Source organism: Methylobacterium sp. WL8 (assembly GCF_008040045.1).
GTDB lineage: Bacteria > Pseudomonadota > Alphaproteobacteria > Rhizobiales > Beijerinckiaceae > Methylobacterium > Methylobacterium cerastii.
Window position 1 is genome coordinate 56,577 of sequence record NZ_VRVF01000003.1, and the last position, 103,466, is coordinate 160,042.

A 103,466-nucleotide genomic window follows, 5' to 3' on the forward strand; every position below is an offset into this window, starting at 1 on the left:
AGAACCAGGCGGCGCTCGACTTCGCGAAGGCGGACGCGGCCCGCTACAAGGATCTCGCGAGCCGCGGCGCCGGCACCGTCCAGCAATCGCAATCCTCGACCTCGACCCTCGAGCAGCGGCAGGCGTCTCTCACGAGTGCGAATGCCAGCGTCACGCAGGCGCAGAAGCAGATCGGCTCGCTTCAAGCGCAGCGGGCGTCGGCCGAGGCGAGCCTCGCCAACGCCGAGGCGCAGGCGGCGCAGGCCGTGCTCAACCTCGGCTACACGACGGTGACGGCGGCACAGCCGGGCCGTGTCGTCCAGCTCACCGGCGCGGTCGGGCAATACGCCCAAGCCGGCCAGTCGCTGGCGATGTTCGTGCCCGACGAGAAGTGGGTCGTCGCCAACTACAAGGAGACGCAGATCACCGACATGCGCCCCGGCCAGTCAGTGCGGATCGAGATCGACGCGTATCCGGACCGCAGGATCAGCGGCAAGGTCGCCTCGGTGCAGCCGGGCTCCGGCACCGCCTTCAGCCTCCTGCCGGCGCAGAACGCCACCGGCAACTACGTGAAGGTGGTGCAGCGCGTGCCGGTGAAGATCGTCGTCGACGAGTGGCCACAAGACGTGTCGATCGGCCCGGGCATGTCGATCGTGCCGACGGTGCGGGTGCGATGAGCGCCGACGCCGCCGCGGCGAACGGCGGTTCGCGCAAGGCGGGCGGTAAATCCGGTGGCGCCGCGAAGGCGAAGTCCGGCGGATTGCCGCGCACCGCGGGCGGCCACAGCCCCTGGTCGGTGGCGCTGGTCGTGGCGCTGGCCACCTTCATGGAGGTGCTCGACACCACCATCGCCAACGTCGCGCTCCGCTACATCTCCGGCGGCCTCGCGGTCGGGCCGGACGAGGCGGCGTGGGTGGTCACGAGCTACCTGGTCGCCAACGCGATCGCGCTCACCGCATCGAGCTTCCTGGCCAAGCGCTACGGCCGCAAGGCGTTCTTCATCGCCAGCGTCGCGCTGTTCACCGTCGCCTCCCTAGCCTGCGGCTTCGCCTGGGACCTGAACTCGCTCCTGCTCTTCCGCGTCATCCAGGGGCTCGGCGGCGGCGGGATGGCGCCGCTGGCGCAATCGATCCTGGCCGACTCGTTTCCCCCGGCGAAGCGCGGACAGGCGTTCGCGCTCTACGGGCTCGCCATCGTCGTCGCGCCGGTGGTGGGGCCGACGCTCGGCGGCTGGCTGTCCGACAACGTCTCCTGGCACTGGTGCTTCCTGATCAACGGACCCGTCGGCGTGATCGCGCTGGCGCTGATGTGGTGGCTGCTGGAGGATTCCGAATCCGCGGTGAAGGAGCGCAAGGCCCTTCGCAAGAAGGGCGTGCGCTTCGATCTCGTCGGCTTCCTCCTGGTTGCGACCTTCCTCGGTTCGCTGGAGGTCTGCCTCGACGAGGGCCAGCGCAAGGATTGGTTCGGCTCGCCGCTGATCCAGGTCTTCGCCGTCCTCGCCGTGATCTCGTTCGTCGCGATGATCCCGTGGCTCCTGACGGCGAAGAACCCGGCCGTGGACCTGCGGCTCTTGGGCAAGCGCCAGTTCGGCTCGTGCTTCCTCGTCATGCTCGCCACCGGCGCGATCCTGATCGCGACGACGCAGTTCATCCCGCAGATCACGCAGGATTATTACGGCTACACCGCCACGATCTCGGGCCTCGTGCTGGCGCCCGGCGGCCTCGTCACCGTGGCGATGATGCTGGTGATCGGGCAGGTCTCCGGCTACTTCCAACCGAAATGGCTGATCGCCACCGGCGCGGCCATCGTCGCGCTGGCGATGTACGACCTGACGCGGATCTACGGCGACTCGACGTTCTGGTTCTTCGCCTGGTCGCGGATCTACATCGGCATCGGCCTGCCGATGATCTTCATCTCGATCACCGCGGCGTCCTACGAAGGCATCGACAAGTCGCAGACCGACCAGGCTTCGGCCTTGATCAACGTCGCCCGCAACGTCGGCGGGTCGATGGGCGTGTCGCTGGCGCAGAACATCCTCGCCTACCGCAGCCAGTTTCATCAGAGCCGGCTGTCGGAGAGCGTCACGACCACGAGCCCGGCCTACCAGGAGACCATGCGGCAGGTGACGCAGTACTTCACGGTCCACGGCACCCCCGGCGTCGACGCGCAGGGACAGGCCACCGCCTGGATCGGGCAGCAACTCGCGACGCAGACCGCCTTCTTCGCCTACATCGACGTGTTCTGGGCGCTCTGCCTCGTCTCGGCCTCGGCCGTCCCGCTGGCGATGATCCTGAAGCGGGTCGAGCGCGGCGGCGAGGCGCCCGCCGGACACTGAGCCGCGTCGGCCACGATCGCCCGGTTCGACACCCTCCGGGACATGCCCTACCGGTTGCACCAACGAGCAGAAGCCTCGACCGGAAGTGTCGAGCTGGAGGAGCCCGAGCGTGCCGCGTTCATCGAAACTGACGTCCGCAGCCCTGGCGCTCCTGGCGCTCGCCCTGCCTGCGCGGGCGGCCGAACCTTCGGGCGAGTGGCCGATGTTCGGGTACGATCACACCAACCGGAATTTCTCCGCGCTGTCATCGATCGACCGGTCGAACGTCGCACGGCTCCGCCCGGCCTGGATGTTCCAGACCGGCATCACCGGCTACTTCCAGGCTCAGCCGGTGATGGTCGACGGCACGCTCTACCTCTCGACCACGCAGAACAACGTCGCCGCGCTCGATGCCAAGTCCGGCCGGGTGCTGTGGACCTACACGCACAAGGCGCGCACCGAGAAGATCTTCGGGCCGCCCTCGAACCGCGGCGTCGCGGTTTCCGGTGGCCTCGTGTTCCAGGCGACGATGGACGGGCGGGTGATCGCGCTCGACGCCAAGACCGGCAAGGTCGTGTGGGACCACGAGGCGGTGCGGCCGGAGGAGGGCGAGTCCGAGACCGCCTCGGGCCTCGCGCAGCAGCTCGGCGGCAAGCCGGTGCAGGGTTCGAGCCGGCTCGGCTTCAAGATGCCGCCGCTGGTGGCCGACGGGCTCGTCATCGTCGGCGTCAGCGGCGCCGGCTACGGGCTCCACGTCGAGGACGAGAAGGGCGGCCTCGACGGCGGCTCCGTGGTGGGCATCGAGGGCGGCTACGGCCGCCGCGGGTGGCTCGCCGCCTACGATGCCAAGACCGGCGCGGAGCGCTGGCGCTGGTACGTCACCAAGGCCGACGGCTGGGAGGGCGACTTCGTCGAGACCACCGCCGACGGCGTCCCGCTCCATCGCGACGTCGCCGCCGAGAAGGCCGCGGCGCCGGCCAACCGCGAGGCCTGGCGGGTCGGCGGCGGCTCGCTCTGGATGACCCCGGCCTTCGACCCGGAACTCGGCCTGATCTACCTCGGCACCGGCAACCCGGCGCCGCAGAACTTCGGCCTCTCGCGGCCGGGCGACAACCTCTACACGATGAGCCTCGTGGCGCTCGACGTGAAGACAGGAAGCCTGCGCTGGTACTACCAGCAGGTGCCGCACGACGAGTGGGGCTACGACGTGGCGAGCCCGCCCTTCCTGCTCGACCTGCCGGGCAAGGACGGCGCCGTGAAGGCGGTCGCCTCCGCGAGCAAGACCGGCTGGATCTACGTCCACGACCGCGCCACCGGCCGGCTAATCGAGCGCTCCGCGCCCCTCATCGCGCAGAAGAACCTGTTCGCGCCCCCGACCGCGGAGGGCACCGTCGTGGCGCCGGGGCCGCTCGGCGCCGTCTCATGGCCGCCCACCGCCTACGATGCGGGAAGCGGCCTCGCCTACGCCCAGGTCCGGCACGGGGCGACGACCTACACCGTCAAGACCGTGCCCGGCGGCCCCGGCCGGCCGGAGATCCGCTACACCGAGACCGGCGAGGCGAAGGGCGAACCGAGCTTCAGCACGCTCACGGCCGTCGACCTCGCCAAGGGCGGCGGCATCGCGTGGTCGGTGAAGTCTGCGAGCCGGCTCGCGGGCGGCACGCTGGCGACGGCCGGCGGGCTCGTCTTCTCCGGCGAGGAGGACGGGCATCTCGATGCGCACGATGTCGGTACCGGCGCGATCCTGTGGCGCTTCCAGTGCGGGGCCGGCATCAGCGGCCCGGCGATCACCTACAGCCTCGATGGGAAGCAGTACGTCGCCGTCGCCGCCGGCGGCTCGTCCTACACCAAGGCCTCCGGCTTCGGCACCGGCGATGCGCTGGTGGTGTTCGCGCTGCCCGATTAGGAGCTCAGCCCTTCGGCCGCGCCTGCAGGATCGCCGCGCGGACGAACGGACGCTTGAGCGCGATGCCGACGTCCTCGCGCTCCATGAAGACCCGCGCGCCCTGGTGGTTGCGCACCGCCTTCATCAGGTTCAGCCGGTAGCCCTGCCGGAACACGAAGATCGGCGGCAGCGGGTCGGCGAGGTAGGCGGCGACGGCTGCGTCGACCTCGTCCTCGGCGATGTGACGTGAGCTGCAGAGGTCGCCGACGGTCTGGAAATCGATCATGCCCGCAACATAGGACGTCGGGCGCCCCCTGTCGCCGCCTGCATCGCGCGAGCGTTTTGTCCCGATCGGGCCTGTGTCAGGCTCAAGCGACGCCGCGGCTTCCGATTCGCAGCGGGAGCTCGACCCGATGCCGGCCCACGACACCGCGAACGGCGCGCCGGCCCCATCGCCGACGCAGCAGCCCTCCGACCGCGGACCGCCGGTGATCCGCACGATCGCGATGCCGTCGGATACGAACCCGGCCGGGGACATCTTCGGCGGCTGGCTGATGGCGCAGATGGACCTCGCCGCCGGCAACGTCGCCGCCCGCCGGTCGCGCGGGCGCTGCGCCACGATCTCGGTCGAGGCGATGACCTTCCACCATCCGGTCTTCGTCGGCGACGAGGTCAGCCTCTACGCCTGGATCCTCGGGGTCGGCCGCACGTCGATCCGCATCCAGGTCGAGGTCTGGCGCCGCGAGCGCGAGAGCGAGGCAACGATGCGGGTGACGCAGGCGCTGTTCACCTTCGTCGCGATCGATTCCGAGCGGAAGCCGAGGCCGGTGCCGCCGGAGCCGGGCGTGGCCTGAGGCCCGGTCAGGCGGCCGGGCGGTAGGCGGTGCGCAGGCGCAGGCCGAACACCGCCATCATGAACATGCAGCAGGTGGCGTTGTTGCCGTTGTACAGCACGGTCTCGAAGGACGCCGAGACGAGGCCGAGGAACCACAGGCGGACGAACAGCAGCGTCGTCGGGTCGAGGTCGCGCCCGCCCGCCGTCGCCTGCAGGTCGCGCAGCGGCATCAGCATGAAGGCGACGAGCGTGAAGGCGAGGCCGGGGAACCCCATCGTCAGCGCGGTGTCGAGGTAGGCGTTGTGCGCGTGGTTGGCGGTGTTGACCCAGGTCAGCTGCTCCGACCCGGCGTACATCGTCCGCTCCGTCATCCAGAACGCGCCGTAGCCCCAGCCTCGGAACGGCCGGATGAAGATGTTGTCGATCGCGAATTCCCAGATCTCGTTGCGCCCGGTGAAGGTCGCGTCGGTCATCAACGCACCGAGCTTCTCCTGGATCGCCGGCACCACGACGGAGCCGATCGACACGACGGAGAAGGCGACGACGGGGCCGAGCAGCAGCGACGTCCGGGCGAGGTTTCCGCGAAACACCTGGCATAGGGCGGTGACGGCGAGGATCACCGGCGTCACCAGCAGGGCGGTCTTCGAGCCGGACGCCACCAGGAACCCGACCGCGAGCAGGACGATGGCCCAGCCGAGGAACCGGCTCGCGGTCGCCCGCACGTAGAGGCCGCAGATGATCAGGATCACCATCGCCGCCCCCGCCTCGTTCTTGTGCGGGAAGATGCCCCGCCACAGCCCGGGATGGCTCGGATCGGAGTTCAGGTCGAAGGACGAGTGAATCGCGAGGTCGGGCACGAGCGCCACGGCGAGGTAGGACGCGACGAGGATGACGAGGGCGCTGCCGGCGAGCGTCATCGCGAACTGGCGCGGGGAGCGCGCGACGATCAGCACGCCGGCCGACAGCATCAGGGCGATCGCCATGAGCACGGCGCGTCGGATCGACAGCGACGGCTCGATCGACAGCAGCACGGTGGTCCCGAGCCAGCCTGCGCAGAGCAGCAGCGGCCAGGTCGCCAGCGGTCGCAGCCGCGCCGGCCCGAGCCGCCAGAGGGCCGCCGCCATCGCCGCCCCCAGGCCGAGGAAGATCACCTGCGTGAGCCCGCTGCCGTCCTCGGAGGCCGCGAGCGTCGAGCGGTTGGCGAGATCGTGGAACCAGAGGTGGTTCCACAGCACGACCAGCACCGTCCCATTCAGGAGCACGCGCATCCAGTCCGGAAGGTCGCCCGCGGCTGGAACCGCGGAAGACTCGACCCGTCCGATCCGCGTTGCGATCCCTGGAGCAGAAGACAAGCGAGCATTCCGTCCGAGCGTTTCGTCGGTTGACCAAGCCAGCGTAGCCCGGAACCGGCCCGGCGGTCACCGAGAACCAGCCCGAACCACCGCGCGACTTCGCGATAACCTTGACGCGCGGTCGCCGCTCAGCGCCGCCCGATCGTCATGGACTGCCGGCTCGCCGCCTGGGTCTTGAGGAAGGCGGCCATCTCCGCGAGCTCCGGGGCCTTCGAGCGGAAGGTCACCGAGAGCGCGAGCAGCGTGTCGGCGTGGTCGAGGCCCGGATAGACGCGCTCCTGCACCGGCACGCGGGCGTCGCGCAGCTTCGCGGCGAGGCTCTGCGTGTTGCGTGGGCGCACGAGGGTGTCGTCGGCGCCGGTGGCGAGGAAGGCCGGCGGCGCGCTCGGCCCGACGAAGGCCACCGGCTGGGTCGCGCGCGGATCGGGCGCCTGGCCGAACACCTTGCGGGTGGTGTCCTGGTCGAAGGGCAGGAAATCGTAGGGGCCGGACAGGCCCGCGACCGCGCGGATCACCTTCGGGTCGACGCCGGCCGCCTTGAGGTAGCGCGTGTCGAGGCCGAGCATCAGGGCGTTGTAGGCGCCGGCCGAATGCCCGGCCAGCACGATCCGGCGCGGGTCGCCGCCATAGGCCGCGATGTTGTCGCGCACCCAGGCGATGGCCGCGGCGCCGTCCTCGAGGAAGCCGGGGAAGGGCGCCTCCGGGTAGAGCCGGTAGTCCGGCAGCACGGTGACGAAGCCCTGGGCGGCCAGCGCTTGGCCTACGAAGGCGTAATCCGCCTTCGAGCCGCTCTGCCAGGATCCGCCGTAGAAGAACACCAGCACCGGCGCGTTCTCGGGGGCGTTGACCGGGACGTAGACGTCGAGCCTCCGGCGCGGGCCCTCGCCGAAGGGCTCGTCGCGCAGCACCTGCCGTCCGCCGGCATCGCGCGGGCCGATCGCGTCGAACAGGGCGAGGGGGGAGCAGGCGGCGATGCCGATCGCCGCGAGCGCGAGGCATGCCAGGCTGGCGAGAGCCGTGAAGATTCGTGTCATTCGATGTCCGATTGGGCCGCGAACGCCAGATGGCGCGCGGCTCGGGGCGGATTCATGACCGGATCGCGCCGAACTTCGTTCGTGCGTCAGGTGCGCAGCACGATGCAGGCGCCGCCGACGCTGCGGATGCGGCCGCACAGGCCGTCGGCCGCCTGCCGGCTCTCGGCCGGGATGCGGATGCGGTAGAACGCGCGGGTGCCGCGGTTGCGCAGGCGCGTACCGATGATCATCGGGCGGACCTCGCCGATCACCTTGGCGTAGGTGGCGCGCGCGCGGGAGAAGGTCGCCAGCGCCAGGGACTTCGAGAAGTTGCCGGCGAGCTGGATGCCCCACGGGGCGGCCGGCCCCTCGTTGGCACCGATGGCGAAGCGATCGCCGCGCGACGGGATGCGCAGGCTCGCCGTGACCTGGAGGCAGGTCTGCGGCTCGGGCGCAGGATCGGCCTTCGCGGCCTCCCGCGCCTTGGTCTCCGCGGGCTTGGTTTCCGCAAGTTTGGCCGCGCCGCCCGTGGTCTCGCCGCCTTCCGGCGGCCCCATCTCGATCCGCGCGGCGCCCCCGCGCCAATCCTCGGGGGGAGCGCCGGTGATCGCGAGCACGTAGGCGCGGGTCTCGGTGGGCAGGCCGCCGCTGCCGGCGAGCCAGTTCGTCACCCGCCCCGGGCCGCCGTTGTAGGCGGCCGCCGCCAGGCCGAGGTTGCCGAATTGCCGCTTCAGGTCGGCGAGCAGGTGGGCGGCGTGCGGGATCGCCTGCTCGGGGTCGAACGGGTCGACGAGCCCGCGCTCGCGGGCCGTGCCGGGCATGAACTGGGCGACGCCTTGCGCGCCGACCGGGCTGACCACGCCGACGCGGAACGCGCTCTCGCGCCAGATCAGCCGCGTCAGGAACGGCACCGGCAGGTCTCGCGCCCGCGCCGCCCCCTCGATCAGCCGGCACAACGCCTGCTCGACGGTCTCGGTCGCCCCGTCGGAGGGGAGGGCGTGCGCGGGCGTGGCCAGGAGGAGGACGGCGAGTGCGGAAAGCGCCAGCGCCTTCCTTGTCCCATCTGTAGGTGAGGCGAGCGGGCTCACAAGCCTCGCACACCCAGTCGTCACACCCTCTCCGTCATCCCGTGTCTGCGCAGCAGAGCCCGGGATCCAGAGCCGCCGACAGCGCAGAACCGAGCACGACCTGCGGTTCTGGATCCTGGGCTCGCCTTCGGCGCCCCGGGATGACGGGGAGGGGACGATCGGGGACGATCGCACTCGGCTCCGATGAGACGGGGGAATGCGCGATTCTGCAGAGGGAGGCGGGACGGGGCGCGAACGCGTATCTTTCGGTGACGACGTGGACGCTCGAGCGGAAACCGTCATGCCTCGCGATCGAGCCCTTTGGCGGCGGTCGGCGTGCGACCGCCCCGTGTCACCCGCTCCGATCTAGCATCCCGCGACCGGCGATCAATCCACGCGGTCACACCCAGGCGGGGCGATCCGTGCCGAGGCGCCGCGCCGGGAGCGGCCAGGCCATCGGCGCGCCGTCGATCGCCAGGGGCGGCCGCAAGCGATGCGCCGGCCCCCACGCCGTCGCCTCGACGGCGGCGGAGAAATCGCCGTCGGATTCCGGTGCGAGTTCCCCTGCCGACGCCGTCGGCTCGGTGTCGAGGAGCAGCTGCGCCGTGCGGGCCAGGGACAACCGCGCGCCGCCCGCGACCCCGTCCTGCAGGCGCCGCGCGACGAGGCGGATCGCGGCCGCCGCGAGGAGGTAGCCGGTGGCGTGGTCGAGGGCCTGGACCGGGAGCGGCACCGGCCGGTCGGCCCCGCGCCAGGCCTGGCCGGCCTCGGCGATGCCGCAGCTCATCTGCACGAGGCTGTCGAAGCCGCGTCGGCCGGCCCAGGGGCCGGTCCAGCCGTAGGCGTCGAGGCGCACGTCGATCAGGCCGGGCGCCAGGGCGCGGCGCGCGACCGCGCCGTAGCCGAGGCGGTCGAGGGCTTCGGGCCGGTAGCCGTGCAGGAGGAGGTCGGCGCCGGCGAGCATCGCCTCGAACACCGCGCGGTCGGCGCCCCGGCGCAGGTCGAGCCGGGCGCATCGCTTGCCGAGCGTCACGTCCGGCTCGATGGCCGGCTCGTTCCAGTCCGGCGGGTCGACGCGCAGCACCTCGGCGCCGTAGCCGGCGAGGAATCGCGTGGCGACGGGGCCGGCGAGCACCCGCGTCAGGTCGAGCACCCGCAGGCCGGCGAGCGGCCGATCGGGCCTCGGCCTCCAGGCGGTGGAGGCGGGCGCCGCGGGATCGAAGCCGACGAGGGGTTCTTCGGCCACCGCCGCCCCCTGCGGATGCGCCGCCCAGGCTGCGATCGAGCGCATCTCCGCCGCGCAGCCGCCCTCCGCGACGATCGCCGCCTCCAGCGCCGCCTTGTCCCAGCCGGCGACGGCGAGCGCCATGCCGTCGCGGTCGGATTGCGCGCCGAGCACGCGCTCGGCCGCCGCGCGGTGGTGCGGAGCGTTGGTGTGGAGCCGGATCCAGCCATCGCGGGTGCAATAGTCGCCCGCCACCGGGTCCCACGGGGCCGGCAGCGCCCACCCGATCGGGCGGAGCGAGGTGCGGAACCACAGGGAGGCGAGGCGCCGATCGACGGTGACGCCGGGCGCGGTGCCGACGAGGTCGGCGATGGCCAGCCCCGCCGCGGCGATGGAGCCGGCCGCCAGATCGGTCACCGGAAAGGCCGAGGGCAGGGCGCCGGTCCCCGCGAAGGCGAGGGCCACCCGGTCCGAGGGGCCGCCCAACGCATCCTGGATCGTCGCCGCGAAACGCTCCGCCGACATGCCGCCCCCTCGTTCAACCCGAGTTCGGTTCGCACGCGTGGTTCGCCGTCGGGCCGCCGCCGCGCTATACAGACGGGACATGTCCCGGAACGAACGCGATTGATGCCCGAGCCGCTGCTCTCCGTCGAGGATCTCTCGGTGGCCTTCCGCTCGCGCGAGGGCGAGAGCCGGGCCGTCGACGGCGTGTCCTTCACGATCCTGCCGGGCGAGACCGTGGCGCTCGTCGGTGAATCCGGCTCGGGCAAGTCGGTGACCGCGCTCTCGATCCTGCGGCTGCTGGACGGGGCCGCCCACCATCCGGGCGGGCGGATCGTATTCAAGGGCCGCGACCTGCTGGCGCTGCCCGAGCGCGAAATGCGCAAGGTGCGCGGCGCCGACATCACCATGGTGTTCCAGGAGCCGATGACCTCCCTGAACCCGCTCCACAGCATCGAGCGGCAGATCGGCGAGGTGCTGGGGCTCCACCGCGGCCTCTCGGGCAAGGCCGCGCGCGCGCGCATCCTCGAATTGCTGGAACTCGTGGGCCTGCGCGACGCGGCGCGGCGCATGGGCGCCTACCCGCACGAGCTTTCCGGCGGCCAGCGCCAGCGGGTGATGATCGCGATGGCGCTCGCCTGCGAGCCGGACCTGCTCGTCGCCGACGAGCCGACCACCGCCCTCGACGTGACCGTGCAGGCGCAGATCCTCTCGCTGCTGGCCGACCTGCAGAAGCGGCTCGGCATGGCGATGCTGTTCATCACCCACGACCTCGGCATCGTCGAGCGCATCGCCGCGCGGGTCTGCGTGATGCTCAAAGGCCGGATCGTCGAGGCCGGGCCGGTCGCCGAAGTGTTCTCGAACCCGCAGCACGACTACACCCGCCGCCTCATCGCCTCCGAGCCGGAGGGGCGCGGCAACCCGGTGGCGGCGGACGCCGAGGCCCTGGTCGAGGCCGGCCCGCTGAAGGTCTGGTTTCCCCTGAAGGAAGGCTGGCTCCGGCGCAAAGCCGGCTACGTCAAGGCCGTCGACGGCGTCTCACTGCGGGTCCGCGCCGGCGAGACCGTGGGCGTGGTCGGCGAATCCGGCTCGGGCAAGACGACGCTCGGCCTCGCGCTGCTGCGGCTCACCGCGTGCGAGGGGCCGATCGTCTTCCTCGGCCAGGACATCGAGCGCTACGGCGTCGCGGCGATGCGGCCGCTGCGCAAGGACATGCAGGTGGTCTTCCAGGACCCCTACGGCTCGCTCTCGCCGCGGATGTCCGTGGCCGACATCGTCGCCGAGGGTTTGGTGGTGCAGGACGTGCCGAAGCGCGAGCACCGTGCCATCGTCGCGCGGGCGCTCACCGATGTCGGGCTCGATCCGGCGGCGATGGACCGCTACCCGCACGAGTTCTCCGGCGGCCAGCGCCAGCGCATCGCCATCGCCCGCGCGATGGTGTTGGAGCCGCGCTTCGTCGTGCTCGACGAGCCGACCTCGGCGCTGGACCGCTCGGTGCAGGCGCAGATCGTGACGCTGCTGCGCGACCTGCAGCGGGCGCGCGGCCTCGCCTACCTGTTCATCAGCCACGACCTGAAGGTGGTGCGCGCGCTCGCGAACTACGTCCTGGTCATGCAGAACGGCGTGGTGGTGGAGGAGGGCCCAGCCGAGGAGATCTTCTCCCGGCCCAGGACCGACTACACCCGCACCCTGTTCTCGGCGGCCTTCGCGCTGAAGAGCGACAGCGTCGCCGACGTCGAGCCGGTCTAGGGCGATGGCGCGGGCGCTGCTCATCGTGCTCGATTCCGTCGGAATCGGCGGTGCGCCGGATGCCGAGCGCTACGGCGATGCGGGCTCCGACACGGTCGGCCACATCGCCGAGGCCTGCGCCGCGGGGCGCGCCGACCGCGCCGGCCTGCGGAGCGGCCCGTTGCGCCTGCCGCATCTGGCCGGCCTCGGGCTCGGGCTCGCCTGCGAGGGCGCGTCGGGACGGATGCCGCCGGGGCTCGCGCCGCCAGCGGAAATCCTCGGCGCCTGGGGCCATGCGGTGGAGACCGCCGCCGGCAAGGACACGCCCTCGGGCCATTGGGAGATCGCCGGCCTCGCGATGCGCGAGCCGTGGGGGTACTTCCCCGACACGCGGCCGGCCTTCCCAGCGGCCTTGATCCGGGACCTGATCCGCCTCGGCGACCTGCCCGGCATCCTCGGCGACAGCCACGCCTCCGGCATCGCGATCATCGACGCGCTCGGCGCCGAGCACCTCCGGACCGGCAAGCCGATCTGCTACACCTCCGCAGACAGCGTCTTCCAGATCGCGGCCCATGAGGAGGCCTTCGGCCTCGAGCGCCTCTACGCGCTGTGCCGGACCGCGCGCCAGTTGTGCGACGCCTACCGCGTCGGCCGCGTGATCGCGCGACCGTTCACCGGCACGGGAGAAGCCGGCTTCCGCCGCACGAGCAACCGCCGAGACTTCTCCGTCGCCCCGCCCGGCGACACCCTGCTCGACCGGCTCGCGACTGCGGGCCGCGACGTGGTCAGCGTCGGCAAGATCGGCGACATCTTCGCGCATCGCGCCACCGGCCGCGAGGTCAAGCCCGGCGGTAACGGCGCCTGTCTCGACGCCGCGATCGACGCGCTCGGACGCCTTCGCGACGGCGGGTTCGTCTTCGCCAACCTCGTCGACTTCGACAGCGAGCACGGCCACCGTCGCGATGTGCCGGGCTACGCCGCCGAGCTCGAAGCGTTCGACGCCCGCATCCCCGATATCCGCGCGGCGCTGCGCCCGGGCGACCTCTGCCTCGTCACCGCCGACCACGGCAACGACCCGACCTGGCACGGCACCGAGCACACCCGTGAGCAGGTGCCGGTCCTGGCCTTCGGATCGGACATCGCGCCGCGGGCGCTGGGACGCCGGGCGTCGTTCGCCGACATCGGCGCCGCGGTCGCCCTCCATCTCGGCCTACCGCCGGTTGCCGGAACGCCTCTCCTGTGAGGACCTTCTCGATGCGCGACGACGACGAGCAGGTGAAGCGCCCGGTCCACCACGAGGTCGGCCAGCCGCTCGACACCCTGTCGGTGGACGAGATCGATCACCGGATCGCGCTGCTGAACGCCGAGATCCGGCGGCTCGAAGCCGCGCGGACGGCGAAGCAGGACGCGCTCGGCGCGGCGGACGCGTTCTTCAAGCGCTGACGCGCAAGCCGGCCGCGTCAGTAGCGGGTCGTCAGCGCGTTCAGCCAATCCGGCGCGGCGTCGACCAGCACCGCCTCGATCCGCTTGTCGGCGCCGAGCACGATGACGAGGCCGGTGACGACGAGGATCGCGCCCAACGCCGCCTTCATCCCCTTGCCGACCCGCATCAGCCGGTCGCGCCAGCCGACCAGCACGGATCGCGACAGGGCGCCGAGGACCAGGAGCGGCAGGGCCGCGCCGAGGCCGAACACCAGCATCGTCAGCCCGACCGTCCAGAGGTCGCGGCCCTGCGCGGCGAGGATCGAGGCGGCACCGAGCGTCGGGCCGACGCAGGGGCTCCAGACCGCGCCGAGCAGCAGCCCGACGCCGAACTGGCCCCAAAGGCCGGTGGTGGAGAAGCCGCCGAAGCGGGTCTCGGTCCAGTTCGCCACCGGGCCGGCGGCCACCGCGAGGCGCGTCTGCGCCATCGGGACCAGCAATACGAGTCCGACGAGGATCAACAGGATCGCGGCGACGCGGCGGAACACGTCGCCGTCGAGCCCGAGGCCGAAGCCGATCGTCGCGACGAACAGGCCGATCGCCACGAACGACAGCGCCAGCCCACCCGCCAGCGCCGCCGGGCCGAAGCGGTGCTCGGAGGCCGCCGCGCCGAGCACCAGCGGCAGCAGGGGCAGGACGCAGGGCGAGAGCGTCGAGAGCAGGCCGGCGAGGAGCGCGAGGCCGAGGCTGACGATCATCGAACCCCCGAGCCGATCAAAGCGTCTTCTCGACTAGCCCCTCGATCCATTCGGGCTGGGTCTCGCCGACCGAGCGCCCGGTCTCGACGCTGCCCTTGTAGGCGATCAGCGTGCTTTGGGTGCGGACGTCGAGCTTGCGAAGCAGGTCCTTCTGGCTGTCGAAGTCGATGTCGAAGATCTGCAGATCCTTGAAGCGCGGGTCGGTGCTGAGCTTGGCCAGGATCGGCTTCTGCGTCTTGCAGATCGGGCACCAGGGCGCGCTCACCTCGACGAGGATCGGCTTGCCGGCCTTTTGCGCGGCGTCGAACGCCTCCTGGGAGTAGGGCTTCATCTCGCCGGCCTGCGCCGTGGCGACGGTCAGAGCTTCGAGGGCCAAGGGCGCGAGGGCGAGGAGCGCCAGGAGCGTACGGCGGATCATGGCTGGTGTTTCCCGATGGCGAAGGCCTGGCCGTGGGCGGCCAAGCAGATCCGTGATGATCAGTTGCTGGCGGCGGGCACCGGGAAGGTGTGGTCGAACGTGCCGCCCTGGCTATCCGTGGCCGCCACCTTGACCGGCGCGGCGCCTTCGGGCCGCATCTCGAAGCCGATCACCGGGTTCGACGAGATCGAGATGTCGCCCTCCATCGTGAAGACGTTCCGCGCGCCCTGGCTGACGCTGATCCGGTCGAGGTAGCGCGCCGGCGTATACTCGCGCGAGACCTGGTTCATCTGCATGCCGGAGAAGTTCGGGTGGCGGATCATCAGCGTCGCCTGCACCACCTTGTCGGCGGCGGGGTCGGCGAACTTCATACGCATGTCGCCCATGCCCTTCAGCGCGTCCGCTTCGGTCATGCCCATGGGAGCCGAGCAGCCGCCGGACGCCTTGACGAAGATCTCCGACGCCACGAGGCGCCCGTCCCGGGTCTCGGCCACCGCGTGGACGTTGGAGTAGGTGTTCACCCGCACGCGCATCTTGAGCTGCGCCGGGTCGCCCGCGGGCCCGAAGTCGACGTGGGCGGCGAGCGGCGCCGGGTTGTCGTCGATGATCAGGTACAGGCCCTTCACCTGGTCCTTGTCGGCGACGGTGAGCGTCACCGGAACCAGGGCGGCGTCTTCGGCGCGCACCGGCATGTCGATCGCCACCAGCTTGCCCGCCTCGACTTTGCGGTCGCCGAACACCTGCTGCTGCAGCTCCTTCCAGCGGGCCGCGCGCTCGGCCTCGCCGTCGCCGGCGGCCGCGAGCGCCGCGCCAGACGACGCGAAGGCGGGCAGGAGGATCGCGGCGGCGAAGAGGGAGTCTCGGATCGGGCGGCGCATGGCGTTCTCCTCGGGGTCTTGTTCGTTGCAGCGGTGCTCTTGGTGACACCGTCCTATCCAATACGTCATAGGGCCGCGCGCGCGCTGCGTCTGTGATCGCGGTCACAATCGTGGGGTGCGGCTGGTCAAGTTATAGTGCGCAGCGGGTCGGCGCGGCGCGGATCGCCCGGTCGCGAGCGAGGCCGAGGCAGCGCTAGGGATGTCACGGCGCGGCTTCCCGCAGCGCCCGCTCGTCCGCGGCGAGCTGCAGCAGCTCCGCCGCGCCGACCGCCTCCATCGGCGCGCGGATGCGGATGGCCCGCGTCGCCTCGCCGGCCCGCATCACCAGCACGACGGTCTCGATGTCGGGGCAGCCGGGGTCTGCGCAGGCGATCTCGTTGACGGTGATCGCGTCGCCTTCGCCGAGGCTCAGCGCCACCGTGCAGGCGGCTTTCACGCGCTTGGCGAGCTGCACCTGCTCGGCGGAGCGGGCGCGCCACGCCTTCAGGCTGACGAAGGCCATGCTCTCGAATCCCCGGATCTTTTCCTGCGGTCGCGTGGCGGCGCGGGCGCCTTCCTTTTTGCGGCGCAGGCGATGAAACACTGTTGCATCACCCGTGTCCACCAAGCCTCAGCCGGCGACGGATCGTCTACCGGTAGACCGAACGCTGTCGGGCCGCGCCCATTTTCTGGTAAGCTCGCGCCTGCGCCGAAACAAACGCGACGTTCGCTCGTAAACGTCGCGCGCCCGTGTCCGGGGCTGCAGGTGAGGAGTACCCGGTGCGACCCTGGCGCGACGGACCCGCTGATCGACGCGGCTACCACCACGGCAACCTGAAAGAGGCGCTGATCGAGGCGGCGCGCAGGTTCATCGCCGAGCGCGGCATCGGCGGCTTCACCCTGGTCGACGCGGCGCGCCTCGTCGGCGTCACCCCGGCCGCGCTCTACCGGCATTTCCGTGGGCGCGAGGCGCTGCTCGAGGAACTCGCCGGCCGCGGCTTCGCCGAGCTCGCCGAACGGCTGGCGCGCGCGCTCACCGCCCGCGGCACCCCTTTGGAGCGATTCACGCGGATGGGCGAAGCCTACCTCGCCTTCGCCGAAGAGGAGCCCGGCTACTACGCGGCGATCTTCGAGACCCGCGGCGTCAACGTGCCGAACGAAGCCGGCCCGCGTCCGAGCCCGTTCGACCTGCTGGTGGAAGCGCTGCAATCGACCTTTCCGGACGGGTTCGGCGGGGTCGCCCCGCGCTTCATCGCGCTGGAGGTCTGGGCGCTGTCGCACGGGCTCGCGACCCTCGCCGCCGCCGGCCACCTGCCGAAGGGGCCGGGCATTCCCGACACCTACGAATTGCTGCGCGCCGGCGTCCTCGCCCTCGTCCACGGTGCCGCCGCCGGAAAGCCATCGGCCGGCGCCGGGCCCGCCCCTTGAAAGCGATCTGACGCACCCGCATGTTAACGCTGTTCACATGAACAGCGGAGCCTTACCGTGAGCACATCCTCTTCCTCTCCCTGGACGGGCGGCAAGGTCAGCCGTTGCGGTCCGTTCCCGCGCCGCTCGATCGAGATCGGCGCCATCGTCGTCAGCTTCATCTACTGGTGGCCCGTCGGCCTCGCCCTCGTGGCGTGGAAGGTCGCCGGCTATCCGGCGCTCGGGGAGCTGCGCGACTACGCCAAGCGCGGCGCCGCGGGCTGGGAGGGCGGCACCGCCAGGGCTTCGCGCTTCGCCCGTTCGTTCGACGCATCCAACCGCCGCGGCGCCACCGGCAACTGGGCCTTCGAGGAGTACCGCAAGGCCGAGCTCGACCGGCTCGACGCCCAGCGCCGCGCCCTGCAGGAGGAGAGCCGCGCCTTCGCCGAGTTCGTCGAGGAGCTGAAGCGGGCCAAGGACCGCGACCAGTTCGACGCCTTCATGGCCAAGCGCCGGGCCGACGGCGAGGGCAAGACCTTCAACGCCTGAGGCGTCGCCGGGTTGGTGGATCGAGGGCCTTCCGCGCGAGCGGGAGGCCCTTTTTCTTCGTCCTCGCGTTGCGCCGGCGCGCGCCGTTCGGCAAAGCGGAGGCGGGTGCGACGGGAGGACACGATGAGCCAGGCAACGGTCACGGTGGTCGAACACCCCCTCGTCCAGCACAAGCTCACGCTGCTGCGCGACAAGAACCGCTCGACGCAGGGCTTCCGCAACCTGCTCAACGAGATCGGGATGCTGCTCGCCTACGAGGTGACGCGCGACCTGCCGCTGGAACCGGTTACGATCGAGACGCCGATCCAGGTGATGGAGGGGCGGCAGATCCAGGGCAAGAAGCTGGTGCTCGCCCCGATCCTGCGGGCCGGCGTCGGCTTCCTCGACGGCATGCTGTCGCTGCTGCCCTCGGCCCGCGTCGCCCATGTCGGGCTTTATCGCGACCCGGAGACGCTGGAGGCGATCGAGTACTACTTCAAGGCGCCCTCGGACCTCGCCGACCGCACGGTGCTGGTGCTCGACCCGATGCTGGCGACCGCGAACTCCGCCATCGCCGCACTGACGCGCCTGAAGGCGCGCGGCGCGCAGGACCTGCGCTTCGTCTGCCTGCTCGCCGCCCCCGAGGGCGTCGCCCGGCTCCAGGCCGCCCATCCCGACGTGCCGATCTGGACGGCAGCGATCGACAGCCACCTCAACGACCACAGCTACATCGTGCCGGGCTTGGGCGACGCCGGCGACCGGATGTACGGCACGCGCTGAAGCCGGCGGGCTTGCCAACGGGGCGCATGGCGGCAACTAGGGGCGAGCCCCTTGGAGGAGACCGCCCGATGACGACGCTGCCCGAGACCATGCGCCAGGTCTGCTTCAACGGCTTCGGCGGCCCCGAGGTGATCGGCACCGAGACGGTGCCGCTGCCGAAGGCCGGTCCGGGTCAGGTGCTGATCGAGGTGGTGTCGGCCGGCGTCAACCGTCCCGACGTGATGCAGCGCGGCGGCAAGTATCCGCCGCCGAAGGGCGCCACCGCCGTGCCGGGCCTGGAAGTCGCCGGCCGCATCGCCGCCCTCGGCGAGGGCGTGTCCGGGCTGTCGCTCGGCGACGAGGTCTGCGCCTTGGTGATCAGCGGCGGCTACGCCGAGTTCGCCGTCGCCGAGGCCGGCCATTGCCTGCCGAAGCCCAAGGCGCTGTCGCTCGTCGATGCCGGCGGCATCCCGGAGACGTTCTTCACGGTCTATTCCAACGTCGTGCAGCGCGGCCGGCTCACATCCGGCGAGACCTTCCTGGTCCACGGCGGATCGAGCGGCATCGGCTCGACCGCGATCCAGATCGCCAAGCACATGGGCGCACGCGTGTTCGCCACCGCCGGCTCGGCCGAGAAGTGCGCCTTCTGCGAAAAGCTCGGTGCGGACGCAGCGATCAACTACCGCGAGGCGGACTTCGCCGAGGAGATCCAGCGCCTCACCGACGGCAAGGGCGTCGACGTGATCCTCGACATGATCGGCGCGAGCTACCTCGCCAAGAACCTCGCCTCGCTCGCGATCGAGGGGCGCCTCGTGCTCATCGCGCTGATGGGCGGCAACAAGGCCGAGACCCTCAACATCACGCCGATCATGATCAAGCGGCTGACCTTCACCGGCGCGACGCTTCGGCCGCGGCCGAGCGCCGAGAAGGCGGGCATCGCCGACGGTCTGCGCCGCGACGTGTGGCCGGAGCTCGATGCCGGCCGCATCCGCCCGGTGATCCACGCGACCTTCCCGTTCGAGGAGGCGCAGAAGGCCCACGAGCTGATGGAATCGAGCGCCCACCTCGGCAAGATCCTGCTCGTCACCGGCCGCTGAGGGCGGTCGGCGGCGGCCATCACAGGAACCCCCGGCAAAGGCCCCGCGTTTGCCGGGTCGAGAACGCGTGCCGGCCTTCGGCGCGCGGCGGCGCCCTTACGGCGTTTCGGTGAGGTGTGAGAATGGTCGAGCAGGTTCCCAATCAGAACGCACGCCAGGGCGAGCGCGGCAAGTCGATGCTCTGGGTGCTGGTCGGCAGCCTCGTGCTGCTCGCCGTGGCCACGATCGGCCTGCTGACCTGGAACGGCGCCAACGCGCCGAAGGACTACGCCAGCCAGAGCCAGGACGCGTCGCGCAAGGAGGTCACCGGGTCGGTGACGGGCTCGAACAACGCGCCGTCCTCGAGCAACACGAGCGGCGTGCCGGCCGGCAACCCGACCTACCCGCAGCCGGCCCAGCCGAGCGCGAACGGCAACCAGCCGAAGTAGGCGCTGTGCGCAGCCCGGCCCGCGCTCAGCGGGTCGGGACCGGCGTTTCGCCGCGATAATCGTAGAAGCCGCGCTTGACCTTGCGGCCGAGCCAGCCGGCCTCGACGTACTTCACCAGGAGCGGGCAGGGCCGGTACTTCGAATCCGCCAGCCCCTCGTAGAGCACCTGCATCACGGAGAGGCAGGTATCGAGGCCGATGAAGTCGGCGAGCTGCAGCGGGCCCATCGGGTGGTTCGCGCCGAGGCGCATGGCGGTGTCGATCGACTCCACCGACCCCACGCCCTCGTAGAGCGTGTAGATCGCCTCGTTGATCATCGGCAGCAGGATGCGGTTGACGATGAAGGCCGGGAAGTCCTCCGACATCGTCGAGGTCTTGCCGAGCTTGGCGATGAAGGCCTTGGCCGACTCGTAGGTCGGGTCCTCCGTCGCGATGCCGCGGATCAGCTCGACGAGCTGCATCACCGGCACCGGGTTCATGAAGTGGATGCCGATGAAGCGCTCCGGCCGGTCGGTCGAGGCGGCGAGCCGCGTGATCGAGATCGACGAGGTGTTGGTCGCGATCAGCGCATCCGGGCGCAGCGACGGGCACAGGGTCGAGAAGATCTGGCGCTTGGTCGCCTCGTGCTCGGTGGCGGCCTCGATGACGAGGTCGCAGGGGCCGAGGTCGTCGTAGCTGCGCGCGGCGACGATGCGCTCGCGCACCTCGCGGCGGTGGCTCTCGTCGATCGTGCCCTTCGAGACCTGGCGGGCGAGGGTGCCGTCGATGTTGGCGAGCCCCGCGTTGAGCCGATCGGGATCGCGGTCGTTCAGCAGAACGTCGAGGCCGGCCGCAGCGCAGACGTGGGCGATGCCGCTTCCCATCTGCCCGGCACCGATGATGCCGACCCGCTTGATATCGATGCCCATCTGTCGATCCATGCCCCCGACGCCCACAACCGGAGCGGCTGCCGAGCTTTCCTGCGCTGCACGGTCCCCGATCCACCGCGAAAGCAGCACGGACTGCGCAGCAGATCTTTTAGCGCCTTCACCGGCCCCGGTGGAACCCGTCGCGCTACTTAAGACGCGACAGGTTCGACGGGACGCCCCGATCCGTCATCGCACGGATCGGGACAGAGAACTGAAGCCTCGCCTCAGTTGCCTTTGGCCTTGCCGATCTCGGCCTGCAACTCCGGCACGATCTGGAACAGGTCGCCGACGAGGCCGTAATCCGCCACCTGGAAGATCGGGGCGTCCTCGTCCTTGTTGATCGCGACGATGACCTTCGAGTCCTTCATGCCGGCCAGGTGCTGAATCGCGCCGGAGATGCCGACCGCGACGTAGAGGTCGGGCGCCACCACCTTGCCGGTCTGGCCGACCTGCCAGTCGTTCGGGGCGTAGCCGGCGTCGACGGCCGCGCGCGAGGCGCCGACGGCGGCGCCGAGCGTGTCGGCCAGCGGCTCGATCAGCTCCTTGAACTTGTCGGCCGAGCCGAGCGAGCGCCCGCCGGAGACGATGCTCTTGGCGGCGGCCAGCTCCGGCCGGTCGGACTTGGCGATCTCCTCGCCCTTGAAGGTCGAGCCGCCGGCGGCGGGCGCCGCCGCCGTGACCGCCTCGACCGGAGCCGCGGCGCCGCCCACACCGGTCGCCTTGAAGGCGGCGGTGCGGACGGTGATCACCTTCTTGCCGGCGCCGGCCTGGACCGTCTGGATCGCGTTGCCGGCGTAGATCGGGCGCTCGAACGTGTCGGGCGAGATCACCTTCATGATGTCGGAGATTTGCGCCACGTCGAGGAGGGCGGCCACGCGCGGCAGGATGTTCTTGCCGGTGGTGGTCGCCGAGCACACGATCGCGTCGTAGGGCTCGGCGATGGCGACGATCAGGGCGGCGACCGGCTCGGCCATGTCGTGGTCGTAGGCCGCGTCGTCGGCGAGCAGCACCTTGTCGACGCCGTCGAGCTTGGCGGCCGCGTCGGCGGCGCCCTTGCTGCCGGCGCCGACGACGAGGGCGTGGATGGGGGCGCCGAGTTCCTTGGCGGCGGTGAGCGCCTTCAGGGTGCCGTCCTTGATCTCGGACTGGCCGTGCTCGACGAGGAGGAGGGTGGTCATCGGTTCAAACCTCTGATCTCGGATGGGGCGCGCGCTCGACCGGGAGCGGGAGCGCGCGCAGTCGGGACTAGATGACGTTGGCCTCGGTCTTCAGCTTCTGCACGAGCTCGGCGGCCGAGCCGACCTTGACGCCGGCGGAGCGGCCCGGCGGCTCGGTGGTCTTGAGCACCTTGAGCTTCGGGGTGACGTCGATGCCCAGTGCGTCGGGCGACATCTCCTCCAGCGGCTTCTTCTTCGCCTTCATGATGTTGGGCAGCGAGGCGTAGCGCGGCTCGTTGAGGCGCAGGTCCGTCGTCACGATCGCCGGCAGCTTGAGCGACACCGTCTGCAGGCCGCCGTCGACCTCGCGAGTCACGTCGAGGCTGCCTTCGCCCGCCTCGATCTTGAAGGCGAAGGTGCCCTGCGGCCAGCCGAGCAAAGCCGCGAGCATCTGGCCGGTCTGGTTGGAATCGTCGTCGATCGCCTGCTTGCCGAGGATCACCAGCTCGGGGCTCTCCTTCTCGACGATCACCTTCAGGATCTTGGCCACCGCGAGGGGCTCGCAGACCGTATCGGTCTTCACCAGGATCGCACGGTCGGCACCCATGGCGAGCGCGGTGCGCAGCGTCTCCTGGGCCTGCTGCGGCCCGATCGACACGGCCACGATCTCGGTGACCTTGCCCTTCTCCTTCAGGCGAATCGCTTCCTCGACCGCGATCTCGTCGAAGGGGTTCATCGACATCTTCACGTTGGCGAGTTCGACCCCCGAGCCGTCGGCCTTGACGCGAATCTTGACGTTGTAATCGACGACCCGCTTGACGGGCACCAGAACCTTCATGGCGGTCTACTTCCTCCGCGTTCGGATTGTTTTGATCGGTGGAAACCGGAGCGCCGCGATCGGCCGCTCGCACAGGGCGCGGACCGTAACGGCCACATTTCCGCCTTGTCAACGCGGCGCGCGCCCGCGCTTTCGAAAAGCCGCGGCCGGCCGACGAAGGGCGTTCGCTTCTACGGTACGGAGATGGGCGCGTGCGGCCCGGCTCTTTGCAGCCGGTGCTTGCTACCGGTTCTTGCCCGGCACCCAGAGCACGTCGTCGACGCCGTCCGAGTTGGCGGCGCGGCTCGCCACGAACAGGAAGTCCGAAAGGCGGTTGAGGTACTTGAGCGCTTCCGCGGAGACGATCTCACCCTCGGTCGCCGCGAGCGCGACAGCAAGCCGCTCGGCGCGGCGGCTGACGGTGCGGGCGAGGTGGAGGGCGGCGGCCGCCGGGGAGCCGCCGGGCAGCACGAAGGACTTGAGCGGGGCGATGTTAGCGTTCAGCGCGTCGATGTCGGCTTCGAGCCGGGCGACCTGCGAGGCCACGATCCGCAGCGGCTCGTAGGCCGGGGGCGTGTCGCTCGGCGGCGTCGCGAGGTCGGCGCCGAGGTCGAACAGGTCGTTCTGGATCGCGCCGAGCATCGCGTCGAGGCGCGGCTCGGCGTGCTGGCGGGCGAGCCCGACGCAGGCGTTGGTCTCGTCGACGGTGCCGTAGGTCTCGACCCGCAGGTCCGCCTTCGAGCGGCGCTGCCCGTCGGCGAGCGCCGTGGTGCCCTTGTCACCGGTCCGTGTGTAGATGCGATTGAGGATGACCACGGGTCCGCCGACGCTTTCAGATCAGAAGGTGTAGCCGAGCTTGCCGCCGAAGTTCGTCAGGCCGCGATTCTCGCCGCACAGGCCGGCGTTCGACATGTGCTCGACGGTCGCCATCACGCTCCAATGCTCGGTGATGCGGAAGCCCAGCGCCGCCGCCTCGCGGAACAGCGGCGAGCAGCCGAGCGAGTTGAAGCCGTAGGGGGCGAGCGCCTTCGGGCCGGTATAGCCGTTATGCGCGGCGCCGCCGAAGAAGCCGTCGATGAAGACGCGGCGGTCGAAGGTCTCGGGGAACAGGTCCACCGACCAGGTGGCGCCGAGGTAGGCATAGCTGGTCCGGCCGCCGGTGTTGTAGCTGCCGCCCACGGTCGCGCGCGGCACGAACGCCTGCCAGAACGGGTCGGCGCTCACCAGCGGCTTCGTGAATAGGATTTCGCCGTTGACGTTCTGCTTCTCGAAGCCGGGAAGCTTGCCCTCGGCGCTTCCGGGATCCTGCACCGAGCCACCGATCCGAACCTCGGAGACGATGCTGAGGGGCTGCACCGGCGGCGCGTAGGCCGCGGGCCGCGGCGCGTACCCGAGATCGGCCGCCGCGACGGGCGAGGCGATCGCGAGGGCCAGCGCGCCGGCGACGAGACGGTGGAAGGTGGGCTTCATGCGGGAACGGATCCGGATTGAACCCGGAATCCCTAGCATGCTTGGCTGCGCCCGGATCGCCGTTTCATCCGCGCCGGGGTGGAATGCCGACCGGTGCGGCCCGCCGGTCACAGTCGCGCGCCCTCAGGCGGAGCGCCACCAAGCCACGCCCATGATCACCAGGATCGCCACGAACTGCAGCAGCACGCGCAGCCGCATCAGGCGTTGCGACAGGTTCGCGTCGCCGCCACGCATCATGTTGGCGAGGCCGAGGAGGAGGATGACGGCCACCGCGAGGCAGGCGACGAGGACGAGGGTGTTGCCGGACATGGTGGGGGGATCTCGCAGAGCGTTCGGCGCCGCTTATAGAGGCTTCGCGGCGGCGGCGGCAGGGGCGAAGCGCCGCTGGCGCCAGGACGGGCTCCCCCGCTAGCACAGAGACGCCTCCAGAGCCGTCATTCCGGGCTCGCCTGCGGCGCCCCGGAATGACGGGCCGCGCAGGACGGTCGGCGGCGTGCCATCAGTTCCGGCGCAGCAGCCGCTCGAAGTAGTCGAGTTCTTCCTGCGGACGCGTCGGGTCGCCGAGCTTGCGCCGCAACTCCTCCATGATCCGGCGCGCCCGCTGGACCGCGGATTCGTCGGCCGTCGGCACGCGCACGCGGCCATCGCTCATGTCGCGCCCGCGGGTCGGGCGGCCGAGCGGGTCGTCGTCCTTGGCGCCGGCCTGGCCCTGCTGGCCCGGCTGCTGGCCGTCGGGCTTGTCGCCCTGGCCTTCGCCCTCGGCTTCGGCCGATTCCTGCATCTGTTGCTGCATGCCGTCGGCGCCGCGCTTGAGCCCGTCCAGCGCACGGCCCTGCGCGTCGACGGCGTCGCCCTCTTGCCCGTCCTTCAGCGCGTTCTCGGCCTCGCGCATGGCATCCTCGGCATCGGACAGGCCTTCCTCGCCCTTCATGCCGTTCTCCTTCATGCGGTTCTGCAGGTCCTGCAGGCGCTCGCGCAGGGCCTGCTGGCGTTCGCCGACGCCGCCCTGCTGGCCCTTCTGCTGGCCCTTGCCCTGCTGCTGTCCCTGTTGACCCGGCTCCCCTTGGCCCTGTTGGCCTTGCCCCTGTTGACTTTGCCCCTGTTGACTTTGGCCCTGCTGGCCGGGGCTCTGCTGCCCCCGCTGGCCGGGCTTCTGCCCCTGCTGGCTGCGGTTCGGCGGCCGCTGGCCCTGCTCGGGGCCGGGCTTCTCCTGGCCTTCCTTGAAGGTCTCGTCGCGCAGGCCCTGCTGCTCGCGGGCCATCTGGTCGAGCTCCTTCATCTGCTTCTGCATCTCGCGGGCGGTCGGATCGGACTTGCCGCCCTGCTCGGCGCTCTGCAGGTTCTCGAGGATGTTGCGCAGCTGCTCCATCAGGCGCTGCGCCTCGGCGGTGTCGCCGCGCTTCATCGCCTCGGCCATGTCCTTGAGCATCTTGTCGAGGTCGTCCGGCGTCACCGACTTCGATGGCTGGCCCTGCTTGTCGCGCGAACCCTGCTCGCGCGGCTGCTTGCTCTGCTTCTCGGCAAGCTCCTTCATGAATTTGTCGAGCGCCTGCTTCAGGTCCTGCGTCAGGCGCTTGATCTCGTCGTCGGGGGCCCTCTTGTCGATCGCTTCCTTGAGCCGGTCCTGCGCCTGCCGAAGCTTCTTCTCGGTGTCCGAGAGGTCGCCGTCTTCGATCTTGAGAGCCATCTCCCAAAGCAGGTCCGCCACCTCGGTGAGGGCGGCGTCGTTCCCGGCCGCGCGCAGGCGGCGCGCCGCGGTCTTCAGGCCGAGGAACACGCCCGGCTGCGGCGTGAACAAATCCGGTGCGACAAGCAGGGCGTCGAGCGCCATCTGCACCCGGACGCGACCTTCGTCCGGCGTCACGACGAGGCGGCGGCGCTCTTCTGCCAGCGCCCGCGCCAGGGGATCGCGGAACGGGCGAGCCGGCAGCACCATCTCGGTCGTCGGCGTGCGGCCTTCCTGGCCGGCCTCGTCCTTGACGAGGTACGTGAAGCGCACCCGCGCGCCGGACCAGGGGTTGTCGGTGAGGTCGACGAGCGTCTTGGTGTCGGTCTCGCCGTTGGCGTCGCCGGGCAGGGCCAGGGCGATCCGCGGCGGCGGCACCAGCGAGCGCGTACCCTCGATCGGCTCGACGACCCCCTCGGCGGAGGCGATGCCGTAATCGTCCTTGGCGCGATAGCTGAGGTTGAAGGTGCCGCGCCCGTTCACCTCGGGCCCGCCGACGGCGTGGACCTCCGGCGGCAGGTCGGGGATCGCCTCGACCACCAGGCGCTGAATCTGGCCCGGCGCCGCGATGGTCAGCGCGGCGCTCGGGCCGACGATTTGGAACCGGTCCTCGCGCAGGTCCGGCCGCGGCTCCTTGCCGGGCACGGCCTTGAGGCCGGCATCCGGCGTCAGCACCGTCTGCGCCGGACTTTCGCCCGCGATGCGCACGATCAGCTGCGAGTTCACCGGCACGCGCAGGCGCTGCTCGCCCCCGGACATGGCGACCGCCAGCGGCGGAAGCCGGGTGTAGAGCGGCGGGTCGATCCAGGCGTCGATGCGGTAGCTCGGCCCGGCGGATGCGGCTTCGCGCCAGTCGAACGCGCTGCCGAGGCGCTCGCGCCATTCCGGGCCGGCGACGAACAAGCTCGCCACCGCCGCGACCACGAGGCCGGCGCGCAGGGCGAACGGGTCGTGGCGCGGCATGCCCGGGCGCGGCAGGCCGACGCGCAGCCGCGCGACCGCGGCGGCGGCGCGGGCCTGGTGCAACGCCCACAGGGCGCGCGTGTCGGGGTCGGCGGTGCCGACGGCCAGCGTATCCTCTATCGTCGAGGCCGGCGCATGGGTCAGCGCCCCGTCGCGCGCGGCCGCCTCGCGGTCGATGCGGGCGAGCGCGGCGCGCCGGTCGGCCCGGCGCAGGCGCACGAGCGGCGACAGGACGGCGACGAGCGCGGCAGCGAAGGCGACGAGGCCAACGATGCGCCAGGTGGCGGGGAGATCGAGCCAGAGACCGAGCCAGGACACGGCGAGGAACGCCAGCACGACGCCCAAGCCCCGCCACAGCAGCGGCCAGGCCCGCTCCCAGAAGCCGGCGGCGCTGGCCTGCGCCACGAGCCGGTCGAGCTGCGCGGCGGTGTCGGATCGCTTCGGATCGGTTCTGCTCACGCCCGCAATCGCCTCGCCGCTCTCGAACCTGCATCTTTCTGCAGGCAGGCTAGCATGGTGGGCATCGTGCGCGTGCGGGTCAAATCCGCTCAGGGCGGAGCAAGGGCCGTTAGTCGTGCGACTGGATGAAGTTGCGCACAAGCGGGTAGGTCTGCCCTTCCCACTTGCGGCCCGAGAACACGCCATAGTGGCCGACGCCGGCCTGGAGGTGGTGGCTGCGCATGTGCGGGGGCAGGCCGGTGCAGAGGTCGTGCGCCGCCATGGTCTGTCCGACGGCGCAGATGTCGTCGCGCTCGCCCTCGACCGTCATCAGCGCGGTCTTGCGGATCGAGCGCATGTCGATCGGGTTGCCACGGTAGGTCAGCTCGTTCTTGGCCAGGGTGTAGTCCTGGAACACCGTCTTCACCGTCTCGATGTAGAATTCCGCCGCCAGGTCGAGCACGGCGAAGTACTCGTCGTAGAACCCGGCGATCGCGTCGGCCTTCTCGACCTCGCCGTTGGCCATGTGCCAGAACAGGTCCGCATGGCCCTGCATGTGTCGCTTGGTGTTCATCGACACGAAGGCCGAGACCTGCACGAAGCCGGGGTAGACGCGCCGGCCGGCGCCCTTGTGGCGCCGGGGCACGGTGGAGATCAGGTTCTTCTCGAACCACTCGATCGGCTTCGAGGTGGCGAGCGCGTTCACCGAGGTCGGGCTGATGCGGCAATCCACCGGGCCGGCCATCAGCGTCATGCTGCGGGGCGCGGCCGAATCCTTGGTCTCGGCCATGACTGCGGCGGCGGCGAGCGCCTGCACGGTCGGCTGGCACACGGCGAGCACGTGGGCGGGGCCGCCCATCGCCCCGAGGAACTGCACGAGGTGGCCGACATAGTCGTCGAAGCCGAAGGCGCCATCCGAGAGCGGCACGTCGCGGGCGTTGTGCCAATCGGTGATGTAGACGTCGTGGTCGGGCAGCAGGGTCTTCACCGTGCTCCGCAGCAGCGTCGCGAAGTGGCCCGAGAGCGGGGCCACCACCAGCACCTTCGGCTGCTCGGTGTCGATGTCCTTGCGGAAGCGCAGCAGGGTGCCGAACGGCGTCGAGAGCATCGGCTCCTCGACCACCGGGACCTCGCGGTTGCCGACCGCGATCGTGTCGATGCCGAAGGAGGGGCGCGCGAAGGTCAGGCCGGCGCGCATCATCATGCGGGCGCCGGCCGACATCCAGTTCATCGACTCGCCGAAGCCGGCCCAGGGCGAGACCGCATCGTGCAGCACCCGTCCCCAGGCCCGCGTCTGCTGGGCCATGTCGCATTGCATGTCGAACGCGTCGTACAGCATGGGGCGTGCACTCGTGCGCGACCGGCCCGACGAGCGGGCGGTCACGGCTTCCGGTTGGGGCTGATACGCCGCGTCGTGCTGCATCATCATGGAGGCAGGATCAGTCGTGCGCGCGAGCACCGCAACTGGCTAAACGACGAAGCCGCCGCCCTGTGGCTTCGGGGTATCATGTCTCGCGGCCGCCCGCTTGTCAGTCCGGGTAAGGCCATGCTCAATCGCGACGATGATCGATGGAGGCAGGCCCGCCGCGGGGCAGACCAAACGCTACGCCCAGAAGCGCGAGGCCATCCTCGACGCCGCGGCACGGCACTTCAACGCCCGCGGCATCCGCGGCACGGCGCTGAACGACGTCGGCGGCAGCGTCGGCCTCATGCCGAACAGCATCACCTACTATTATCGCCGCAAGGAGGACTTGGCGGCCGCCTGCTACGTCAGCACCATCAAGTGGCATGAGGCCCTGCTGGCCGAGACGGCGGCCTCCGCCGACCCGCCTCGGCGGCTCTCCGCCTTCCTCGCCGCGTATTTCCGCGATCTGGCGGCGATCGAGATCGGGGCGCGGCCGCCGCAGGTCCGGCTCACCGACATGCGCGCGCTGCCCGAGCCGCAGAGCGCGATGGTCTATGCCGCCTACAACGCCTTCTTCCGGCAGGCGCGCACGGCGTTCTTCCCCGAAGCCGCCTTCCCGGGTCTCGACCGGGACGCGCTGAACGCGCGGACGCATCTCGTGATCTCGGTGGTCCACACAGTCCGCGCCTGGATCGACCGCTACGAGGCGGCGGACTACCCCCGCGTCGGCGAGCGCGTCGCCGACCTGCTGCTGCGCGGGCTCGCGGGGCCGGAGAGCCGCTGGAGCGGCGATGCGCCCGATCCCGTCACGGCGCCCGCCGACCCGACCGAGCCGTTCCTGCGGGCGGCGACCGCGCTCATCAACGCGGAAGGCTATCGCGGCGCGTCTGTCGAGAAGATCTCGGCGCGGCTCAGCGTGACGAAGGGCTCGTTCTACCACCACAACGACAACAAGGACGACCTGATCGCCCAGTGCTTCGCGCGCACCTTCGAAATCCTGCGGCGGGAGCAGGAGGCGGCGGAGGCCGCCGGCGGCAGCGGCTGGATGCGGATCACCGCCTGCGCCCGCGCCCTGATGCGCCATCAGGTCTCCGAGCGCGGTCCGCTCCTGCGCTGCACTGCGGTCGGCGCCCTGCCGGACAGCCTGCGGGCCGAGATCCCGCTGACCATGCGGCGGCTGTGGGAGCGCCTCGCCTTCCCGATCGGGGACGGCATCGCCGACGGCTCGATCCGCGCGATCGACCCGTCGATCGCGGCCCAGGTCGTGAGCAGCATGATCGACGCGGCCTCAGACCTCGACCGCTGGTGCGAGGTCGAGGGGGCGCACGCGGCGGACGTCTTCGCACGCCCGCTGTTCGTCGGCGTCTACGCTCCGGCCGGTTAGAGCATTTTCATGCGAGGTGGATGCCGGCTCGCGTGAAGAAAATGCGACCACACATCAGGTTAGAGCTTTTTCCGTGATCCAGGGATCACGGAAAAAGCTCTAGGCCGCGATCAGGCCGCCGTCGTCGGCGACGCGGCGCAGGTGGTAGGGCGTGTCGCCGAGCTGGTACTCGATCATCGCCAAGCGCTTGAAGTGGTGCGCGCCGATGTACTCCATGGTCATGCCGATGCCACCGTGGAGCTGCACAGCCTCCTGGCCGAGGAAACGGCAGGCCTTGTTGACCTGAACCTTCACCGCGGAGAGCGCGGCTGCGCGCTCGGCGGCGTCGGCGGAATCCACCATCATCGCCCCGTAGATCGCCATCGAGCGCGCCTGTTCCAGGGCGATCAGCATGTCGACCGCCCGGTGCTGCAGCGCCTGGAAGCTGCCGACTGTCACGCCGAACTGCTTGCGCTGCTTGAGGTAGTCGACGGTGAGCGCGTGCAGCGCCGACATCGAGCCGAGCGCCTCTGCCGCCAGCGCCGCGATGCCGTGCTCGGCCACGCGCACGAGGAGCGGCAGGCCGTCCTCCGAATCGCCGAGGACGGCGTCCGCGCCGACCGCGACGTTGGCGAAGGCGACCTCCGCGGCCCGCCCGCCATCCTGGGTCGGATACGCTTCGATGGTCACGCCCGGCGCGTCCGCCGGCACCACGAACAGGCCGATGCCGTGCCGGTCGCGGCGCTCGCCCGAGAGGCGGGCGCTGACCACGATCAGGCCGGCGGAATCGGCGTTCAGCACCACGCTCTTCTGGCCGTCGAGCACGTAGTGCGAGCCCTCGCGGCGGGCTTTCGTCGCGACATCGTGAAGGTCGTAGCGGGACTGCCGCTCCGTGTGGGCAAGCGTGAGACGCGTGGTGCCCTCGATCAGGCCGGGCAGCCAGCGCGCCTTCTGGTCCGAATCGGCGCCGAGGCGAATCGCCGTCGCGCCGAGGACGCCGCTGGCGAAGACCGGCTCGACGGCGAGGTTCCGGCCGATGGCCTCCATCACGATCATCGTCTCGACCGCGCCGCCGCCGAACCCACCATCCTCTTCCGAGAACGGCAGGCCGCAGACGCCGAGCTCTGCGAGCTTGCCCCAGTTCGCCTCGGAGAACCCCATCGGCTCGCGGGTCCGGGCCTGGCGCGCCTCCAGCGAGGGATAGCCGTCGGCGCAGAAGCGCTCGACGCTGTCGCGCAACAGGTTCTGCTCTTCGCTGAAGTCGAAATCCATGAAACGAACCGCTTTCTACGAGACGCTCGACGCGACCGATGCGGCCGCGGGTCCCTTCTCCCAGGGGGAGAAGGACAGGATGAGGGGCGTGACCTTTCCGGATAGGTGACGCCCCTCACCCCAACCCTCTCCCACCGGGAGAGGGGGTGGTCCGGAGCCACGCCCGCCGGACGGAGCAGAAATCAAAGCCCCAAGATGCCCTTGGCGATGACGTTGTGCTGGATCTCGTTCGAGCCGCCGTAGATCGAGACCTTGCGGTTGTTGAAGTAGCTCGGCGCGGCCGCATCCACCCAGTCGAAGCCGCCGGGCGGATTGTTGCCGCCGCCGCCGCGGGCGGGCGCCGCGAGCGAGAACGGGCCGGCCAGCTCCACCAGCAGTTCGGTGGCGGCCTGTTGGAGCTGCGAGCCGCGGATCTTGAGGAGCGAGGAGGCCGGGTCGGGTTGCACCGAGTCGGCGCGGCCCTGCTTGGCCGCGACCCGCATCTGGGTGATCTCCAACGCCTTCAGCTCGATCTCGACCTCGGCGACGCGTCCGCGGAAGTCGCCGTCGTCCCACATCGAGCCGGCGCCGGACGGCATCTCCCGCGCCAAGCGCTTGATGCGCTGGATCCGCTCCTTGGTCAGGCCGATCCGGGCGATGCCGGTGCGCTCGTTGGCGAGCAGGAACTTGGCGTAGTCCCAGCCCTTGTTCTCCTCGCCGACCAGGTTCTCGACCGGCACGCGCACGGAATCGAAGAACACCTCGTTGACCTCGTGGCGCCCCTCCAGGGTGATGATTGGGCGCACGGTGATGCCGGGCGTCGTCATGTCCATCACCAGGAAGGAGATGCCGCGCTGCTTCTTCGCCTCCATGTCGGTGCGCACGAGGCAGAAGATCCAGTCGGCGTGCTGGCCGAGCGTCGTCCAGGTCTTCTGGCCGTCGACGACGTAGTGGTCGCCGTCGCGCACGGCCTTCGTCTTGAGCGAGGCGAGGTCGGAGCCGGCGCCGGGCTCGGAGAAGCCCTGGCACCACCAATCGTCGAGGTTCGCGGCGCGCGCCAGAAAGCGCTCCTTCTGCGCCTGGTTGCCGAAGGTCGCGAGCACCGGGCCGAACATGTAGCAGTTGAACTGCTGCGGCAGCGGCACCGCCGCCTGCAGCAGCTCCTCGGTGTAGATGTAGCGCTGGATCGGCGTCCAATCCTGGCCGCCCCATTCCTTCGGCCAATGCGGCACGGCCCAGCCGCGGGCGTTGAGGATGCGCTGGGCCGTGACGACGTCGTCCTTGCCGAGGCCCCGGCCTTCCGAGACCTTGCGGCGGATCTCGGCCGGGATCTTCTCGCGGCAGAAGCTGCGGACCTCGTCGCGAAACGCGATCTCCTCGGCGGTGAAGCGCAGGTCCATGGCTCAGTTCCCGATCTCGAACAGGCCGGCGCAGCCCATGCCGCCGGCCACGCACATGGTGACGACGGCGTAGCGCGCCCCGCGGCGGCGGCCCTCGAGCAGGGCATGGCCGACGAGGCGGGCGCCGCTCATGCCGAAGGGGTGCCCGACGCTGATGGCGCCGCCGTTGACGTTGACCCGCTCCGGGTCGATCCCGAGCGTGTCGCGGCAGTACAGCGACTGGCTCGCGAAGGCCTCGTTCAGCTCCCACAGGTCGATGTCGGCGACCTTGAGCCCGTGCCGCTCCAGCAGGCGCGGCACCGCGAAGACCGGGCCGATGCCCATCTCGTCCGGGCCGCAGCCGGCCGACGCGAAGCCGCGGAAGGTGCCCAGTGGGGCAAGCCCGCGCCTCACGGCCTCCGCCCCCGACATCACCACGCAGGCCGAGGCCCCGTCCGAGAGCTGGCTGGCGTTGCCGGCGGTGATGAACGCGGTCTCGCCGCGCACGGGCTTGAGCCTGGCCAGACCTTCGAGCGTCGTGTCGGGGCGGTTGCCCTCGTCCTTGGCGAGCCGCGTCTCGACGGTGCGGGTCTCGCCGGTGGCCTTGTCGGTCACCGACATCATCGCGGAGATCGGCACGATCTCGGCATCGAACAGGCCGCGCTCCTGCGCCGCCGCGGTGCGACGCTGGCTTTCCAGCGCGAACGCGTCCTGGGCCTCGCGCGAAATGCCGTAACGCTCGGCGACGATGTCGGCGGTCTCGATCATCGGCATGTAGATCGCCGGCAGGTGGGCGAAGAGCCAGTCGTTGCGGGTCAGCTCCTTCTGCACCTTCGGCTGCACCAGGCTGATCGATTCGAGGCCGCCGGCCACCGCCACCGGCACGCCGTCGAGGATCACGCGCCGTGCGGCGCTGGCGATCGCCTCGAGGCCCGAGGCGCAGAACCGCGACACCGTCACGCCGGCCGACCCGACCGGAATGCCGGCGACGAGGCTCGCGTGCCGCGCGACGTTGCCGCCGGTCGCGTTCTCAGGATAGCCGCAGCCGAGCACGACCTCCTCGACCTCGGCCGGCTCGACGCCGGCGCGCTCAACCGCGGCGCGGATCGCGTGCGCCCCGAGGTCGGCGCCGTCTGTCAGGTTCAGCGCGCCGCGGAACGCCTTGCCGATCGGCGTGCGGGCGGTGGAGACGATGACGGCGTCGATCATGCGGGTCGGGCTCCGGTGTTGTCGCGCGCCGTCATGGCCTGTTCTTCGGCGACGAGCACGCTGGCGAGCAGCTTGCCCGCCGGGCTACGGGGGAGGGCGTCCCGGAATTCGAGCGCCCGCGGGATCTCGTGGCGGCCGATGCGGCTGGCGAGGAAGGCGTTGAGCTCGTCGAGGGTGAAGCGCTCGGCGCCGGGCTTCAGGGTGACGAAGGCCTTGGCCGCCTGGCCGCGATAGTTGCAAGGGATGCCGATGACGATGGTCTCGGCGACCGCCGGATGCTCGTAGATCGCGCTCTCGATCTGCACCGGGTAGACGTTGTAGCCGCCCGAAATGATCATGTTCTTGCGCCGGTCGACGAGGTCGAACAGGCCGTTCTCGTCCACTCGCCCGATGTCGCCGGTGAGGAACCAGCCGTCGCGGAACGCTTCGGCCGTGGCGTCCGGCTGCTCGAAGTAGCCGGCGAAGACGTTGGGCCCGCGGATCGCGATCTCGCCGGTCTCCCCGGTCGGCACCTCCACCGAAGGGTCGTCGAGGGAGACGACCCGCATGGCGATGCCCTTCAACGGGATGCCGATCACGCCGGGCCGGCGCTCGGCCGCGCGCGGCAGGCGGGTGCCGGCAGGCGAGGTCTCGGTCATGCCCCAGCCGACCCCGAGGTTGACGCCCATCAGCCGGCTCAGGCGGCCCATCACGTCGAAGGGCAGGGGCGCGCCGCCGCTCATGCACGAGCGGAGCGACGAGAAGTCCACCGCCTCGATGCCGGGGCGATTCAGCAGCGCGAACCACATCGTCGGCACCCCCGGCAGCGCCGTGGCGCGGCGGACTTCGATGTCGGCGACGATCTCCTCCGGGTCGAAGCGCTGGCGCAGCAGGATCTGCGTGCCGCCGCGGATGCCGCGCAGGAGCACCGTCGTCAGCGCGTAGATGTGGAACAGCGGCAGAACGCAGACGGCGCGGGCCGAGGCCTCGCCCTCGTCGCCGTCGTCTGTCCAGAGCCGGTACATCGAGACGGCGGCCGTCAGGTTGCCGTGGGTCAGCATCGCCGCCTTCGGCAGGCCGGTGGTGCCGCCGGTGAATTGCAGCAGCATCACGTCGGAGGGCTTGCGCTGCGGCCAGGCGGCCGGGCGCGGCGCGCTGCGCAACGCGGCCAGCGGTACGACGCCGGAGCGGTCCGGGATCGGCAGGGGCTCCAGCACGGTGGAGGCGCCCCATTCCGCGTCGTCGCCGACGAGGACGGTGTCCACGGCGCCCTCGTCGAGCAGCGTCAGCGCCACCGGCAGGAAGCCGGGCAGGTTGGTGGTCACGAGGACGCGGGCGCGGGTGGTGCCGAGCTTGTGCGCAAGTTCCCGCGGCGCATCGAGGCCGGACAGGTGCGCCACCCGCAGCCCGGCGCGGGCTGCGGCGAAGAACGCCACAGGGTGGAACGGGGTGTTCGGCAGGTGCAGGCCGATCGTGGCGTCGGGCGCCAACCCGAGCCGGATCAGGCCGGCGGCGATCGCCTCGACGTGGTCGGCGAATTCGGGAAAGCCGATCGCGCGTCCGCGAAAATCGAAAGCCGGCCCCTTCGCCCCGGCGACGCCGGCCGCGAGCAGGTCCGGAATCGTTCCGACCTCGATCGCGCCGTCCCAGTCGCAGGCTTCGGGGAAGTGCCGCGCCCGAGCCTCCGCCCGAGCCTCCGCTGGCGATTCGGCCTCTCGGATCGCCGGATGCGACACGCCAACCTCCCAGACGCGACCTCGGGCGGGCCGCTGTTCCATGATTGCGAAATTCGATTTATGCCGATGGCGGTCGCTGTCAACCGAACATACCGGTTTTTCGAAACCGGAAGGCCGGGCGCGACGCCGGGCGGCGCTGCAGACGCGCCGAATTCAGGATCTGGAGGAACCGATGGAGCCGACGACGGAACAGGACCTGCCGCTGTCGGGCATCCGCGTCCTCGACCTGTCGCGCGTGCTGGCCGGCCCGTGGTGTGGACAGGTGCTCGCCGACCTCGGCGCCGACGTGATCAAGGTCGAGCATCCCGAGCGCGGCGACGACACCCGCGACTGGGGCGTCGCCACCAGCCCGGGCAACACCACCTATTTCGACAGCGTGAACCGCAACAAGCGCTCGCTCGGCCTCGACCTCGCGACCGAAGAGGGCGCGGACCTGGCGCGCAGGATCGCCGCCGGCTGCGACGTGCTGATCCAGAACTTCAAGCGCGGCGGCGCCGACAAGCTCGGCCTCGGCTACGCGCGCCTCTCGGCCGAGAACCCGGGCTTGGTCTACTGCTCGGTGGCCGGCTACGTCGGCGACGGGCCGGAGGCGGACCGGCCGGGCTACGACCTCGTGGTGCAGGGCGAGTCCGGGCTGATGGCGTTGAACGGCCGGCCCGAGGAGCCGCCGCTGAAGTTCGGCGTGGCGGCGGTGGACCTGTTCACCGGCCAGTACGCGGCGCAGGCGGTGCTCGCCGCGCTGCTGCAACGCCACCGCACCGGGCGCGGCCGCCACGTCGAGATGGCGCTCTACGATTCCGGCCTCAGCCTCACCTCCTATGTCGGCCTCGCGGCCCTCGCCCTCGGCCGCGATCCCGAGCGGGTCGGCAACGCCCACCCGGCGATCGTGCCCTACGGCGTGTTCGAGGCGGCGGACGGTCCCCTCGTGATCACGGTCGGCAACAACGGCCAGTATCGCCGCTTCTGCACGGTGATCGGCCGCGAAGACCTCGCCGCCGACCCGGACTTCGCGACCAACCTCGGCCGCTCGCGCCATCGCGCACGGCTCGCCCCCGAGATCGACCGCGAGCTCACCCGCATCCCGCGGGCGGCGCTGATCGAGGCGCTTCGCGCCGCGGGCATCCCCTGCGGCGAGGTCGCGGGCCTGCACGAGGCTTTCCGCTCCGAGCGCACGGCGCAGGCCGGCATGCTGCACGCGGGCCGCTCGCCCGTCCTCGCGCCGCCCTATCGCCTCGACGGCGACCGGCCGCCGGTGCGCCGGCCGCCGCCGAGCCTCGGCGAGCACACCGACGCGCTGCTCACGGAACTCGGCCTCGATTCGGAGCATATCGCGGACCTGCGGGCACGCGGCGTCGTCGCTGGCTGAGCCTCGCCGACAGGGCCGGACCCCGATCTCGAAAACGGCCGACGCCCGGAGCGAACCGGGCGCGGCGACGATGAGGAAGCCAGCATGACCGACACCCCGACCACCCTCCGCCGCGACGGCCGCATCGCCGTGATCACTCTGGCCTCGCCGCCGGTGAACGCGCTTGGCTCGGCCGTCCGCGAGAGCCTGCGCGACCGGATCGCGGAAGCGGGCGCGGACGAGGCGGTCGGCGCGATCGTGCTCACCGGTTCGGGCAAGCTGTTCTCGGGCGGCGCCGACATCACGGAGTTCGGCAAGCCGCCTCGCGGCATGGGCCTGGGTGAGCTGCTCGACATCATCGAGACCTCGTTCAAGCCGGTGGTCGCCGCGATCCACGGGCAGGCGCTCGGCGGCGGCCTCGAGCTTGCGCTCGCCTGCCACCACCGGGTCGCGACGCCCTCGGCCAAGCTCGGCCTGCCGGAGGTCAAGCTCGGCCTCGTGCCGGGCGCCGGCGGCACGCAGCGCCTGCCGCGGGTGGTCGGCCCGCAGAAGGCTCTGGAAATCATCACCTCGGGCCAGCCCGTCGGCGCCAAGGCCGCGCAGGCGATGGGGCTCGTCGATGCGTTGACCGGCGCGGACACGCTGGTGGCCGACGCGGTCGCCTTCGCCGAGCGCGTCCTGGCCGAGGGGCAGGCCTCGCCGCGCATCCGCGACCGCGACGACCGGATCGCCGAGGGTCGCGACAACCCCGGCCTTTTCGAGGCCTTCCGCAAGGCGAATGCGAAGAAGTTCCGCGGCTTCGAGGCGCCGGAGGGTTGCATCCGCTGCGTCGAGGCGGCCTGCAATAGACCGTTCGCGGAAGGCATGGCCTTCGAGCGCGAGACCTTCGAGCGGCTGATGCACGGCGCCCAGTCGATCGCCCAGCGCCACGTCTTCTTCGCCGAGCGCGAGGCCGCCAAGATCCCGGGCCTGGGCAAGGACACGCCGACCCGCGCGGTCGCCCGCGTCGGCATCATCGGCGCCGGCACGATGGGTGGCGGCATCAGCATGAACTTCCTCAACGCCGGCATCCCGGTGACGATCGTCGAGGCCAAGCCCGAGGCGCTGGAGCGCGGGCTGAAGACGATCCGCAGGAACTACGACGGCTCGGCCAAGAAGGGCCGCATCACCGCCGCCGACGTCGAGACCCGGATGGGGCTGCTCACCGACAGCCTCGACTTCGCCGACCTCGCCGCGTGCGACCTGATCATCGAGGCGGCGTTCGAGGACATGGACCTCAAGCGCACGATCTTCGAGAAGCTCGACGCCATCGCTAAGCCGGGCGCGATCCTCGCCTCCAACACCTCCTACCTCGACATCGACGTGATCGCCGGCATGACGAAGCGCCCGCAGGACGTGATCGGCATGCACTTCTTCTCGCCGGCCAACGTCATGCGGCTCCTCGAAGTGGTTCGCGGCGCGAAGACCGCACCAGACGTGATCGCCACCGCGATGGCCCTGGGGCGGCGGATCGGCAAGGTCGCGGTGCTGGTCGGCGTCTGCCACGGCTTCGTCGGCAACCGCATGCTGGAGCAGCGCCAACGCGAGGCCAACAAGCTGATCCTCGAAGGCGCCCTGCCGCAGGACGTGGACCGCGTGGTCGAGGGCGTCGGTCTGCCGATGGGGCCGTTCGCGATGAGCGACCTCGCCGGCCTCGACATCGGCTGGTCGGCCGAGACCTCGAAGGGCGAGAGCGTGCGCGACATCCTGTGCGAGCAGGACCGCCGCGGACAGAAGACCGGGCGCGGCTTCTACGATTACGACGAGAACCGGCAGTCCACGCCCTCGTCCGAAGTCGATGCGGTGATCCGTCAGGTGTCCGAGCGCAAGGGCATCGCCCGCCGCACCGTGACGGACCAGGAGATCCTGGAGCGCTGCCTCTATCCGATGGTCAACGAGGGCGCCAAGATCCTCGAAGAGGGCAAGGCGCTGCGGGCCTCCGACATCGATACGGTGTGGATCAACGGCTACGGCTGGCCGGTCTACACCGGCGGCCCGATGCACTGGGCCGACGCCATCGGCCTCGACACGATCCTGGCTCGGATGAAGGCTTTCGAAGCCGAGCACGGGCCGGAATTCACACCCTCGGCCCTGTTGGAAAAGCTCGTCGCGGAAGGCGGGAGCTTCGCCGGGTACGACAAGGCGGCGCGGAACGCAGGCTGAAAGCGCCACCCTCCAACCTTCGCGCGGCTGCGACTTCTCGGGTTGCCGAAGGTGCCGCTGGTCCCCTCTCCCGTTCGGGAGAGGGACAGGGTGAGGGGCGTGCCCTGTCCGGATCGACCTGACCCCACACCCCAACCCTCTCCCGAACGGGAGAGGGGGCCGCACCGGGCTTCGAGCGATCGTCTCTCTTACCCGATCGCCCCGCTGGCGATCGTCACGCCGCCATCCACCACGATCGCCTGACCGGTCGTGAACCGCCCCGCGGCGGAGGCGAGGAAGATCGCGGCGCCCGCGATCTCGTCCGGCTCGCCGATGCGGCGCAACGGGGCGCCCGAGGTCGCGGCTTCCAGAACCTTCGGGTCCTCCCAGAGGGCGCGGGCGAAGTCGGTGCGTACCAAGCCGGGGCAGATGCAATTCACGCGGACGTTGTGCGGGCCGTACTCGACCGCGTAGTTGCGGGCGAGCTGCATGTCGGCGGCCTTCGAGACGTTGTAGGCGCCGATCACCGGCGAGCCCTTGAGGCCGCCGATCGAGGAGACGATGACGATCGCGCCGTCCCGCCGGGCGATCATCGACGGCGCCACGAGCTGGATCAGCCAGTGGTTCGAGACGACGTTGTTCGACAGGATCTTCTGGAATTGCTCGTCCTTGATCTCGGCGAGCGGGCCGTAATACGGGTTGCTGGCGGCATTGCAGACCAGCACGTCCACTTCCCCGAATTTTTCGCGGGTTTCGAAGATCAGGCGGACGAGGTCGTCCTTCACCGAGATGCTGGCCGGCACCGCCATCGCGCGGCCCGCGCCGTGCGCCGCCTCGATCTCGGCCACGACCGCGTCGCAGGCCTCGCGCTTGCGCGACGACACCACCACCCGCGCCCCCTGCTCGGCCATGCGCAGGGCGATGGCGCGGCCGATTCCCCGGGACGAGCCGGTGATGACGGCGACCTTGCCGGTGAGATCGAACAGCGACATCGGATCATCCTCTCGCGCGTCTGAGCTTGGCCATGCCGCCGATCCAGCGGTCGTGGTCGTCGGCCTTGCGGCGCACGTACGCGGCGACTTGGCCGTGCGGCAGGATCAGGAATCGGCCCTCCGCGAGCCCCGTGAACGCCGCCTCGGCTACGGCGTCAGGGCTGAGCAGGCCGTCGCGCAGAGCCGGCTCGCGCGGGGAGGCGCCGCGCACCATCGCCGTGTCGACGCCCTGCGGACACAGCGCGGCGACGCGGATGCCGTGATCGCGATGGGTGATCGCCAGGTGCTCGCAGAAGCCGAGCGCAGCGTGCTTGGTGGTGGAATAGGTGGCGCTGCCGATCTGGCTGAGGAGCCCCGCCGCGGAAACCGTGGCGAGGAAGCTCCCGGAGCGCCGGGCGATCCAATCCGGCAGCAGCGCCCGCGCCGCGTGGACGTGGCCCATGACGTTGACGGCCCAGGCGCTGGCCCAGTCGGCTTCCGCTGCGGAGGCCGCGTTCTCGGGATCGGGATCGCGGAGCAGGATGCCGGCATTCGAGGCGTAGACATCCACCCGGCCGTGGTTGCGGATCGTGTGCGCGACGAGGTCGGCGACGCTCTCGGCCTCGCCCACGTCGCAGGTCGCGGGCGTGCCGCCGACCTCGGCCGCGGTCTCGGCAGCGCCGGCCGCATCGATGTCGGCGGCGACGACCGTCGCGCCGTCCGCCGCGAACCGCGCGCAGAGGGCGCGGCCGATGCCGCCCGCAGCGCCGGTAACGACGACGATCCGAGCCATCGCGGTCAGGCCCCGGCCTTCACGGCGAAGGACCAGGCCGCGTCGGCGAGCTTGGGGACGCGGGCCGCCATGTCGGCGGCGTGGTCGCTCGCGGCGGTGCCGGCCTTCATCCGCCCGGCGATGCCCTGCAGGATGCCGACCAGGCGGAACAGGTTGTAGGCGAAGTACCAGTTCAGGTCGGGCAGGCCGTCGCGCCCGGTCTCGCGGCAGTAGAGCGCCACCGCCTCCGCCTGCGCCGGGATGCCGAGGCTCCCGAGGTCGAGGCCGCCGAGCGCGCTGCGCCCGTCCGCCGGCAGCACCCAGTGCATCAGCAGGTAGCTGAAGTCGGCGAGCGGATCGCCCAGCGTCGAGAGTTCCCAATCGAGCACCGCGGCCACGCGGCCGCCCGAAAAGATCATGTTGTCGAGGCGGTAGTCGCCGTGGACGATTGAGACGCGGTCCTGCTCCGGCACGGTCCGCGGCAGCCACGCGATCAGCCGCTCGGCCGCCTCGAGCCGGTCGCCCTCGGCGGCGCGGTACTGCCTGGTCCAGCGATCGACCTGGCGGGCGAAGTAGTTGCCCGGCCGCCCGTAATCGCCGAGCCCGATCGCGGTGTGGTCGGTCTGGTGCAGGCGCGCCAGTGTCGCGATCATCCCCTCGTAGACGCCGCGCCGTTCCGCCGGCCCGAGGTCGGGCAGGGCCGCGTTCCAGTGCACCGCGCCCTCGACCGCCTCCATCACGTAGAAGGCCGCGCCGATGACGCCGGCATCCTCGCACAGCGCGTCGGCGCGGGGCACCGGGAAGCCGGTGCCGTGCAGCGCCCGGATCAGGCGGTATTCGCGCTCGACCGCGTGCGCCGAGGGCAACAGCGGGCCGAACGGCTTGCGTCGCAGCACGTAGGCCCCGCCCGGCGTCTCCAGCCGATAGGTCGGGTTCGATTGGCCGCCCTTGAACTGGCGCAGCGCGAGCGGGCCGCGAAAGCCCGCCACGTGCCCGGCCATCCAGGCCGACAGCGCGGCCTCGTCGATCCGGTGGCGCGGGTCGACCGGCTTGGTGCCGGCGAAGGCGGCGTCCCCGGTCTCGCTCACGCGGCGGGGCCCGCGTTGCTGTGCCGGGCGAATTCCAGGCGCGCGATCGAGCGGTTGTGCACCTCGTCCGGTCCGTCGGCCAGCCGCAGGGTGCGGACGTGGGCGTAGGTCCGCGCCAGGTCGAAGTCGTCGGAGACGCCGGCGCCGCCATGGGCCTGGATCGCGTCGTCGAGCACCTTCAGCGCGATGCGCGGGGCGGCGACCTTGATCATCGCGATCTCGAGCTTGGCCGCCTTGGCGCCGACCTTGTCCATCATGTCGGCGGCCTTCAGGCAGAGCAGCCGCGTCATCTCGATGTCGATGCGGGCTTCCGCCACCCGCTGCTCCCAGACCGACTGGTCGGCCAGCCGCTTACCGAAGGCGGTGCGCGAGAGCAGGCGGCGCACCATCGCCTCCAGGGCGGCCTCGGCCGCGCCGATGGTGCGCATGCAGTGGTGGATGCGCCCCGGCCCGAGGCGGCCCTGGGCGATCTCGAAGCCGCGGCCCTCGCCGAGGATCAGGTTCTCGGCCGGCACGCGCACGTCGCGCAGGATCACCTCGGCGTGGCCGTGTGGGGCCTCGTCGTAGCCGAACACCGAGAGCATCCGCTTGATCTCGACGCCGGGCGCGTCGAGGGGCACGAAGATCTGGGATTGCTGTTGGTGGCGCGGCGCGTCGGGGTCGGTCTTGCCCATGACGATCGCGACCTTGCAGCGCCGGTCGCCGACGCCGGTGGACCACCACTTGCGGCCGTTGACGACGTAGTGGTCGCCGTCGCGGCGGATCGAGGTCGCGATGTTGGTCGCGTCCGAGGAGGCGACCTCCGGCTCGGTCATCAGGAAGGCGGAGCGGATCTCTCCGGCCATCAGGGGCTTGAGCCAGCGCTCCTTGTGCATCGCGCTGCCGTAGCGGTGCAGCACCTCCATGTTGCCGGTGTCGGGCGCCGAGCAGTTGAACACCTCCGAGGCCCACGCGATCCGGCCCATCTCCTCGGCGCAGCGCGCGTAGTCGAGGTTGGTCAGCCCGGCACCCCGGAATTCCTCGGTGTCGTGCTCGGGCGAGGGCGGCAGGAACAGGTTCCATAGGCCGGCCGCGCGCGCCTTCGCCTTCAGGCCCTCGATCGCCTCGGAGGGCGCCCAGCGGTCGGGCACGGTCTGCGCCGTCTCGGCCTTCACGGCGTCGAGCGCCGGGTAGACCTCGGCGGCCATGAAGTCGCGCACGCGCTTGAGCCAGCGCTCCTGCGTCGAGGACGGGGAAAAATCCAATGCTTCCACTCCCTGGGCCCGCCGACGTCATCGCGCGGCTGGGCGAAGGGACCGTACTCCCGCTTCGAATCGGGCGACAAGCCCCGACCGGGCCAGGCCTGAAAGATCGCGCCGGCCGTCTGCGACGGCGGCCCGGACCGGACGTGCGGTCCGTCGCAGGACGCAACCGCAAGGCGATCTCGGCGGACCGAAGACACGGCGTCAATCTTAATATTGGATGTTAGAAGCCCGAACACTATGCTGCAAACCAATCGGTGAAATTTACTATGGAACCGACCAATTGCCTATGGTTCGCCAAATTGCTTGCTCGCGAAACCCAGATCAGGAAGAAAGATGCTGTGTTTCAAATACGGGGGCCGTCATGATCTCTTCCGCCGCAGTCGTCACCACCAATCCCGCCGCCATCGATGCCGTCGCCGCGGCCGGCGCGGACGACGTCGAGGTCCGCCTGTTCGAGATCTTCCGCAAGTACCTGAAGGTCGAGGACGTCCGCTGGGACAGCGCGACGACGATGGAGGAGGCGCAGATCGACTCCCTCGACCTCGTCGAGGTGATCTTCGAGATCGAGGACCAGTTCGGCGTCGAGGTGAACTTCAACGCCAACGCCAAGCCCGCCGCCGAGACCACCTTCGGCGACGTGGTCGGCCTGATCCGCTCGGCCCTCGCGGCCAAGGCCCGGAGAGCATGAGCGCCGTCGTCGTCACCGGGCTCGGCGTCGTCTCGCCGAGCGGGCTCGACCTCGAGACCTACTGGGCGAACCTGATCGCGGGCCGCCCGAACTTCACCGTCGCCCGCGCGCTCCCGGATGCGAACCTGGTCGTCGCGGCGATCGACGAGGGGACGGCGTTCGCCGACCTCCCGATCTCCGTTCCGGGCGCATGCGACCGCAACGCCGTGCTGGCGGTGGCCGCCGCCGGCCGCGCCCTCGCGGACGCCGGCATCGCGCCCGGCTCGGTGGCGCCCGAGCGCATCGCGGTGATCCTCGGCAACGGCGGCGGCGGCCTGACCAGCCTCGACACGCAATACGAGCGGCTCTTCGCCGAGAAGAAACGCCCCCATCCGTTCTCGGTCGTGCGCGCGATGGGCAGCTCCTCGGCGAGCTGGGTCTCGATCGCCTACGGCGCGCAGGGCCCGTGCTTCGTCCTGGCCAGCGCCTGCGCCTCGGCCACCCACGCCATCGGCGTCGCCGCCCAGCTCGTGCGCAGCGGCGTCGTCGACGTGGCGATCACCGGCGGAACCGAGGCGCCGCTCTCCGCCGGCACGCTGCTCGCCTGGAACGGCATGAAGATCATGAGCCGAACAGGATGCCGTCCGTTCTCGCGGGACCGCGACGGCCTCACCGTCGGCGAGGGCGCGGGCGTCGTCATCCTGGAGCGCGAAGAGCATGCGCGGGCGCGGGGACGCGTGCCGCAGGTAGCCGTCGCGGGCTTCGGCTCGGGGGCCGACGCCGGCGACATCATGGCGCCGACCGCCGACGGCATGGTGCGCGCGATGCGGGCCGCTTTGACCGATGCCGGCCTGTCGCCGGCCGACATCGCCTACGTCAACGCGCACGGCACCGGCACGCGGGCCAACGACCTCACCGAGGTCGCGGCGATGCGGACCGTCTACGGGGCGGGACGGGTGCCGCCGGTCTCCTCGACCAAGGGCACGACCGGGCACGCCCTGGGCGCGGCCGGGGCGCTCGAAGCGGTGGCGACGGTGCTCGCCATGACCCGCTCGGAGGCGCCGCCGACGGCGAGCCTAACCGAGCCGGACCCCGATCTCGATATCGACGCGATCCCGCTGCGCTCCCGGGCGATGCCGATCGGCGCGGCCATGTCGAACTCCTTCGCGTTCGGCGGCCTGAACGCCTGCCTCGTTCTGCGTCGGGTGACCTGACGCGGGGCGCCCCACGACCACCCCTGCCTGCCCATAAAACCACGGCCCGTTCGATGATCGAGACCCTGCTGGACCGCGTCGCCGCCCCTCCGGTCGCCGACGCCCGCGACACCTTCCTGGCGACGCTTCGCATCCGCGTCGGCGCGCGGATCGGCGCGTCCGCCTGGACCCTGGTGGACCAGGCGCGGATCGATCGCTTCGCGGCGGCGACCGACGACCACCAGTTCGTCCACGTCGATCCCGTCCGCGCCGCGGCCGAGACCCCGTTCGGCGGGACCGTGGCGCATGGCTACCTGACGCTGTCGATGCTCGGCGGCGCCCTCGGCGACGTGCTGCCGGCCGACCCCTGCGTGCGGGCGGTGCTGAACCTCGGCGCCGAGAAGGTGCGCTTCGTGACGCCGGTGCGCGTCGATTCCCGCGTCCGCGCGGTCTTCACCCTCGACGGCGTCAGCGCGCTGCCGGGGCACCGGGCGGCGCTCCGCCTCGGGGCGACGATGGAGGCGATCCAGCCCGGCGAGGCGGAGGCGCGGACGGCGTTGACCGCCAGCCTGACGCTGATGCTGGTCTTCGCCGACGAGACCGGTCGCGCCTGAGCACGGCCTGCACGCGCGCCAAACGGCGTTTGTCTCGGGCGTCGTCCTGCAGGAGGGTCTCTGCGCAGCATTCTGTCCCATTTCTGGACGCATACCGGCATTCGAAAGCCGGCGGCGAGTATTGCGCGCTATTCCCGCTCCGGCCTTCACGGCAATTTAACCACGACGACGCATGGATCAGGAGGACATTCTTACCTTGTAGAGCGGTCGGACTATCGGGATGCGGATCGGATCGACAGGCGGAAAGGCGGGCGCCCCCCGAGGTGACACCGCCGCGCGGATCGGACGGACGCTCCTGTGCATACTGTTCGCCGCCGGCGCCCTCGGCGCGGCCGGGGCCAGGGCCGAGACGATCGGCGAGACCATGGAATGGGCGCTCCGGACGAGCTTCGACCGCAAGGCGGACGACGAGCGCCAGGCGGCCCTCGAAGCCCGGCTGCTCAGCGGCTACGAGGCCTTCCTGCCGACCATGGGCTACTCGATCACCCGCCGCCTCGACAGCAAGATCAAGTACACCCCCGATTTCGCCTCCGATCCGCTGATCGGCGGCAGCGACACCCTGCAGCGATGGCAGCCCAACACGTCGGGCTTCCAACTGAGCCTGCCGCTGTTCGACGGGTTCAAGCGCTACAACGAGCTGGAAGCGGCCCGCAGCGCGACCGAGGCCGGGCGCGGCCTGCAGGACGCCAAGGCGCAACAGATCCTCCTCGACACCGCGAGCGCCTACCTCGCCGTCCTGCGCGACCGCGAGATCGTCCGCCTGCGCGAGGCGGCCATCGCCGACGTGGCGAAGGTGGCCCGCAGCGTCGCCCTGCGGCGCGAGGTGCACGACGCCACCAACGCCGAGGCCGCCCTGGCCGATTCGCGCGTGCTCGCGGCCACCACCAACCTCGAGCAGGCGAAAGCCAGCCTCGTCACCTCCGAGGTCGAGCTGGCGCGGCTCGCGGGTCCGACCGCCAACCCGAGCGGGCTGCCGTCGATCCCCAACAGTCTGTTGCCGCAGTCACTGGACGAGCTGCAAAGCATCCTGGTCGCCGCCAACCCGACGCTGATCGCGGCCCGCCTCGACGCGACCTTGGCGGACTACCTCGCCCGGGCCTCCTACGCCCAGTTCCTGCCGCAAGTAAGCCTGGAGGTGACGCACGGGCGGCGCGGGCCGGCCTCGTTGACGCCGTACCGGGTGCTCGAAACCTCGACGATGCTGCAGACCATCATCCCGATCTACCAGCCCGGCGAATTCGGTAACGTCGCCCTGCAGCACGCGGCGGCCCGCCAGAAATCCTATGCCGCGCAGGACCTCGAGAACACGCTGATCGCCCAGGCGACGAGCGCGTTCAAGCAGCGCCGCTCGACCATCGTGCAGGTCGCCCAGGCCGACCAGCGCGTCCGCAAGATCTCCCTCGCCGTGCGCGGCCGTCAGATGGAGCTGCAGATCGGGTCGATGACCGTGGTCGACGTGCTCAACACCGTCGCGGAGCTGGCCGACGCCCGCGTCGCCAAGATCAACCTCGAATTCGCCCGCGACCGCGCGACCTACGCCCTCGCCGCGGTGATGAACCGCCTGCGCGCGTAGAAGCCGGACAGCACGCGGCCGTCAGGCATCTCGTCCTGCGGCCGGTGCCACCGTGAGGCGGCCACCGTCGGATTCACAGCCTCGACGGTGCGTGCCGCGCCATCGGGCGACGATCGGCGGGACCAAGACTGCGCGCCATCGCCGAATCGAATCGGCTCGCCTCAAGCGTCTCCGCGCTGAAGGCCTACCTCAAGCTCGGCGACGTGACCCGCGACGTGGTGATCGCGCAGGAGCGCATCCGGCAGGACTACACCCGCCAGCTCCTCGACGTGCGCCTGCAGGTGTCGCAGCTCGCCTCGAGCCAGATCGAGCGCCGCCGCACGGTGCAGCAGAACAAGATGGCCAACGCCAACGAGCGCGCCCAGCTCGGGCGGGCGCTGGCCGAGCTCGAATCGCGGATCGAGCGGGCGCGCTCCGCCATCTCCACGGACGTGATCGTCGGCATCGACGGCCGCATCGCGGCCCTCAACGTCCGCGAGGGCTCCGACGTGCGGGTCGGCGACACGCTGGCGGCGCTGGGCGACCCGGACGCGACCTTCACCATCGGCCTCCAGGCGCCCTCGAAGACCATGGGCCTGCTCGCGATCGGGCAGCGCGTCGTGCTGAAGTACGACGCGTTCCCCTACAAGACCTTCGGGATCAAGCACGGTCGGATCATGGCGATCGGCCGGCAGCCGATGAGCATCCCGAAGGAGGACGACCCGGGCGCGATGCTCGACGTGTCGCTGGCCAAGGCCGGCCCGCGGCCGCCGCCGCAATCGAAGTACCTGATCGAAGTCGAGCCCGAGGACAGGACGATCGAGGCCTACGGCGCCGAGCGGCCGATCCTGGTCGGCTCGACGCTGAGCGCCGACGTGGTGGTCGAGCGCCGCCGCCTGATCGACTGGGTACTCGATCCGATCTTCGCGATGAGGGGACGAACATGAGCATGCCGTTCGTCTCCGACAAGCCGAAGGTACGCACCCTGCTGCAGAACGAACAGCAGGAATGCGGCCTCGCCTGCATGGCGATGGTGGCCAACGCCTACGGCCACAACGTCGACTTGCCGTACATGCGCTCGGTCCACCAGATCTTCAAAGGCGGCATGACCGTCGCCAAGCTCTACGGGCTCGCCGGCACCTTCGGCTTCGACGCGCGCGCGCTCGGCGTCGAGAACTCCGACGACCTCGTCGGCCTCAAGCTTCCGGCGATCCTGCACTGGGAGGGCCGCCACTACGTGGTGCTCGACCGGATCTCCCGCGGCAAGTACGTCATCCACGATCCGGCGGTCGGGCGGCGGGTGTTCTCCCGCGCCGACTTCGACAAGCACTTCTCGGGCGTCGCCCTCGAGTTCCAGCCGCGCGTCTCTCTGGAGAAGATCGTCTCGAAGGACGGGCTCTCCCTCTGGTCCATCATCACGGCGACCGGCGGGTTCCGGGCGACGTTCTGGAAGGTGCTCTCGGTCTCGATCGCGGTGGGCCTGCTGGCGCTCGCCTCGCCGATCCTGCTGCAGGTCTCCCTCGATTTCGTCCTGCCGCAATCGGACCTCGACCTGCTGGCGATCATCGCCGTCGGCCTCGGGGCGATGCTGATCTTCGAGGCGGTCGGCAACTGGTTGCGCGACATGCTGATCCTGCGCGCCTCGATCGGCATGCAGCTGCAGTTCTCGCGCTCGGTCGTCGGCCACGGCCTGCGCCTGCCGCTGCGCTACTTCGAGGCCCGGCACCCCGGCGACTTCGTCACCCGGCTGAACTCGGTCGACCAGGTCAAGGCCTTCGCCGCCGACGGCATGGTGCGGTCGCTGGCCGACACCAGCGTGTCGGTGATCTCGGTCGCGCTGATGTTCTACTACTCGGTCGGCATGACCATGATGGCGCTGGCGACCCTGGCGCTGGCGATCGGCATGCGCACGCTGTTCCTGCGGCGCACCCGCGAGGCCACCACGGAGGCGCTGACGGCGAAGACCGACGAGGTCTCGACGCTGCTCGACGGGCTCGACCGCATCCAGATCGTCAAGGCCCACAACGTGGCCGGCCGGATCGAGCAGCGCTGGTTCGAGAAGCTGTCGCGCTATGCCGGGCGCGACTTCATCTCCCGGCGCCTGCAGGTCGACACCCAGCTCGCCGTGCACATGGTCGTCATCGTCGGCACCGTCGCCACGCTCTACGCGGGCGTCACCGCCGTGCTGCTCAACCAGATGACGATCGGCATGCTCTACGCGTTCTTCGCGCTGCGCGGCACGTTCTTCGCCATGGTCGACACGCTGACCACCAACCTCATGCATCTCACCGTGATCAAGTCGCACGTCCGCCGCCTGGAGGACGTGATCCAGAACGAGCCGGAGGCGTCGGCGAAGTCGACGGTGATCCGCAAGGCGATCCGCCGCGACATCGAGATCCAGGACGTGGCGATCTCCTTCGGCAGCGAAGAACGGCCGGTGGTGCGGGCGGCCAACCTGCGGATCGACGTGGAGGCCGGCGAGCACATCGCCATCGTCGGCGAATCCGGCTCCGGCAAGTCCTCGCTCCTCAAGGTCATCGCCAGCGTGGCGCAGCCGACGAGCGGATCGGTCCTCGTCGACGGGCAGTCGCTCAGCCGGTTCGGCGCGATGGAGTACCGCGCCAACCTCGGCGTCGTCTTCGCGGAGGACGGCCTGTTCACCGCGACGGTCGCCGAGAACGTCAGCCTGTTCGACCCGGACATGCCGATGGAGCGGATCCGTCAGGCGCTGTCGATCGTCGGCCTCGACGCGGAGATGGAGGCGCTCCCGCAGGGCATCGCGACCATCGTCGCCAACAACAACTCGCTGCTCTCGACCGGCCAGCGCCGCCGCGTGCTCGCCGCCCGCGCGATCTGCCGACAGCCGCGCCTGATGCTGTTCGACGAGATCACCGCCAACCTCGATGCGGCCACCGAGAAGGACCTGCTCGAGAGCCTGTGCCGGCTGCCCGGGGGCAAGATCTTCGTGACGCACAGCGACCGCGTCCTCGCCTACGTCGACCGCGCCTACCGCCTCGAAGGCGGCGTGCTGAAGCCGATGGACCTGTCGAACACGTCGGAGAGCCTGAAGATCGCCTGATCCGACGGCCATCGACGAGACAGCCAAGCATCCGAGGGTTTCGATCCGAGACCTTTGGCGATCTGCGATTGCAAAAATTTGTAGATCCCTAACGTACGTAAAGGTCTGCCCAACGGAACGGTGGCATTCGTGGCGGGCCGGAGTTGCGTTGTCACTCCGGTTGCACCTTCGCCGGGTCAATGTCCCCCGACCTTCCGGCGAAGGTGCATACCGTTCCGGTCGCGGCGAGGCTCCCCGGCCCGTCGCTCCGTCGCGGTCCCCGGATGCGGAGTGCCCTCGTGTCGGAGCCGGTGCCAGCACGCTTCCCGATCGACGAGGACGCCGCGGCGACCACGATCATCTGCGCGCTGCTGCTGGTCGAAGGCTTCTTCCTCCTTGCCTGCCTGCTCTACGTGTAGCGCTCCGGCCCGAGAGCCACTTCGGCGTCGATCGCGCACGGCGGGCGGTGACTCCGCGGGGAACGCTCCGCCAGCCCAACCCGCGCCTTCATCCTGAGGTGCCCGCGCCAGCGTGCCTCGAAGGAGCCCTCGATGGATCGTGCGCAGACTTGAGGCTTTCTTCGAGGCTTCCGCTTCGCGTCCGCACCTCAGGATAAGGTGGTGGGTGGAATCGGTGGGATTCCGGACCAAGGATGCGTTCGTAACGCTTCGCTAACCAAGTCGATACGTCGAACGAGCGCACGCTTTACATAGAACAAAACAGGAACAAAATACGGTCATCGAAACGGAGTGACCGACATGCTCAAGCGGATGGTTCTGGTCGGCGTCGCGGAGTTCATGGCCTTCGGGCTGCTCGCGGTCGCGGTGGCGGGGTGGGCGGTAGCCTTGGCGCCGATCCGTTGACGGCGGCTCGCCGGCACAGGTTGCCGGCGCGCCCGTGCACAGGAGAATCGGTCGCAGACCCAGCGTCCCAAACGCCACATCGGCGGTGGATATCGGAGATCGCAGCGCGCCAGCCATCGACTCCTGCGGCCGAAGGACGGATTCCTGGGGCACCCGCACAAGGACCGTCATGGCGCGCCAGCTCAAGGAGGTCGGATTCGTCCACCTCCACGTCCACTCGTCCTATTCCCTGCTCGAAGGCGCCCTCAAGGTCGGCGACATCGTGAAGTCGGCGCTGGCCGACCATCAGCCGGCGCTCGCGCTCACCGACACCAACAACCTGTTCGGCGCGCTGGAGTTTTCCGAGAAGGCCGCCGGCGCCGGCATCCAGCCGATCGCCGGGATGCAGCTCTCGGTGGCGTTCGAGGCGATCGACCCGATGGCACGCGCCGCCAAGCCTCCCGGCAGCATCGTGGTGCTGGCCCAGGACGAGGTCGGCTACGGCAACCTGCTGCGGCTGGCGAGCCGCGCCTACTTCGACACCAACCTCGGCGACGCGCCCTGCGTGACCGCCGCCGCTCTCGCTGAAGCGTCGGACGGGCTGATCGCGCTCACCGGAGGCTTCACCGGGCCGGTCGACGCGGCCTTGCGCGCCAACCGCCCCGACCTCGCCGAGTCGCGCCTCGCGGCGCTGCGCGCGACGTTCGGCGAGAGCCGGCTCTACGTCGAGTTGCAGCGCCACGGCCTCGACGACGAGCGCCGGATCGAGGCCGAGCTGCTGCGCATGGCCGACCGCGACGGCCTCTCGATCGCCGCCGCCAACGAGCCGTTCTTCGGCAAGGCGGGCGATTACGACGCCCACGACGCCCTGCTCGCCATCGCCGACGGCCGCGTCGTCTCCGACGACCGCCGCCGCAAGCTCACCCGGCTGCACGGCTTCAAGACCCGCGCGGAGATGGCCGAGCTCTTCGCCGACCTGCCGGACGCCCTGCAGGCGACCGTCGAGATCGCGATGCGCTGCGCCGTCCGCGTCCGCACCCGCAAGCCGATCCTGCCGAACTTTTCCCGCGTCGCGGCGGGTGAGGCGGCCCCGAGGCAGGACACGCTGGCCGAGGCCGCGCCTGGCGTGCCGGCCGAGGTCGCCGCCGACGAGCCGACCGAGCTGCGGCGCCAGGCCGAGGCCGGCCTCGAGCTGCGCCTGCGGCAGCACGGGCCGTGCGAGGGCTTCACCGAGCAGAGCTACCGCGACCGCCTGGCGTTCGAGCTCGACGTGATCGTCGGGATGAAGTTCCCCGGCTACTTCCTGATCGTGTCCGACTTCATCAAGTGGGCCAAGGACCACGACATCCCCGTCGGCCCCGGCCGCGGCTCGGGCGCGGGCTCGCTCGTCGCCTACGCGCTCCTGATCACCGACCTCGACCCGCTGCGGTTCGGCCTGCTGTTCGAGCGCTTCCTCAACCCCGAGCGCGTCTCGATGCCGGACTTCGACATCGACTTCTGCGTCGAGGGGCGCGAGCGCGTGATCCAGTACGTGCAGGAGCGCTACGGCCACGAGCAGGTGGCGCAGATCATCACCTTCGGTACGCTACAGGCGCGCGGCGTGCTGCGCGACGTCGGCCGCGTGCTCGAGATGCCCTACGGGCAGGTCGACAAGCTGACCAAGCTCGTGCCGCAGAACCCGGCCAACCCGGTGACGCTGGTCCAGGCGATCGAGGGCGAGCCCAAGCTGCAGCAGGCGATGGAGGAAGAGCCGGTCGTCGCCCGGCTCATGGAGATCGCCAAGAAGCTCGAGGGCCTGCATCGCCACGCCTCGACCCACGCGGCCGGCGTCGTCATCGGCGACCGGCCCCTGGAGCAGCTGGTGCCGCTCTACCGCGACCCGAAGACCGGGATGCGCGTGACCCAGTTCAACATGAAGTGGGTCGAGGCCGCGGGCCTCGTGAAGTTCGACTTTTTGGGCCTCAAGACGCTCACCATGCTGCGGTGCTGCACCGACCTGTTGGCGCAGCGCGGTGTGATCGTCGACCTCGCGGCACTGCCGCTGGACGACGAGAAGACCTACGCGCCGATGGGCCGTGGCGAGACGGTCGGCGTGTTCCAGGTGGAATCGGCCGGCATGCGAAAAGCGCTCTGCGAGATGCAGGCCGACCGCTTCGAGGACATCATCGCGCTGGTCGCCCTCTATCGGCCGGGCCCGATGGCCAACATCCCGGTCTATTGCGAGCGCAAGCTCGGGCGCGACGCCGGCAACGAGGCGACGTGGTATCCGCACCCCAAGCTGGAGCCGGCGCTGAAGGAGACCTTCGGAATCATCGTCTACCAGGAGCAGGTGATGGAGATCGCCAAGCTCCTGGCCGGCTACTCGCTGGGCGAGGCCGACATGCTCCGGCGCGCCATGGGCAAGAAGATCCGCGCGGAGATGGACGCCCAGCGCGAGCGCTTCGTGAAGGGCTGCATCGAGGGTGGGCTGACCAAGCCCAAGGCCAACGAGATCTTCGACCTGCTGGCGAAGTTCGCCGATTACGGCTTCAACAAGAGCCACGCGGCCGCCTACGCCCTGCTGACCTACCAGACCGCCTACCTGAAGGCGAACTATCCGGTCGAGTTCCTCGCCGCCGCGATGAACCTCGACATGGACAACACTGACAAGCTCGCCGAATTCCGGCAGGATGCGCAGCGCCTCAAGATCGTCGTCGAGCCGCCCTCGATCAACACGTCCGGCGTCACCTTCGAGGTGCATGAGGGCCGCATCCGCTACGCGCTGGCCGCGATCAAGGGCGTCGGCCGCGAGGCGGTGAAGTCGATCGTCGAGGCGCGCGGCGAGCGGCCGTTCGAGGACCTCGCCTGCCTCGCCCGCCGGCTCAACCCGCGTCACGTCAACAAGCGCACCCTGGAGAGCCTGGTGGCGGCCGGGGCCATGGACGGCATCGAGCTGGATCGCGCCCGGGCGTGCGCCGCGGTCGAGCCGATGATGAAGCTCGCCCAGGGCGCGGCCGAGGCGGAGACCGCCGGCATCAGTGACATGTTCGGCGGCGTCACCTCCACCGACGTGAGCCTGCGCATCCCGGCCTACGAGGGCTGGCCGATGGCCGAGAAACTGAAGCGCGAATACGAGGCGATCGGCTTCTTCGTCTCGGGCCATCCCCTCGACGAGTATCAGGACCTGCTGGGCAAGCTCCGGGTGCAGAGCTGGGCGGAGTTCTGCCGCTCGGTCCGCGCCGGCACGTCGAGCGTCGGCAAGGTCGCCGCCTCGGTGCTCGATCGCTCGGAGCGCCGCACCAAGACCGGGAACAAGCTCGGCATCGTCACGCTCTCGGACCAGACCGGGCATTTCGAGGCGATCATCTTCTCCGAAGGCCTCGGACATTACCGCGAGATCCTGGAGCCGGGCCAGCCGCTGGTGCTGCAGCTCCAGGCCAACCTCGAAGGCGAGGACGTTCGCGCGCGGATCCTGGCCGCCGAACCCCTCGACGCTGCGGTGGCCCGTTACCAGAAGGGCATGCGGATCTACCTGCGCGACGAGGGTCCGATCGGCGCCGTGCAGCAGCGCCTCGCCATGCGCGGGGAGGGCGAGGTCTCGCTCATCCTGCTCCTCGACGGCGGCGGGCGCGAGGTCGAGATCAAGCTGCGCGACAAGTACCAGGCCACCCCGCAGATCGCCGGGATGCTGCGCGCGGTGCCGGGCGTGGTGCAGGTCGAGGTGAACTGAACCGCGCCGCCACTGGCGTCGCGTTCACGATCCGCAAACCACGTTCGACGGGAATCGCCCGGACACCCGGCCGGGGTGCGCTGGCGCAACTTCGTCAAAACCAAGCGATCCTACACAGCCTCGCTTAACCAAGCGGGACAGGGTCGATGCGGACGAAGGTGGTGCTGGCGCTGACGGTGGTCGTCTACCTGACGACGGGCCGGGCTCCGGGCTTGCGCGAGATGCGCAACCCGGATGCGGAGCATGGCGGCGGGCGCGTCACCATCGCGCTCAAGCGCACCTGGGTCTGAGGAGGCGCCGCGACGCTCGACGTCGGTCGGAACGAAAAAAGGGCTCCTCCCATCCGCCGCGGCGGCATGGGAGGAGCCCTTTTTGCTGCGCGGGCTTCGCGAACGAAGCCCGCACCGACGTCGATGTCAGTACTTGCGGACGAGGGGGGTCGGCGCGGGGGCCGGGGCTGCGACCGAGTAGAGCGGCGCGATCAGGCGGATGAAGCCGTCGGTGGAGTAGTTGTCGCGGGTGCGGCCGTCGAAGGTGGCGTAGGTGGCCGAGGTGACGACGTCGCGGGCGACCATCAGCTGGGCGGTGAAGACGCCGAAGTCGTAGCCGATGAGGCCGCCGAGGGCGAAGCGGCCGCCGCGGCCGACGATGGCCGAGTTGCGGCCGACGTTGACGGTGCCGTAGCCGACGGCGCCGATCTCGAACTTGCCGAACTTCTTCGTGGCGGTGAGGTCGAGGTTGAGGGCGTCGGAGATCACCTGCGGGCCGAGGAAGGCGCCGACGCGACCGTCGAAGCGGCCGGGCGAGTCGTAGAAGTTGCCGGTGAGGTTGGCGGTGAGGTTGTAGCCGTCTCCGGTGTAGCTGACGGCGAGGCCGGCGCGGTAGGTGTTGGAGGCGAGCTGCGGCAGGACGGGGGTGACGCCACCGAGCGAACCGCGGTCGCCGTTGAGGTCGTTCAGGTAGGCGCCGCCCAGCACGCTGACGCCGACGTTGCCGCCGAGGTCGAACGCCCAGATGCCGCCGACGAAGGTGCCGACGTTGATCGAGATGTCTTGGTTGGGGACGCCCGCCCGGTTGCGGGTGAAGGCGAACACGGTCGGGGGGGCGACGAGCAGCTCGACGCGGCCGCCGAACGGCACCAGCGGGGTCGACCAGACCAGGACCGGGATGTTGATCGCGGTGTCGGCGCCGAAGGTGGCGTCGGGCCGGCGGTAGATGAAGGTGTTGATCGCGTAGACGCCCTCGGGCAGCGGCGCGCCGGTGGCCAGGCCGACCTGCTCGCCGGGGATCGTGGTGGTCTGGGCGAAGGCTTCCGTCGCGGTCACGCCGACCGAAAGCATCACCGCTGCTGCGGCAAGCCAGTTCTTGATCATTTTCTCGTTCCTTCCCAAGGATTTCCGCGCTTCGTCCCGCCGCCTCTGCACTACCTTGCCGGTCTGCCGTCTGCGCGGCTCCCGTGCGAGATGTGCCAAGCGCCCCCTACGAAGCCGGCCCGTGTCTCAACGCTGATAACTATTCTACAGAGCGTCGGCGAAAGACAGTGGAATGCCTCGAATCTGATCAGCGAGAGCCGAACCGTTGCTCAAATGCCGCAATCTTGTCGCGGCGCAACAGTGACCGGAACCCAGCGGACGGGATCGCTATCCGGCAGAATAGCGCATGCCGTTCAGCGCCTTGGCGGAGGAAGCGGAGCGGGAGGATTCGGCAAGGCGGGCGGGACGGTTCGCCCGGGCGCCGACGCGGTCCGAGGCCTTCGACTGCGCCGCGAAGGCCTCGATCGAGCCGCCGGACCGTGCCCGGACGCGTGCGGCCGCCGCGCCGCCCGCCGAATCGTGCGCGGCGCGGCGCGGCTACTCGGCAGATCTTGCCGACCGCTTCCGGCATTCGGCGGGGGCGGCGGCGCGCCCCGTCGCTTACGGCGCGCCTACTCGGCGGCGGGCTGCGCGACCGCCCCGCGGGACGCCGGCGGCTTCCCGGCCGGGCGGCGGGCGAGCACGTCGCGCAGGAAGCGCCCGGTATGGCTCGCCTTCGACGCGGCGATCTGCTCGGGCGTGCCTTCGGCCACCACCACGCCGCCGCCGTCGCCGCCCTCCGGCCCCATGTCGATCACCCAGTCGGCGGTCTTGATGACCTCGAGGTTGTGCTCGATCACCACGACGGTGTTGCCCTGGTCGACGAGCTCGTGGAGCACCTCCATCAGCTTGGCGACGTCGTGGAAGTGCAGGCCGGTGGTCGGCTCGTCGAGGATGTAGAGGGTGCGCCCGGTCGAGCGCTTCGACAGCTCCTTGGAGAGCTTCACCCGCTGCGCCTCGCCGCCCGACAGGGTGGTGGCCTGTTGCCCGACGCTGACGTAGTCGAGCCCGACGCGCTTCAGGGTCTCCATCTTCTCGCGGATCGTCGGCACCGCCTTGAACAGGTCGGCGGCCTCCTCGACGGTCATGTCGAGCACGTCGGCGATGGACTTGGCGCGGTACTTCACCTCCAGCGTCTCGCGGTCGTAGCGCTTGCCCTTGCACACGTCGCAGGTGACGTAGACGTCGGGCAGGAAGTGCATCTCGATCTTGATGACGCCGTCGCCCGAGCACGCCTCGCAGCGGCCGCCGCGCACGTTGAACGAGAACCGCCCCGGCTGGTAGCCGCGGGCCTTGGCCTCGGGCAGGCCGGCGAACCAGTCGCGGATCGGGGTGAAGGCGCCGGTATAGGTCGCCGGGTTCGAGCGCGGGGTGCGCCCGATCGGCGACTGGTCGATGTCGATGACCTTGTCGAGGTGCTCCAGGCCTTCGAGCCGGTCGAACGGCGCCGGGTGCTCCAGCGCGCCGTTCAGGCGCTTGGCCACCGCCTTGTAGAGCGTGTCGATGATCAGCGTGGACTTGCCGCCGCCCGAGACGCCGGTGACGCAGGTGAAGGTGCCGAGCGGAATCTCGATGTCCACGTTCTTCAGGTTGTTGCCGCGGGCGCCGAACACGCCGAGCTTGCCCTTGCGCCCTTTGCGCCGCGCCGTCGGGGTCCGCACGGACTTCTCGCCGGTGAGGTACTTGGCGGTGAGCGATTCGGGATGCGCCAGGACCTCCGCGGGCGTGCCCTGCGCGATGATCCGGCCGCCGTGGATGCCGGCGCCCGGCCCGACGTCGACGACGTAGTCGGCCTGGAGGATCGCGTCCTCGTCGTGCTCGACCACGATCACCGAGTTGCCGAGGTCGCGCAGCCGCTTCAGCGTGCCGAGCAGGCGCTCGTTGTCGCGCTGGTGCAGGCCGATCGAGGGCTCGTCGAGCACGTAGAGCACGCCGGTGAGGCCCGAGCCGATCTGCGAGGCCAGCCGAATGCGCTGGCTCTCGCCGCCCGACAGCGTTCCCGAGCCGCGGGCCAGCGTCAGGTATTCGAGGCCGACGTCGACGAGGAAGGACAGGCGGTCGCGGATCTCCTTCAGGATCCGCACCGCGATCTCGTTCTGCTTGGCGGTGAGCCTGGCCGGCAGCTCCGAGAACCAGCGGTGGGCCTCGCTCACCGAGAGCGCGGTGACCGCGCCGACATCCTCCATCGCGACCTTGACGGCCAGCGCCTCGACCTTCAGCCGCTTGCCGCCGCAGGCGGCGCAGGGGGTCTCGCTCATGAAGCGCGAGATCTCGTCGCGGGCGGCGTCGCTCTCGGTCTCCTTGTAGCGGCGCTCCAGGTTCGGGATCACGCCCTCGAACGGCTTGTTGACGGCGTACTTGCGCATGCCGTCGTCGTAGTCGAAGCGGATCGTCTGCTTGCCCGAGCCGTAGAGGATGATCGCGCGGGCCGCCTCGGGAAGCCGCGACCAGGCCGTGTCGGTCTTGAAGCCGTAATGCCGGGCCAGCGCGTCGAGCGTCTGCCCGTAATAGGGCGAGGTGGACTTGGCCCAGGGGCCGATGGCGCCGCGCTTGAGGGTGAGCGCCTCGTCGGAGATCACCAGCTCGGCGTCGATCCGCATCTCGTGGCCGATGCCGCCGCAGGTCGGGCAGGCGCCGAACGGGTTGTTGAAGGAGAACAGCCTCGGCTCGATCTCGGCGATGGTGAAGCCCGAGACCGGGCAGGCGAAGCGCGACGAAAGCGTGATCTTCTCTCTGCTCTCGCCCTCGGGCACGTCGGCGAACTCGATGTCGGCGATGCCGTCGGCGAGCTCGAGCGCGGTCTCGAAGGAATCGGCGAGCCGGGCGGCGATGTCGGCCCGCACCACGATCCGGTCGACCACCACGTCGATGTCGTGCTTGAGCTTCTTGTCGAGCTTCGGCACGTCGTCGATCGGGTAGTACTCCCCGTCGATCCGCAGGCGCTGGAAGCCCTTCTTCTGGAACTCGGCGATCTCCTTGCGGTACTCGCCCTTGCGGCCGCGGACGACGGGCGCGAGCAGGTAGAGCCGGCTCTTCTCGGGCAGCGCCAGGACGCGGTCGACCATCTGCTGGACCGTCTGGCTCTCGATCGGCAGGCCGGTGGCGGGCGAGTACGGAATGCCGACGCGCGCCCAGAGCAGGCGCATGTAGTCGTAGATCTCGGTGACGGTCCCCACGGTGGAGCGCGGGTTCTTCGAGGTGGTCTTCTGCTCGATCGAGATCGCCGGCGAGAGCCCGTCGATCTGGTCGACGTCGGGCTTGGACATCATCTCCAGGAACTGGCGCGCATAGGCCGAGAGCGACTCGACGTAGCGGCGCTGCCCCTCGGCGTAGATCGTGTCGAAGGCGAGCGACGACTTGCCCGAGCCCGAGAGCCCGGTGAACACCACGAGCTTGTCGCGCGGGATCGTCAGGTCGACGTTCTTGAGGTTGTGCTCGCGCGCGCCGCGCACCGAGATCACCCGCCGGTCGCGCTCGGCCGGCGTCTCGCGGTCGAACAGGCGCTCGAGCTTCGCGTCGATGCCGGCCTCGGCCTCGACGGCCGGGTTCGCCTTCGCGGGCTTCCCGGCCGCCGGCGCCTTGGTTGCGGGGGGCTTCGCTGCGGAAGTCGTCGCTGCGGAAGTCTTCGCTGCGGAAGTCTTGCCGGCAGGCGTCTTCCCGGCGGAGTTCTTCCCGGCGGGCGTCTTGGCGGCGACGGCTTTGGCCATGGCGGGGGCGGTCTTTCGAGGCGTCGACGCGGGCGGGATCCGGCGATCGCGAATGCGACCGCCGCGCCGGGTCATGTCGTCCGTCCGAAGCCTTCGGCAAGGTGCGGCGGGCGGGACGCAGGCCCGGCATGCTTGCGCGTCTGCTAGAACGAAACGCGTACGCGGGCAACTCGCCAGCCGTTCCGGGCCGCCGCCGCGCACGCCACGCCCGCCTGGGCCCGGCGCCGAGGCGTGGCCGCTTCCCGGCTTACTGCATCGCCTTCGTCATCGCCTCGGAGGAGGAGGCCTTCGGGTTGGCCTTGCAGTAGGCGCGCATCTTGGCGTCGAGCGCGGAGGCCTGGGGGTCGGCGGCGATCATCGCCTTGTCGGCGGGGCTGAGCGAGGCCTGCGCCTGCGCGTCGGCCTTGAGATAGTCGGCGCAGCTCATGTCGCCGGTCTGGGCTTGGGCGGCGGCGAGGCCGGCGATCAGCAGGCTCGCTGCGAGGAGGGTACGGGTCATGATCGCCTCGGAGTTGGACGGACCCGGAACCGTCGCGCGGTCGCGAGCGACTCCTCCGTAGGACGACACCGCACCCGGCGTCCGTCGCCGACCTTGCCCAGGCGTCCGGAAAGCATGACGGCCCGTCCCAAACCGGCCTGCCGGACTGAGGAAGCCTGCGGTTGTATCGATTGGTGTGCTGAAATATCGAGCTGATCTTAGATTGCAACCGCCTGTTTACCACCTGCGGCTTTATCATTTGTCAAAGCCTTGTGCGAATGAAGGATTGGCAAGCGGATGACGACCGGTGTTCTGATGTCCTTGCGCGGCCGCATCGTGGCGGTCGCGCTGGCACCTTGCCTCGCCTTCGCCGCGGTGGCCGGGGTCGCGATCGCGGACCGGATGGCGCAGCGCGCCGAAGTGGTCCAGGTCGAGGACCTGGTCGGCCTCGCCTCGCGGATCAGCGCCTTCGTCCACGAGGGCCAGCGCGAGCGCGGCGGCTCCAGCCTGTTCCTCGCCTCGAAGGGCACGCAGTTCAAGGCCGAGCTCGTCGCCCAGCGCGCGCGCACCGACGCCGCCCGCCAGGGCCTGGCCGCCGCCGTCACCGCCGGCGCGGCGGCCTACGGCCCCGCCTTCACCGCCCGGGCCGCCGCCTTCGCGCAGGCGCTCGAAGGCCTCGACGCGCAGCGCGGCGGCGTCGACGCCCTGCGGCCGACGGCGCCCCAGGCGGCCGCGGCCTACACCGTCGTGATCGGGGAAGGCCTCGGGCTGGTCCGCGCGATGTCGGGCGTGATCGGCCATGTCGGGATCGCCAACCACGCCGCGTCCTACGCCGCCTTCCTGACGATGAAGGAGTATGCCGGCCAGGAGCGCGCCGCGGCCTCCGCCGCCTTCGCCTCCGGCAGCCTCGACCTCGCCGGGACCCGCCGCCTCGCGACGCTCCTGGCCGACCAGGCCACCTACGAGACCCTGTTCCGCTCGCGGGCGGAGCCAGCCCAAGGCGCCCTGCTCGACGCCAGCGAGGCCTCCGCCCCGGCGCAGGAGGTGGCGCGCCTGCGCAAGGCCGCCCTCGACACCATGCCCGGCGAGCCGCTGGCCTTCCGCGACGCCCCGCTCTGGTTCCGCCTCGCGACCCAGCGCATCGACGGCCTCAAGGCGGTCGAGGACCGCCTCACCGCCGACCTCACCGCGGAGGCCGGCGGCGTCCGCGCGCTCGCCGAGCGGGCGCTGGCGATCTGGTCGGGGGCGGCGCTCGCGATCTTCCTGCTGTCGGGCGCCCTCGCCTTCGCCCTCGGCACCGCGGTGGCCCGGCCGCTGACCCGGATGTCGCGGGCGCTCACCGCCATCGGCCGCGGCGACGACGCCGTGGAGATCCCGCAGGGCGGCCCGAACGAGGTCCGCGCCATCGCGGCCGCCGCCGTCGAATTCCGCGAGAACGTCGCCGAGCGCCGCCGCAGCCGCGCGGTCCAGGAGCGGATGTCGGCCGACGCCGAGGCGGCCCGCCGCGCCGCCGCACTGGAGCTTGCCGACGGCTTCGAGGACCGGGTCGGCGGCATCGTCGAGGCGGTCTCGGCGGCCGCGACCCAGCTCGAGGCGGCGGCGCAGGGCATGTCCCGGGCGGCCGAGGACGCCTCGTCGCTGAGCCGGCAGGTCGCCCACGCCTCGCACGAGGCGGCGCTGTCGGCCGACACCGTGGCGGCGGCGACCGAGGAGCTCTCGGCGTCGGTCGCCGAGATCGGCACCCAGGTCACCGCGTCGGCCGACCTCGCGGCGGCGGCCGAGCGCGACGCCGAGGGCATGGCCGGCGAGGTCCGGCGCCTCGCCGCCGCGGCCGGCAGCATCGCGCAGATCGTCGGGCTGATCTCGCAGATCGCCGACCAGACCAACCTGCTCGCCCTCAACGCCACCATCGAGGCGGCCCGCGCGGGCGAGGCCGGACGCGGCTTCGCGGTGGTGGCCCAGGAGGTGAAGTCGCTGGCCGGCCAGACCGCCCGGGCGACCGAGGAGATCACGACCAAGGTCGTCGAGATCAGCGCCTCCACCGACGCCTCGGTCCAGGCGATCACCGGGATCACCGACGTGATCCGCCGGCTGGCGCGGATCGGCGGCGACATCGCCGCCGCCGTCGAGGAGCAGGGCGCGGCGACCGGCGAGATCGCCCGCACCACCGCCCAGACCTCGGCCGGCACCCGCGCGGTCTCGGAGCATATCGGCGGCGTCAGCGAGGCGGCCGGCACCGCCAGCTCCGGCTCCGCCCAGGTGCTCGCGGCGGCGAGCGCCCTGTCGAGCCAGGCGGGCGACCTGCGCGGCGCCGTCGATCACTTCCTGGCCGGCGTGCGGGCGGCCTGAGGCCCGCCCGGCCCTGCTCGGAGCCGCCAAAGGAAAAGCCCGCCCCCTCGTCGAAGGGGGCGGGCTTTCTTCGTTTCGGGAGCCCGCGTCGGCGGCTACGGAACGTGGATCACCATCGCGGTGAAGGGATGCACGTAGGCCTGGAGCATCACCAGGCCGCCGACGAGGCAGGCCAGCGCGATCGAGTGCCAGAACACGAAGCGCAGGATCTTGCCCTCCTGGCCGAAATAGCCGGTGGCGGTGGAGGCGACGACGATCGACTGGGCGTCGATCATCTTGCCCATCACGCCGCCCGACGAGTTCGCCGAGGCCATGAGCACGCCCGAGAGCCCCAGCTGCTCCGAGGTGATCTTCTGGAGCCCGCCGAAGAGGACGTTCGACGCCGTGTCCGAGCCGGTCAGCGCGACGCCGAGCCAGCCGAGCAGGGTGCCGAAGAACGGGTAGAGGATGCCGGTTCCGGCGAAGGCTAGGCCGAGCGTCGCGTCGACGCCGGCGTAGCGGGTGAGCACGCCGAGCGCGAGCATCGCCGCGATGGTGACGAGCGAGTAGCGCAGCACCCAGATCGTCTCGACGTAGGCGGTGACGAGGCGCAGGGGCGAGAACCGCATGATCGCGCCGGAGATCAACGCCGCGATCAGCACGCCGGTGCCGGTGTAGGACATGTAGGTGAACAGGAAGACGGCGCCCTCCGGGTGGGCCTTGGCCACCACCGGCGGCACCTTCATGATCACGTTGTGCAGGCCCGGCACCTCGTACTTCCAGGTGAAGATCGGGTTCATGATGGCCTTGAACCAGCCGGTGCCCCAGATCGCCACGACCACCGACAGGATGACCCACGGCAGCCAGGCGAGCGCGATCTCCGACGACGAGGCGGTGCGGCCGGTGGAGACCGGCGCGCGCGGCAGGTCGGACGGGACGCCGGCGCCCAGCGCCACGGGCCGGGGCTCGCCGTAGCCGATCGACGGGTCGTTGCCGCGGAGCGCCGGCGAGGTCCAGATCGCGGCCGGCTTCCAGACCTTCAGGAACAGCACCAGCGCGCCCATCGCCGCGATCGAGGCGCCGATGTCGACGATCCACGGGTTGACGTAGTTCGAGATGCCGAACTGGGCCGCCGCGAAGGCGCCGCCGCAGATCAGGATCGCCGGCCAGACCTGGATCATGCCGCGGAAGCCCGCGAACACCCAGATCAGCCAGAACGGCACGATCAGCGAGAACACCGGCAGCTGGCGGCCGATCATCGCGCCGAGCACGTAGGGGTCGTAGCCCGTCACCGAGGCCAGGCCCTGGATCGGGGCGCCGAGCGCGCCGAAGGCCACCGGCGCGGTGTTGGCGATGAGCGAGAGGCCGGATGCGGCCAGCGGCGAGAAGCCGAGCCCGATCAGGATCGCGCCGGTGACCGCCACCGGCGTGCCGAACCCGCCCGCGCCCTCGAAGAAGGCGCCGAAGGCGAAGGCGACGAGCAGCAGCTGCAGCCGCCGGTCGCTGGTGATGCCGGCCACCGATTGCTGGAGGGTCGCGAACCACCCCTTCTCCACCGTCAGCCGGTAGAGGAAGATGACGTTGAGGATGATCCAGCCGATCGGGAAGAAGCCGGTCACCATCCCGAGCAGGGAGGCGCGGGTCGCGAGGCCCACCGGCATGCCGAAGGCGACGACGGCGATGGCGAAGGCCAGGATCAGGGCGAGGACGGCGGCGACGTGGGCCTTGACCCGGCCGCTGGCGATCATGGCGAGCAGCGCGATCACCGGCACGGAGGCGGCGAGCGTCGACAGCCACGGGTTGCCGAACGGATCGTAGACCTGATTCCAGGTTTGGACGGGTTCCACGGGCGTAGTCCTCCGATGGCCCGGGTTGATCCGCGGGCCGTTGGAGGCGGTGCTAGCAGAGCGGCGAATCCGGCTCAACGCCGAGAGATAATGTATTCAGAAGGTGTTGCGCGCCGGTTGCTCGTTCAGCGGGACCCTGTCGCCCGGGCGGCGGGACCCGGCCGCGCGCGGATGCGCGGCCGGTCCGTCCTCAGACCAGCATCCCCATCGGGCTCTCGATCAGGCCCTTGAAGGCGGCGACCAGCTCGGCCCCGAGCGCCCCGTCGAGCACGCGGTGGTCGCAGGAGAGCGTCGCGGTCATCACCTGGGCGACGGCGGGGGCGCCGTCCTTGACCACGATCCGCTTCTCGCCGGCGCCGACCGCCAGGATCGAGGATTGCGGCGGGTTGATCACCGCGGTGAAGTGCTTGATCCCGAACATGCCGAGGTTCGACACCGAGGTGACGCCGCCCTGGTACTCCTCCGGCTTCAGCTTCTTGGCGCGGGCGCGAGCGGCGAAGTCCTTCATCTCGTTGGAGATGGTGGACAGCGTCTTCTCGTCGGCCCGGCGGATGACGGGCGTGAACAACCCGCCGTCGATCGCCACCGCGACGCCGACCTCGGCGTGCTTGAAGCGCAGCACCCGGTCCTCGGCCCAGACCGCGTTGGCCATCGGCACCCGGGTCAGGGCGAGGCCCATCGCCTTGATGACGAAGTCGTTGACCGAGAGCTTGAACAGCGGCTTGCCGTCCTTGTCCTTGGCCGCGCTCTTGTTGAGCTGCTCGCGCAGCGCCATCAGCGCGTCGATCTCGCAATCGACGGTCAGGTAGAAGTGCGGCGCCACCTGCATCGCCTCGGTGAGGCGCTTGGCGATGGTCTTGCGCATGCCGTCGAGGGGCACTTCCTCGTAGCTGTCCTTGGCGTAGAAGCCGCGGACCTGGTCGGTGGTGAGGCCGGCGGCCCTGGTCGCGGGCGCCGTGGCGGGCGCAGCCTTCGGCGCTGCGGCCTCCGGCGCCTTCGCGGCCGCTTGCGGGGCCGCCGTGGGGGCCACCTTGCCGGTGCCGGCCGCCTTGGCTGCGCGCACGTCGCGCTCGATCACCCGGCCGCGCGGGCCCGAGCCCTGGACGGCGGAGAGGTCGATCCCCTCCTGCTTGGCGATGCGGCGGGCCAGCGGCGAGGCGAAGACGCGCTCGCCCGAGCCGCCCTGCGGGGCGGCGTCCGCCTTGGCGGCGGGCTGGGCCCCGTCCGGGGCCTCGTTCACCCGCGCGTAGGACATGTGCCCGCCGCCGGGCGTGGCGTTCTCGTTCGCCGACGACGCGTCGGCCTTGGGCGCCTCCGCGGGGGCGGCGGCAGGGGCCGAGCCGCCCGCCTGGACCCCGGCCGGATCCTCGCCGTCGATGGCGATCACCGCGATCAGGTCGTTGACCGGCACGTCCGCGGTGCCCTCGGGCACGACGATACGCGCGAGCACGCCCTCGTCGATCGCCTCGACCTCCATGGTCGCCTTGTCGGTCTCGATCTCGGCGAGCACGTCGCCCGACTTGATCGCGTCGCCCTCCTTCTTGAGCCACTTGGCGAGGTTGCCCTTCTCCATCGTCGGCGAGAGGGCGGGCATCAGGACGTTGACGGGCATGGCTTCAGGTCTCGTCCGTGGGCAGGGAGGGAGCGTCGGGTTCGGCGCGGGGATCGGCGAAAGGGTCGGCCGAGGGGTCGGCGAAGGGAAACAGGTCGTCGAGCGGGAACGGAACCGCGTCGAAGGGCGGCAGGGCCACGGTCTCGCCGCGCGCCACCGTGCCGAGCAGCAGCCACTGGGAGCCGGCGAGCGCGAAGGCTTCGAGCACCCCGTCGGCGGGATCGAGCAGCCACAGGTGCCCGACGCCGGCCTCCGCGTAGATGCGGCGCTTCGGGCCGCGATCGAGCCGCGCAGTGGCCGGCGACAGGATCTCGCAGACCCAGTCCGGCACGGTCTCGACGAAGGCGGTTTTGGGCTCGGCCGGCAGCCGCTCGCGGCGCCAGCCGGCGAGGTCGGGGACCACCACCTGCACGCCGAGGTGGAGTTCGGGCTCGACCATGAAGATCCAGCCGCCCGGCCCGCCGCGCCCGCGGCCGAAGGGTGCGTTCAGCTCCGTGGCCAGGCCCACCGCCGCCATCGCATGGCGCGGCCGCGGCCGCGGATGCGTCTCCAGCGACCCGTCGACGATCTCGGCCACGCGATCGGCCGGAACGGCCTCCAGGTCGGCATAGGTGGCGACACGCAGTGCGGGCTCGGCCATGCGCTCGGGCCCCGCTAGTTCAGGCCGCCGGGATCGAGGCCCTCGGCCTCCCACCCCGCGCGGATGCGGTCGAACGCCTCCTCTTCCGACATGTCGGTTTCCAGGGCGTAGGCGCGGGCCGCCTGCCGGGCGAGGTCGACCATCAGGCGGCCCCAGGTGGCGGGGTCGTCGAAGGACCGGCGCAGCGCCACGCTGACGGCCCCGTCGACCACGGCCGCGCGCAGCACCTCGATGCCGCCCTGTTCCAGGGCGTCGGGCGGGATCTCGAGGGCTTGGAAGGATTCACTCATACCACGTCATGACCCGTCGATCGGCCCGGTTCCGCCCTCAGGCGCGAAGGCGGATCGCATTCACCGGTAGCAGACGGCCTTGGCCGCCTCGACGACCTCGGCGACGTTGGGCAGCGCCAGCTTCTCGAGGTTGGCCGCGTAGGGCATCGGCACGTCCTTGCCGGTGACGCGCAGCACCGGCGCGTCGAGGTAGTCGAACGCGTCGACCATCAGGCGGGCCGAGATCTCGGCGCCGATGCCGCTCTGCGGGAAGCCCTCCTCCACCGTGACGCAGCGGCCGGTCTTCTTCACCGATTCGAGAACCGTCTCGGTGTCCATCGGGCGGATCGTGCGCAGGTCGATCACCTCGGCCTCGATGCCCTGGTCGGCCAGGATCTGCGCCGCCTTGAGGGCGTAGGTCATGCCGATGGCGAACGAGACGATGGTCACGTCGGTGCCGGCGCGATGGATGCGGGCCTTGCCGATCGGCAGCACGAAGTCGTCGAGCTTCGGCACCGGGAAGGTCTGGCCGTACAGGATCTCGTTCTCGAGGAAGATCACCGGGTTCGGGTCGCGGATCGCGGCCTTGAGCAGGCCCTTGGCGTCGGAGGCGGTGTAGGGCGCGATCACCTTCAGGCCGGGCACGTTCGAGTACCACGCCGAATAGTCGTGGCTGTGCTGGGCGCCGACGCGGGCTGCCGCGCCGTTGGGGCCGCGGAACACGATCGGGCAGCCGAGCTGGCCGCCGGACATGTAGAGGGTCTTGGCCGCCGAGTTGATGATGTGGTCGATCGCCTGCATGGCGAAGTTGAAGGTCATGAACTCGACGATCGGCTTCAGGCCGGACAAGGCCGCGCCGACGCCGATGCCGGCGAAGCCGTGCTCGGTGATCGGGGTGTCGACCACGCGCCGCGCGCCGAATTCCTGCAGCAGGTTCTGCGTGACCTTGTAGGCGCCCTGGTACTCGGCGACCTCCTCGCCCATGACGAAGACGTCCTCGTCCCGGCGCATCTCCTCGGCCATGGCGTCGCGAAGCGCCTCGCGCACGGTCATAGTCACCATCTCGGTGCCGGCCGGGAACTCCTCCATCACCGGCGCGGCGGCCTTGTTGGTGATCACGGCGGGCGCGGCCGGCGCACGGGGCGCGTCGTCGCCGGTCTTGGCGGTGGGCGCCGGCGCCGGGGCGAGCCCTTCCGCCTGCATGTCCGGCGTCGGGGCGGGATGGCCCTCGGCCGGACCCTTCGGCTTTCCGCCGCCGCCCCCGGAGGCCGCGGCCGCCGCGACGTCCTCGCCCTCGCCGGCGATGATCGCGATCGGGGTGTTGACGGCGACGCCCTCGGTGCCCTCGGCGACCAGGATCTTGGCGAGCGTGCCCTCGTCGATCGCCTCGACCTCCATGGTCGCCTTGTCGGTCTCGATCTCGGCGAGCACGTCGCCCGACTTGATCGCGTCGCCCTCCTTCTTGAGCCATTTGGAGAGCTTGCCCTCCTCCATGGTCGGAGACAGGGCGGGCATCAGGATGTCGGTCGCCATGAAGGGTCTCTGATCGGTGAGGCGGGCGGGGCGGCCTTGAAGGGGGCGTCGGAGAGGCGGCGCGCCCTCAGGCGCGCGCGTCCAGCAGGATGTCGGTCCACAGCTCGGACGGATCCGGCTCGGGATCGTGGGTCGCGAACTCGGCGGCGTCGGCGACGGTCTCGCGGACCTTGGCGTCGGTGGCCTTCAGCTCGGCCTCGGCGACCCCGTGCAGCTCGATCAGGCGCTTGCGCACCATCTCGATCGGGTCGTGCTCGTCGCGCATCTTCGAGACCTCGTCCTTCGTCCGGTACTTGGCCGGATCGGACATCGAGTGGCCGCGATAGCGGTAGGTCTGCATCTCGAGGATGTAGGGGCCCGCGCCGGTGCGGGCGTGCTCGATCGCGCGCTGCGCCGCCTCGCGCACGGTCCGCACGTCCATGCCGTCGACCTGCTCGCCGGGGATGCCGAAGGAGATGCCGCGCCGCGAGAAGTCCGTCTGCGCCGAGGCGCGGGCGACCGAGGTGCCCATGGCGTAGCGGTTGTTCTCGATCACGTAGACCACGGGCAGCTTCCACAGCTGCGCCATGTTGAAGCTCTCGTAGACCTGGCCCTGGTTGGCCGCGCCGTCGCCCATGTAGGTCAGGCTGACCTTGCCGTTCTTGCGGTAGGCGTCGGCGAAGCCGAGGCCCGTGCCGAGGGAGACCTGCGCGCCGACGATGCCGTGCCCGCCGAAGAACTGCTTCTCGCGGCTGAACATGTGCATCGAGCCGCCCTTGCCGCGGCTGTAGCCGCCGCGGCGGCCGGTGAGCTCGGCCATCACGCCCTTCGGGTCCATGCCGCAGGCGAGCATGTGGCCGTGGTCGCGGTAGCCGGTGATCACCTGGTCGCCGTCGACCGAGGCCATCTGCATGCCGATGACGACCGCTTCCTGGCCGATGTAGAGGTGGCAGAAGCCGCCGATCAGGCCCATGCCGTAGAGCTGCCCCGCCTTCTCCTCGAAGCGGCGGATCAGCAGCATCTGGTGGTAGGCGTGGAGGTCTTCCTCGCGGGTGAATTGCGGCGCGTTGGGAGCGGGCTGGTGCTCGGCCGCCACGGCTTCCGGCGCCTCCGCGGCAGGGTTGGGCTGCCCCGCATCTTTCGCGGCATCCATCGGCGTGCTCCCGTGCTGGCGTCTCTTCCCTGTCGGTTTAGGACACGCGCCCCGGGAATGCGAGGGCCTACGCTCTGACAGGTTCCGGCCGTTGTCAGGCGCTTCGGAGCTTCGCGGGAAGGGCCGTTCGGGCGTCGAAGCGCCGTTCAGGGATCGATGACGACCACGTCGTTGGCGTGGACCCGGCCGAGGACGACGCGGGCGCGCTCCTCCAGCAGGTCGCGGTCGATCTGCTCGCTGCGCAGCAGCGCGACGCGGTGCTCCCAGGTCGCCCGCTCGGCCTTGGCGGCCGCGAGGTCCCGGGTCAGCCCGTAGGCCTGGATCTTGAGGGCGCGCTTGGCCTCCAGGCCGCGGTTGCCGTTCTCGGCCTGATACACGAAGTAGCCGACCACCAGCCCGGACAGGGTCCAGAGGCTGAGGGGCAACACGACCATTCTGACGCGGCGACGGACGACCATGCCGCGACCATCGGCGGCGAGGGTTAACAAAGCCTTTGCCGCGCCGCCCGATCGCGCGCTCGGCGGTGGACGGTGGCACACCTGCGGGTTGAACCGACCTCCGGAGTGCGGGAAGATCGGAACAAAGGTCGAACATCGATCCGCCTGCGATCGCGCTGCGGACGGATCGCTCAAACGGGACAGCGCAGTGACCGCCCCGGTGCGAAAAGTCATCCACGTCGACATGGACGCGTTCTACGCCTCCGTCGAGCAGCGCGACGACCCCGCCCTGCGCGGCCGGCCGGTGGCGGTCGGCGGCTCGCGCGAGCGCGGCGTGGTCGCGGCGGCGAGCTACGAGGCGCGGGTCTTCGGGGTGCGCTCGGCGATGCCCTCGGTGACCGCGCGCCGGCTCTGCCCGGACCTGGTGTTCGTGCGCCCGCGCTTCGAGGTCTACCGCGGCATCTCCGAGGAGATCCGCACGGTGTTCTCCGAGCACACGCCGGTGATCGAGCCGCTCTCCCTCGACGAGGCCTACCTCGACGTCACCGAGAACCTGCAGGGGCTGCCGACCGCCACCCTGGTCGCCCGCGCGATCCGTGCCGCGATCCGCGAACGCACCGGGCTCGTGGCCTCGGCCGGCGTCTCGTACAACAAGTTCCTGGCCAAGGTGGCCTCCGACTACCGCAAGCCCGACGCGCTGTTCGTGATCACCCCGGAGATGGGGCCGGCCTTCGTCGAGGATCTGGCCATCGGCCGCTTCCACGGCATCGGCCCGGTCACGGAGACGAAGATGCGCCGGCTGGGCATCCACACCGGCCGCGACCTCAAGGCCCGCTCGCTGGAGGAGCTGACCGCCATCCTCGGCAGCGCGGCGCCCTACTACCACGGGGTGGCGCGCGGCATCGACGAGCGCCCGGTGCGGGCGCACCGCATCCGCAAGTCGATCGGCGCCGAGAACACCTTCTCCGACGACAGCGCCGACCTCGACGTCCTCGCGGAGCGCCTCGCGCCGATCCTCGACAAGGTCGCGGGCGCCTGCGCCGCCAAGGGCCTGCGCGGCCGGACCGTGACGCTCAAGGTGAAGTTTTCGGACTTCGCGCAGGTGACCCGGGCGCGCTCGCTGGCCTCGCCCGTCGGCGACCGGGCGAGCCTGGAGGCGATCAGCCTCGGCCTGCTGCGCGACCTCTACCCGCTCCGGCGCAGCGTGCGGCTGCTCGGCGTCGCGCTCTCGGCCCTCGACCACGGCGAATCCCCGGAGCCGCTGCAGCTCGGCCTGGCGATCTGACGGCCCCCGCCGAGCCGCCGGGGGCGCAGTCATCGGGTCGCGGTCATCGGGTCGCGGGTCCTTCGCCGGCGCCCCGCCCTACCTGGGTGGAGAACGACAGCGACAGCAGGCAGCCATGACCGACGACCCCCGCGAAGCCGGAGCACGGCCCCCCTTCCCCGGCGACCAGCAGCAGGCGCGGCCGGGATTGTCTTCGCGGATGACCCCCGCCCCCGACCACGGCGAGCACAGCTACGTCGGCAAGGGCCTGCTGACCGATCGCGTCGCCCTGATCACCGGGGGCGATTCCGGGATCGGCCGGGCGGTGGCGATCGCCTACGCCCGCGAGGGCGCCGACGTGGCGATCTCGTACCTGCCCGTCGAGCAGACGGACGCCGAGGAGACGAAGGCCTGGGTCGAGCGGGCCGGCCGCCGCGCCCTGCTGCTGCCGGGAGACCTGCGCGAGGAGGCCCATTGCCGCGACCTCGTCGCGCGCACGGTCGCCGAATTCGGGCGCCTCGACATCCTGGTCAACAACGCTGCCGCGCAGACCGTCAACGACGGGCTCGACGACGTGACGGCGAAGGACCTCGAAGGCTCGTTCCGCGCCAACGTCTTCGCCATGTACTACCTGTGCCAGGCGGCGGTGCCGCACATGAAGCCCGGCTCGGCGATCGTGAACTCCACGAGCCAGCAGGCCAAGGTCGCCGACAAGACCATGCTGATCTACGCCGCCACCAAGGGGGCGATCGCCAGCCTGACGATCGGGCTGTCGAACCTGCTGGCGCCCAAGGGCATCCGGGTGAACTGCGTCGCGCCCGGCCCGGTCTGGACGCCGATCCAGCCGATCGTGAAGAGCCCGGAGCAGATCGCGTCGCTGGGGTCCGAGACGCCGCTCGGCCGCGCCGGCCAGCCGGCCGAGCTGGCCCCGGCCTACGTGCTGCTGGCGTCGCGCGAGGGCAGCTACATGTCCGGCGCGCTCGTGCCCGTCACCGGCGGCACGCCGATGTACTGAGCCGCGACCCCGCCGACCGGAACGGTCCGCGGCGCCTGCGATTGACGGCGGAACCCCCCAAGGGGCCGAATTGAGGGGCCGAACCGCCCTGCCACAGGAGCCGGAACCATGTCGAAGACCATCGCCGCCACGTTCGAGACCCGCCGCGACGCCGAGATGGCGGTCGAGCACCTCGTCCAGGAGCACAAGATCGACCGCAAGGCCGTGACCATCGCGCCGGTCTCGGACGAGAACAGCGCCGGCACCGAGACCGCCGGCGCCGACATCGAGGACGGCCGCGTCGCGAAGACCCACACCGACGGCGAGCCCAAGCTCGCCGGCCGCCTCAAGGTCTCGGCCGACGTCGACCCGTCGCTCGCCGACAAGGTCGAGACCTCGTTTGCGACCTACGGCGGCAAGGCCGCCTGAGCCGGCACGCCGCACGACGCCGTCCCGCGATCCAACGGGCGACCGCTTTATCCGGGAAGGCGCGGGGCCCCCTCTCCCCGCGGGCGGGGAGAGGCCCGCACCGACCTCGTCGTCGGTGCGGGAAGCGAAGGCGAAGCCGAAGCGGCGGTGAGGGGGGCCGACGGAGGAGCCTCATTCGGCTCGGCCCCCTCACCCTCGGCAGCCGCCTCGCTTCGTCGACGACGAGGTCGGCAAAGCCCTCTCCCCGCAGGCGGGGCGAGGGGATGCGCGCCGACCGTTCAGCCGGAAGCGGAGACGCGTGGGCACGACGGCTCGCCGCACCCCTGCCCCGGCTGGGCCGCTCAGGCGGCCCAGACCTGGCGGTACAGCGTCGCGATGGCCTCGATCTCCGGCACGACCGGGTTGTTGCCCGGCGAGCCCGAGGCCAGCGCCTGCGCCGCCATGGTCGGGATCAGCCCGTTCCACCTTGCCTCGTCGATGCCGTAATCGCCCGGCGTCGGCACCTGCAGGTCGTCGTTGAGGTTCTGCAGCTCGGCGATCAGGCGCGAGACCGCGCGCGCGTCGTCGTCGGTCTCGCGCGCCACGCCCATCGCCCGGGCGCAGGCGGCGTAGCGGCCGGGCGAGCCGGGCGCCGAGAACGCGGTGACGGCCGGCAGCAGCATCGCGTTCGAGAGCCCGTGCGGCACATGGAAATGCGCGCCGATCGGCCGGCTCATCCCGTGAACGAGGGCCACCGAGCTGTTCGAGAACGCGATCCCCGCCTGGGTCGCGCCGAACATCATCGCCTCGCGCGCACCGCGGTCGCCCGGATCGGTCCAGACCCGACGCAGGTTCGGTGCGATCGCCCGCATCGCGGCGAGTGCGAACCCGTCCGAGAACGGGTTGGACTTGCGCGAGACGTAGGCCTCGATCGCGTGCGTCAGCGCGTCGATGCCGGTGTCGGCGGTGAGCCGGGCGGGCTTGCTCAGGGTCAGCTCGTAGTCGACGAGCGCGGCGACCGGCAGGTAGGCGAGGCCGGCGCAGAGCATCTTCTCGTCGGTGGCCTCGTCGGTGACGATGGTGAAGCGCGTCGCCTCCGAGCCGGTGCCGGCGGTGGTGGGGATCGCCAGGATCGGCAGGCCGGGCGCCTCCTGGCTGTGCGGCGCCTTGTAGTCGCGCATGTGCCCGCCGTGGCGGGCCAGCACCGCGACCGCCTTGGCCGTGTCCATCGGGCTGCCGCCGCCGAAGCCGACGACGCAATCGTGGTCGCCGGCCTTGAGCGCCGCGAGCGCCGCCTCCACCGAGGCGACCGTCGGGTCCGGGACGGTCTGCGAGAACAGCCCGGCCTGGATGCCGGCCGCCGCCAGCCGCTCGACGAGCCGCCCGGCCCGGCCGCTGTCGGCGAGGTAGGGATCGGTGACGACGAACGGCCGCGACAGCCCGAGCTGCCCCAGGACCTCCGGCAACAGCCCGCACGCGCCGGCTCCGATCCGCATCAGCCGCGGCAGGGCGATGGCGCTGATCATGGCGTTGGATCCGTCTTCTCGAGGGACGCGGGCGGCGCGGGGGCGCGCGATTGAACCCATCATACGCAAGGCAGGCTAGCGGTTGCGCAGGCGCCAGGACAAGCCCGTTCGGAACGGCCGGCGCGACATCCGGCCCGCCTTATCCCGCCCGCGAGAACAGCGCCTGCGCCGCCTCGACCGCCCCGACGATGAACGCCGCCACCTCGCGGATGTGGGCGGCCTGCCGGTGGTCCTCGTGGATGTGCATGTGGAAGGCCCGCGTCAGCGACAGCGCGTCCGGCAGCACCGGCACGAGCCCCGGATGGGCGGCGGCGATGAAGCCCGGCACGATGCATAGCCCCGCGCCGGCCAGCGTCGCGTGGACCTGGGCGAGGAGGTTCGTCGAGCGCAGCCGCGCCGAGGCGCCCGGCCCGATCACGTTGAGGTAGTTGAGTTCGCGGGCAAACAGCATGTCCTCGATGTAGCTGACGAACGGATGCCGCCCGAGGTCGGCCACCGTCCGGATCGGCTCGGCCGCGTCGAGGTAGCCTTTCGACCCGTAGACGAAGAGCCGGTAGTCGGTGAGCCGGCGCGTCACCACCCGCGCCTGCTGCGGCGCCGACAGGCTGACGACGATGTCGGCCTCGCGCTTCGACAGGCTGAAGATCCGCGCGGTCGCCATGATCTCGACCTCGAGCCCCGGATGGGCTTGCGTCAGCCGGTGCATGCGCGGGGCGAGGAACACGCTGCCGAACCCGTCCGGCGCGCCGATCCGCACCGTGCCCGAGACGCTCCGCCCCGTCCCGCCGGAAGCCGACCCCGAGACGAAGGCGCTCTCCATCGCCTCCGCCGTCCCGAGCAGCGCCTCGCCGGCTTCCGTGAGCGCGTAGCCGAGGTTGCTCTTGTGGAACAGCCGCCGGTCGAGCCCCTCCTCCAGCGCCAGGATGCGCCTTGCCACCGTGGTGTGCTCGGTGCCGGTCTGCACCGCCGCGGCCGTCAGCGTGCCGGTGCGGGCGACGGCGAGGAAGTAGCGCAGGTCGTCCCAGTTGCGGGTCCGCTTGAGGCTCACGGGCGGGGTCCGATCCGGCTGCGTTGTGCATCGATGCACACCGGCTGCGAGCAGGTCCAGCTTTATCGCCCGATCGACGCTGCTATGGTCCGTCCAAAATCCGGTCGCGTTCGCGCAAGCCGGTCCTGAGGAAACGAAGCTAAGGAGAGGCGCGCATGCGCACGATCGGGCATTTCATCGGCGGCAAGGCCGTCGAGGGCACCAGCGGCCGGTTCGCGGACGTGTTCCTTCCCTCCACCGGCGAGGTCCAGGCCCGCGTCGCGCTGGCGAGCCGCGCCGAGCTTCGCGCGGCGGTCGAGAACGCCCGCGACGCGCAAGGGGCCTGGGCGGCCACCAACCCGCAGAAGCGCGCCCGCGTGATGATGCGCTTCCTCGAGCTGATCCGCGCCGAGATGGAGCCGCTGGCTGAGCTGCTGGCCTCCGAGCACGGCAAGACGGTGCCCGACGCCAAGGGCGACATCCAGCGCGGCGTCGAGGTGGTCGAGTTCGCCTGCGGCATCCCGCACCTGCTGAAGGGCGAGTACACCGAGGGCGCCGGCCCCGGCATCGACGTCTACTCCCTGCGCCAGCCGCTGGGGGTCGTGGCCGGCATCACGCCGTTCAACTTCCCCGCCATGATCCCGCTGTGGAAGTGCGCGCCGGCCATCGCCTGCGGCAACGCCTTCATCCTCAAGCCGTCCGAGCGTGACCCCGGCGTGCCGATGCGCATCGCCGAGATCTTCCTGGAGGCGGGCCTGCCGCCGGGCATCCTCAACGTCGTCAACGGCGACAAGGAGGCGGTCGACGCCATCCTCGACGACGAGGACATCAAGGCGGTGGGCTTCGTCGGCTCCTCGCAGATCGCCGAGTACATCTACGTCCGCTCCGCCCAGACGGGGAAGCGCGCCCAGTGCTTCGGCGGCGCCAAGAACCACATGATCATCATGCCGGACGCCGACATGGGCCAGGCCGTCGACGCGCTGATCGGCGCCGGCTACGGCTCGGCCGGCGAGCGCTGCATGGCGATCTCGGTCGCCGTGCCCGTGGGCGAGGGCACCGCCGACCGGCTGATGGAACGGCTGATCCCGCGGGTGGAGAGCCTGAAGATCGGCCCCTCGCACGATGGCTCGGCCGATTACGGCCCGATGGTCACCGCCGAGGCGGTGGCGCGGGTGAAGGGCTACATCGAGACCGGTGTGAGGGAAGGCGCCGAGCTCGCCGTCGACGGCCGCGGCTTCACCCTGCAGGGCTACGAGAACGGCTTCTACATGGGCGGCTGCCTGTTCGACCGCGTGACGCCGGACATGACGATCTACAAGGAAGAGATCTTCGGGCCGGTGCTCTCGGTGGTGCGGGCCAAGGATTACGAGGAGGCGCTGGCCCTCCCCTCGACCCACCAGTACGGCAACGGCGTCGCGATCTTCACCCAGGACGGCGACGCGGCGCGCGACTTCACCGCCAGGGTCAACGTCGGCATGGTCGGCGTCAACGTGCCGATCCCGGTGCCGATCGCCTACCACACCTTCGGCGGCTGGAAGCGCTCGGGCTTCGGCGACCTGAACCAGCACGGGCCGGACTCGATCCGCTTCTACACCAAGACCAAGACCGTGACCCAGCGCTGGCCCTCGGGCATCAAGAGCGGCGCGGAGTTCTCGATCCCGACGATGCGCTGAACCACGACACGCCCCCTCTCCCATAGGGAGAGCGTTGGGGTGAGGGGTATGACGCCTCAGACCTGAGTCCGCCATCGACGCGCGTTCAGGCCGCGCCTGATCTGGCTCCGTCATACCCCTCACCCTGTCCCTCTCCCTACAGGAGAGGGGACCCGCGCCTCATCTGCCGGGCGCGGGGCTGCAGCAGCGGCACGACGAAAGGCCACCCGATGACGTTCGGCCTCACTGAAGACCAGGTCGCCATCCGGGAGATGGCCCAAGACTTCGCGCGCGAGCACATCGCGCCGCACGCCCTCGATTGGGACGCGCGCAAGCACTTCCCCGTCGAGACTTTTCGCGCGGCGGCGGCCCTCGGCATGGCCGCGATCACCATCCGCGAGGATGTCGGCGGGTCGGGCCTGAGCCGCGTCGACGCCAGCCTGATCTTCGAGGCGTTGGGCCAGGGCTGCCCGACGGTGGCGGCCTTCCTCTCGATCCACAACCTGTCCTCCTGGATCATCGACGCCTTCGGCAGCGAGGCGCAGCGCCGGCGCTGGCTGCCGTCGCTGACCCGGATGGACACGATCGCCAGCTACTGCCTGACGGAGGCCGGCTCGGGGTCGGACGCCGCGGCGCTCCGCACCCGCGCGGTGCGCGACGGCGACGACTACGTCCTGACCGGCGAGAAGCAGTTCATCTCGGGCGCCGGCGCCAGCGACCTCTACCTCGTCATGGCCCGCACCGGGGCTGAGGGGGCGAAAGGCGTCTCGGCGATCCTGGTCGAGAAGGGCACGCCCGGCCTCTCCTTCGGCGCCGACGAGCGCAAGATGGGCTGGAACGCCCAGCCGACCCGTGCCGTGCGCTTCGACCAGTGCCGGGTGCCGGTGGAGAACCGCCTCGGCGCCGAGGGCGAGGGCTTCCGCTTCGCCATGGCCGGGCTCGACGGCGGGCGCCTCAACATCGCCGCCTGCGCGCTCGGCGGCGCGCAGTCGGCGCTGGACCGCACCCTCGCCTACCTGCAAGACCGCCGCGCGTTCGGCCAAAAACTCTCGGACTTCCAGGCGCTGCAGTTTCGCCTCGCCGACATGGCGACCGAACTCGAGGTCGCCCGCGCGTTCCTGCGCCATGCGGCCGCCGCCCTCGACGCCAAGGCGCCGGAGGCGACCAAGCTCTGCGCCATGGCCAAGCGCCACGTGACGGACGCCGCCTTCCACGTCGCCAACGAGGCGCTCCAGCTCCACGGCGGCTACGGGTATCTCGCCGAGTACGGCATCGAGAAGATCGTCCGCGACCTGCGCGTCCACCAGATCCTGGAAGGCACCAACGAGATCATGCGGGTGATCATCGCCCGCGCGCTGCTCGGGGGGCGCTGATGTCGGACATCCTCGTCGAGCGGACCGGCGCGCTCGGGCGCATCCGCCTCAACCGGCCGAAGGCGCTGAACGCGCTGACCCACGGCATGGTCGGCGCAATCGACGCGGCCCTCGACCGGTTCGGCGCCGACCCGGGCGTCGCCGCGATCCTGCTCACCGGCGAGGGCGCGCGCGGCCTCTGCGCCGGCGGCGACCTGCGCTTGCTCTACGAGAGCGCGGGTCCAGGCTTCGCCGAGGACTTCTGGCGCGACGAGTACCGCCTCGACGCCCGCATCGCGCGGCTCGAAAAGCCGTTCGTGGCGATCATGGACGGGATCACCATGGGCGGCGGCGTCGGGCTGTCGGGCCATGCCCGCCACCGCGTCGTCACCGAGCGCTCGCGCATCGCCATGCCGGAGACCGGCATCGGCTACCTGCCCGACGTCGGCGGCACCTGGCTGCTGCCCCGCGCGCCCGGCGAAATCGGGACCTATCTCGGGCTGACCGGGGCACAGATGGGGGCCGCCGACGCGATCTTCGCGGGCTTCGCCGACGCCCTCGTGCCGGCCACGGCCCTGCCCGGCCTGGTCGACGCGCTCGCCGCCCTCCCCCAAGGGGCAAAACAAGAGGCCGGACATGCCGCCGTCCGGGCGGCGATCCACGCGCGCGCCGTCACGCCGGAGCCAACCCCGCTCGGGGAGGCGCGGGCGCTGATCGACGCCTGCTTCGCCTTCGACCGCGTCGCGGACATCCTGGCGGCGCTCGCCGCCGACGGGTCCGAGTTCGCGACGCGGACGCGCACGACGCTGCTGGAGAAATCCCCGTCGAGCCTCGTGCTGACGCTGCGTCTGCTGCGTCTGGGCCGCACGTCCGCACGGCTGGAGGACTGCCTGGAACGCGAGTTCCACGCCTCGCTGGCGCTGCTGGCCGAGGGCGATTTTCGCGAGGGCATCCGCGCCGCCGTGATCGACAAGGACAAGACGCCGCGCTGGTCGCCGACGACGCTCGATGCGGTCGACCTCGAACGGATCGAGGCCTGGCTGGCCCCTCGGGCGGCCCCGGTCTTTCCGGTGCCGGCCGACGCTTCCCGCCCAGCCCCCGCATCCCGAGGCGCCCGCTGACGCGGCACCTCGGGATGCGGGCGGAGGATTAGGGCCACGAAACAAGATGCGACGCGGAGCACCGCGCGCGAGACACGACCGGAGGAGCCATGACCACGACGCCCCAAACCATCGCCTTCGTCGGCCTCGGCAACATGGGCGGCCCGATGGCGGCCAACCTCGTCCGGGCCGGGCATTCGGTGCGCGGGTTCGACCTCGCCCCGGCCTCGCTGGAGACCGCGAAGGCCGAGGGGATCGGGATCGTCGGCTCGGTCCTGGAGGCCGTGGACGGCGCGGCCGTGGTGGTGACGATGCTGCCGGCCGGGCGGCACGTGATCGAGGTCTGGTCGCAGGTCGTCGAGGCGGTTCCCGCCGGCACGCTCCTGATCGATTCCTCGACGGTGGACGTCGCGAGCGCCCGCCAGGCCCACGCGCTCGCCGAGGCGCGCGGCTGCTGGGGCGTCGACGCGCCGGTCTCCGGCGGCACCGGCGGCGCCAAGGCCGGGACGCTGACCTTCATGGCCGGCGGCGCGGAGGAGGCCTTCGCCGCCGCCGAGCCGATCCTGAGGCGCATGGGCAAGAGCGTGTTCCATTGCGGCGCGGCGGGCGCCGGCCAGGCCGCCAAGATCTGCAACAACATGATCCTCGGCATCTCGATGATCGGCGTGTGCGAGGCCTTCGCGCTCGGCGAGAAGCTCGGGCTCTCGCAGCAGGCGCTGTTCGACGTGGCCTCGGTCTCGTCCGGGCAGTGCTGGTCGCTCACCACCTATTGCCCGGTGCCGGGACCGGTGCCGACCTCGCCCGCCAACACCGGCTACAAGCCGGGCTTCGCCGCCGCCCTGATGCTGAAGGACCTGCGGCTCGCCCAGGAAGCCGCGGCGGCCGCCGGCGCCGCGACGCCGCTCGGCGCCGAGGCAGAGCGGCTCTACGCGACGTTCGGCGAGGCCGGCCATGGCGGCGAGGACTTCTCGGCGATCATCCGGATGCTGCGCGGACCGAGCGAGGAGGCCTGACCATGCAAGACCATTCGACCGGGCAAGACCATGCGACCGGGCAAGACCATGCGACCGGGGATTCGACGATCCTCACCGAGACGCGGGGCCGCGTCCGCCTGATCACCCTGAACCGGCCGAAGGCGCTGAACGCGATCAATGCCCAGCTCACCCGCGAGCTGATCGCGGCGGCGAGCGCCGCCGACGCCGACCCGGGGATCGGCTGCATCGTGATCACAGGGTCGGCCAAGGCCTTCGCCGCCGGCGCCGACATCAAGGAGATGCAGAGCGCCACCTATGCCGAGATGTATGCCGGCGATCGCTTCGCCGACTGGGAGCGCTTCACCGCCCTGCGGATTCCGATCGTCGCGGCGGTGGCGGGCTTCGCGCTCGGCGGCGGCTGCGAGCTCGCGATGATGTGCGACCTGATCCTGGCCGCCGACACCGCCCAGTTCGGCCAGCCGGAGATCAAGCTCGGCGTGATGCCCGGCATCGGCGGCAGCCAGCGGCTGACCCGGTTCGTCGGCAAGGCCAAGGCGATGGAGATGTGCCTGACCGGCCGGATGATGGATGCGGCCGAGGCCGAGCGGGCCGGCCTGGTCTCGCGGGTCGTCCCCGCCGACGGGCTGGTGGAGGAGGCGATGCGAGTCGCCGAGACCATCGCCGGCATGTCGAAGCCGATCGCGATGATGACCAAGGAGGCGGTCAACCGCGCCTACGAGACCACGCTCACCGAGGGCGTCCGCTTCGAGCGCCGCGTGTTCCACGCGATGTTCGCCACGCAGGACCAGAAGGAGGGCATGGCCGCCTTCGTCGAGAAGCGCGCGGCCAAGTTCACGCACGGGTAGGGCCGCCATCCCCTCCCCCGCAGAGGGGGAGGGAGAGGCGCATCCGGTTCCTCGTTTCCGTAAAACACCGATCAAAAACAAGAAAACGGAACAGCCACCAAAAATCCAGGGAGAACGCCGATGCCGAGCTTTCGCGAAGCCCGCAACCTTCTGCTGGCCCACCGCACCGATTACGCGGCGGCCTATGCGGGCTTCCGATGGCCGGACGAGACGGTGTTCAACTGGGCGCTCGACTGGTTCGACGCCGGCCTCGCGACCGACCCGGAAAGCCGCGACCGGACGGCCCTGTGGATCGTCGACGCGGCCTCGGGGGTGGAGACCCGGATCTCGTTCTCCGAGATGAGCCGGCGCTCGAACCAGGTCGCCAACCACCTGCGGTCGCTGGGCCTGCGGCGCGGCGATACCCTGCTGCTGCTGCTCGGCAACGTGCCGGCCCTGTGGGAGACGATGCTGGCGGCGATGAAGCTCGGGGCGATCGTGATCCCGGCGACCACGCTGCTCACCGACGGCGAACTCGCCGACCGCCTGGAGCGCGGGCGGCCGCGGCTGATCGTGGCCGGGCCCGATCAGGTGCCGAAATTCGCGGGCCTCGACTCCGCGAGCCTCGACATGGGATCGGTCGTGCGCTTGACGACCGGGCCGGACGCGCCGGGCTGGCACGCCTACGCGGCGGCGTTCTCGCAAGCCGACACGTTCGCGCCCGACGCGGAGACCGGGGCCGACGACCCGTTCCTGCTGTACTTCACCTCGGGGACCACGGCGAAGCCGAAGCTGGTCCGGCACAGCCACCGCTCGTATCCGGTCGGCAGCCTCTCGACCATGTACTGGCTCGGGCTGCAGCCGGGCGACGTCCACTGCAACGTCTCCTCGCCCGGCTGGGCCAAGCACGCCTGGTCCTCGATCTTCGCCCCCTGGAACGCGGGCGCCACCGTGTTCGTGGTCAACCAGGCGCCGTTCTCGGCCACCGCCCTGCTGGCGGTGCTCGCCCGCTGCCGCGTCACCACGCTGTGCGCGCCGCCAACGGTGTGGCGGCTGATGATCCAGGAGGACCTGACCGGGCACGACCTGGCGCTGCGCGAGGTGTGCGCCGCCGGCGAGCCGCTCAACCCGGAGGTGATCGAGCGGGTGCGCGACGCCTGGGGCCTGACCATCCGCGACGGCTACGGCCAGACCGAGACCACGGCGCAGGTCGCCAACACGCCCGGCCAGACGGTGAAGCCGGGCGCCATGGGCCGGCCGCTGCCGGGCTACACGGTCCGCATCCTCGACATCGACGACCGGCCGGCCACCGAGGGCGAGGTCTGCCTGGCGCTCGGCGCCGACCGACCGGCCGGCCTGATGCAGGGCTACGACGACGGCGCAGGCCACCTCTCCGGCGCGGACGGGCCGCTCTACCGCACCGGCGACGTCGCCTTCGTCGAGCCGGACGGGACGCTGACCTTCGTCGGGCGCGCCGACGACGTGTTCAAGTCGTCCGGCTATCGCATCAGCCCGTTCGAGCTGGAGAGCGTGCTGATCGAGCATCCGGCGGTGGCCGAGGCCGCGGTGGTGCCGGCGCCGGACGCGATCCGCTACACGATCCCGAAGGCCTACGTGTCGCTCGTCGGCGGCGCGGAGGCGACGCGGGAGACCGCGCTGGACATCTTCCGCTTCACCAACGCCCGGCTCGCGACGTTCAAGCGCCTGCGCGCGATCGAGTTCGTCGCGGAGCTGCCCAAGACCATCTCCGGCAAGATCCGCCGGGTCCAGCTCCGCCGCCTGGAGCACGACGGCACCGCCGACGACCCGTTCCGGGGCCTGGCCTTCGCGCAATCCGATTTTGCGGAACTCAAGGGCGACGAGCGGAAGCCGGGCTGACCCGTCCGGCTCAGCCGGCTGCGGGCGGGAGGCGGCCGCCGCGCGTGGTGCGCGGCGGAGCGTAGGCGAGCGCGGCGTGGACCGGCGACGGGTGGCGGACCTTGGAGGGCCGCCCGGTCTCGCGCATCCGCCGGTCGGCTTCCGCCCAGTCCGGCAGGCCGGTCCCGTTCCAGTGGGCGACGGAGGCCTCGTCGCACCAGCGGCTGAGCTTTCCCATCGCCGCGCGGTGGTCGCCGGACAGAACGTAGGCGCGCATCGCCGCCTCGTCGGCCCAGGCGGTCACGGTCCAGAAGGTCAGCTTGGCGTCGTTGAGCAGCGCGCCGTCGAGGTAGCCGGCGGCCTTGGCGGCCTGGCGGCTCGACCGGACCGCGTACCACGCGAACCCGGGCACGAAGCGCCAGCCGCGAAGCCGCAACCGGGTGAGGCTGATCCACGACATGCCGGCATCCCTCGAAGAGGGGCCGTGCCTACCACGTCCCGCGGATTCAGGCGCGACGGCTGTCGAGGCGCGGTCCGCCGAGGCTGATCCGGCTGCCCGACGCGCGGTGGCTGCCGTAGCTCGGGGGCGCGTAGGGCCGGCGCGACAGGTCGTAGAGGGTGTTGCCGACGAGGCCGGCGGCCCGGCGCAGCACGGCACCGTCGCAGGTGGCCGCGATCCGGATGCCGAGCTCGTGGGTGTGGCTGCGGCCGTAGAGGTAGACCGCGAGCCGCGCGCGGGTCGCCTCGGGGATCTCGCAGACCATCGCCGACACCGTCTCCGGGTCGGCGCGGGAGATGCGGCCGAGCGCGTCCGGCGGCAGCGGGCACTCGGCGGTGGGGTCGTCGAAGCTGAGGGTCAGGGTCTTGGTCACCACGTTCGCTCCCGGCTTGAAGTGCACAGGATGGCGAGCGGATGGTTAACGAAGCGTAACGACCATGTCCGCGTGTTTCGCACGGCGTCCACCAGCCCGCGATGATCTCGCCTTCAGGGTCCGGCCCCAGCGACCGCCGCCATCGGATCCACACCTGTCGGCGAGCCCGGCCCGGACCGATCATGCGGAGCACGGCGCGGCCCCGTCCCCACGGCAGGGCGATCGTAGATGGCACCACGCCGTCATTCCGGGGCGCCGCAGGCGAGCCCGGAATCCAGAGCCGCCGACCGTGCAAGGTCCTGCGCGACCTGCGTTTCCGGATCCCGGGCTCCGCTGCGCGGCCCCGGGATGACGAAGGTGCTGCCCGCGGGTTTCCGAAGAGCCGATCGCCATCGGCGATCGCCCTGCCCGAACGGGAGAGGGGACCCGCAACTCCTTCAAGATGCGTGGCGAGATGCGCGCATACGGCAGGTGACGGCAGGAGGGGCTTTCCGCCGGACCTCGCGGGTTCCGACCCATGAGAGCCTGTGAGATCCTAAAGAGCGCGGGCCTGCTCGCGCAGCACGAACTTCTGGATCTTGCCGGTGGCGGTCTTCGGCAGGGGGCCGAACACGATCCGCTTCGGCACCTTGAAGCGGGCGAGCCCGGCCCGGCAGAACGCGACGACGTCCGCCTCGCTCGGCTGCGGCGCACCGGCCTTCAGCTCGAGGAAGGCGCAGGGGCTCTCGCCCCAGGTGGCGTCGGGCTGCGCCACCACGGCCGCGAGCATCACCGCGGGGTGCCGCGTCAGAACCTCCTCGATCTCGAGGCTGGAGATGTTCTCCCCGCCGGAGATGATGATGTCCTTGGCGCGGTCCTTGATCTCGATCTGCCCGTCGGGGTGCTGCACCGCGAGGTCGCCCGACAGGTACCAGCCGGCGCCGAGCGTCGCCGCCGTCGCCTCGGGGTTCTTCAGGTAGCCCTTCATCACCGTGTTGCCGCGCAAGCCGATCTCGCCGACCGTGGCGCCGTCGCGCGGCACCGGCGCCAGCGTCGCGGGATCGACGACGCGGGCGGCCGCGACGGTCGGCAGCGCCACGCCCTGGCGGGCCATGCGGCCGTGGCGCTCGGCCGGCGCGAGCGCGTCCCAGTCGGGGCCGGGCACGCAGATCGTCGCCGGGCCGTAGCTCTCGGTGGCGCCGTAGAGGTGGGTCACCGCGAAGCCGAGCGCCTCCATCGCCGCGATCACCGTCGAGGGCGGCGCCGCGCCCCCGGTGGCGCAGCGCACGCGTTGCGGGAACGGCACGCGCACGGCGTCCGGCGCGTCGACGATCATCGACAGCACGATCGGCGCGCCGCAGAGATGCGTGACGCCCTGCTCGGCGATCGCCCGGTAGATCGCGGCCGGCTCGACCTTGCGCAGGCAGACCTGCGTGCCGCCGGCCGCCACCACCGCCCAGGGGTACGACCAGCCGCTGCAGTGGAACATCGGCAGCGTCCAGAGGTAGACGCTGTCGGCCGAGAGCCCGAAGGCGAGGGCGTTGCCGAGCGCCTGAAGGTAGGCGCCGCGGTGGCTGTAGACCGCGCCCTTCGGGTCCCCGGTGGTGCCCGAGGTGTAGAGCAGGCAGAGCGACTGCCACTCGTCGTCCGGCCCCGGCCCGGCGAAGTCCGGGTCGCCCTCCGCGAGCAGGTCCTCGTAGGCGAGGCCGCCGCCGGGATCGTCCACGGCGATCACCAGGATCGGCTCCGGGAGGGCTTCGAACGCCTCTTCGGCGAGCGCCCGGAACGGCGCGTCGACGATCAGCGCCCGCGCCTCGCCATGCGCCAGCGAGGCGGCGAGCGTCGCCGCGTCGAGGCGGGTGTTGAGCGGATTCAGCACTGCGCCGAGCATCGGCACGGCGAAGTGCGCCTCGATCATCGCGGGCACGTTGCCGGCCAGGATCGCCACGGTGTCGAGCCGGCCGACGCCGCGCCCCCGCAGTGCCGAAGCGAGGCGGCGGCAACGGGCGTCGAGGTCGCGGTAGGTCAGGCGCCGGTCGCCGTCGATCACCGCGATCCGGTCGGCGAAGGCGTCGGCGGCGCGCGCCAGGAAGCTCACGGGGGTGAGCGCCACGTGGTTGGCGGCCGAGCGGTCGAGCCCGGTCTCGAACGGGCTCGCGCGCCCGCCCTCCCCCCGGTTCCCTCGGCCGCCCAGGCTCACAGCGGGCGCCGGGCGATCCGCGCGACGAGGCCGACGATGCCCTCGCGGAACAGCAGCACGCAGAGCACGAAGACCACGCCCTGGATGATCGTGACCCAGGCGCCGAACTGCGCGAGGTAGGTCTCCATCGTGACGATCACCAGCGCGCCGACGATCGGCCCGAACACGGTGCCCATGCCGCCGACCAGCGTCATCAGCACCACCTCGCCCGACATCGCCCAATGCACGTCGGTGAGCGAGGCGAGCTGGAACACGATCGCCTTGGTGGAGCCGGCGAGCCCGGCGAGCGTCGCCGAGAGCACGAACACCGCGAGCTTGTACTGGTTCACCCGGTAGCCGAGCGAGATCGCGCGGGGCTCGTTGTCGCGAATCGCCTTCAGCACCTGCCCGAACGGCGAGTGGATGATGCGGTAGATCAGCAGCAGGCCGCCGAGGAACACCACGGCCACGAGGCCGTAGAGCGCCCGGTCGTCGGCGAGGCTGATCGTGCCGAACAGGGCGCCGCGCGGCACCGCCTGGATCCCGTCCTCGCCGCCGGTGAACTTGGCCTGGAGCGAGAAGAAGAACGCCATCTGCGCGAGCGCCAGCGTGATCATCGAGAAGTAGATGCCCTGGCGCCGGATCGCCAGCGCCCCGAACACCAACCCGAGCAGCGCCGCCGTCAGCGTGCCGCAGAGGATCGCGAGCTCCGGGGTCAGCCCCCAGACCTTGGCCGCGTAGGCGCAGAGGTAGCTCGCCATGCCGAAATAGGCGGCGTGCCCGAAGGAGAGCAGGCCGCCGTAGCCGAGCAATAGGTTGAACGCGAGCGCGAACAGCCCGAAGCACAGCACCTTCATCAGGAAGACGGGGTAGAGCACGAACGGCGCCACCGCGAGGAACACGGCGATGCCGAGCATGATCTTGCGGTGCAGGGCGCGCACGTCCCGACCCTCGGACAGCGCCGGCAGGATCGGGGCGGCGTCCACGGACGCGATGGCGGCGGTGTCGGCCATGTCAGAGCCCTGTCGCGAAGAGGATCATGCCGTCCGACCGAACAGGCCGGCGGGCTTCACCAGCAGCACCAGCACCATGATCACGAAGATCACGGTGGCCGAGGCCTCGGGGTAGAACACCTTGGTCAGCCCCTCGATCAGCCCGAGGCCGAAGCCGGTGATGACCGAGCCGAGGATCGAGCCCATGCCGCCGATCACCACCACGGCGAAGACCACGATGATGATGTCGGCGCCCATGTTGGGGTTGACCGAGTAGATCGGCGCGGCGAGCACCCCGGCGAAGCCCGCGAGCGCGACGCCGAACCCGTAGGTCAGGGTCAGGAACAGGGGCACGTTGACGCCGAAGGCCTGGACCAGCGTCGGGTTCTCGGTGGCCGCGCGCAGGTACGAGCCGAGCTTGGTCTTCTCGATGACGAGCCAGGTGGCCAGGCACACGGCCAGCGATGCGACCACGACCCAGGCGCGGTAGTTCGGCAGGAACATGAACGGCAGGCGCTGGCCGCCCGACAGTTCCGGCGGGATCGCGTAGGGCAGGCCCGAGACGCCGTAGGAGTTGCGGAACAGCCCCTGGATGATCAGTGCCATGCCGAAGGTGAGCAGCAGGCCGTAGAGGTGGTCGAGCTTGTACAGCCGCGCGATCAGCACCCGCTCCAGCACGATGCCGAAGGCGCCGACGATCAGCGGCGCGAGCCCCAGCGCCCACCAGTAGTTCACCCCGAGGTAGTTGAGCAGCATCCAGGCGACGAAGGCGCCCATCATGTACAGCGCCCCGTGGGCGAAGTTGATGATGTTCAGGAGCCCGAAGATGATCGCCAGCCCGAGGCTGAGGATCGCGTAGAACGAGCCGTTGATCAGGCCGAGCAGGAGCTGGCCGAACAGCGCCTGCATCGGAACGCCGAAGATCGTGGTCATCGCAACTCAGCCATCGCCTGTTCCGACCCCGCGGCGCGCCGCGCGCCGCGGGGGTGCCTCACACGCTTAACCCTTCACGAGGGGGCAGCCGCCCTCGTTCAGCGGGCGGAACACCTCGTTGCCGGGGATGGTGGCCAGCGTCTTGTAGAGGTCCCACTCGCCCTTGGACTCGGCGGGCTTCTTGACCTCGAACAGGTACATGTCGTGGATCTTGCGCCCGTCGACGCGGATCGTGCCCTTGCCGAACAGCGGGTCGTCGGTCGGCATCTCCTTCATCTTGGCGACCACCTTGGCGCCGTCGGAGGACGCCTTCAGGGCCTCGACCGCCTTGAGGTAGTGCAGCGTGCCCGCGTAGACGCCGGCATGGTTGGCGGTCGGCTTCTTGCCGCCCATCTGCTTGGCGAACCGGTCCGAGAACGCGCGGGTGGCGTCGGTGAGGTCCCAGTAGAACGGCTCGGTCAGGACCAGGCCCTGCGCCACCTTGGTGCCGAGCGAATGCACGTCGGAGGAGAAGACGAGGAGGCCAGCCAGCGCCTGGCCGCCCTCGGTGATGCCGAACTCGCCGGCCTGCTTGATCGCGTTGATGGTGTCGGCCCCGGCGTTGGCCAGACCGATCACCTTGGCGCCCGACCCCTGCGCCTGCAGCAGGAACGAGGAGAAGTCGGCGGTCGGGAACGGGGTCTTGACCGAGCCGACGACCTTGCCGCCGTTCTTGGTGACGACCGTGGTGGTGTCGCGCTGGAGCGTCTGGCCGAAGACGTAGTCGGCGGCGAGGAAGAACCAGGTGTCGCCGCCGCGCTTGACCATGGCGCCGCCGGTACCGTTGGCGAGCGCCACGGTGTCGTAGACCCAGTGGACGGTGTTGGGAGTGCATTGCACGCCGGTGAGGTCGGCGGTGCCGGCGCCGGTGTCGATGAAGGTCTTGTTCTTCTCCTTGGTGACCTGGTTGATCGCCAGGGCCACGGAGGAGGTCACGCCGTCGATGATCATGTCGACGCCGTCACGGTCGTACCATTGCCGCGCGATCGCCGAGCCGACGTCGGGCTTGTTCTGGTGGTCGGCGGCGATAACCTCGACCTTGAGGCCCTTGTCGGCGGCCTTGAAGTCTTCCACCGCCATCCGGGCGGCCACGAGCGAACCTTCGCCCGCGATGTCGGCGTAGACGCCGGAGCGGTCGGTGAGCACGCCGATCTTGACGGGGGTCTGGGCTTGCGCGGCCGCCGTCGTCAGGGTCCCCAGCGCGGCGGCAAGCAGCATTCGTCTCAGCATCCGGTCCGTCCTCCTCGGTGCGCCGGCCGTTTTGCGCGTCGGGGCCAAGTGCCCGTCCGTCGTCGGCCTCGTGCGTCGCGTTTCTCTTCGTATTCGGACTGATGAGTCCGTCGATGCCCGGGGTGTTTCAGACCCCGAGGTAGGCGTGGAGCTTGTCGATATTGGCGTCAAGCGCGTCGTTGGCGATCTCGTCGACCACCCGCCCCTGCTCGATCACCACGTGGCGGTCGGCCAGCGTCTGGGCGAAGCGGAAGTTCTGTTCGACGAGCACGATGGTGTAGCCGCGCCCCTTCAGCTCGCGGATCGTCCGGCCGATCTGCTGGACGATGACGGGGGCGAGCCCCTCGGTCGGCTCGTCGAGCAGGATCAGCTTGGCGCCGGTGCGCAGGATGCGGCCGATGGCGAGCATCTGCTGCTCGCCGCCCGAGAGCTTGGTGCCCTGGCTGCCGGCCCGCTCCTTGAGGTTCGGGAACAGGGTGTGGATCTCGGCCACCGACATGCCGCCGGGCTTCACCACCGGCGGCAGCATCAGGTTCTCGGCGACCGTCAGGCTCGCGAAGATCCCGCGCTCCTCCGGCACGTAGCCGAGGCCGAGCCGCGCGATGTTGCGCGAGGCCATCGCGATCGTCTCGACGCCCTCGTAGGTGATCGAGCCCGCGCGGCGGCCGAGGATGCCGATGATGGCGCGCAGGGTCGTGGTCTTGCCCGCCCCGTTGCGGCCGAGCAGCGTCACCACCTCGCCGGCCCGCACGTCGAGGTCGATGCCGTGGAGCACATGGCTCTCGCCGTACCAGCCCTCCAGGCCCCGCACCGCCAGGAGGGCGTCCGGGACCGCACGCGATACGGTCTTCAAAGCCGCCTCAGCCAAGCCTGTCTCAGCCATGCCTGCCTCAGCCATGCCCGGCCCCGATATACGCTTCGATCACGCGCGGATCCTTCGACACGGTGGCGTAGTCGCCCTCCGCGAGCACCTGGCCCCGGGCGAGCACGGTGATCCGGTCCGAGAGCGAGGCCACCACCGACAGGTTGTGCTCGACCATCAGGATGGTGCGGTCCTTGCCGACGCGGCGGATCAGGCTCGCGGTGCGCTCCACGTCCTCGTGGCCCATCCCGGCCATCGGCTCGTCGAGCAGCAGCATCTCGGGATCGAGGGCCAGGGTCGTCGCGATCTCGAGCGCGCGCTTGCGGCCGTAGGACAGCTCCACCGCCTGGTGCCCGGAGAACGCCGACAGGCCGACCTGGTCGACAAGGTCCAGCGCCTCGGCGTCGAGGCGGCGCAGCACCTTCTCGGCCCGCCAGAAATCGAACGAATCGCCGTGCTTGCGTCGCTGCAGCGCGATGCGGACGTTCTCCATCACCGTGAGGTGCGGGAACACCGCCGAGATCTGGAACGAGCGCACCAGCCCGAGCCGGGCGACGTCGGCCGGCTGCAGGCGGCTGATGTCGCGGCCCTTGTAGTGGATCGCCCCGGCGGTCGGGCTGAGGAACTTGGTGAGCAGGTTGAAGCAGGTCGTCTTGCCGGCGCCGTTTGGGCCGATCAGCGCGTGGATCGTGCCGCGCACGACTTCGAGCGTCACGCCGTTGACCGCGCGAAACCCCTTGAATTCCTTGGTCAACCCGGTGGTGGACAGGATGATGTCCTGTGCCAAACGCAACCCTCCCCTGCATCTTTGGCAGGATGTATCGCCGGAAGCGTCGGCGCCGTCCATCGCGTTTTCGAGGGCGCCCCGAACATTCCCCGGCCGATGACACCCCTCTCCCGAACGAGAAGCGTGACAGCGAAGGCCCGTTGTCGGCTTGCCGCTTGCCGGCCCTTGAGAGGCATGCCAGTCTGACGGCGTCCGCATAAAGCGATACGGGAGAGCCCAGGCCGGTCCGACGACTGGTCATGGCGCCGACGGAGCAACCACCCCCGGAAACTCTCAGGCACAATCACCGTATCGTTGGACAATCTGGAGAGAGGCGCCGCCTGGCGTCCACCGAAGGAGAAACCTTGGAGGCCGCCGACGCGGCGTCCGGGGGAAGCTCTCAGGTAACCGCGACAGATGGGGGCAACCGAGGCGCGCGACCGCGTTCCTCGGCGGCTCGTGTCGTGGAACCACCAGATGCATGCGGATACCTTCGGGACCTTCGACGACACCCTCGCATCCGGGCCGCAGCGCACCCCGCTGCATGCCCTGCACCTGCGTCGCGGCGCGCGGATGGTGCCGTTCTCCGGCTACGACATGCCGCTGCACTATCCCGCCGGGCTGCTGAAGGAGCACCTCCACACCCGCGCCGGCGCCGGCCTGTTCGACGTCTCCCACATGGGCCAGATCGCGCTTCACGCGGACGACCCGGCGGACGCCGCCCGCGCCCTCGAAGCCCTGATCCCGGCCGACATCCTCGGGCTGAGGTCCGGCCGCCAGCGCTACGGCCTGCTGACCGACGCCGCCGGCGGCATCCGCGACGACCTGATGGTGGCCCGGTTCGGCGACCGGCTGGTGCTGGTGGTCAACGCGGCCAACAAGGCGGCCGACCTTGCGCACCTGCGGGCCAACCTGCCCGCCTCGGTGACGGCGACCCCGCTCGACCGGGCGCTCGTCGCGCTCCAGGGCCCGGCGGCGGAGGCCGCGCTCGCCCGCCTCGCCCCGGAGGTGGCGGCGATGCGCTTCATGGACGCCGCCGACATCCCGATCCTCGGCCAGGACTGCCTCGTGACCCGCTCCGGCTACACCGGCGAGGACGGCTTCGAGATCTCGGTGCCGGGCTTCGCCGCCGAGGCCCTGGCCGAGGCCTTGCTCGCGGACGGGTCCGTGATGCCGGCCGGGCTCGGCGCCCGCGATTCCCTGCGGCTCGAAGCGGGCCTGTGCCTGCACGGGTCCGACATCGGCCCCGACACCACGCCTACTGAGGCCGGGCTGGCCTGGGCGATCCCGTCCGTCCGCCGTGCCGGCGGGGCGCGCGAAGGCGGGTTCCCGGGCGCGGCCCGCATCCTCGCCGAGATCGCCGCCGGCCCGGCCCGGCGCCGCGTCGGCCTGCGCCCGGAGGGGCGTAGCCCCGTGCGCGCCGGAGCACCGCTGTTTGCCGACGCCGCCGCGCCCGAGCCCGTCGGCATCGTGACCTCCGGCGGCTTCGGGCCGAGCCTCGGCGCGCCGGTGGCGATGGCGATGCTGCCCATAGCGCTGGCTGCCGCCGGCACCCGCCTCCTCGCCGAGGTCCGCGGCCAGCGCCTGCCCGTCCAGGTCGTCCCCCTCCCCTTCGTCCCGGCCGGATTCAAGCGCGGCTGATCCGGCCCGCCCTTCCCATCCCTCAGGAGCCAAGACATGTTGCGATTCACCGACGAGCACGAGTGGCTGAAGGCGGAGGGCGCGGTCGTCACCGTCGGCATCACGGCGCATGCCGCCGAGCAGCTCGGCGACCTCGTCTTCATCGAGCTGCCGAAGGTCGGGGCCCGGCTCGCCAAGGGCGAGGCGGCGGCGGTGGTCGAGTCGGTGAAGGCGGCCTCCGACGTCTACGCGCCGCTCCCGGGCGAGGTCGTCGCGGTCAACGACGCGGCGGTCGCGGACCCGGCGACGGTGGGCACCGATCCGCAAGGGGATGGCTGGCTCTACCGCCTGCGCCTCGACGACCCGTCCGAGATGGACGGGCTGATGGACGAGGCCGCCTACGCCGCCTTGCCGAAGTAGCCGCCTTGCCGAAGTAGCCGCCTGCCGAAACAACCGCCTGCGATGCGCCGGCGGCCCTTCGCCCTTCCAAAGGCCCACTCCGAGCCGGGACGCCGCCATGACCGCGCATTACGACCCCTACGACTTCGCCAACCGCCGCCACATCGGCCCGACGCAGGCCGAGATCGACGCGATGCTCGCCGCCGTCGGGGCGCCGAGCCTGGAGGCCCTGATCGACGAGACGCTGCCCCCCGACATCCGGCAGGCGCAGCCGCTGGCGGAGGAGGACGCCTTCGGCCCCGCCCTCACCGAGCGCCGGGCGATCGAGCGGATGCGCGAGATCGCCGACCGCAACCGCGTCCTCGTCTCGCTGATCGGCCAGGGCTATCACGGCACGACGATGCCGCCGGCGATCCAGCGCAACATCTTCGAGAACCCGGCCTGGTACACGGCGTATTCGCCCTACCAGCCGGAGATCAGCCAGGGGCGGCTCGAGGCCCTGATCAACTTCCAGACCCTGGTCTGCGACCTCACCGGCCTCGACGTCGCCAACGCCTCGCTGCTGGACGAGGCCACCGCCGCGGCCGAGGCGATGGGCCTCGCCCGCCGCGTCGCGGCCTCGAAGGCCGACGCCTTCTTCGTCGATCGCGACTGCCTGCCCCAGACCATCGCCGTGCTGAAGACGCGGGCGGCGCCCATGGGCTGGCGCGTCGTCGTCGGCTGCCCCTTCGCCGACCTCGATCCGGCCGAGGTCTTCGGGGCGATCTTCCAGTACCCGGGGGTTGGCGGCGCGATCCACGACTTTTCGGGGCCGATCGCGGCCCTGCACGCGGCCGGCGCCATCGCCGCGGTCGCCGCCGACCCGCTGGCGCTGACGCTGCTGACATCGCCCGGCGAGATGGGCGCCGACGTCGCGATCGGCTCGATGCAGCGCTACGGCGTGCCGATGGGGTTCGGCGGCCCGCACGCCGCCTACATGGCGACGCGCGACGCGCACAAGCGGGCGCTGCCCGGCCGCCTCGTCGGCGTCTCGGTCGACGCCCACGGCCGCCGCGCCTACCGCCTCGCGCTGCAGACCCGCGAGCAGCACATCCGCCGGGAGAAGGCGACCTCGAACATCTGCACCGCGCAGGTGCTGCTCGCCGTCATCGCCTCGATGTACGCGGTGTTCCACGGCCCGGCCGGGCTGAAGGCCATCGCCCAGCGCGTCCACCGCGACGCGGTGCGCCTCGGCCGGGGGCTGGCGGATCTGGGCTTTGCGGTCGAGCCCGAGCACTTCTTCGACACGATCACCGTCCGGGTCGGGGCGTTCCAGGGGGTGATCCTGGCGCAAGCGGTCGCCAACGGGGTCAACCTGCGCAAGGTCGGCGACGACCGCATCGGCATCACGGTGGACGAGCGCACCCGCCCCGACATCCTCCAGGCGGTGTGGCGCGCCTTCGGCGCCGACGACCCGGCCTACGACGAGGCCTGGCCGGACGCCCGGTTGCCCGAGGCGCTGGTGCGCACCTCGGCCTACCTCACCCACCCGATCTTCCACATGAACCGGGCCGAGAGCGAGATGACGCGCTACATGCGCCGCCTCGCCGACCGCGACCTGGCGCTCGACCGGGCGATGATCCCGCTCGGCTCCTGCACGATGAAGCTCAACGCCACCGCCGAGATGCTGCCGATCTCCTGGCCGGAATTCTACGAGATCCATCCGTTCGTGCCGGCCGACCAGGCGGCGGGCTACCACGCGCTGATCGGCGACCTCTCCGACAAGCTCTGCGCGATCACCGGCTACGACGCGATCTCGATGCAGCCGAATTCCGGCGCCCAGGGCGAATCCGCCGGGCTGCTTGCGATCCGGCGCTACCACCTGTCCCGCGGCGAGGCGCACCGGACGATCTGCCTGATCCCGTCCTCGGCCCACGGCACCAACCCGGCCTCGGCGCAGATGTGCGGGATGAGCGTGGTGGTGGTCGGCGCCGACGCCGACGGCAACATCGACGTGGAAGACTTCCGCGCCAAGGCCGAGCGGCATTCCGGACACCTCGCCGCCTGCATGATCACCTATCCCTCGACCCACGGGGTGTTCGAGGCGCGGGTGCGCGAGCTCTGCGACGTGGTCCACGCCCATGGCGGCCAGGTCTACCTCGACGGCGCCAACCTCAACGCGCTGGTGGGCCTGGCGCGGCCCGGCGACATCGGGGCGGACGTGAGCCACCTGAACCTGCACAAGACCTTCTGCATCCCGCATGGCGGCGGCGGGCCGGGCATGGGGCCGATCGGCGTCAAGGCGCACCTGATCCCGTTCCTGCCCTCCGATCCGCGCTCGGGCACGGAGGGCGCGGTGTCGGCGGCCCCCTACGGCTCGGCCTCGATCCTGCCGATCTCGTGGAGCTACTGCCTGATGATGGGCGGGCGCGGCCTCGCCCAGGCGACGCGGGTCGCGATCCTCAACGCCAACTACATCGCCGCCCGGCTCGGGCACGCCTACCCGATCCTCTATGCCGGCGCGAACGGCCGGGTCGCGCACGAATGCATCGTCGACGTGCGCCCCTTCCAGAAGAGCGCCGGCGTCACGGTGGAGGACGTCGCCAAGCGCCTGATCGATTGCGGCTTCCACCCGCCGACCATGAGCTGGCCGGTGGCCGGCACGCTGATGATCGAGCCGACCGAATCCGAGACCAAGGCCGAGATCGATCGGTTCTGCGACGCGATGCTGGCGATCCGCGAGGAGATCCGCGCCATCGAGGACGGGCGGATCGACCGGGCGAACAACCCGCTCAAGAACGCCCCCCACACGGTGCAGGACCTGATCGGCGCCTGGGAGCGGCCCTATTCCCGCGAGGCCGCCTGCTTCCCGTGGGGCGCACGCGGCATCGACAAGTACTGGCCGCCGGTCAACCGCGTCGACAACGCCTACGGCGACCGCAACCTGATGTGCTCCTGCCCGGCCCCGGACAGCTACGAGGAAGCCGCGGAATGAGCCGGCGCCGGCGACGCGTTTCCGGCCTCTTGCAGGCTCCTTGCAGGCCCCCGGCCGGCGCGCGTCGCGGGTTCGGCGCCCGGAACGACGGTTCCGCGCCATTTGCCGACTCTTTGGGCGCCGAATGCCTTTCCTGGGACTTCCGCTTCAGGAACAAACACCTCTACCGATATTTGGAAACTCTTTCCTCCTTGCGGCGGGGCGCTCGATGAAGATCCGGACCGGCTACACGATCGGCTACGACACGTTCGGGCCGACGCCGCTCACCTACCAGCTCAACGTCCACCCCTCGCGGGCCATCGACCTGCTCACCTCGGACGCGATGCGGGTCGACCCCCCGGTGCCGATGCGGACCTACACCGACGCGTTCGGCAACACCTGCGTGCGCCTGCTGTCGCCGGGCGGGCGCGTCACGGTCTCGGCCGACTTCCTGATCGCCGACAGCGGCGAGCTCGACGCCTACGAGCCGACCGCGCGGCAATTCGCGGTGCAGGACCTGCCCGACGACGTGCTCGTGTTCCTGCTGGGCTCGCGCTACTGCGAGACCGACAAGCTCTCCGCCATCGCGTGGTCGCTGTTCGGCACGACGCCGGAGGGCTGGGCGCGGGTCCAGGCGATCGTCACCTGGGTGCACCAGCGCATCCGCTTCGACTACCAGCTCGCCGACGCCACCCGCTCGGCCTTCGACGGCTACAACCAACAGGTCGGCGTCTGCCGCGACTACGCGCATCTCGCCGTCGCCCTGTGCCGCTGCATGAACATCCCGGCGCGCTACTGCACCGGCTATCTCGGCGACATCGGCGTGCCGGTGGACATCAACCCGATGGACTTCTCGGCCTGGTTCGAGGTCTACCTCGACGGCCCGACCGGCGGCCGCTGGTACACGTTCGACGCCCGCCACGACGCCCGCCGGATCGGCCGCATCGTCATCGCGCGCGGCCGCGACGCCACCGACGTCGCGATCTCGACGAGCTTCGGCACGGCGCTGCTGGCGCAGTTCGACGTCCACACCGACGCGGTGCCCGACGACTTCGTGCTGATGCAGGCCGCCTGAGCGGCCCTTTGCAGGGCCGTCGCTCGAAGGCGCCGGCCCTGTTTTTCCAAACGTCCTCGATCACGCCGCCGGGCCGGGGTCATCCCGCCGCTGCGGCGGATCGCGTGGTGGCCGGGCGCCCGCGACGCCGCTATCCGGCCGCGATGGATCCGATCGCGCTCGCCCTGATGGCCACCGCCCTCACCTATTCCGGCTACGTCGTGCTGCTCGGTTGGCGGTGACGGGCGTAGCCCGCCCCTCCCCGCCTCGCATGACGGACCATAGAACGTGAAAGACCGCACCCGGCACGACGGCCGGATGCGGTCTCGATGCGATCGTCGGAGGACCCGCCGCGAACCCGACGGGTTCAGGCCGGGCTGCGGCCGTCGGCGGCGTAGCGGTCGATGGCCGAGGGAAGCTCACGCGAGAGGCGGGCCAGCAGCGCCGACCGGCTCAGGCCGGTCTGCTGTGTCAGGTGGTCGAGGGTGTCCGGACCGATGGCGCGCTCGAGGTCGGCCTCGCGGATGTCGCGGTTGGGGCCCTGGTTGACCCAGGAGCTGGCGGCCTCGCCGTGGCCGCCCTTGGTGAAGTGGTCCACCAGCTCGCTCAGGCCGCTGGCGATGAGCCCGCCGACGCCGGCCGTGCCGACGCCGCCGAGGAGGCTGCCCAAGGTGCCGAGGCCGTTGCCGGAGGCAGAGGTCCCGGTCGCCGTGGTGTTGGGGACGCGCGGGACGGTGCCAGCGTTCGGCACGGTGTCATGGCTCGGCACCGTGTCGTGGCTCGGCACCGTGTCGTGGCCCTTCAGCAGCTCCGCGATCTTGTCGCGGTTCTGGTAGCCGGCCACGGCCAGCAGGCCCAGCAGCGCGGTCATCGAGGGATAGCCCTTGCTCATCGGTCGTCCTTGTCGGTTGAGAAGGTGGAAGGTCCGGGCAGTGGCCTAGAGCATTTTCCATGATCACCGGATCACGGAAAATGCTCTAACTGACTGTGTAGTCGTATTTTCTTCACGCGAGCCGGCATCCACCTCGCTTGAAAATGCTCTAGGGAAACGCTGCGGGCTCGAAAAGGCACCAGACGTCGAAGCGACGGACGAAGCCAGGGCGTCATCCCGCCGGACCCGTCGCGTAGGCGGGTCCGGCGGGATGGGCGATCACGGGCAGGGGTGGCGGTCGCCGTCGTTGCCGAGATAGGTCCCGCTCGATGCGTCGTAGGAGCGGAAGCGGCGGGCGCAGGCGGCCACCGCCTCGGGGTTCGGTCCGCCCTGCACCACCACCGGCGCTGCCTGCGCCTGCGAGTTGGCGATGGCGCCGCCGATGATCGCGCCGGCCGCAAGGCCCGCCACGCCCGCGCCGACCGCGGCGCCGACGCCGGGACCCCGGCGATAGCCGTAGCCGCGACCGTAGCCGTAGCCGCGGCCGCCGCGCCAGCCGTAGCGATGGCCGAACCGGCGGTACTGGACGTACCCGGTCGGGAGGTCGCCGTGCGCGAGCGCCGCGATCGGGGCGGCGGGAGCCGGCGCCGCCTCAGCCGGCAGCCCGACCAGGGTGGCCGCGACGGCGGCGGCGAGGGCGAGGGACAGCTTCATCGTGATCGTCTCCTGATGATGGCGCGTTCTTGTGCGTCGGGGGCGGCGCGCGGACTCGGCCGGCCTCGATGGACCAACCGGGGCGGCGCCCGCGCCTAGGGCGAAGGACGCTCGCCCCGTCGTTTCAGTCCCTGGAGCGCGACAGCCAGCCGACCGCGAAGGCGACGGCGGCGAGGCCGAGCAGGGCGGAGCTGCGGTGGTCGTCGGCGTATCGCAGGGCGCTGCGGCCGTAGGCGGTCCCGCGCTTGCGGGCGTGGCGGGCGACGCCGCGGCCCTCTTCGATCCAGTGGCCGGCGCGGTCCTGCGCCGCGTGGGCGAGGTCGCGTCCGTCGTCGAGGAGATCCTCGGCACGGTCGCGGGCGCGGCCGTAGGCGTATTGCGCGCCGCCGGCCACTTGGTTGACGGCGCCGCGGACCTGGCGGGCCGGGTCGCCGGTGAGGCCGCCCAGCGCGGTCTGGGCACGGCCCTTGATGTGGCGCGATGCACCGCGGATCTGGTCGCCGTTCATGGGATTCTCCTGCATTCGACGATGTCGGGGGCGGCCGGGCCGTCGGCTCGGTCGCCCACCGTGTTTCGGGCCAGGGCGTTCGGGTTCAGCGCTTGCCGGTGGGCTTTCAGCGCTTGCCGGTCGCCTTGTCGACCAGGGACGACACGCCGTCCTTGGCCTCGCCGACGGTGCGCTGGGCCTCGCCCTTGAGCTCCTGCGCCTTGCCCTCGACGACGAGCCCGTCGTTGCCCGTGATCTTGCCGGCGGCCTGCTTGACGTTGCCGGCCGCCTCGTTGGCGAGGCCCTTCAGCTTGTCCGTGGTGCTGCTCATCGGATGGCTCCTTTCGAGAGAATGGGGTGAGTGGCGTGGGTGATCGGTCCCGGCCGGCCGTATGGGCCGGCCGGGTGGGGATCAGGCGCGGCGGGGGTCGTAGCCGGCGACGAGGGTCGGCAGCTTCGGGGCGCCGAAGCGGCCGCCGAGGAAGCCGGCGAGCGCACCGAGGATCAGCGCCAGGGCACCGTAGAACGCGCCCTGGGTGGCGGCGCTGCGGGTGGCCTCGGCGGCGACCTTGGCCTTCTGCTTGGCGTCGGCGAGCGCCGCCTCGTACTGCTTCTCGTAGCCCTGGATCTGCGTCTTGGCCTGGTCGGCCGGGATGCCCTGGGCCTTGGCCAGCGCGTCGGCGGCGCGGTTCTCGGCCTGGGCCTTCTGCGCCGGGTCGCCCGAGAGCAGGGCGCGGATCGCGGAGGCGGCGGCGTCGCGCAGCGCCTGCGGGTCCTGGCCGGCCGCCTGCTGACGCACCGACTTCTCGATCCCGTCGAGCGGGTTCGAGATCTGCGCCAGCGACGGGGCAGCCGCCTGGGCCGCGGTCTGCACGGTGCCGCCGACCAGCGAGCCGGCACCGCCCAGCGTGCTGGTCACGCCCGAGAACGCGCCGCCGACGATGCCGCCGACGGCGGAGCTGAGCAGGTAGAGCACGACCAGCGTCGTCACCGCCCAGGAGACGAGGCCGTGCAGGCCGGCCGCCCCCGCGATGGGCTTGCCCGAGAGGCGCCCGGCGATGAGGCCGCCGGCCAGCGACGCGACGATGCCGGACCCGACGAACCAGAGGCCGGCGCCCATCGACAGGGTCGAGGCGGCGGGGTTGTCGGCGGCGGGACTGCCGACGCTGGACAGGCCGACGCCGACGCCGACCATGTTGAGGACGACCTGGGCCACCAGGGCGGTGACCGCGCCGGCGAAGATCGCGCCCCACGAGACCTGGTTCAGCAGGACGGTGCGGGTGTCGGCCGCGGCGGCGTTCGGGACGGTGGAAGGGGTCGCGAGGATGGGAGAGGAAGTCACGGTACGGCTACTCCGGGGTCGTCGGTCGTCCGAGAAGGTCGGTCGTTCGAGGGGGTGATGGATAGGGCGTGAAAGGGCGAAGGCCCGCCGGACCGCGGCGCGGTTCGCCTGGGCCCCGCGGGTCAGTCGCGGCCGTGGATGAGGAGGCCGAGGCCGTAGCCGAGCAGGCCGACCACCAGCAGCGCGGCGATGGGGTGCTCGGCGATCCGACCGGTGGCTGCGCCGCCGCCCTGGCGTAGGGCGCGGGCGCCGTCCTCGTAGGCGTCGCCGGCGCGGTCGTAGGCCTTGCCGCCGGCGCTGCGGACGTAGCGCTCGCCGCGGTCGTAGGCGTCCTCGGCGGCGCCCTGCGCCCGGCGGGCGCGGTCCTCGACGTCGTCCGACCCGACGAGGTTGCCGACCGCGTCGCGGACGCGGCCGCCGAGGTCGCGGGCGGTGTCGGCCACCGTGTCGGCGGCATCGCGGACGGTGTCCTTGGCCTGGCCGTAGAGGTTCTCGGCGGCGCCCTGCGCCTCGCGGGCGCGGCCCTCGACCGAGCCGCGCTTCGAGCCGGTGAGGTCGCCGACCGCGCCCTGCACCTTGCCGCCGAACTCCTTGGCGGCGCCCGTGATCCGATCCGTGTCGACCATGATGTTCTTATCCTACGTTAGGTTTTCGAGGGGAATGAGCGATACGGGTGAGGCTACGGCTTGGACCGGGTCTTTGGTTTCACGCCGTCGCTCGGTAATTTCTGCTGATCCTTGCCTTCGGTCTCGACCTTTCCGTCGCCGATCAGCTTGCCGATCGCCTCCCTGAACGAGCCTTTGATCTTGTCGGCGTGCTCGGATGTCTTCTGCGTGCTCATGCTGGATCTCCGCGGCGGCCAGGATGACGTCGAACCCTGAGATGGCCCGCCGATCCGGCGAGGCAATGATGCAGACGTACTGGTTGGACGGTCATTTTTTGTCAGGCGGCGACAGCGGGAAGCCGTTGTCCCGGCCCCAGACGATCGCTTCCGTGCGCTTGTGGACGTTGAGCTTGCGGTAGAGCGAGGCGGAGTGGTTCCGCACCGTGTTGCGCGACAGGTTCAGGCGCTGCGCGATCGCCTCGTCGCCCAGGCCCTGGCAGATCAGGTCGAGGATCTGGCGCTCGCGCACGGTGAGGTTCGGGGCGATGCCGTCCCGGTGGTCGGTGCCCGGCCGGCGCAGGTTGGCGAGCTTCTCGATCAGCCCGCGGCTGAACCAGGACGTGTCGGCCATCGCCGTCTCGACCGCCTCGAACATCTCGCGCTCGCTGCGCTTGCGCGCGGTGATGTCCTGCAGGACGATGAGGGCGAAGGCCGTGTCGCCGATCTCGACGCGCTCGGCCGAGGCGAGGCAATCGAGGCTCGTTCCGTCCTGGTGGCGCAGGCAGACCTCGAGCCCGAGTACGAAGCCGGTGCGCAGCAACGCGGTCTCGAACCGGGTCCGCGCCGCATCGTGGACCCAGAGGCCGATCTCGCCGGGCGAGCGCCCCACCATCGCGTCGGCCGCGTAGCCGAAGACGCGGGCGAAGGCCTCGTTCACGCCGGTGACGGCGAAATCCTCGGCGCGCGCGATCAGCGTCGGCACCGGCGTCAGGCGGAACGCCTTGGCGAAGCGCTCCTCGCTCTGGCGGAGCGCGGTCTCGGCCTTCTTGCGCAGCTCCAGGTCGGCGAAGGTGAACAACATGCACGGCTCGTCGCCGAGCTCCATCGGCTGGCCGGCGACGATGACGAAGCGGGTGCCGCCGTCCGGCAGGTCGAGGCAGGCCTCCATCTGCGGGATGGTGGCGCCTTCGTTCAGCCGGTTGATCGCGAGGTCGCGGTTGCGGGCGTTGGCCAGCACGTCGACCTCGTAGACGCTGCGGCCGATCACGGCGTCGCGGGTGTAGCCGGTCATCTCCAGGAAGCCGACGTTCACCTTGACGTGGCGCAGGTCCGACAGCCGGCAGATCACGGCCGGTGCCGGGTTGGCGTTGAAGGTGGTCTCGAACCGGTCCTCGGCCTCGAACTGCTCCGAGACGTCCTTGAGGATCAGGGCGAGGCAGCTCGGGGTGCCCTCGCGGTCGGTCGCCACCAGGCTGCGCAGCGAGTGGACGAAATCGACGCCCGGCTTGTCGGTGCGCTTCACGTCGACGATGACGTCGTGGAAGCGCTCGCCGGAGACGACCCGCTCCATCGGGTACTGGTTCGGGGTGTGGTTGTTGCGGTAGCGCAGGGCGAAGCGCTCGCGGTAGATCTCCACGGTCTCGCCGAGCTCGCCCAGCGTCTCGGCCCCGTGCATCGCCAGCGCGGCCGCGTTGGCGTAGGCGATGGTCTGGTCGGGCTCGACCAGGATCACCCCCTCGCTGAGGCCGGCGACGATCTGCCGAAGCTCGTGCCTGTCGACGCCCGCAACCACCTTGGCCCACCTTCTCGATCACCCGCGAAATCGAAGCGCGAAACAGCGTCGTCCCCGCGCGGTTCCAGCAATTCTTAAGGCGGACCGGCCCGTTCGGGCGAGGCCCGGGATCGCAAGCCCCGCTCAGGCCGTCAGCCGCGCTCCCCTGCCGGTCCGGCCTCGGGCGCGCCCTCGCTCGGCAGCACGAAGATCTGCCCGGGATAGATCAGGTCGGGATCGCGGATCTGGTCCTGGTTGGCGTCGTAGATCACCGAGTACCGGTCGCCCGCGCCGTAGGTGCGCCGGCTGATCTCCCATAGGCTGTCGCCGCGCGCGATCGTGGCGGTCCTGACCTCCGGAACGAACACGTCGGCGCCGCCGCCCGGCTCGGATGGCCCACGCGCCGCCGGGGTTTCGGCGGCGAGCCGTGGTGAAGCGGGAGTGCCCGCGGTCCGGTCGGACCCTTCCGCCGCCTGCGCGTGCGCCGCCTTCGGCTCCGCCTCGGTCCCGGCTTTGCGCGCGGGCGCCGGCATCGTGAACGGCACCTCCACGCGGCTGCGGACCTTGCCCGAGGCCGCGTCGACCTGGTCGAGCCGGACCTTGTAGGCCCCCGGCGCGACGCCGCGCCCGATGGTGAAGGTCACGGTTCCGTCGCGGCCGACGGCGGCGGGGGCGATCAGGGTGTCGTTGAGGTACAGCCGGACCGTCGAGCCCGGCGCCGAGCGGGCGGTGACGAACAACCGCCCCCCGTCCTGCGCGTCGATGCCGACGACCTTGACGCGGTCGGCGTTCGCGGCCGGGTCCGCGGCGGGCGCGTCCGGCCGCGCCGCCGCCACCGGCTCCCCGGCGGCGGTTG

91 protein-coding genes, 1 pseudogene and 1 riboswitch (1 of these 93 only partly in view) are annotated in these 103,466 nt (G+C 71.0%); of the genes and pseudogenes, 38 read left to right on the top strand and 54 right to left on the bottom strand.

Going from position 1 to position 103,466, the window contains the following annotated elements; genetic code table 11:
* The 3 genes from FV234_RS01860 to FV234_RS01870 form a co-directional block, all read left to right on the top strand.
* Positions 1–656, top strand: partial view of an HlyD family secretion protein gene (locus FV234_RS01860; RefSeq protein WP_147827934.1) — the 3' portion only. It extends 574 nt beyond the left edge of the window; 656 of the gene's 1,230 nt are visible here — the last part of the coding sequence; its start codon lies off the left edge, out of view; it ends in the stop codon at positions 654–656.
* The gene (locus FV234_RS01865; protein WP_147763931.1) at positions 653–2,314 is read left to right on the top strand and encodes a DHA2 family efflux MFS transporter permease subunit; all 1,662 of its coding nucleotides are present in this window, start codon (positions 653–655) and stop codon (positions 2,312–2,314) included. The genes FV234_RS01860 and FV234_RS01865 overlap by 4 nt, the downstream gene beginning before the upstream one ends.
* A 142-nt stretch (positions 2,315–2,456) precedes the next feature.
* Entirely contained in the window at positions 2,457–4,199 is a 1,743-nt protein-coding gene (locus FV234_RS01870) for a PQQ-binding-like beta-propeller repeat protein (protein WP_246686104.1), read from the top strand.
* A gap of 4 nt (positions 4,200–4,203) precedes the next feature.
* Here FV234_RS01870 and FV234_RS01875 read toward each other — a convergent pair whose 3' ends face one another.
* On the bottom strand, positions 4,204–4,464 hold the full coding sequence (locus tag FV234_RS01875) for a hypothetical protein (RefSeq protein ID WP_147752253.1): 261 nt from the start codon (positions 4,462–4,464) through the stop codon (positions 4,204–4,206).
* A gap of 220 nt (positions 4,465–4,684) precedes the next feature.
* Here FV234_RS01875 and FV234_RS01880 point away from each other — a divergent pair, with 220 nt between their 5' ends.
* Positions 4,685–5,032 carry an acyl-CoA thioesterase gene (locus tag FV234_RS01880; protein ID WP_238272557.1) on the top strand — a complete coding sequence of 116 codons (348 nt, stop codon included), beginning with the start codon at positions 4,685–4,687 and terminating at the stop codon, positions 5,030–5,032.
* A gap of 7 nt (positions 5,033–5,039) precedes the next feature.
* Here the strand turns inward: FV234_RS01880 and FV234_RS01885 are convergent, their stop codons facing one another.
* From FV234_RS01885 to FV234_RS26890, 4 genes are all read right to left on the bottom strand, one after another.
* Entirely contained in the window at positions 5,040–6,281 is a 1,242-nt protein-coding gene (locus tag FV234_RS01885; RefSeq protein ID WP_147827935.1) for an O-antigen ligase, read from the bottom strand.
* 212 nt (positions 6,282–6,493) lie between these two features.
* Positions 6,494–7,399, bottom strand: a complete 906-nt coding sequence (locus FV234_RS01890) for an alpha/beta hydrolase (RefSeq protein ID WP_147752256.1) — start codon at positions 7,397–7,399, stop codon at positions 6,494–6,496.
* An 86-nt stretch (positions 7,400–7,485) separates the two neighbouring features.
* Positions 7,486–8,424: a lytic transglycosylase domain-containing protein gene (locus FV234_RS01895; protein ID WP_238272558.1), complete on the bottom strand. Its 939-nt coding sequence runs from the start codon at positions 8,422–8,424 to the stop codon at positions 7,486–7,488.
* Positions 8,425–8,845: 421 nt separating this feature from the next.
* Positions 8,846–10,195, bottom strand: coding sequence for a CoA transferase (locus tag FV234_RS26890; protein WP_147827936.1), 1,350 nt, complete (start codon positions 10,193–10,195; stop codon positions 8,846–8,848).
* A gap of 102 nt (positions 10,196–10,297) precedes the next feature.
* On the opposite strand from FV234_RS26890, the gene FV234_RS01905 reads away from it, so the two are divergent.
* From FV234_RS01905 to FV234_RS01915, 3 genes are read left to right on the top strand one after another with little or no spacing between them, the layout of a single operon-like run.
* On the top strand, positions 10,298–11,920 hold the full coding sequence (locus FV234_RS01905; protein ID WP_147763936.1) for an ABC transporter ATP-binding protein: 1,623 nt from the start codon (positions 10,298–10,300) through the stop codon (positions 11,918–11,920).
* Positions 11,921–11,924: 4 nt separating this feature from the next.
* Positions 11,925–13,142 (top strand): phosphopentomutase, encoded by a 1,218-nt coding sequence (locus tag FV234_RS01910; protein ID WP_147763937.1) that lies wholly within the window; start codon positions 11,925–11,927, stop codon positions 13,140–13,142.
* 11 nt (positions 13,143–13,153) lie between these two features.
* A complete protein-coding gene (locus FV234_RS01915) occupies positions 13,154–13,342 on the top strand; it encodes a DUF1192 domain-containing protein (protein WP_147763938.1) in 189 nt (62 codons plus the stop codon).
* A 17-nt stretch (positions 13,343–13,359) separates the two neighbouring features.
* Here the strand turns inward: FV234_RS01915 and FV234_RS01920 are convergent, their stop codons facing one another.
* The 4 genes from FV234_RS01920 to FV234_RS01935 form a co-directional block, all read right to left on the bottom strand.
* Positions 13,360–14,079, bottom strand: coding sequence for a cytochrome c biogenesis protein CcdA (locus FV234_RS01920; protein WP_147763939.1), 720 nt, complete (start codon positions 14,077–14,079; stop codon positions 13,360–13,362).
* Positions 14,080–14,095: 16 nt separating this feature from the next.
* The gene (locus FV234_RS01925) at positions 14,096–14,497 is read right to left on the bottom strand and encodes a thioredoxin family protein (protein WP_147763940.1); all 402 of its coding nucleotides are present in this window, start codon (positions 14,495–14,497) and stop codon (positions 14,096–14,098) included.
* Between the two features lie 59 nt (positions 14,498–14,556).
* On the bottom strand, positions 14,557–15,375 hold the full coding sequence (locus tag FV234_RS01930; protein WP_187273550.1) for a quinoprotein dehydrogenase-associated SoxYZ-like carrier: 819 nt from the start codon (positions 15,373–15,375) through the stop codon (positions 14,557–14,559).
* A gap of 202 nt (positions 15,376–15,577) precedes the next feature.
* On the bottom strand, positions 15,578–15,877 hold the full coding sequence (locus tag FV234_RS01935) for a hypothetical protein (protein WP_147763941.1): 300 nt from the start codon (positions 15,875–15,877) through the stop codon (positions 15,578–15,580).
* A gap of 257 nt (positions 15,878–16,134) precedes the next feature.
* Between FV234_RS01935 and FV234_RS01940 the strand changes: the two genes are divergently transcribed.
* From FV234_RS01940 to FV234_RS01960, 5 genes are all read left to right on the top strand, one after another.
* A complete protein-coding gene (locus FV234_RS01940) occupies positions 16,135–16,782 on the top strand; it encodes a TetR/AcrR family transcriptional regulator (protein WP_147827937.1) in 648 nt (215 codons plus the stop codon).
* A gap of 57 nt (positions 16,783–16,839) precedes the next feature.
* Positions 16,840–17,310, top strand: a complete 471-nt coding sequence (locus FV234_RS01945; RefSeq protein ID WP_147763943.1) for a DUF2852 domain-containing protein — start codon at positions 16,840–16,842, stop codon at positions 17,308–17,310.
* Positions 17,311–17,433: 123 nt separating this feature from the next.
* Entirely contained in the window at positions 17,434–18,069 is a 636-nt protein-coding gene (upp, locus tag FV234_RS01950; RefSeq protein ID WP_147752267.1) for a uracil phosphoribosyltransferase, read from the top strand.
* A 68-nt stretch (positions 18,070–18,137) separates the two neighbouring features.
* Positions 18,138–19,145 carry an NAD(P)H-quinone oxidoreductase gene (locus tag FV234_RS01955; protein WP_147763944.1) on the top strand — a complete coding sequence of 336 codons (1,008 nt, stop codon included), beginning with the start codon at positions 18,138–18,140 and terminating at the stop codon, positions 19,143–19,145.
* A 122-nt stretch (positions 19,146–19,267) separates the two neighbouring features.
* Positions 19,268–19,573, top strand: coding sequence for a hypothetical protein (locus FV234_RS01960; RefSeq protein WP_147752269.1), 306 nt, complete (start codon positions 19,268–19,270; stop codon positions 19,571–19,573).
* A gap of 25 nt (positions 19,574–19,598) precedes the next feature.
* Here FV234_RS01960 and FV234_RS01965 read toward each other — a convergent pair whose 3' ends face one another.
* The 8 genes from FV234_RS01965 to phaZ form a co-directional block, all read right to left on the bottom strand.
* The gene (locus FV234_RS01965) at positions 19,599–20,480 is read right to left on the bottom strand and encodes a 3-hydroxybutyryl-CoA dehydrogenase (protein WP_147752270.1); all 882 of its coding nucleotides are present in this window, start codon (positions 20,478–20,480) and stop codon (positions 19,599–19,601) included.
* 224 nt (positions 20,481–20,704) lie between these two features.
* Entirely contained in the window at positions 20,705–21,658 is a 954-nt protein-coding gene (locus tag FV234_RS01970; RefSeq protein WP_147827938.1) for an FAD-binding protein, read from the bottom strand.
* 67 nt (positions 21,659–21,725) lie between these two features.
* On the bottom strand, positions 21,726–22,475 hold the full coding sequence (locus FV234_RS01975) for an electron transfer flavoprotein subunit beta/FixA family protein (protein ID WP_147763946.1): 750 nt from the start codon (positions 22,473–22,475) through the stop codon (positions 21,726–21,728).
* Between the two features lie 222 nt (positions 22,476–22,697).
* A complete protein-coding gene (locus FV234_RS01980) occupies positions 22,698–23,270 on the bottom strand; it encodes a cob(I)yrinic acid a,c-diamide adenosyltransferase (RefSeq protein WP_147827939.1) in 573 nt (190 codons plus the stop codon).
* Positions 23,271–23,291: 21 nt separating this feature from the next.
* Positions 23,292–23,924 (bottom strand): acyloxyacyl hydrolase, encoded by a 633-nt coding sequence (locus tag FV234_RS01985; RefSeq protein ID WP_147752274.1) that lies wholly within the window; start codon positions 23,922–23,924, stop codon positions 23,292–23,294.
* 123 nt (positions 23,925–24,047) lie between these two features.
* The gene (locus tag FV234_RS01990) at positions 24,048–24,233 is read right to left on the bottom strand and encodes a twin transmembrane helix small protein (protein ID WP_147763947.1); all 186 of its coding nucleotides are present in this window, start codon (positions 24,231–24,233) and stop codon (positions 24,048–24,050) included.
* A gap of 190 nt (positions 24,234–24,423) precedes the next feature.
* Positions 24,424–27,072 carry a TIGR02302 family protein gene (locus FV234_RS01995; RefSeq protein WP_246686101.1) on the bottom strand — a complete coding sequence of 883 codons (2,649 nt, stop codon included), beginning with the start codon at positions 27,070–27,072 and terminating at the stop codon, positions 24,424–24,426.
* A gap of 109 nt (positions 27,073–27,181) precedes the next feature.
* A complete protein-coding gene (phaZ, locus tag FV234_RS02000; protein WP_147763949.1) occupies positions 27,182–28,390 on the bottom strand; it encodes a polyhydroxyalkanoate depolymerase in 1,209 nt (402 codons plus the stop codon).
* A 223-nt stretch (positions 28,391–28,613) separates the two neighbouring features.
* Between phaZ and FV234_RS02005 the strand changes: the two genes are divergently transcribed.
* The gene (locus FV234_RS02005) at positions 28,614–29,840 is read left to right on the top strand and encodes a TetR/AcrR family transcriptional regulator (protein WP_147827941.1); all 1,227 of its coding nucleotides are present in this window, start codon (positions 28,614–28,616) and stop codon (positions 29,838–29,840) included.
* A gap of 99 nt (positions 29,841–29,939) precedes the next feature.
* On the opposite strand, the gene FV234_RS02010 is transcribed toward FV234_RS02005, so the two are convergent.
* The 4 genes from FV234_RS02010 to FV234_RS02025 form a co-directional block, all read right to left on the bottom strand.
* Positions 29,940–31,091: an acyl-CoA dehydrogenase gene (locus tag FV234_RS02010; RefSeq protein ID WP_147764902.1), complete on the bottom strand. Its 1,152-nt coding sequence runs from the start codon at positions 31,089–31,091 to the stop codon at positions 29,940–29,942.
* Positions 31,092–31,273: 182 nt separating this feature from the next.
* A complete protein-coding gene (locus FV234_RS02015) occupies positions 31,274–32,470 on the bottom strand; it encodes an acyl-CoA dehydrogenase family protein (protein ID WP_147814664.1) in 1,197 nt (398 codons plus the stop codon).
* A gap of 3 nt (positions 32,471–32,473) precedes the next feature.
* Positions 32,474–33,658, bottom strand: a complete 1,185-nt coding sequence (locus FV234_RS02020) for an acetyl-CoA C-acyltransferase (RefSeq protein WP_147764900.1) — start codon at positions 33,656–33,658, stop codon at positions 32,474–32,476.
* Positions 33,655–35,373: an AMP-binding protein gene (locus tag FV234_RS02025; protein ID WP_246686102.1), complete on the bottom strand. Its 1,719-nt coding sequence runs from the start codon at positions 35,371–35,373 to the stop codon at positions 33,655–33,657. Before FV234_RS02025 ends, FV234_RS02020 begins: the two co-directional genes overlap by 4 nt.
* 172 nt (positions 35,374–35,545) lie before the next feature.
* Here FV234_RS02025 and FV234_RS02030 point away from each other — a divergent pair, with 172 nt between their 5' ends.
* A complete protein-coding gene (locus FV234_RS02030; RefSeq protein ID WP_147827942.1) occupies positions 35,546–36,739 on the top strand; it encodes a CaiB/BaiF CoA-transferase family protein in 1,194 nt (397 codons plus the stop codon).
* Between the two features lie 84 nt (positions 36,740–36,823).
* Positions 36,824–38,920 carry a 3-hydroxyacyl-CoA dehydrogenase NAD-binding domain-containing protein gene (locus FV234_RS02035; protein WP_147827943.1) on the top strand — a complete coding sequence of 699 codons (2,097 nt, stop codon included), beginning with the start codon at positions 36,824–36,826 and terminating at the stop codon, positions 38,918–38,920.
* A gap of 188 nt (positions 38,921–39,108) precedes the next feature.
* Here the strand turns inward: FV234_RS02035 and FV234_RS02045 are convergent, their stop codons facing one another.
* Genes FV234_RS02045 through FV234_RS02060 form a run of 4 tightly spaced genes read right to left on the bottom strand, consistent with a single transcriptional unit; the run spans position 39,109 to position 42,974 of the window.
* Positions 39,109–39,891, bottom strand: a complete 783-nt coding sequence (locus FV234_RS02045) for an SDR family oxidoreductase (protein ID WP_147764895.1) — start codon at positions 39,889–39,891, stop codon at positions 39,109–39,111.
* 4 nt (positions 39,892–39,895) lie between these two features.
* Entirely contained in the window at positions 39,896–40,663 is a 768-nt protein-coding gene (locus FV234_RS02050) for an SDR family NAD(P)-dependent oxidoreductase (protein ID WP_147764894.1), read from the bottom strand.
* 5 nt (positions 40,664–40,668) lie between these two features.
* Entirely contained in the window at positions 40,669–41,730 is a 1,062-nt protein-coding gene (locus FV234_RS02055; RefSeq protein WP_246685601.1) for a phosphotransferase family protein, read from the bottom strand.
* Positions 41,727–42,974, bottom strand: coding sequence for an acyl-CoA dehydrogenase family protein (locus FV234_RS02060; protein WP_147764893.1), 1,248 nt, complete (start codon positions 42,972–42,974; stop codon positions 41,727–41,729). Before FV234_RS02060 ends, FV234_RS02055 begins: the two co-directional genes overlap by 4 nt.
* 361 nt (positions 42,975–43,335) lie before the next feature.
* On the opposite strand from FV234_RS02060, the gene FV234_RS02065 reads away from it, so the two are divergent.
* The 8 genes from FV234_RS02065 (at position 43,336) to FV234_RS26025 (ending at position 54,899) form a co-directional block, all read left to right on the top strand.
* Entirely contained in the window at positions 43,336–43,662 is a 327-nt protein-coding gene (locus FV234_RS02065; protein WP_147751770.1) for a phosphopantetheine-binding protein, read from the top strand.
* Positions 43,659–44,855 (top strand): beta-ketoacyl-[acyl-carrier-protein] synthase family protein, encoded by a 1,197-nt coding sequence (locus FV234_RS02070; RefSeq protein ID WP_147827945.1) that lies wholly within the window; start codon positions 43,659–43,661, stop codon positions 44,853–44,855. Before FV234_RS02065 ends, FV234_RS02070 begins: the two co-directional genes overlap by 4 nt.
* Positions 44,856–44,908: 53 nt before the next feature.
* Positions 44,909–45,448, top strand: a complete 540-nt coding sequence (locus FV234_RS02075; RefSeq protein ID WP_147827946.1) for a MaoC family dehydratase — start codon at positions 44,909–44,911, stop codon at positions 45,446–45,448.
* A gap of 220 nt (positions 45,449–45,668) precedes the next feature.
* The gene (locus FV234_RS02080; protein WP_147827947.1) at positions 45,669–47,021 is read left to right on the top strand and encodes a TolC family protein; all 1,353 of its coding nucleotides are present in this window, start codon (positions 45,669–45,671) and stop codon (positions 47,019–47,021) included.
* A gap of 203 nt (positions 47,022–47,224) precedes the next feature.
* Positions 47,225–47,947, top strand: a complete 723-nt coding sequence (locus FV234_RS02085; protein WP_147827948.1) for an HlyD family efflux transporter periplasmic adaptor subunit — start codon at positions 47,225–47,227, stop codon at positions 47,945–47,947.
* Complete coding sequence (locus FV234_RS02090) at positions 47,944–50,079, top strand: peptidase domain-containing ABC transporter (protein WP_147827949.1); 2,136 nt, start codon at positions 47,944–47,946, stop codon at positions 50,077–50,079. Before FV234_RS02085 ends, FV234_RS02090 begins: the two co-directional genes overlap by 4 nt.
* A 1,011-nt stretch (positions 50,080–51,090) precedes the next feature.
* The gene (dnaE, locus tag FV234_RS02095) at positions 51,091–54,609 is read left to right on the top strand and encodes a DNA polymerase III subunit alpha (RefSeq protein WP_147827950.1); all 3,519 of its coding nucleotides are present in this window, start codon (positions 51,091–51,093) and stop codon (positions 54,607–54,609) included.
* 146 nt (positions 54,610–54,755) lie between these two features.
* Positions 54,756–54,899, top strand: a complete 144-nt coding sequence (locus FV234_RS26025) for a hypothetical protein (protein ID WP_187273551.1) — start codon at positions 54,756–54,758, stop codon at positions 54,897–54,899.
* 126 nt (positions 54,900–55,025) lie between these two features.
* On the opposite strand, the gene FV234_RS02100 is transcribed toward FV234_RS26025, so the two are convergent.
* The 3 genes from FV234_RS02100 to FV234_RS02110 all read right to left on the bottom strand — a co-directional run bounded on the left by FV234_RS02100 (position 55,026) and on the right by FV234_RS02110 (position 60,167).
* Positions 55,026–55,982, bottom strand: coding sequence for a transporter (locus FV234_RS02100; protein ID WP_147762576.1), 957 nt, complete (start codon positions 55,980–55,982; stop codon positions 55,026–55,028).
* A gap of 551 nt (positions 55,983–56,533) precedes the next feature.
* A complete protein-coding gene (gene uvrA / locus FV234_RS02105) occupies positions 56,534–59,668 on the bottom strand; it encodes an excinuclease ABC subunit UvrA (RefSeq protein WP_246686103.1) in 3,135 nt (1,044 codons plus the stop codon).
* Positions 59,669–59,915: 247 nt separating this feature from the next.
* Positions 59,916–60,167, bottom strand: coding sequence for a hypothetical protein (locus FV234_RS02110; RefSeq protein ID WP_147754629.1), 252 nt, complete (start codon positions 60,165–60,167; stop codon positions 59,916–59,918).
* Between the two features lie 276 nt (positions 60,168–60,443).
* Here FV234_RS02110 and FV234_RS02115 point away from each other — a divergent pair, with 276 nt between their 5' ends.
* Positions 60,444–62,495 carry a nitrate- and nitrite sensing domain-containing protein gene (locus FV234_RS02115; protein ID WP_147762577.1) on the top strand — a complete coding sequence of 684 codons (2,052 nt, stop codon included), beginning with the start codon at positions 60,444–60,446 and terminating at the stop codon, positions 62,493–62,495.
* A 95-nt stretch (positions 62,496–62,590) separates the two neighbouring features.
* On the opposite strand, the gene FV234_RS02120 is transcribed toward FV234_RS02115, so the two are convergent.
* From FV234_RS02120 to FV234_RS02150, 7 genes are all read right to left on the bottom strand, one after another.
* Positions 62,591–64,321, bottom strand: coding sequence for an L-lactate permease (locus FV234_RS02120; RefSeq protein WP_147827951.1), 1,731 nt, complete (start codon positions 64,319–64,321; stop codon positions 62,591–62,593).
* A 190-nt stretch (positions 64,322–64,511) separates the two neighbouring features.
* Positions 64,512–65,933, bottom strand: coding sequence for a pyruvate dehydrogenase complex dihydrolipoamide acetyltransferase (locus tag FV234_RS02125; protein ID WP_147762578.1), 1,422 nt, complete (start codon positions 65,931–65,933; stop codon positions 64,512–64,514).
* A 4-nt stretch (positions 65,934–65,937) separates the two neighbouring features.
* On the bottom strand, positions 65,938–66,573 hold the full coding sequence (locus FV234_RS02130) for a Uma2 family endonuclease (RefSeq protein ID WP_147762579.1): 636 nt from the start codon (positions 66,571–66,573) through the stop codon (positions 65,938–65,940).
* Between the two features lie 14 nt (positions 66,574–66,587).
* On the bottom strand, positions 66,588–66,863 hold the full coding sequence (locus FV234_RS02135; protein ID WP_147752090.1) for a DUF5076 domain-containing protein: 276 nt from the start codon (positions 66,861–66,863) through the stop codon (positions 66,588–66,590).
* Positions 66,864–66,923: 60 nt separating this feature from the next.
* Positions 66,924–68,375, bottom strand: a complete 1,452-nt coding sequence (locus tag FV234_RS02140) for a pyruvate dehydrogenase complex E1 component subunit beta (RefSeq protein WP_147752091.1) — start codon at positions 68,373–68,375, stop codon at positions 66,924–66,926.
* Positions 68,376–68,442: 67 nt separating this feature from the next.
* Positions 68,443–69,507, bottom strand: a complete 1,065-nt coding sequence (pdhA, locus tag FV234_RS02145; protein ID WP_147752092.1) for a pyruvate dehydrogenase (acetyl-transferring) E1 component subunit alpha — start codon at positions 69,505–69,507, stop codon at positions 68,443–68,445.
* A 146-nt stretch (positions 69,508–69,653) separates the two neighbouring features.
* Complete coding sequence (locus tag FV234_RS02150; protein ID WP_147752093.1) at positions 69,654–69,965, bottom strand: septum formation initiator family protein; 312 nt, start codon at positions 69,963–69,965, stop codon at positions 69,654–69,656.
* A 223-nt stretch (positions 69,966–70,188) separates the two neighbouring features.
* Here FV234_RS02150 and dinB point away from each other — a divergent pair, with 223 nt between their 5' ends.
* The 4 genes and pseudogenes from dinB to FV234_RS27040 all read left to right on the top strand — a co-directional run.
* Positions 70,189–71,229 (top strand): DNA polymerase IV, encoded by a 1,041-nt coding sequence (gene dinB, locus FV234_RS02155; RefSeq protein ID WP_238272823.1) that lies wholly within the window; start codon positions 70,189–70,191, stop codon positions 71,227–71,229.
* A gap of 115 nt (positions 71,230–71,344) precedes the next feature.
* A complete protein-coding gene (locus FV234_RS02160) occupies positions 71,345–72,223 on the top strand; it encodes an SDR family oxidoreductase (protein ID WP_147752095.1) in 879 nt (292 codons plus the stop codon).
* 108 nt (positions 72,224–72,331) lie between these two features.
* Positions 72,332–72,631, top strand: a complete 300-nt coding sequence (locus FV234_RS02165) for a hypothetical protein (protein ID WP_147752096.1) — start codon at positions 72,332–72,334, stop codon at positions 72,629–72,631.
* A 72-nt stretch (positions 72,632–72,703) separates the two neighbouring features.
* Positions 72,704–72,899, top strand: a pseudogene (locus FV234_RS27040) (hypothetical protein); the annotation flags it as partial.
* A gap of 73 nt (positions 72,900–72,972) precedes the next feature.
* On the opposite strand, the gene FV234_RS02175 reads toward FV234_RS27040, so the two are convergent.
* Together FV234_RS02175 and FV234_RS02180 are read right to left on the bottom strand one after the other, a co-directional pair.
* Complete coding sequence (locus FV234_RS02175) at positions 72,973–74,136, bottom strand: iron-containing alcohol dehydrogenase (protein ID WP_147762584.1); 1,164 nt, start codon at positions 74,134–74,136, stop codon at positions 72,973–72,975.
* Between the two features lie 139 nt (positions 74,137–74,275).
* Positions 74,276–75,184 carry a LysR family transcriptional regulator gene (locus tag FV234_RS02180; protein WP_147827952.1) on the bottom strand — a complete coding sequence of 303 codons (909 nt, stop codon included), beginning with the start codon at positions 75,182–75,184 and terminating at the stop codon, positions 74,276–74,278.
* A 155-nt stretch (positions 75,185–75,339) separates the two neighbouring features.
* Here FV234_RS02180 and FV234_RS02185 point away from each other — a divergent pair, with 155 nt between their 5' ends.
* The 6 genes from FV234_RS02185 to FV234_RS02210 all read left to right on the top strand — a co-directional run bounded on the left by FV234_RS02185 (position 75,340) and on the right by FV234_RS02210 (position 82,964).
* Positions 75,340–76,836, top strand: coding sequence for a CoA-acylating methylmalonate-semialdehyde dehydrogenase (locus FV234_RS02185; RefSeq protein ID WP_147827953.1), 1,497 nt, complete (start codon positions 75,340–75,342; stop codon positions 76,834–76,836).
* Positions 76,837–77,045: 209 nt separating this feature from the next.
* A complete protein-coding gene (locus FV234_RS02190; protein ID WP_147827954.1) occupies positions 77,046–78,188 on the top strand; it encodes an acyl-CoA dehydrogenase family protein in 1,143 nt (380 codons plus the stop codon).
* The gene (locus FV234_RS02195) at positions 78,188–79,288 is read left to right on the top strand and encodes an enoyl-CoA hydratase/isomerase family protein (protein ID WP_147827955.1); all 1,101 of its coding nucleotides are present in this window, start codon (positions 78,188–78,190) and stop codon (positions 79,286–79,288) included. Before FV234_RS02190 ends, FV234_RS02195 begins: the two co-directional genes overlap by 1 nt.
* Before the next feature lie 89 nt (positions 79,289–79,377).
* A complete protein-coding gene (gene mmsB / locus FV234_RS02200; protein ID WP_147827956.1) occupies positions 79,378–80,280 on the top strand; it encodes a 3-hydroxyisobutyrate dehydrogenase in 903 nt (300 codons plus the stop codon).
* Positions 80,281–80,282: 2 nt separating this feature from the next.
* Complete coding sequence (locus tag FV234_RS02205; protein WP_147827957.1) at positions 80,283–81,107, top strand: enoyl-CoA hydratase; 825 nt, start codon at positions 80,283–80,285, stop codon at positions 81,105–81,107.
* Positions 81,108–81,227: 120 nt separating this feature from the next.
* Positions 81,228–82,964 carry an AMP-binding protein gene (locus tag FV234_RS02210; protein WP_147827958.1) on the top strand — a complete coding sequence of 579 codons (1,737 nt, stop codon included), beginning with the start codon at positions 81,228–81,230 and terminating at the stop codon, positions 82,962–82,964.
* A 10-nt stretch (positions 82,965–82,974) separates the two neighbouring features.
* Here the strand turns inward: FV234_RS02210 and FV234_RS26575 are convergent, their stop codons facing one another.
* The 8 genes from FV234_RS26575 to FV234_RS02250 all read right to left on the bottom strand — a co-directional run bounded on the left by FV234_RS26575 (position 82,975) and on the right by FV234_RS02250 (position 90,816).
* Positions 82,975–83,403 (bottom strand): DUF3291 domain-containing protein, encoded by a 429-nt coding sequence (locus FV234_RS26575; RefSeq protein WP_147815298.1) that lies wholly within the window; start codon positions 83,401–83,403, stop codon positions 82,975–82,977.
* Between the two features lie 46 nt (positions 83,404–83,449).
* Entirely contained in the window at positions 83,450–83,815 is a 366-nt protein-coding gene (locus FV234_RS02220; RefSeq protein ID WP_147752106.1) for a hypothetical protein, read from the bottom strand.
* 535 nt (positions 83,816–84,350) lie between these two features.
* Positions 84,351–85,994, bottom strand: coding sequence for an AMP-binding protein (locus FV234_RS02225; RefSeq protein ID WP_187273552.1), 1,644 nt, complete (start codon positions 85,992–85,994; stop codon positions 84,351–84,353).
* Positions 85,991–86,986 (bottom strand): branched-chain amino acid ABC transporter permease, encoded by a 996-nt coding sequence (locus FV234_RS02230; protein WP_147752107.1) that lies wholly within the window; start codon positions 86,984–86,986, stop codon positions 85,991–85,993. Before FV234_RS02230 ends, FV234_RS02225 begins: the two co-directional genes overlap by 4 nt.
* Positions 86,987–87,010: 24 nt before the next feature.
* A complete protein-coding gene (locus FV234_RS02235; RefSeq protein ID WP_147752108.1) occupies positions 87,011–87,898 on the bottom strand; it encodes a branched-chain amino acid ABC transporter permease in 888 nt (295 codons plus the stop codon).
* 66 nt (positions 87,899–87,964) lie between these two features.
* Positions 87,965–89,167, bottom strand: a complete 1,203-nt coding sequence (locus tag FV234_RS02240) for an ABC transporter substrate-binding protein (protein ID WP_147752109.1) — start codon at positions 89,165–89,167, stop codon at positions 87,965–87,967.
* A gap of 127 nt (positions 89,168–89,294) precedes the next feature.
* Positions 89,295–90,050: an ABC transporter ATP-binding protein gene (locus FV234_RS02245; protein WP_210250838.1), complete on the bottom strand. Its 756-nt coding sequence runs from the start codon at positions 90,048–90,050 to the stop codon at positions 89,295–89,297.
* Positions 90,051–90,057: 7 nt separating this feature from the next.
* Complete coding sequence (locus FV234_RS02250; protein WP_147752112.1) at positions 90,058–90,816, bottom strand: ABC transporter ATP-binding protein; 759 nt, start codon at positions 90,814–90,816, stop codon at positions 90,058–90,060.
* Between the two features lie 197 nt (positions 90,817–91,013).
* Positions 91,014–91,115, top strand: a riboswitch (glycine riboswitch).
* 157 nt (positions 91,116–91,272) lie between these two features.
* On the opposite strand from FV234_RS02250, the gene gcvT reads away from it, so the two are divergent.
* From gcvT to FV234_RS02270, 4 genes are all read left to right on the top strand, one after another.
* Complete coding sequence (gene gcvT / locus FV234_RS02255) at positions 91,273–92,436, top strand: glycine cleavage system aminomethyltransferase GcvT (RefSeq protein WP_147827959.1); 1,164 nt, start codon at positions 91,273–91,275, stop codon at positions 92,434–92,436.
* Positions 92,437–92,472: 36 nt separating this feature from the next.
* Positions 92,473–92,835 (top strand): glycine cleavage system protein GcvH, encoded by a 363-nt coding sequence (gene gcvH / locus FV234_RS02260; protein WP_147827960.1) that lies wholly within the window; start codon positions 92,473–92,475, stop codon positions 92,833–92,835.
* Between the two features lie 97 nt (positions 92,836–92,932).
* On the top strand, positions 92,933–95,788 hold the full coding sequence (gene gcvP, locus FV234_RS02265; RefSeq protein WP_147827961.1) for an aminomethyl-transferring glycine dehydrogenase: 2,856 nt from the start codon (positions 92,933–92,935) through the stop codon (positions 95,786–95,788).
* A gap of 208 nt (positions 95,789–95,996) precedes the next feature.
* The gene (locus FV234_RS02270; protein ID WP_147754008.1) at positions 95,997–96,842 is read left to right on the top strand and encodes a transglutaminase family protein; all 846 of its coding nucleotides are present in this window, start codon (positions 95,997–95,999) and stop codon (positions 96,840–96,842) included.
* 346 nt (positions 96,843–97,188) lie between these two features.
* On the opposite strand, the gene FV234_RS02275 is transcribed toward FV234_RS02270, so the two are convergent.
* From FV234_RS02275 to FV234_RS02315, 9 genes are all read right to left on the bottom strand, one after another.
* Positions 97,189–97,713, bottom strand: coding sequence for a YidB family protein (locus FV234_RS02275; protein ID WP_147827962.1), 525 nt, complete (start codon positions 97,711–97,713; stop codon positions 97,189–97,191).
* A gap of 258 nt (positions 97,714–97,971) precedes the next feature.
* A complete protein-coding gene (locus tag FV234_RS02280) occupies positions 97,972–98,406 on the bottom strand; it encodes a BA14K family protein (protein WP_147827963.1) in 435 nt (144 codons plus the stop codon).
* Positions 98,407–98,530: 124 nt separating this feature from the next.
* Positions 98,531–98,914 carry a CsbD family protein gene (locus FV234_RS02285; RefSeq protein ID WP_147754005.1) on the bottom strand — a complete coding sequence of 128 codons (384 nt, stop codon included), beginning with the start codon at positions 98,912–98,914 and terminating at the stop codon, positions 98,531–98,533.
* Between the two features lie 106 nt (positions 98,915–99,020).
* Entirely contained in the window at positions 99,021–99,224 is a 204-nt protein-coding gene (locus FV234_RS02290; RefSeq protein ID WP_147754004.1) for a CsbD family protein, read from the bottom strand.
* A gap of 81 nt (positions 99,225–99,305) precedes the next feature.
* Entirely contained in the window at positions 99,306–100,235 is a 930-nt protein-coding gene (locus FV234_RS02295) for a PhnA-like protein (protein ID WP_147827964.1), read from the bottom strand.
* A 122-nt stretch (positions 100,236–100,357) separates the two neighbouring features.
* Entirely contained in the window at positions 100,358–100,861 is a 504-nt protein-coding gene (locus FV234_RS02300; RefSeq protein WP_147827965.1) for a CsbD family protein, read from the bottom strand.
* Positions 100,862–100,914: 53 nt separating this feature from the next.
* Positions 100,915–101,076, bottom strand: coding sequence for a CsbD family protein (locus FV234_RS02305; RefSeq protein ID WP_147827966.1), 162 nt, complete (start codon positions 101,074–101,076; stop codon positions 100,915–100,917).
* A 91-nt stretch (positions 101,077–101,167) separates the two neighbouring features.
* Complete coding sequence (locus FV234_RS02310) at positions 101,168–102,631, bottom strand: helix-turn-helix transcriptional regulator (protein ID WP_147827967.1); 1,464 nt, start codon at positions 102,629–102,631, stop codon at positions 101,168–101,170.
* Positions 102,632–102,762: 131 nt separating this feature from the next.
* Positions 102,763–103,466: LysM peptidoglycan-binding domain-containing protein (locus FV234_RS02315; RefSeq protein WP_147827968.1), on the bottom strand; the 704-nt coding region annotated here is incomplete at its 5' end.

What these genes read in the sequence shown, in the direction of transcription:
- FV234_RS01915 (WP_147763938.1), top strand. Translation starts at nt 13,154, where the DNA reads ATGCGCGACGACGACGAGCAGGTGAAGCGCCCGGTCCACCACGAGGTC.
- gcvT (WP_147827959.1), top strand. Translation starts at nt 91,273, where the DNA reads ATGCATGCGGATACCTTCGGGACCTTCGACGACACCCTCGCATCCGGG.
- FV234_RS01910 (WP_147763937.1), top strand. Translation starts at nt 11,925, where the DNA reads ATGGCGCGGGCGCTGCTCATCGTGCTCGATTCCGTCGGAATCGGCGGT.
- uvrA (WP_246686103.1), bottom strand. Translation starts at nt 59,668, where the DNA reads ATGGCCAAAGCCGTCGCCGCCAAGACGCCCGCCGGGAAGAACTCCGCC.
- FV234_RS02275 (WP_147827962.1), bottom strand. Translation starts at nt 97,713, where the DNA reads ATGAGCAAGGGCTATCCCTCGATGACCGCGCTGCTGGGCCTGCTGGCC.
- FV234_RS01965 (WP_147752270.1), bottom strand. Translation starts at nt 20,480, where the DNA reads ATGGGCATCGATATCAAGCGGGTCGGCATCATCGGTGCCGGGCAGATG.
- FV234_RS02015 (WP_147814664.1), bottom strand. Translation starts at nt 32,470, where the DNA reads ATGGACCTGCGCTTCACCGCCGAGGAGATCGCGTTTCGCGACGAGGTC.
- FV234_RS02125 (WP_147762578.1), bottom strand. Translation starts at nt 65,933, where the DNA reads ATGCCCGTCAACGTCCTGATGCCCGCCCTCTCGCCGACGATGGAGAAG.
- FV234_RS01930 (WP_187273550.1), bottom strand. Translation starts at nt 15,375, where the DNA reads ATGCGCCGCCCGATCCGAGACTCCCTCTTCGCCGCCGCGATCCTCCTG.
- FV234_RS02240 (WP_147752109.1), bottom strand. Translation starts at nt 89,167, where the DNA reads ATGCTGAGACGAATGCTGCTTGCCGCCGCGCTGGGGACCCTGACGACG.
- FV234_RS02235 (WP_147752108.1), bottom strand. Translation starts at nt 87,898, where the DNA reads ATGACCACGATCTTCGGCGTTCCGATGCAGGCGCTGTTCGGCCAGCTC.
- FV234_RS01960 (WP_147752269.1), top strand. Translation starts at nt 19,268, where the DNA reads ATGGTCGAGCAGGTTCCCAATCAGAACGCACGCCAGGGCGAGCGCGGC.
- FV234_RS02005 (WP_147827941.1), top strand. Translation starts at nt 28,614, where the DNA reads ATGATCGATGGAGGCAGGCCCGCCGCGGGGCAGACCAAACGCTACGCC.
- FV234_RS02245 (WP_210250838.1), bottom strand. Translation starts at nt 90,050, where the DNA reads ATGGCTGAGACAGGCTTGGCTGAGGCGGCTTTGAAGACCGTATCGCGT.
- FV234_RS02115 (WP_147762577.1), top strand. Translation starts at nt 60,444, where the DNA reads ATGACGACCGGTGTTCTGATGTCCTTGCGCGGCCGCATCGTGGCGGTC.
- mmsB (WP_147827956.1), top strand. Translation starts at nt 79,378, where the DNA reads ATGACCACGACGCCCCAAACCATCGCCTTCGTCGGCCTCGGCAACATG.
- gcvH (WP_147827960.1), top strand. Translation starts at nt 92,473, where the DNA reads ATGTTGCGATTCACCGACGAGCACGAGTGGCTGAAGGCGGAGGGCGCG.
- FV234_RS01955 (WP_147763944.1), top strand. Translation starts at nt 18,138, where the DNA reads ATGACGACGCTGCCCGAGACCATGCGCCAGGTCTGCTTCAACGGCTTC.
- FV234_RS01880 (WP_238272557.1), top strand. Translation starts at nt 4,685, where the DNA reads ATGCCGTCGGATACGAACCCGGCCGGGGACATCTTCGGCGGCTGGCTG.
- FV234_RS02100 (WP_147762576.1), bottom strand. Translation starts at nt 55,982, where the DNA reads ATGATCAAGAACTGGCTTGCCGCAGCAGCGGTGATGCTTTCGGTCGGC.
- FV234_RS02165 (WP_147752096.1), top strand. Translation starts at nt 72,332, where the DNA reads ATGTCGAAGACCATCGCCGCCACGTTCGAGACCCGCCGCGACGCCGAG.
- FV234_RS01865 (WP_147763931.1), top strand. Translation starts at nt 653, where the DNA reads ATGAGCGCCGACGCCGCCGCGGCGAACGGCGGTTCGCGCAAGGCGGGC.
- FV234_RS01970 (WP_147827938.1), bottom strand. Translation starts at nt 21,658, where the DNA reads ATGACCACCCTCCTCCTCGTCGAGCACGGCCAGTCCGAGATCAAGGAC.
- FV234_RS02195 (WP_147827955.1), top strand. Translation starts at nt 78,188, where the DNA reads ATGTCGGACATCCTCGTCGAGCGGACCGGCGCGCTCGGGCGCATCCGC.
- FV234_RS02130 (WP_147762579.1), bottom strand. Translation starts at nt 66,573, where the DNA reads ATGGCCGAGCCCGCACTGCGTGTCGCCACCTATGCCGACCTGGAGGCC.
- FV234_RS02030 (WP_147827942.1), top strand. Translation starts at nt 35,546, where the DNA reads ATGGAGCCGACGACGGAACAGGACCTGCCGCTGTCGGGCATCCGCGTC.
- FV234_RS02185 (WP_147827953.1), top strand. Translation starts at nt 75,340, where the DNA reads ATGCGCACGATCGGGCATTTCATCGGCGGCAAGGCCGTCGAGGGCACC.
- FV234_RS02080 (WP_147827947.1), top strand. Translation starts at nt 45,669, where the DNA reads ATGCGGATCGGATCGACAGGCGGAAAGGCGGGCGCCCCCCGAGGTGAC.
- FV234_RS01885 (WP_147827935.1), bottom strand. Translation starts at nt 6,281, where the DNA reads ATGCGCGTGCTCCTGAATGGGACGGTGCTGGTCGTGCTGTGGAACCAC.
- FV234_RS01925 (WP_147763940.1), bottom strand. Translation starts at nt 14,497, where the DNA reads ATGATCCGCCGTACGCTCCTGGCGCTCCTCGCCCTCGCGCCCTTGGCC.
- FV234_RS02020 (WP_147764900.1), bottom strand. Translation starts at nt 33,658, where the DNA reads ATGATCGACGCCGTCATCGTCTCCACCGCCCGCACGCCGATCGGCAAG.
- pdhA (WP_147752092.1), bottom strand. Translation starts at nt 69,507, where the DNA reads ATGGATGCCGCGAAAGATGCGGGGCAGCCCAACCCTGCCGCGGAGGCG.
- FV234_RS02160 (WP_147752095.1), top strand. Translation starts at nt 71,345, where the DNA reads ATGACCGACGACCCCCGCGAAGCCGGAGCACGGCCCCCCTTCCCCGGC.
- gcvP (WP_147827961.1), top strand. Translation starts at nt 92,933, where the DNA reads ATGACCGCGCATTACGACCCCTACGACTTCGCCAACCGCCGCCACATC.
- FV234_RS01905 (WP_147763936.1), top strand. Translation starts at nt 10,298, where the DNA reads ATGCCCGAGCCGCTGCTCTCCGTCGAGGATCTCTCGGTGGCCTTCCGC.
- phaZ (WP_147763949.1), bottom strand. Translation starts at nt 28,390, where the DNA reads ATGCTGTACGACGCGTTCGACATGCAATGCGACATGGCCCAGCAGACG.
- FV234_RS02210 (WP_147827958.1), top strand. Translation starts at nt 81,228, where the DNA reads ATGCCGAGCTTTCGCGAAGCCCGCAACCTTCTGCTGGCCCACCGCACC.
- FV234_RS02305 (WP_147827966.1), bottom strand. Translation starts at nt 101,076, where the DNA reads ATGAGCACGCAGAAGACATCCGAGCACGCCGACAAGATCAAAGGCTCG.
- FV234_RS01875 (WP_147752253.1), bottom strand. Translation starts at nt 4,464, where the DNA reads ATGATCGATTTCCAGACCGTCGGCGACCTCTGCAGCTCACGTCACATC.
- FV234_RS02285 (WP_147754005.1), bottom strand. Translation starts at nt 98,914, where the DNA reads ATGAACGGCGACCAGATCCGCGGTGCATCGCGCCACATCAAGGGCCGT.
- dnaE (WP_147827950.1), top strand. Translation starts at nt 51,091, where the DNA reads ATGGCGCGCCAGCTCAAGGAGGTCGGATTCGTCCACCTCCACGTCCAC.
- FV234_RS01920 (WP_147763939.1), bottom strand. Translation starts at nt 14,079, where the DNA reads ATGATCGTCAGCCTCGGCCTCGCGCTCCTCGCCGGCCTGCTCTCGACG.
- FV234_RS02280 (WP_147827963.1), bottom strand. Translation starts at nt 98,406, where the DNA reads ATGAAGCTGTCCCTCGCCCTCGCCGCCGCCGTCGCGGCCACCCTGGTC.
- FV234_RS02270 (WP_147754008.1), top strand. Translation starts at nt 95,997, where the DNA reads ATGAAGATCCGGACCGGCTACACGATCGGCTACGACACGTTCGGGCCG.
- FV234_RS02070 (WP_147827945.1), top strand. Translation starts at nt 43,659, where the DNA reads ATGAGCGCCGTCGTCGTCACCGGGCTCGGCGTCGTCTCGCCGAGCGGG.
- FV234_RS02205 (WP_147827957.1), top strand. Translation starts at nt 80,283, where the DNA reads ATGCAAGACCATTCGACCGGGCAAGACCATGCGACCGGGCAAGACCAT.
- FV234_RS02135 (WP_147752090.1), bottom strand. Translation starts at nt 66,863, where the DNA reads ATGAGTGAATCCTTCCAAGCCCTCGAGATCCCGCCCGACGCCCTGGAA.
- FV234_RS02150 (WP_147752093.1), bottom strand. Translation starts at nt 69,965, where the DNA reads ATGGTCGTCCGTCGCCGCGTCAGAATGGTCGTGTTGCCCCTCAGCCTC.
- upp (WP_147752267.1), top strand. Translation starts at nt 17,434, where the DNA reads ATGAGCCAGGCAACGGTCACGGTGGTCGAACACCCCCTCGTCCAGCAC.
- FV234_RS02065 (WP_147751770.1), top strand. Translation starts at nt 43,336, where the DNA reads ATGATCTCTTCCGCCGCAGTCGTCACCACCAATCCCGCCGCCATCGAT.
- dinB (WP_238272823.1), top strand. Translation starts at nt 70,189, where the DNA reads ATGGACGCGTTCTACGCCTCCGTCGAGCAGCGCGACGACCCCGCCCTG.
- FV234_RS02300 (WP_147827965.1), bottom strand. Translation starts at nt 100,861, where the DNA reads ATGGTCGACACGGATCGGATCACGGGCGCCGCCAAGGAGTTCGGCGGC.
- FV234_RS01975 (WP_147763946.1), bottom strand. Translation starts at nt 22,475, where the DNA reads ATGAAGGTTCTGGTGCCCGTCAAGCGGGTCGTCGATTACAACGTCAAG.
- FV234_RS02035 (WP_147827943.1), top strand. Translation starts at nt 36,824, where the DNA reads ATGACCGACACCCCGACCACCCTCCGCCGCGACGGCCGCATCGCCGTG.
- FV234_RS26890 (WP_147827936.1), bottom strand. Translation starts at nt 10,195, where the DNA reads ATGTCGGCGGAGCGTTTCGCGGCGACGATCCAGGATGCGTTGGGCGGC.
- FV234_RS02290 (WP_147754004.1), bottom strand. Translation starts at nt 99,224, where the DNA reads ATGAGCAGCACCACGGACAAGCTGAAGGGCCTCGCCAACGAGGCGGCC.
- FV234_RS01990 (WP_147763947.1), bottom strand. Translation starts at nt 24,233, where the DNA reads ATGTCCGGCAACACCCTCGTCCTCGTCGCCTGCCTCGCGGTGGCCGTC.
- FV234_RS02010 (WP_147764902.1), bottom strand. Translation starts at nt 31,091, where the DNA reads ATGGATTTCGACTTCAGCGAAGAGCAGAACCTGTTGCGCGACAGCGTC.
- FV234_RS02175 (WP_147762584.1), bottom strand. Translation starts at nt 74,136, where the DNA reads ATGATCAGCGCCATCGCCCTGCCGCGGCTGATGCGGATCGGAGCCGGC.
- FV234_RS01890 (WP_147752256.1), bottom strand. Translation starts at nt 7,399, where the DNA reads ATGACACGAATCTTCACGGCTCTCGCCAGCCTGGCATGCCTCGCGCTC.
- FV234_RS26025 (WP_187273551.1), top strand. Translation starts at nt 54,756, where the DNA reads ATGCGGACGAAGGTGGTGCTGGCGCTGACGGTGGTCGTCTACCTGACG.
- FV234_RS26575 (WP_147815298.1), bottom strand. Translation starts at nt 83,403, where the DNA reads ATGTCGTGGATCAGCCTCACCCGGTTGCGGCTTCGCGGCTGGCGCTTC.
- FV234_RS02090 (WP_147827949.1), top strand. Translation starts at nt 47,944, where the DNA reads ATGAGCATGCCGTTCGTCTCCGACAAGCCGAAGGTACGCACCCTGCTG.
- FV234_RS02230 (WP_147752107.1), bottom strand. Translation starts at nt 86,986, where the DNA reads ATGGCCGACACCGCCGCCATCGCGTCCGTGGACGCCGCCCCGATCCTG.
- FV234_RS01985 (WP_147752274.1), bottom strand. Translation starts at nt 23,924, where the DNA reads ATGAAGCCCACCTTCCACCGTCTCGTCGCCGGCGCGCTGGCCCTCGCG.
- FV234_RS02190 (WP_147827954.1), top strand. Translation starts at nt 77,046, where the DNA reads ATGACGTTCGGCCTCACTGAAGACCAGGTCGCCATCCGGGAGATGGCC.
- FV234_RS02045 (WP_147764895.1), bottom strand. Translation starts at nt 39,891, where the DNA reads ATGTCGCTGTTCGATCTCACCGGCAAGGTCGCCGTCATCACCGGCTCG.
- FV234_RS02110 (WP_147754629.1), bottom strand. Translation starts at nt 60,167, where the DNA reads ATGACCCGTACCCTCCTCGCAGCGAGCCTGCTGATCGCCGGCCTCGCC.
- FV234_RS02050 (WP_147764894.1), bottom strand. Translation starts at nt 40,663, where the DNA reads ATGGCTCGGATCGTCGTCGTTACCGGCGCTGCGGGCGGCATCGGCCGC.
- FV234_RS01935 (WP_147763941.1), bottom strand. Translation starts at nt 15,877, where the DNA reads ATGGCCTTCGTCAGCCTGAAGGCGTGGCGCGCCCGCTCCGCCGAGCAG.
- FV234_RS02075 (WP_147827946.1), top strand. Translation starts at nt 44,909, where the DNA reads ATGATCGAGACCCTGCTGGACCGCGTCGCCGCCCCTCCGGTCGCCGAC.
- FV234_RS02140 (WP_147752091.1), bottom strand. Translation starts at nt 68,375, where the DNA reads ATGGCGACCGACATCCTGATGCCCGCCCTGTCTCCGACCATGGAGGAG.